Annotated in this window: 97 protein-coding genes (1 of these 97 only partly in view); 49 read left to right on the top strand and 48 right to left on the bottom strand. The window is 51.6% G+C overall.

Annotation, left to right across the window (positions count from 1 at the left end; genetic code table 11):
* Positions 1–221: the beginning of a threonine-phosphate decarboxylase CobD gene (gene cobD / locus SK34_RS13785; protein ID WP_044712712.1), read on the bottom strand. It extends 874 nt beyond the left edge of the window; 221 of the gene's 1,095 nt are visible here — the first part of the coding sequence; the start codon lies at positions 219–221; its stop codon lies beyond the left edge, outside the window.
* A gap of 96 nt (positions 222–317) precedes the next feature.
* Between cobD and SK34_RS13780 the strand changes: the two genes are divergently transcribed.
* The 10 genes from SK34_RS13780 to lipA all read left to right on the top strand — a co-directional run bounded on the left by SK34_RS13780 (position 318) and on the right by lipA (position 9,791).
* Positions 318–929: an adenosylcobalamin/alpha-ribazole phosphatase gene (locus SK34_RS13780; RefSeq protein ID WP_044712714.1), complete on the top strand. Its 612-nt coding sequence runs from the start codon at positions 318–320 to the stop codon at positions 927–929.
* A 254-nt stretch (positions 930–1,183) separates the two neighbouring features.
* The gene (gene rsfS, locus SK34_RS13775) at positions 1,184–1,501 is read left to right on the top strand and encodes a ribosome silencing factor (RefSeq protein WP_003022728.1); all 318 of its coding nucleotides are present in this window, start codon (positions 1,184–1,186) and stop codon (positions 1,499–1,501) included.
* A gap of 3 nt (positions 1,502–1,504) precedes the next feature.
* The gene (rlmH, locus tag SK34_RS13770) at positions 1,505–1,972 is read left to right on the top strand and encodes a 23S rRNA (pseudouridine(1915)-N(3))-methyltransferase RlmH (RefSeq protein WP_003022725.1); all 468 of its coding nucleotides are present in this window, start codon (positions 1,505–1,507) and stop codon (positions 1,970–1,972) included.
* Between the two features lie 30 nt (positions 1,973–2,002).
* Positions 2,003–3,904, top strand: coding sequence for a peptidoglycan DD-transpeptidase MrdA (mrdA, locus tag SK34_RS13765; protein ID WP_003022722.1), 1,902 nt, complete (start codon positions 2,003–2,005; stop codon positions 3,902–3,904).
* Positions 3,905–3,906: 2 nt separating this feature from the next.
* Complete coding sequence (gene mrdB, locus SK34_RS13760; RefSeq protein ID WP_003022718.1) at positions 3,907–5,019, top strand: peptidoglycan glycosyltransferase MrdB; 1,113 nt, start codon at positions 3,907–3,909, stop codon at positions 5,017–5,019.
* Between the two features lie 10 nt (positions 5,020–5,029).
* The gene (gene rlpA / locus SK34_RS13755) at positions 5,030–6,139 is read left to right on the top strand and encodes an endolytic peptidoglycan transglycosylase RlpA (RefSeq protein ID WP_048216707.1); all 1,110 of its coding nucleotides are present in this window, start codon (positions 5,030–5,032) and stop codon (positions 6,137–6,139) included.
* 142 nt (positions 6,140–6,281) lie between these two features.
* Positions 6,282–7,493, top strand: coding sequence for a D-alanyl-D-alanine carboxypeptidase DacA (dacA, locus tag SK34_RS13750; RefSeq protein WP_003022711.1), 1,212 nt, complete (start codon positions 6,282–6,284; stop codon positions 7,491–7,493).
* A gap of 106 nt (positions 7,494–7,599) precedes the next feature.
* Positions 7,600–7,863: a DUF493 family protein YbeD gene (gene ybeD / locus SK34_RS13745; RefSeq protein WP_003022706.1), complete on the top strand. Its 264-nt coding sequence runs from the start codon at positions 7,600–7,602 to the stop codon at positions 7,861–7,863.
* Positions 7,864–7,977: 114 nt separating this feature from the next.
* A complete protein-coding gene (gene lipB / locus SK34_RS13740; RefSeq protein ID WP_003022703.1) occupies positions 7,978–8,619 on the top strand; it encodes a lipoyl(octanoyl) transferase LipB in 642 nt (213 codons plus the stop codon).
* Between the two features lie 206 nt (positions 8,620–8,825).
* Complete coding sequence (gene lipA, locus SK34_RS13735) at positions 8,826–9,791, top strand: lipoyl synthase (RefSeq protein ID WP_003022702.1); 966 nt, start codon at positions 8,826–8,828, stop codon at positions 9,789–9,791.
* A 98-nt stretch (positions 9,792–9,889) separates the two neighbouring features.
* Here the strand turns inward: lipA and tatE are convergent, their stop codons facing one another.
* Both tatE and SK34_RS13725 read right to left on the bottom strand, forming a co-directional pair.
* Positions 9,890–10,093: a twin-arginine translocase subunit TatE gene (tatE, locus tag SK34_RS13730; RefSeq protein WP_003022699.1), complete on the bottom strand. Its 204-nt coding sequence runs from the start codon at positions 10,091–10,093 to the stop codon at positions 9,890–9,892.
* Positions 10,094–10,221: 128 nt separating this feature from the next.
* The gene (locus tag SK34_RS13725) at positions 10,222–11,010 is read right to left on the bottom strand and encodes a deaminated glutathione amidase (protein WP_048233262.1); all 789 of its coding nucleotides are present in this window, start codon (positions 11,008–11,010) and stop codon (positions 10,222–10,224) included.
* 90 nt (positions 11,011–11,100) lie between these two features.
* Here SK34_RS13725 and crcB point away from each other — a divergent pair, with 90 nt between their 5' ends.
* Positions 11,101–11,484 (top strand): fluoride efflux transporter CrcB, encoded by a 384-nt coding sequence (gene crcB, locus SK34_RS13720; RefSeq protein WP_003831281.1) that lies wholly within the window; start codon positions 11,101–11,103, stop codon positions 11,482–11,484.
* Positions 11,485–11,535: 51 nt separating this feature from the next.
* Here the strand turns inward: crcB and cspE are convergent, their stop codons facing one another.
* Positions 11,536–11,745: a transcription antiterminator/RNA stability regulator CspE gene (cspE, locus tag SK34_RS13715; RefSeq protein WP_000034825.1), complete on the bottom strand. Its 210-nt coding sequence runs from the start codon at positions 11,743–11,745 to the stop codon at positions 11,536–11,538.
* Positions 11,746–11,934: 189 nt separating this feature from the next.
* Entirely contained in the window at positions 11,935–12,498 is a 564-nt protein-coding gene (gene pagP, locus SK34_RS13710) for a lipid IV(A) palmitoyltransferase PagP (protein WP_003835590.1), read from the bottom strand.
* A gap of 462 nt (positions 12,499–12,960) precedes the next feature.
* Here pagP and dcuC point away from each other — a divergent pair, with 462 nt between their 5' ends.
* Positions 12,961–14,346, top strand: coding sequence for an anaerobic C4-dicarboxylate transporter DcuC (gene dcuC, locus SK34_RS13705; protein ID WP_003022136.1), 1,386 nt, complete (start codon positions 12,961–12,963; stop codon positions 14,344–14,346).
* 116 nt (positions 14,347–14,462) lie between these two features.
* Here the strand turns inward: dcuC and dpiA are convergent, their stop codons facing one another.
* Together dpiA and dpiB are read right to left on the bottom strand one after the other, a co-directional pair.
* Complete coding sequence (dpiA, locus tag SK34_RS13700; protein WP_003022133.1) at positions 14,463–15,143, bottom strand: two-component response regulator DpiA; 681 nt, start codon at positions 15,141–15,143, stop codon at positions 14,463–14,465.
* Complete coding sequence (dpiB, locus tag SK34_RS13695; RefSeq protein ID WP_003847410.1) at positions 15,112–16,773, bottom strand: sensor histidine kinase DpiB; 1,662 nt, start codon at positions 16,771–16,773, stop codon at positions 15,112–15,114. The genes dpiA and dpiB overlap by 32 nt, the downstream gene beginning before the upstream one ends.
* Positions 16,774–17,162: 389 nt before the next feature.
* Between dpiB and citC the strand changes: the two genes are divergently transcribed.
* The 8 genes from citC to rna all read left to right on the top strand — a co-directional run bounded on the left by citC (position 17,163) and on the right by rna (position 24,817).
* A complete protein-coding gene (gene citC, locus SK34_RS13690; protein WP_048233261.1) occupies positions 17,163–18,239 on the top strand; it encodes a [citrate (pro-3S)-lyase] ligase in 1,077 nt (358 codons plus the stop codon).
* Entirely contained in the window at positions 18,236–18,532 is a 297-nt protein-coding gene (gene citD, locus SK34_RS13685) for a citrate lyase acyl carrier protein (RefSeq protein WP_003022125.1), read from the top strand. Before citC ends, citD begins: the two co-directional genes overlap by 4 nt.
* The gene (locus tag SK34_RS13680) at positions 18,529–19,437 is read left to right on the top strand and encodes an aldolase/citrate lyase family protein (protein ID WP_003022123.1); all 909 of its coding nucleotides are present in this window, start codon (positions 18,529–18,531) and stop codon (positions 19,435–19,437) included. Before citD ends, SK34_RS13680 begins: the two co-directional genes overlap by 4 nt.
* 9 nt (positions 19,438–19,446) lie before the next feature.
* A complete protein-coding gene (gene citF / locus SK34_RS13675) occupies positions 19,447–20,979 on the top strand; it encodes a citrate lyase subunit alpha (RefSeq protein ID WP_048233259.1) in 1,533 nt (510 codons plus the stop codon).
* A gap of 3 nt (positions 20,980–20,982) precedes the next feature.
* Entirely contained in the window at positions 20,983–21,537 is a 555-nt protein-coding gene (gene citX / locus SK34_RS13670; RefSeq protein ID WP_048233257.1) for a citrate lyase holo-[acyl-carrier protein] synthase, read from the top strand.
* Complete coding sequence (gene citG / locus SK34_RS13665) at positions 21,506–22,411, top strand: triphosphoribosyl-dephospho-CoA synthase CitG (protein ID WP_003835603.1); 906 nt, start codon at positions 21,506–21,508, stop codon at positions 22,409–22,411. Before citX ends, citG begins: the two co-directional genes overlap by 32 nt.
* A 25-nt stretch (positions 22,412–22,436) precedes the next feature.
* Positions 22,437–23,900 carry a citrate/succinate antiporter CitT gene (gene citT / locus SK34_RS13660; RefSeq protein WP_003022114.1) on the top strand — a complete coding sequence of 488 codons (1,464 nt, stop codon included), beginning with the start codon at positions 22,437–22,439 and terminating at the stop codon, positions 23,898–23,900.
* A gap of 110 nt (positions 23,901–24,010) precedes the next feature.
* On the top strand, positions 24,011–24,817 hold the full coding sequence (gene rna, locus SK34_RS13655) for a ribonuclease I (RefSeq protein WP_003835606.1): 807 nt from the start codon (positions 24,011–24,013) through the stop codon (positions 24,815–24,817).
* A gap of 41 nt (positions 24,818–24,858) precedes the next feature.
* Here rna and SK34_RS13650 read toward each other — a convergent pair whose 3' ends face one another.
* A complete protein-coding gene (locus tag SK34_RS13650; RefSeq protein ID WP_003835608.1) occupies positions 24,859–25,482 on the bottom strand; it encodes a flavin reductase family protein in 624 nt (207 codons plus the stop codon).
* Positions 25,483–25,578: 96 nt separating this feature from the next.
* Positions 25,579–26,409 carry an alpha/beta fold hydrolase gene (locus SK34_RS13645; protein ID WP_046669856.1) on the bottom strand — a complete coding sequence of 277 codons (831 nt, stop codon included), beginning with the start codon at positions 26,407–26,409 and terminating at the stop codon, positions 25,579–25,581.
* A 733-nt stretch (positions 26,410–27,142) separates the two neighbouring features.
* Between SK34_RS13645 and rnk the strand changes: the two genes are divergently transcribed.
* The gene (rnk, locus tag SK34_RS13635; protein WP_003022104.1) at positions 27,143–27,553 is read left to right on the top strand and encodes a nucleoside diphosphate kinase regulator; all 411 of its coding nucleotides are present in this window, start codon (positions 27,143–27,145) and stop codon (positions 27,551–27,553) included.
* Positions 27,554–27,736: 183 nt separating this feature from the next.
* Positions 27,737–28,165: a universal stress protein UspG gene (gene uspG / locus SK34_RS13630; RefSeq protein WP_003022101.1), complete on the top strand. Its 429-nt coding sequence runs from the start codon at positions 27,737–27,739 to the stop codon at positions 28,163–28,165.
* 69 nt (positions 28,166–28,234) lie between these two features.
* Here the strand turns inward: uspG and SK34_RS13625 are convergent, their stop codons facing one another.
* From SK34_RS13625 to ahpC, 6 genes are all read right to left on the bottom strand, one after another.
* Entirely contained in the window at positions 28,235–29,002 is a 768-nt protein-coding gene (locus SK34_RS13625) for a dimethyl sulfoxide reductase anchor subunit family protein (RefSeq protein ID WP_003847417.1), read from the bottom strand.
* The gene (locus tag SK34_RS13620) at positions 29,002–29,559 is read right to left on the bottom strand and encodes a 4Fe-4S dicluster domain-containing protein (RefSeq protein WP_003022094.1); all 558 of its coding nucleotides are present in this window, start codon (positions 29,557–29,559) and stop codon (positions 29,002–29,004) included. The genes SK34_RS13625 and SK34_RS13620 overlap by 1 nt, the downstream gene beginning before the upstream one ends.
* Positions 29,556–31,826 carry a molybdopterin-dependent oxidoreductase gene (locus SK34_RS13615; RefSeq protein ID WP_003835615.1) on the bottom strand — a complete coding sequence of 757 codons (2,271 nt, stop codon included), beginning with the start codon at positions 31,824–31,826 and terminating at the stop codon, positions 29,556–29,558. Before SK34_RS13615 ends, SK34_RS13620 begins: the two co-directional genes overlap by 4 nt.
* Positions 31,823–32,377, bottom strand: a complete 555-nt coding sequence (locus tag SK34_RS13610; protein ID WP_003847419.1) for a TorD/DmsD family molecular chaperone — start codon at positions 32,375–32,377, stop codon at positions 31,823–31,825. Before SK34_RS13610 ends, SK34_RS13615 begins: the two co-directional genes overlap by 4 nt.
* A gap of 224 nt (positions 32,378–32,601) precedes the next feature.
* A complete protein-coding gene (ahpF, locus tag SK34_RS13605) occupies positions 32,602–34,167 on the bottom strand; it encodes an alkyl hydroperoxide reductase subunit F (RefSeq protein WP_003835619.1) in 1,566 nt (521 codons plus the stop codon).
* Between the two features lie 154 nt (positions 34,168–34,321).
* Entirely contained in the window at positions 34,322–34,885 is a 564-nt protein-coding gene (ahpC, locus tag SK34_RS13600; RefSeq protein WP_002894394.1) for an alkyl hydroperoxide reductase subunit C, read from the bottom strand.
* A gap of 366 nt (positions 34,886–35,251) precedes the next feature.
* On the opposite strand from ahpC, the gene dsbG reads away from it, so the two are divergent.
* From dsbG to SK34_RS13580, 4 genes are all read left to right on the top strand, one after another.
* Positions 35,252–35,998: a thiol:disulfide interchange protein DsbG gene (gene dsbG, locus SK34_RS13595; RefSeq protein ID WP_016149767.1), complete on the top strand. Its 747-nt coding sequence runs from the start codon at positions 35,252–35,254 to the stop codon at positions 35,996–35,998.
* 204 nt (positions 35,999–36,202) lie between these two features.
* Positions 36,203–37,108, top strand: coding sequence for a DNA-binding transcriptional repressor CitR (gene citR, locus SK34_RS13590; protein WP_003835623.1), 906 nt, complete (start codon positions 36,203–36,205; stop codon positions 37,106–37,108).
* A 171-nt stretch (positions 37,109–37,279) separates the two neighbouring features.
* Entirely contained in the window at positions 37,280–38,503 is a 1,224-nt protein-coding gene (locus tag SK34_RS13585; RefSeq protein ID WP_003835626.1) for a phosphoadenosine phosphosulfate reductase, read from the top strand.
* Positions 38,488–39,105 (top strand): IbrB-like domain-containing protein, encoded by a 618-nt coding sequence (locus SK34_RS13580; protein ID WP_003847426.1) that lies wholly within the window; start codon positions 38,488–38,490, stop codon positions 39,103–39,105. Before SK34_RS13585 ends, SK34_RS13580 begins: the two co-directional genes overlap by 16 nt.
* Here the strand turns inward: SK34_RS13580 and SK34_RS13575 are convergent, their stop codons facing one another.
* Positions 39,106–40,266: a pyridoxal phosphate-dependent aminotransferase gene (locus tag SK34_RS13575; protein WP_003835629.1), complete on the bottom strand. Its 1,161-nt coding sequence runs from the start codon at positions 40,264–40,266 to the stop codon at positions 39,106–39,108.
* Positions 40,267–40,397: 131 nt separating this feature from the next.
* Here SK34_RS13575 and SK34_RS13570 point away from each other — a divergent pair, with 131 nt between their 5' ends.
* Complete coding sequence (locus SK34_RS13570) at positions 40,398–41,486, top strand: oxidoreductase (RefSeq protein WP_003835631.1); 1,089 nt, start codon at positions 40,398–40,400, stop codon at positions 41,484–41,486.
* Between the two features lie 114 nt (positions 41,487–41,600).
* On the opposite strand, the gene SK34_RS13565 is transcribed toward SK34_RS13570, so the two are convergent.
* Both SK34_RS13565 and cstA read right to left on the bottom strand, forming a co-directional pair.
* Positions 41,601–41,798 (bottom strand): YbdD/YjiX family protein, encoded by a 198-nt coding sequence (locus SK34_RS13565; protein ID WP_003022064.1) that lies wholly within the window; start codon positions 41,796–41,798, stop codon positions 41,601–41,603.
* Between the two features lie 63 nt (positions 41,799–41,861).
* Positions 41,862–43,967 carry a pyruvate/proton symporter CstA gene (cstA, locus tag SK34_RS13560; protein ID WP_044712737.1) on the bottom strand — a complete coding sequence of 702 codons (2,106 nt, stop codon included), beginning with the start codon at positions 43,965–43,967 and terminating at the stop codon, positions 41,862–41,864.
* Positions 43,968–44,561: 594 nt separating this feature from the next.
* Here cstA and SK34_RS25105 point away from each other — a divergent pair.
* Positions 44,562–48,989, top strand: a complete 4,428-nt coding sequence (locus tag SK34_RS25105; protein WP_048233250.1) for an autotransporter outer membrane beta-barrel domain-containing protein — start codon at positions 44,562–44,564, stop codon at positions 48,987–48,989.
* Positions 48,990–49,033: 44 nt separating this feature from the next.
* On the opposite strand, the gene entH is transcribed toward SK34_RS25105, so the two are convergent.
* The 5 genes from entH to entC are packed head-to-tail and all read right to left on the bottom strand — an operon-like array spanning position 49,034 to position 53,893.
* Entirely contained in the window at positions 49,034–49,447 is a 414-nt protein-coding gene (gene entH, locus SK34_RS13550; RefSeq protein ID WP_003022055.1) for a proofreading thioesterase EntH, read from the bottom strand.
* A gap of 2 nt (positions 49,448–49,449) precedes the next feature.
* Positions 49,450–50,205 carry a 2,3-dihydro-2,3-dihydroxybenzoate dehydrogenase EntA gene (gene entA, locus SK34_RS13545; protein WP_048233249.1) on the bottom strand — a complete coding sequence of 252 codons (756 nt, stop codon included), beginning with the start codon at positions 50,203–50,205 and terminating at the stop codon, positions 49,450–49,452.
* Positions 50,205–51,062 carry an isochorismatase gene (locus SK34_RS13540; RefSeq protein WP_003022045.1) on the bottom strand — a complete coding sequence of 286 codons (858 nt, stop codon included), beginning with the start codon at positions 51,060–51,062 and terminating at the stop codon, positions 50,205–50,207. The genes entA and SK34_RS13540 overlap by 1 nt, the downstream gene beginning before the upstream one ends.
* Before the next feature lie 13 nt (positions 51,063–51,075).
* The gene (entE, locus tag SK34_RS13535) at positions 51,076–52,686 is read right to left on the bottom strand and encodes a (2,3-dihydroxybenzoyl)adenylate synthase EntE (RefSeq protein ID WP_003022042.1); all 1,611 of its coding nucleotides are present in this window, start codon (positions 52,684–52,686) and stop codon (positions 51,076–51,078) included.
* A gap of 31 nt (positions 52,687–52,717) precedes the next feature.
* Complete coding sequence (gene entC, locus SK34_RS13530; protein ID WP_048233247.1) at positions 52,718–53,893, bottom strand: isochorismate synthase EntC; 1,176 nt, start codon at positions 53,891–53,893, stop codon at positions 52,718–52,720.
* A gap of 187 nt (positions 53,894–54,080) precedes the next feature.
* Here entC and fepB point away from each other — a divergent pair, with 187 nt between their 5' ends.
* Positions 54,081–55,037 (top strand): Fe2+-enterobactin ABC transporter substrate-binding protein, encoded by a 957-nt coding sequence (gene fepB / locus SK34_RS13525; RefSeq protein ID WP_003835643.1) that lies wholly within the window; start codon positions 54,081–54,083, stop codon positions 55,035–55,037.
* A gap of 61 nt (positions 55,038–55,098) precedes the next feature.
* On the opposite strand, the gene entS is transcribed toward fepB, so the two are convergent.
* Positions 55,099–56,334 (bottom strand): enterobactin transporter EntS, encoded by a 1,236-nt coding sequence (gene entS / locus SK34_RS13520; protein ID WP_048233246.1) that lies wholly within the window; start codon positions 56,332–56,334, stop codon positions 55,099–55,101.
* A 109-nt stretch (positions 56,335–56,443) separates the two neighbouring features.
* On the opposite strand from entS, the gene fepD reads away from it, so the two are divergent.
* Genes fepD through fepC form a run of 3 tightly spaced genes read left to right on the top strand, consistent with a single transcriptional unit; the run spans position 56,444 to position 59,234 of the window.
* Positions 56,444–57,451, top strand: a complete 1,008-nt coding sequence (gene fepD / locus SK34_RS13515) for a Fe(3+)-siderophore ABC transporter permease (RefSeq protein WP_003835646.1) — start codon at positions 56,444–56,446, stop codon at positions 57,449–57,451.
* Positions 57,448–58,440: an iron-enterobactin ABC transporter permease gene (gene fepG, locus SK34_RS13510; RefSeq protein WP_003022026.1), complete on the top strand. Its 993-nt coding sequence runs from the start codon at positions 57,448–57,450 to the stop codon at positions 58,438–58,440. Before fepD ends, fepG begins: the two co-directional genes overlap by 4 nt.
* Positions 58,437–59,234 (top strand): iron-enterobactin ABC transporter ATP-binding protein, encoded by a 798-nt coding sequence (fepC, locus tag SK34_RS13505; protein ID WP_003022023.1) that lies wholly within the window; start codon positions 58,437–58,439, stop codon positions 59,232–59,234. The genes fepG and fepC overlap by 4 nt, the downstream gene beginning before the upstream one ends.
* A 46-nt stretch (positions 59,235–59,280) precedes the next feature.
* Here the strand turns inward: fepC and wzz(fepE) are convergent, their stop codons facing one another.
* From wzz(fepE) to fes, 4 genes are all read right to left on the bottom strand, one after another.
* Positions 59,281–60,414, bottom strand: a complete 1,134-nt coding sequence (gene wzz(fepE), locus SK34_RS13500) for an LPS O-antigen length regulator Wzz(fepE) (RefSeq protein ID WP_003022021.1) — start codon at positions 60,412–60,414, stop codon at positions 59,281–59,283.
* Between the two features lie 228 nt (positions 60,415–60,642).
* Positions 60,643–64,533 carry an enterobactin non-ribosomal peptide synthetase EntF gene (gene entF, locus SK34_RS13495; protein WP_048233244.1) on the bottom strand — a complete coding sequence of 1,297 codons (3,891 nt, stop codon included), beginning with the start codon at positions 64,531–64,533 and terminating at the stop codon, positions 60,643–60,645.
* Positions 64,530–64,748, bottom strand: coding sequence for an MbtH family protein (locus SK34_RS13490; RefSeq protein ID WP_003022015.1), 219 nt, complete (start codon positions 64,746–64,748; stop codon positions 64,530–64,532). Before SK34_RS13490 ends, entF begins: the two co-directional genes overlap by 4 nt.
* A gap of 30 nt (positions 64,749–64,778) precedes the next feature.
* Positions 64,779–65,996: an enterochelin esterase gene (gene fes / locus SK34_RS13485; RefSeq protein WP_075262640.1), complete on the bottom strand. Its 1,218-nt coding sequence runs from the start codon at positions 65,994–65,996 to the stop codon at positions 64,779–64,781.
* Between the two features lie 253 nt (positions 65,997–66,249).
* On the opposite strand from fes, the gene SK34_RS13480 reads away from it, so the two are divergent.
* On the top strand, positions 66,250–68,523 hold the full coding sequence (locus SK34_RS13480; RefSeq protein ID WP_048233242.1) for a TonB-dependent siderophore receptor: 2,274 nt from the start codon (positions 66,250–66,252) through the stop codon (positions 68,521–68,523).
* A gap of 49 nt (positions 68,524–68,572) precedes the next feature.
* On the top strand, positions 68,573–69,226 hold the full coding sequence (gene entD / locus SK34_RS13475) for an enterobactin synthase subunit EntD (RefSeq protein WP_048233238.1): 654 nt from the start codon (positions 68,573–68,575) through the stop codon (positions 69,224–69,226).
* Here the strand turns inward: entD and SK34_RS13470 are convergent.
* Positions 69,201–69,920, bottom strand: coding sequence for a GNAT family N-acetyltransferase (locus SK34_RS13470; protein ID WP_048233237.1), 720 nt, complete (start codon positions 69,918–69,920; stop codon positions 69,201–69,203). The genes entD and SK34_RS13470 overlap by 26 nt on opposite strands.
* 142 nt (positions 69,921–70,062) lie before the next feature.
* Between SK34_RS13470 and SK34_RS13465 the strand changes: the two genes are divergently transcribed.
* Together SK34_RS13465 and SK34_RS13460 are read left to right on the top strand one after the other, a co-directional pair.
* Positions 70,063–71,181, top strand: a complete 1,119-nt coding sequence (locus SK34_RS13465) for a YbdK family carboxylate-amine ligase (protein ID WP_048233235.1) — start codon at positions 70,063–70,065, stop codon at positions 71,179–71,181.
* Between the two features lie 66 nt (positions 71,182–71,247).
* Positions 71,248–71,496, top strand: coding sequence for a DUF1158 domain-containing protein (locus SK34_RS13460; protein ID WP_003835669.1), 249 nt, complete (start codon positions 71,248–71,250; stop codon positions 71,494–71,496).
* Between the two features lie 21 nt (positions 71,497–71,517).
* On the opposite strand, the gene SK34_RS13455 is transcribed toward SK34_RS13460, so the two are convergent.
* Both SK34_RS13455 and SK34_RS13450 read right to left on the bottom strand, forming a co-directional pair.
* Positions 71,518–71,859 carry a RamA family antibiotic efflux transcriptional regulator gene (locus SK34_RS13455; RefSeq protein ID WP_003021996.1) on the bottom strand — a complete coding sequence of 114 codons (342 nt, stop codon included), beginning with the start codon at positions 71,857–71,859 and terminating at the stop codon, positions 71,518–71,520.
* Between the two features lie 17 nt (positions 71,860–71,876).
* On the bottom strand, positions 71,877–72,989 hold the full coding sequence (locus tag SK34_RS13450; RefSeq protein WP_003835671.1) for an MBL fold metallo-hydrolase: 1,113 nt from the start codon (positions 72,987–72,989) through the stop codon (positions 71,877–71,879).
* Positions 72,990–73,178: 189 nt separating this feature from the next.
* Between SK34_RS13450 and SK34_RS13445 the strand changes: the two genes are divergently transcribed.
* From SK34_RS13445 to SK34_RS13430, 4 genes are all read left to right on the top strand, one after another.
* Positions 73,179–73,760, top strand: a complete 582-nt coding sequence (locus SK34_RS13445; RefSeq protein ID WP_003835677.1) for a TetR/AcrR family transcriptional regulator — start codon at positions 73,179–73,181, stop codon at positions 73,758–73,760.
* The gene (locus SK34_RS13440) at positions 73,760–74,128 is read left to right on the top strand and encodes an MmcQ/YjbR family DNA-binding protein (protein WP_016149755.1); all 369 of its coding nucleotides are present in this window, start codon (positions 73,760–73,762) and stop codon (positions 74,126–74,128) included. The genes SK34_RS13445 and SK34_RS13440 overlap by 1 nt, the downstream gene beginning before the upstream one ends.
* Positions 74,129–74,247: 119 nt before the next feature.
* Positions 74,248–74,901: an oxygen-insensitive NAD(P)H nitroreductase gene (gene nfsB / locus SK34_RS13435; RefSeq protein WP_003021982.1), complete on the top strand. Its 654-nt coding sequence runs from the start codon at positions 74,248–74,250 to the stop codon at positions 74,899–74,901.
* Between the two features lie 64 nt (positions 74,902–74,965).
* On the top strand, positions 74,966–76,210 hold the full coding sequence (locus SK34_RS13430; protein WP_003835682.1) for a mechanosensitive ion channel family protein: 1,245 nt from the start codon (positions 74,966–74,968) through the stop codon (positions 76,208–76,210).
* 3 nt (positions 76,211–76,213) lie between these two features.
* On the opposite strand, the gene SK34_RS13425 is transcribed toward SK34_RS13430, so the two are convergent.
* The 5 genes from SK34_RS13425 to pheP form a co-directional block, all read right to left on the bottom strand.
* Complete coding sequence (locus SK34_RS13425) at positions 76,214–77,194, bottom strand: LacI family DNA-binding transcriptional regulator (RefSeq protein WP_003835685.1); 981 nt, start codon at positions 77,192–77,194, stop codon at positions 76,214–76,216.
* Positions 77,195–77,271: 77 nt separating this feature from the next.
* Entirely contained in the window at positions 77,272–78,423 is a 1,152-nt protein-coding gene (locus SK34_RS13420) for a Gfo/Idh/MocA family protein (protein ID WP_044699482.1), read from the bottom strand.
* Complete coding sequence (locus SK34_RS13415; RefSeq protein ID WP_003835689.1) at positions 78,420–79,448, bottom strand: sugar phosphate isomerase/epimerase family protein; 1,029 nt, start codon at positions 79,446–79,448, stop codon at positions 78,420–78,422. The genes SK34_RS13420 and SK34_RS13415 overlap by 4 nt, the downstream gene beginning before the upstream one ends.
* A gap of 15 nt (positions 79,449–79,463) precedes the next feature.
* The gene (locus tag SK34_RS13410) at positions 79,464–80,705 is read right to left on the bottom strand and encodes an MFS transporter (RefSeq protein ID WP_048233234.1); all 1,242 of its coding nucleotides are present in this window, start codon (positions 80,703–80,705) and stop codon (positions 79,464–79,466) included.
* 211 nt (positions 80,706–80,916) lie between these two features.
* On the bottom strand, positions 80,917–82,311 hold the full coding sequence (gene pheP / locus SK34_RS13405) for a phenylalanine transporter (protein ID WP_003021979.1): 1,395 nt from the start codon (positions 82,309–82,311) through the stop codon (positions 80,917–80,919).
* Positions 82,312–82,557: 246 nt separating this feature from the next.
* Here pheP and SK34_RS13400 point away from each other — a divergent pair, with 246 nt between their 5' ends.
* The 3 genes from SK34_RS13400 (at position 82,558) to SK34_RS13390 (ending at position 94,463) form a co-directional block, all read left to right on the top strand.
* A complete protein-coding gene (locus SK34_RS13400) occupies positions 82,558–83,733 on the top strand; it encodes a coiled-coil domain-containing protein (protein ID WP_048233232.1) in 1,176 nt (391 codons plus the stop codon).
* A gap of 616 nt (positions 83,734–84,349) precedes the next feature.
* Positions 84,350–84,928 (top strand): LuxR C-terminal-related transcriptional regulator, encoded by a 579-nt coding sequence (locus SK34_RS13395; RefSeq protein ID WP_044699477.1) that lies wholly within the window; start codon positions 84,350–84,352, stop codon positions 84,926–84,928.
* Between the two features lie 196 nt (positions 84,929–85,124).
* Positions 85,125–94,463 carry an autotransporter outer membrane beta-barrel domain-containing protein gene (locus SK34_RS13390; protein WP_048233231.1) on the top strand — a complete coding sequence of 3,113 codons (9,339 nt, stop codon included), beginning with the start codon at positions 85,125–85,127 and terminating at the stop codon, positions 94,461–94,463.
* A gap of 152 nt (positions 94,464–94,615) precedes the next feature.
* Here the strand turns inward: SK34_RS13390 and SK34_RS13385 are convergent, their stop codons facing one another.
* From SK34_RS13385 to rclA, 6 genes are all read right to left on the bottom strand, one after another.
* Complete coding sequence (locus SK34_RS13385; RefSeq protein WP_032936914.1) at positions 94,616–95,383, bottom strand: putative bifunctional diguanylate cyclase/phosphodiesterase; 768 nt, start codon at positions 95,381–95,383, stop codon at positions 94,616–94,618.
* Positions 95,384–95,483: 100 nt separating this feature from the next.
* Positions 95,484–96,065 (bottom strand): helix-turn-helix domain-containing protein, encoded by a 582-nt coding sequence (locus SK34_RS13380; RefSeq protein ID WP_008319941.1) that lies wholly within the window; start codon positions 96,063–96,065, stop codon positions 95,484–95,486.
* A gap of 21 nt (positions 96,066–96,086) precedes the next feature.
* Positions 96,087–96,782 carry a flagellar brake protein gene (locus tag SK34_RS13375; protein WP_003021965.1) on the bottom strand — a complete coding sequence of 232 codons (696 nt, stop codon included), beginning with the start codon at positions 96,780–96,782 and terminating at the stop codon, positions 96,087–96,089.
* Between the two features lie 598 nt (positions 96,783–97,380).
* Positions 97,381–97,941 (bottom strand): reactive chlorine resistance membrane protein RclC, encoded by a 561-nt coding sequence (gene rclC / locus SK34_RS13370; RefSeq protein ID WP_048233229.1) that lies wholly within the window; start codon positions 97,939–97,941, stop codon positions 97,381–97,383.
* Between the two features lie 11 nt (positions 97,942–97,952).
* Entirely contained in the window at positions 97,953–98,183 is a 231-nt protein-coding gene (gene rclB, locus SK34_RS13365; RefSeq protein ID WP_003021959.1) for a reactive chlorine resistance periplasmic protein RclB, read from the bottom strand.
* A gap of 161 nt (positions 98,184–98,344) precedes the next feature.
* Entirely contained in the window at positions 98,345–99,670 is a 1,326-nt protein-coding gene (rclA, locus tag SK34_RS13360; RefSeq protein ID WP_048233228.1) for a reactive chlorine resistance oxidoreductase RclA, read from the bottom strand.
* Between the two features lie 236 nt (positions 99,671–99,906).
* Here rclA and rclR point away from each other — a divergent pair, with 236 nt between their 5' ends.
* Positions 99,907–100,761 carry a reactive chlorine-specific transcriptional regulator RclR gene (rclR, locus tag SK34_RS13355; protein ID WP_003847476.1) on the top strand — a complete coding sequence of 285 codons (855 nt, stop codon included), beginning with the start codon at positions 99,907–99,909 and terminating at the stop codon, positions 100,759–100,761.
* Positions 100,762–100,812: 51 nt separating this feature from the next.
* Here the strand turns inward: rclR and SK34_RS13350 are convergent, their stop codons facing one another.
* The 4 genes from SK34_RS13350 to SK34_RS13335 all read right to left on the bottom strand — a co-directional run bounded on the left by SK34_RS13350 (position 100,813) and on the right by SK34_RS13335 (position 107,099).
* Positions 100,813–103,956, bottom strand: coding sequence for a CusA/CzcA family heavy metal efflux RND transporter (locus tag SK34_RS13350; protein ID WP_048233227.1), 3,144 nt, complete (start codon positions 103,954–103,956; stop codon positions 100,813–100,815).
* Between the two features lie 11 nt (positions 103,957–103,967).
* Positions 103,968–105,260, bottom strand: a complete 1,293-nt coding sequence (locus tag SK34_RS13345; protein WP_003021947.1) for an efflux RND transporter periplasmic adaptor subunit — start codon at positions 105,258–105,260, stop codon at positions 103,968–103,970.
* Between the two features lie 76 nt (positions 105,261–105,336).
* On the bottom strand, positions 105,337–105,684 hold the full coding sequence (gene cusF / locus SK34_RS13340; protein ID WP_048233226.1) for a cation efflux system protein CusF: 348 nt from the start codon (positions 105,682–105,684) through the stop codon (positions 105,337–105,339).
* Positions 105,685–105,716: 32 nt separating this feature from the next.
* The gene (locus SK34_RS13335; protein ID WP_032936921.1) at positions 105,717–107,099 is read right to left on the bottom strand and encodes an efflux transporter outer membrane subunit; all 1,383 of its coding nucleotides are present in this window, start codon (positions 107,097–107,099) and stop codon (positions 105,717–105,719) included.
* A 195-nt stretch (positions 107,100–107,294) separates the two neighbouring features.
* Here SK34_RS13335 and cusR point away from each other — a divergent pair, with 195 nt between their 5' ends.
* The 5 genes from cusR (at position 107,295) to SK34_RS13310 (ending at position 111,637) form a co-directional block, all read left to right on the top strand.
* A complete protein-coding gene (gene cusR / locus SK34_RS13330) occupies positions 107,295–107,978 on the top strand; it encodes a copper response regulator transcription factor CusR (RefSeq protein WP_003021940.1) in 684 nt (227 codons plus the stop codon).
* Positions 107,968–109,419 carry a Cu(+)/Ag(+) sensor histidine kinase gene (locus SK34_RS13325; RefSeq protein WP_048233225.1) on the top strand — a complete coding sequence of 484 codons (1,452 nt, stop codon included), beginning with the start codon at positions 107,968–107,970 and terminating at the stop codon, positions 109,417–109,419. Before cusR ends, SK34_RS13325 begins: the two co-directional genes overlap by 11 nt.
* Positions 109,420–109,544: 125 nt before the next feature.
* Positions 109,545–109,871: a hypothetical protein gene (locus tag SK34_RS13320; protein ID WP_048233224.1), complete on the top strand. Its 327-nt coding sequence runs from the start codon at positions 109,545–109,547 to the stop codon at positions 109,869–109,871.
* A 372-nt stretch (positions 109,872–110,243) separates the two neighbouring features.
* A complete protein-coding gene (locus SK34_RS13315) occupies positions 110,244–110,750 on the top strand; it encodes a hypothetical protein (RefSeq protein WP_048233223.1) in 507 nt (168 codons plus the stop codon).
* 83 nt (positions 110,751–110,833) lie between these two features.
* Entirely contained in the window at positions 110,834–111,637 is an 804-nt protein-coding gene (locus SK34_RS13310) for an MBL fold metallo-hydrolase (protein WP_016149743.1), read from the top strand.
* Positions 111,638–111,709: 72 nt separating this feature from the next.
* Here the strand turns inward: SK34_RS13310 and SK34_RS13305 are convergent, their stop codons facing one another.
* Both SK34_RS13305 and SK34_RS13300 read right to left on the bottom strand, forming a co-directional pair.
* Positions 111,710–114,154 (bottom strand): trimethylamine-N-oxide reductase 2, encoded by a 2,445-nt coding sequence (locus tag SK34_RS13305; protein ID WP_003021928.1) that lies wholly within the window; start codon positions 114,152–114,154, stop codon positions 111,710–111,712.
* Between the two features lie 20 nt (positions 114,155–114,174).
* Complete coding sequence (locus SK34_RS13300; protein ID WP_003835730.1) at positions 114,175–115,269, bottom strand: NapC/NirT family cytochrome c; 1,095 nt, start codon at positions 115,267–115,269, stop codon at positions 114,175–114,177.
* Positions 115,270–115,343 lie beyond the last annotated feature (74 nt).

Below are 115,343 nucleotides of genomic sequence, written 5' to 3'. Positions count from 1 at the left end.
ATCTGATGATGCTCCGCCAACGCTGCATGCAGTTGCGCGTAATCGACATCCGGGTAACGCTCCGCGCAGTCCATATTATCGATAATTGCGCGTTTTAAACCTGCTGGCATACCCAGCGGATTAATATTCGCGCTAAAATCCAGCAATTGCTCAGGCGAGACGCCCAACAGTTCGGCGGCTTCTCGGGTATTACCACCATGCGCGCTCTTCAATAAAGACATCGTGCCGCTCCACGTAAAAAAAGGTATTTTAGTGAAAAATCTCTGCGTAATCAGGGCAAACATCATGTTTTGTGCGAATAACCCCAAGAGGAAAAAATGAGACTCTGGTTGGTACGTCATGGCGAAACCGAAGCCAACGTCGCGGGTTTATATAGCGGCCACGCTCCCACACCACTAACAGAACGGGGAATAGCTCAGGCGCAAACGCTGAGTACGCTGTTACGCAATGTGCCTGTCGACAACGTTCTGTGCAGCGAGCTGGAGCGCGCCCGCCATACAACGCAGTTGATCTTAGGCGATCGCGAGATTCCTGTGCGTAACATGCCTGAGCTCAATGAGATGTTTTTTGGCGACTGGGAAATGCGCCACCATCGCGATCTGGCGCGCGAAGACGCCGAAAACTACGCCGTGTGGTGTAACGACTGGCAGAACGCGACGCCCACTAATGGCGAAGGTTTTCAGGCATTTTCCCTGCGCGTGGAACGCTTCATTGCTCAACTCGCTGATTACAAAATGTGCCAAAACCTGCTGGTGGTGAGCCATCAGGGTGTACTGAGCGTGTTGATCGCCCGTTTGTTGTCCATGCCGGCAGCAGCAATGTGGCATTTTCGCGTCGAACAAGGTTGCTGGAGCGCGATTGATTTTTGCGACGATTTTGCGGTTCTGAAAGTACTTAACAGCCGGGCTGTATGGTACGACGGAGAGTGAAAGCACTGTTTTTTCTGCCGAAGGGCTTCTCTCCCATTGACACCCCATGACAGGCTGTTATTCTCCGCAACCTGACTTTTCCCGCCCTTCAGAGCTTTGCAGAAATTGTTTTACAAAAATGGCGATGCATTCTGCGGCGTGGGGTGGGATGATAGCGCACTTCACAAGCGCTTTCGGAGACATTTGTCCCGATATCGCCTCTGGTTCAGGTATACTAACAGACGTTTTTAACTCTTTTCACCCAGGGGGAACACTTGCAGGGTAAAGCACTTCAGGATTTTGTAATCGACAAAATTGATGACCTGAAAGGTCAAGACATCATCGCCTTAGACGTTCAGGGCAAATCCAGCATCACTGATTGCATGATTATCTGTACTGGCACGTCCAGCCGTCATGTAATGTCTATCGCAGACCACGTTGTTCAGGAGTCCCGCACTGCTGGTCTGCTGCCGCTCGGCGTAGAAGGCGAGAACGTCGCAGACTGGATCGTCGTTGACCTCGGCGATGTGATTGTCCACGTGATGCAGGAAGAAAGCCGTCGCCTGTATGAACTGGAAAAACTCTGGAGTTAATGCGTGAAGCTGCAACTTGTCGCTGTGGGTACGAAAATGCCTGACTGGGTGCAAACCGGTTTTACGGAGTATCTCCGTCGGTTTCCGAAAGATATGCCCTTTGAGCTGATCGAAATCCCGGCAGGAAAACGCGGCAAGAACGCGGATATTAAACGCATTCTCGACAAAGAGGGTGAACAGATGCTGGCTGCAGCAGGCAAAAACCGCATCGTCACCCTTGATATCCCTGGCAAACCCTGGGACACGCCGCAGCTGGCGACCGAACTGGAACGCTGGAAACTGGACGGTCGTGACGTCAGTTTGTTGATTGGTGGGCCGGAAGGTCTTTCTCCTGCCTGTAAAGCAGCAGCGGAACAAAGCTGGTCACTCTCAGCGTTAACCCTTCCTCACCCTCTTGTTCGGGTTCTGGTTGCGGAGAGTCTGTACAGGGCGTGGAGCATTACCACCAACCATCCTTATCACCGTGAGTGATCATTGATTCTTGAGTAGATTAAGCAGCGGATGAAACTACAGAATTCTTTTCGCGACTATTCGGCTGAGTCTGCGCTGTTTGTGCGCCGGGCGCTGGTCGCTTTTTTGGGGATTTTGCTGCTCACCGGCGTGCTGATCGCCAACCTTTATAATCTGCAAATCGTTCGCTTTACTGATTATCAGACCCGCTCGAACGAAAACCGCATCAAACTGGTGCCTATCGCCCCCAGTCGCGGCATTATTTATGACCGTAACGGAATCCCGCTCGCCCTTAACCGCACCATTTATCAGATAGAAATGATGCCAGAAAAGGTCGACAACGTTCAGGATACCCTCGACGCGCTGCGTAACGTCGTAGACCTGACGGACGATGACATTGCCGCCTTTAAAAAAGAGCGCGCCCGTTCACACCGTTTCACATCCATTCCGGTAAAAACTAACCTGAGTGAAGTTCAGGTCGCACGCTTTGCCGTTAATCAATATCGCTTTCCTGGCGTCGAAGTTAAAGGTTATAAACGCCGCTACTACCCCTACGGCTCTGCGCTGACCCATGTCATTGGCTACGTATCAAAAATCAACGATAAAGACGTAGACCGCCTGGACAAAGACGGCAAACTGGCTAACTACGCGGCGACGCACGACATCGGCAAGCTGGGTATTGAACGTTATTACGAAGATGTACTTCACGGCCAGACCGGTTATGAAGAGGTTGAAGTGAACAACCGCGGCCGCGTCATTCGCCAGCTGAAGGAAGTGGCGCCGCAGGCCGGGCACGATATCTATCTCACCCTCGATTTGAAACTCCAGCAGTACATTGAAACGCTGCTGGCGGGCAGTCGCGCCGCCGTGGTGGTTACCGACCCGCGTACCGGCGGCGTTCTCGCGCTGGTGTCCATGCCGAGCTACGACCCGAACCTGTTTGTCGATGGTATTTCCAGTAAAGATTACTCCGGGTTGCTCAATGACCCGAACACCCCATTGGTTAACCGCGCCACGCAGGGTGTTTACCCTCCTGCTTCGACAGTTAAACCTTACGTCGCGGTTTCTGCATTAAGTGCAGGTGTCATCACCCGCAATACTGGTCTGTTCGATCCAGGTTGGTGGCAATTACCGGGCTCTGAAAAACGTTACCGTGACTGGAAAAAATGGGGGCACGGTCATCTGAACATCACTCGTTCTCTGGAAGAGTCGGCGGATACGTTTTTCTATCAAATCGCCTATGATATGGGGATTGACCGACTTTCAGAGTGGATGAGCAAATTCGGCTACGGCAAATATACGGGCATCGATCTCGCTGAAGAACGCTCCGGCAATATGCCAACCCGCGAGTGGAAGCAAAAACGGTTTAAAAAGCCATGGTACCAGGGTGATACCATTCCGGTCGGCATCGGTCAGGGTTACTGGACTGCAACCCCAATCCAGATGAGTAAAGCGCTGATGATCCTTATCAACGACGGTTTGATAAAAGTTCCGCATCTGTTGATGAGCACGGCAGAAAATGGCAAGCAGGTTCCGTGGGTACAGCCGCACGAACCGCCCGTTGGTGATATTCATTCTGGATACTGGGAAATCGCGAAAGACGGCATGTACGGTGTAGCAAACCGCCCTAACGGTACTGCGCACAAGTATTTCGCTAGCGCGCCTTACAAAATTGCGGCGAAATCCGGTACTGCCCAGGTCTTTGGCCTGAAAGCCAATGAAACCTATAACGCGCACAAGATCGCCGAGCGCTTACGTGACCACAAGCTGATGACGGCCTTCGCACCCTATGATAAGCCCCAGGTTGCTGTCGCCATAATCCTTGAAAACGGTGGCGCGGGCCCGGCTGTGGGTACCATTATGCGCCAGATCCTTGACCACATTATGTTGGGCGACAACAACACCAATCTGCCTGCAGAAAACCCCGCGGTTGCAGCAGCGGAGGACCAATAATCGTGACGGATAATCCGAACAAAAAAACATTCTGGGACAAAATCCACATCGATCCCACGATGTTGCTTATTTTGCTGGCGCTGCTGGTTTACAGCTCGCTGGTCATCTGGAGTGCCAGCGGCCAGGATATCGGCATGATGGAGCGCAAGGTCGGCCAGATCGCAATGGGCCTGGTCATCATGGTGGTGATGGCGCAAATCCCGCCCCGGGTTTATGAAGGCTGGGCACCCTATCTCTATATTTTCTGCATCATCCTGTTGGTGGCGGTAGATGCCTTCGGCGCGATATCCAAAGGGGCGCAGCGCTGGCTGGATTTGGGTATTGTGCGTTTTCAGCCTTCCGAAATTGCCAAGATTGCCGTGCCGCTGATGGTCGCACGCTTCATCAACCGTGATGTTTGCCCGCCATCGCTAAAAAATACCGCCATTGCACTGGTGCTGATATTTATGCCCACCCTGCTGGTGGCCGCTCAGCCTGACCTCGGTACCTCAATACTGGTCGCCCTTTCCGGTCTGTTTGTTCTGTTCCTTTCTGGTTTAAGCTGGCGTTTAATCGGTGTTGCGGTGGTTCTGGTTGCGGCGTTTATCCCGATACTGTGGTTCTTCCTGATGCATGATTACCAGCGTCAGCGCGTCATGATGTTGCTCGATCCGGAAACCGATCCACTGGGTGCGGGTTATCATATTATTCAGTCTAAAATTGCTATTGGCTCCGGCGGTCTACGCGGCAAGGGCTGGCTGCACGGTACGCAGTCGCAGCTTGAGTTTTTACCCGAACGTCACACGGACTTTATCTTCGCGGTATTAGCAGAAGAGCTGGGTCTGGTAGGGATCTTAATTCTGCTTGCGCTGTACATTTTGCTGATTATGCGCGGATTATGGATCGCTGCCCACGCGCAAACCACCTTTGGTCGCGTCATGGCAGGTGGTTTAATGTTGATATTATTCGTTTATGTCTTCGTAAATATTGGTATGGTGAGCGGTATTCTGCCCGTGGTTGGCGTTCCTCTCCCACTGGTCAGTTACGGAGGCTCGGCACTTATCGTGCTGATGGCCGGGTTCGGGATTGTTATGTCGATCCACACCCATAGAAAAATGTTGTCGAAAAGCGTGTAAGGGGTACGCAATGCGTAAGCAGTGGCTTGGTATCTGCATCGCAGCAGGAATGCTCGCGGCGTGTTCGAGTGATGATGGTCAGCAACAGGGTGCTGTCGCGCCGCAGCCTGCGGTGTGCAATGGTCCGATTGTTGAAATCAGCGGGGCCGATCCGCGCTTTGAACCCCTGAACCCAACGGCGAATCAGGACTATCAACGTGATGGTAAGAGCTACAAAATCGTCCAGGATCCTTCCCGCTTTAGCCAGGCAGGACTTGCCGCTATCTATGATGCGGAACCCGGAAGCAACTTAACCGCGTCTGGTGAAGCGTTCGACCCGATGCAACTGACCGCAGCGCATCCCACGCTGCCAGTCCCAAGCTATGCCAGAGTAACTAACCTGGCAAACGGCAGGATGATTGTCGTGCGCATAAACGATCGCGGCCCTTATGGCAACGATCGCGTGATTTCACTTTCACGTGCAGCAGCAGACCGTCTGAATACCTCCAACAACACCAAAGTGCGTATCGACCCGATCATCGTCGCCCAGGATGGTTCATTGTCCGGTCCGGGTATGGCGTGTACGACAGTCGCAAAGCAAACCTATGCCCTGCCCGCGCGTCCTGATTTAAGCGGTGGCGGTAATATGGGAAGTATGCCTTCGCCATCGGATGCGGGTCAGCCGCAAGGCGATATTCGTCCGATCAGCAATTCCACGCTGAAAAGCGATGATCCAACCGGTGCGCCAGTGAACAGCGGTGGATTCCTCGGTGCGCCAACCACCCTCGCCGCAGGCGTGCTGGAAGGTAGCGAGCCGACTCCGGCTCCGCAACCGACCATCTCCGCACCGGCAACACCAACCGCACCAGCAGCAACATCAACCGCCGTCGCGGCACCAGCTCCAGCGGCAGTAGCCAACGGACGTTACGTGGTTCAGGTTGGCGCAGTCAGCGAGCAGTCGCGTGCGCAGCAGTATCAAAAACGTTTAAGCCAGCAGTTTGGCGTCCCGGGTCGGGTGGTACAAAATGGCGCAGTCTGGCGTATCCAGATGGGGCCGTTCGCCAGCAAAGCTGAAGCCTCCACATTGCAGCAGCGTCTTCAATCCGAGGCGCAATTACAGTCCTTCATCACCGGCGTGTAATAACGTAAATCAGGTATCTGAACTGTCAGTTTCTGTAAATGACATTAACAAAGTCACGCGGAAAGTCAGATGCCTGCCCGTTTTGCATTTGCTATAGTAGGGCACTTTTTTAAATTTCATCACGGACGTCGTAGTTCAGACCATGAAGACCACTTTTTCCGCTCGTTTCGTGCAGCGTATGGCGCTCACCGCGGCTCTCTGCGCAGCTTCTCTCTCTGCTGCCCATGCCGATGACCTGAATATTAAAACCATGATCCCGGGTGTTCCGCAGATCGATGCGGAGTCATATATCCTGATTGATTACAATTCAGGCAAAGTTCTGGCAGAACAGAATGCGGACACTCGCCGCGACCCCGCCAGTCTGACCAAAATGATGACCAGCTACGTCATCGGCCAGGCGATGAAAGCCGGCAAGTTCAAAGAAACCGATCTGGTCACTGTCGGCAATGACGCCTGGGCTACAGGTAACCCGGTGTTTAAAGGTTCATCGTTGATGTTCCTGAAACCTGGAATGCAGGTTCCTGTTTCCCAGTTGATCCGTGGTATCAACCTACAATCCGGGAATGACGCGTGTGTGGCAATGGCGGACTTCGCAGCCGGTAGCCAGGATGCTTTCGTCGGTCTGATGAACAGCTATGTGAACGCGCTGGGCCTGAAAAATACCCACTTCCAGACCGTTCATGGTCTCGATGCTGACGGTCAGTACAGCTCGGCTCGCGACATGGCGATGATTGGCCAGGCGCTGATTCGTGACGTGCCTAACGAATACTCTATCTATAAAGAAAAAGAGTTCACCTTTAACGGCATTCGTCAGTTAAACCGCAACGGCTTGCTGTGGGATAACAGCCTGAATGTCGACGGTATCAAAACCGGTCATACCGACAAAGCTGGCTATAACCTCGTTGCATCCGCAACCGAAGGTCAGATGCGTCTGATCTCTGCCGTCATGGGTGGCCGCACCTATAAAGGTCGCGAAACCGAAAGTAAAAAACTGCTGACCTGGGGCTTCCGTTTCTTTGAAACCGTGAATCCACTGAAAGTCGGTAAAGAGTTTGCTTCAGAACCGGCCTGGTTTGGTAACACCGATCGTGCATCGTTAGGCGTAGATAAAGATGTCTACCTGACTATTCCGCGCGGCCGCATGAAAGATCTGAAAGCAAGCTATGTGCTGAACACCACAGAACTGCATGCACCGCTGCAGAAAAACCAGGTTGTCGGCACCATCAACTTCCAGTTGGATGGCAAAACCATCGAACAGCGCCCGCTGGTAGTCCTGCAGGAAATCCCTGAAGGCAACTTCTTTGGGAAAATCATTGATTACATTAAATTAATGTTCCATCACTGGTTTGGCTAAAAATCGAACACTTGAAAGTGTGATTTACGTCCCCATATACTAGGTATCCAGATAACTCCCATACGCTGTGGGAGTTATTATTTATTGATGTAACGCCGGAGCTGACATGAAAACCAAACTTAACGAACTGCTTGAATTCCCTACTCCATTTACTTACAAAGTAATGGGGCAGGCGTTGCCTGAGCTGGTTGATCAGGTGGTTGAAGTGGTACAGCGCCATGCGCCAGGTGATTACTCTCCGACGGTAAAACCGAGCAGCAAAGGCAACTACCACTCGGTCTCAATCACTATTACTGCTACACACATTGAGCAGGTTGAAACGCTGTACGAAGAATTAGGCAATATCGATATCGTACGCATGGTACTGTAAAAACCTGTTGGTTACCCGCTGCATCCCCGCTCGGGTAACCCCTCCCTCCTGTGATATACTTTTCCCCCTCTTTTATATTCTCTACTCTATGTGAGTATCTACGGAGATGCCGTTTTGTATCAGGATAAAATTCTGGTCCGCCAGCTCGGTCTTCAACCTTACGAGCCAGTTTCTCTGGCCATGCACGAATTCACCGATACCCGCGATGAAAACAGTTATGACGAAATCTGGCTGGTAGAGCATTATCCTGTTTTTACCCAGGGTCAGGCAGGTAAAGCAGAGCACGTACTGATGCCGGGCGATATTCCGGTGATCCAGAGCGATCGTGGCGGCCAGGTGACCTACCACGGGCCGGGCCAGCAGGTCATGTATGTGCTGTTGAATCTGAAGCGTCGCAAACTTGGCGTTCGTGAACTGGTTACGCTGCTGGAACAAACCGTCGTCAATACACTTGCGGAAATCGGCATTGATGCCCACCCGCGAGCCGATGCGCCTGGCGTATACGTCGGGGAGAAGAAAATCTGCTCTTTGGGATTACGTATTCGTAGAGGATGTTCGTTTCACGGCTTAGCGCTCAACGTGGATATGGATTTATCGCCTTTCCTGCGTATCAATCCTTGTGGTTACGCCGGAATGGAGATGGCGAAAGTATCGCAGTGGGATAGCGCAGCCACGACCGAGAGCGTTCGCCCACGCCTGCTGGCCAACATATTAGCGCTGTTGGGTAACCCACCGCACGAGTACGTTGCAGACTGAAAATACGGTCATACTTTGCCACGGCAAATGTTGTGGCAAATGGCACAAAACAACAACTATTTTACATTTTGCCAGCCTGTCAGGCTGCTTTCTGGCCCGTTTCAATGATATACTGCGTATCACTAATTCAAAAATAGTTGATAAATGCAACATTCCCTTGAATTGAAACGCTTTCCTTCGTAATTCGCAACTGGAACACGCAAGCTATGAGTAAACCCATTGTGATGGAACGCGGTGTTAAATACCGCGATGCCGATAAGATGGCTCTTATCCCGGTAAAAAATGTGGCAACAGAGCGTGAAGCCCTGCTGCGTAAACCGGAATGGATGAAAATAAAACTGCCAGCGGACTCCACTCGCATCCAGGGCATCAAAGCGGCAATGCGCAAAAATGGCCTGCACTCTGTCTGCGAAGAAGCTTCCTGCCCTAACCTGGCTGAATGTTTCAATCACGGAACCGCAACCTTTATGATCCTCGGCGCAATCTGTACCCGCCGTTGCCCATTCTGTGACGTTGCCCATGGCCGTCCGGTTGCTCCGGATGCTAACGAGCCGTTAAAACTTGCTCAGACGATTGCTGACATGGCGCTGCGCTATGTCGTCATTACCTCCGTTGACCGCGACGATCTGCGTGACGGCGGCGCTCAGCACTTTGCTGACTGTATCACCGCTATTCGTGAGAAAAGCCCGTCGATTAAAATCGAAACGCTGGTGCCTGACTTCCGTGGTCGTATGGATCGCGCGTTGGATATCCTCACCGCCACGCCGCCAGACGTGTTTAACCACAACCTCGAAAACGTACCGCGTATTTATCGCAATGTACGTCCGGGGGCAGACTACAACTGGTCACTGAAGCTTCTGGAACGTTTCAAGGAAGCGCACCCGGAGATTCCGACTAAATCAGGTCTGATGGTTGGTTTGGGCGAAACCAATGCAGAAATCATTGAGGTCATGCGTGACCTGCGCAGTCATGGCGTGACCATGCTGACGCTGGGGCAGTATTTACAGCCAAGCCGTCACCACCTGCCGGTTCAACGCTATGTAAGCCCGGATGAGTTCGATGAGATGAAAGCCGAAGCTATGGCCATGGGCTTTACCCATGCAGCCTGCGGTCCATTCGTTCGCTCTTCATACCATGCAGACATGCAGGCCAAAGGGCTGGAAGTGAAGTAATCGTGTAATACTCACTTACATATCAGTAATAAAAAAACCGGCAAATTGCCGGTTTTTTTTCATGCAGAGTATGCAGTATGAGCATCATGCTCCTGACATTACTCTTTATGAGAAAGCTTCTCAGCCTGAACGCTACCATCAGCATCTTTCTTAGCATCGGCATTATCGTCGTTCATTGCTTTCTTGAAGCCCTTGATTGCCGTTCCCAGGTCTCCACCCAGTGTACGTAACTTCTTGGTACCAAACAGCAGAACAACCAGTGCGGCAACCACCAGCAGTTTGGTAATACTAATCTCACCCATAGATACCTTCTTCACTTAAACCAGGCTGCATAAAGCGCCATATTAACCTGAGAATATTAACGGCCTTTCGACGCGCGCACACAATAGCAATCTGTAACAAGGTGAATCAAGCCTTGTTTAAAAAAACGTCATAATAATTGCGGTGGCGCAAAACGTCGGTTACTTAACACCGGAAGTTGTGCTCTGACCTGCCTTACCCGCTCTGCAGAAACCTCGGCCATAATTAGTGCAGGCGTTTCCGCCGCAGCAGCAATGGTCACACCAAAAGGGTCGATGACCCGGCTTTGGCCGATATTCTTATTACCGCACTCTCCCGCCGCAATCAGGTAACACGTTGCATCTAACGCTCTTGCAGCCAAAAGCGTAGACCAGTGATGCTCTTTAAGCGATCCCCGTACCCAGGCTGCGGGTAATACGAGAATTTCCGCTCCCTGCAATGCGTGCGCCAGCGCCAGCTCAGGGAAGCGCAGATCATAACAGGTCATTAACCCTACTTTTAACCCGCCTACGTCCAGCAGCGGCGCTATGGCGTCCCCTGCATCCACATTTCGTGACTCCTGAATCGAAAAGGCGTCGTAGAGATGTAATTTAGCGTAATGGGCAACTACCTGACCTGCCCGTAGCGCCACCAGCATGTTAAACGCCCGTCTAGGCACAGAGGGAACATGAATCGTCAGGATTGTCGTCATCTCGTTTTGCGCGCTTTCTCGCAGCAAGCGCGTCAAAAACCCGCCTTCCAGCAATTGAGCTGATTTCACTGACAGATCAGGGTCCAGATCGTCACGGGCCAGAAGCGCTTCCGGTAATACCAGTAACGATGCCCCCTCTCCCGCAGCCTGAGACATCAGTAAAACGCAGGTTTCTGCATTTTTTTCCCATGAAGGTCCCACGGCAAATTGCCCTGCTGCAACGAACATATTCCCTCCAGAAAACGTTGTTAGGCTCGCCAACCACGATTATTCAGCGTTACACTCATCCTATATACAATCAAATAGCAGGATTACGCAGTGTTACAACTCCTTTTAGCGGTTTTTATCGGTGGTGGTACAGGTAGTGTAGCAAGATGGATGTTGAGCATGAGGTTTAACCCGCTACATCAGGCCATTCCATTCGGTACGCTGGCTGCAAACTTACTTGGCGCATTTATCATTGGTATGGGTCTGGCATGGTTTAATCGCATGACAAACATTGATCCAATGTGGAAGGTACTGATTACAACTGGCTTTTGCGGGGGACTAACAACATTTTCCACTTTCTCGGCTGAGGTGGTGTTTTTGCTACAGGAAGGACGCTTTGGTTGGGCTATGGTGAATGTGCTGGTGAATCTGCTGGGATCATTTGCGATGACCGCCCTGGCATTCTGGCTGGTTTCGGCCTCTCCCGCACACTGAGGCGAAAAAAACCCGCAATTAAGCGGGTTTTGAATGCTTGCTGTCGTATGCTTACAGAGCGATTACGTTTGCAGCAGAAGGGCCTTTGGCACCGTTAGTGATTTCGAACTCTACACGCTGACCTTCAGCCAGAGTTTTAAAACCATTGGTCTGGATTGCAGAGAAGTGTACGAACACGTCTTTGCTGCCATCTTCCGGAGTAATGAAACCGAATCCTTTGGACTCATTAAACCACTTAACGTTACCTTTAATCTTAGACATCAAAATTACCTTTACATGAAAAATAGACACAAATGCTGTGTCGGGTATCAGTACAACAATTGTGGTGCACTTTGTCCAGTCGAACTTTATCAAAAAGTGATAAATGTCGCGTTATTTTTCAGTTAACGCTGATATCACACTGTTTTAAAAAGACTTTTTAATAATCCATCTGACAATACAGGTAGTCCATCAAAACTGGAAACGCATCCACGCAAAGTAGACGTTACCGTTGTTGTACGTTCCCGGAATGTAGGTCATCTGGAACGTTGCCGGACCATACCCTATCGATGCCAGCGGTAACAGCACGGGTACCGGAATGTAGTTCCAGTTATCACGCGCGGTAAAACCGGCGGTAAAACCGAGACCTGTATGGAAATTTTCATCGGCCAGCGGTCGCCAGGTTTTTTCCCAGCCATAACCACCAATGGGTTCCCATTTATTGTAGGAATCCTTAAAGGCCATTATATAAAGTCCGTGCCAGTTACCTTTATCATCCCAACGGGATTGACCAAATCCTGCCCCCCACGGGCGTTCATTGTAGCGATCCGTTTTTTCTTTATCGTAGGCAAAGCGTGCATGCCAGGTAATAGCCGGTATATACAAATCATAATGTTCCGGCTGCTGCCAGGTTTCACTGACGTTGTCTTTAAAAGTAGCGAACCAGCCTTTATCTTCAGCAGCGCCCTGGGGAATGAAAGCTAACTGAATAAAAAGAAATGAAAAAATGAGAAAATATCGTTTAGCGACAATCACAACTTAATTACCATCCTGGGATTTATTATTAATTGTAGCAAACCCAACCTTAATGTTAGCTTAACAAAAATGCGCAGCTAAAAAATCAGAATATTCCTCAGCATGTAATTTTTAAGATAATTAGCCCTTAATTTATTGAGCCATCTCATAGGAACTATTTTCTCTTTATTGCCAATAAATTGTTCTTTCCTCCGGGAAAAGTTAAATAATATTACAATAAATTAACAATTAAGAATCAATATCACCACAAAACACACACACCGTCGCTGCACTTCACAGTTTTTTATTGTGAGATTCTTTTTTTAACCACGATGCTGAAAAAACGGCTAAGCCATCGCTTGAATCCGTATTTTTATTGATTTTAATCAGCAAGAGTTATCGGTTTATTAGGCACATTCTGTCACCACTTTTTACTTTTTTTAGTTTTTTTACTTTCTGGGCAGCAATGCGACAGGGGAAACGATGTTGACATTTATTGAACTCCTTATTGGAGTTGTGGTTATTGTGGGTGTAGCGCGCTACATCATTAAAGGTTATTCCGCGACAGGCGTACTGTTTGTTGGCGGTCTGGTTTTGCTGATTATCAGTGCGCTGATGGGGCATAAAGTGTTGCCATCCAGCGCGGCATCGACGGGCTATACGGCAACAGACATTGTTGAATATATTAAAATTTTGCTGATGAGCCGTGGTGGCGATCTCGGCATGATGATCATGATGCTGTGTGGTTTTGCCGCCTATATGACCCATATTGGCGCGAACGATATGGTCGTTAAGCTGGCCTCCAAGCCCCTGCAATACATCAACTCTCCTTACCTGCTAATGATTGCCGCCTATTTTGTCGCCTGCCTGATGTCACTGGCGGTTTCTTCAGCAACCGGTCTGGGCGTTTTGCTGATGGCAACACTGTTCCCGGTCATGGTTAACGTTGGAATCAGCCGTGGCGCTGCAGCGGCTATTTGTGCCTCCCCTGCTGCAATTATTCTTTCACCAACATCCGGTGATGTGGTGCTGGCGGCAAAAGCTGCGGAAATGCCGCTGATCGATTTCGCCTTTAAAACCACGCTGCCAATTTCCATTGCCGCCATCATTGCTATGGCGATTGCCCACTTTTTCTGGCAGCGTTTTCTGGATAAAAAAGAGAACATTTCTCATGAAATGTTAGATGTGGCTGAAATCACCACGACTGCCCCGTCATTTTACGCCATTCTGCCGTTTACCCCGATCGTTGGCGTCCTGATTTTTGATGGTAAATGGGGCCCGCAGCTGCACATCATTACGATTCTGGTTCTGTGCATGCTCATCGCGGCTATTCTGGAGTTCGTACGTGGGTTCAACACCCAAAAGGTTTTCTCTGGTCTGGAAGTCGCTTACCGTGGCATGGCGGATGCCTTTGCTAACGTGGTGATGTTGTTAGTCGCTGCGGGTGTTTTTGCCCAGGGTCTGAGCACAATCGGCTTTATTCAGAGTCTGATTTCTATCGCCACCTCGTTTGGTTCAGCGAGCATTATCTTGATGATGGTGCTGGTGATCCTGACTATGTTGGCGGCAATGACTACGGGTTCCGGTAACGCCCCGTTCTACGCCTTCGTTGAGATGATCCCTAAGCTGGCGCATTCTTCCGGCATTAACCCGGCTTACCTTGTTATCCCGATGCTGCAGGCGTCAAACCTTGGGCGCACCATCTCCCCGGTCTCCGGCGTGGTTGTCGCTGTAGCAGGTATGGCAAAGATTTCTCCGTTCGAAGTGGTGAAACGTACTTCGGTTCCGGTTCTGGTTGGACTGCTGGTGGTGATTATCGCAACTGAAGTGATGGTACCAGGTTCTTCTTCAGCCGTCGTTGGCGGCTGATACTCAGTGAAATTTAGGCCGGATTAGGCATCTACGCCGCATCCGGCATTTAAACCGCACCATTGCCGGATGTCGATGCTAAAGCATCTTATCCGGCCTACGTCAGAAATCAGCATTTAGCCGCCATGATAAATACGCTGCGGCCTACCCACCTTACCGTGAATAATCTCCGCAATAATCAAATGACGGCTGGCACAGTACTCCAGGTAGCGTCTGGAAGTCGTTCGGCTGATGGTAAGCGCCTGGGCGATCGTTTCCGCAGTATGGTGTACCGTCGGGTCGGCGAATAATTTCAACACTGCATTCAGTGTTAACGCATCAATCCCGGTCGGTAAATCCCCTTTCGGTTCGCCCCGCGCGTAGGCATTAAACATTTCATCAATCTGCTTTTGGCTGGCGCTGTCATTCCCCGCCAACATGCGTCGACGTTGCTGATAACGCGTAAGGGTCTGCCCCAGCCGCTCGTAGGCAATGGGTTTGACCAGGTAATCAAACGCACCGCTGCGCACGGCCTCGGAGACCGTTTCCATATCGCTAGCCGCCGTGGTAAACACTACGCCGCCCGGATAGCGCGCCTGGGTCAGCTCATGCAGCAACGTAATTCCCTTGCCGTCCGGCAAGTAGTTATCGAGCAGTATCAGACCGGGCTTAAAACGCTCAATCATCATCCTCGCCTGCTCAAGATTACCCGCCAGCCATATCTGGCTGAAACCGGGTATATGGCGGATATATTCAGCATGCATTTCCGCCAGTAGCGTTTCATCCTCAACGATCAACAGCGTTAATGGTTCCGTCATTATTTTTTTTCACTTTCGGAAGAAATAAAGAAAATAAGGTACCGCAAGGGGAGTTATCTTCGAGCGTAATCACCCCGTCACAGCGCCTCACATAACTTGCAATTAGATACAAACCGATGCCATGTTCACCTGGTTCATCGGTACGGGTGCTCACACCCTGTTCAAATATTTTCTCACGCAATGCTTCCGGCACACCGCATCCCTGATCGGCAACTTCGATGATCACGTCATCCCCTTCATCGCTCAAATAGAGCTCTACGACATTGTTGCCTTGCTGGGTGCGCAAGCTCGCTTCGAATGCATTATCAAGCAGATTGCCAACAATTGCTGCAAACTCTGTGCTATCCAGCCCCTCGGGGAGTTGATGCAGTTGGCTCCCCGGAACGATAGTCATGGTGAGGCCCAGTTCCCGCGCGCGCTGCACCTTGCCAAACAACAGACCGGCGACCTGACGATCGGCAAATGCGCCACGCAGGCTGTCAATCAGTTGCTGTTGCGCCTGGGATTCTCCCTGCACCATGGCCAGAACCTTGTCATATTCTTTCATTTGCAGCAGGCCATTGATGGTCGACATCCAGTTCAGGTGCTCATGACGCAGCGTTCTCAGGCTCTCTACATACTGTTTGATCTGCGTTAATTGCGCATTAAGGGTAGCAATTTCATCTTTACTACGAAAACTGATGATTGCCCCAAGCAGTTCGTCACCGGAGCGAATCGCTTCACGGTTGGCGATGACGCTCAGGCCATTAAAGTTTACCATCGCATCCTGTCGTTTTTCCGCAATCTGTTGGGTGAAAAAGTCCGCTGGCTGAACCACCTCACTCACCGGTTTTCCAAGCCACTTTCGGCCTGGTGAAGAAAGCCCCAGCATTTTCCTCGCACTGCGGTTTATTGCGGTGATATATCCATCAGGATCCACGGCAATCAATCCTTCATATACCGAGCTGAACAACGCTTCCTGCTGACGTACTACCCGCGCAATTTGTTTCGGTTCCATACCCAACATCTGCCGACGAATATGGGCAGCGAAAAACCAGGAGAGCAGCATAAGTACCAACAACAGCAAGATAAACACACCGGCCATCGGGAGTAAGAAATCCGATCGCCAGCTATCGATTTTGCTGATCAGATAACCAATTGAGACTACGCCAATGATTTTGCCATCGTCATCAAAGATGGGCGTTTTAGCGCGCATTGCCATCCCGATGGACCCTTTACCGGTAATAAAGTAGCTTTCCCCTTTTTCCAGCGCACCGGGTTTGGTGAACTGCATCGGGTAGCCAATCTTTTCCGGGTTCGGATGATATAGACGAATGGAGTTGGTATCCCCGATAACCACATAGTCGAAGTCAGTTCCGCTCTGCAGTTTGTCGGCAATCGTCGCCAAACGCTTGTAATCACGATGTTTAACTGCCGTGATGATACTCTCGTTAGAGGCGATGATTTTGGCCTGGTTCATTGCCATATCGCGGACATGCGCGGCCAGATAATCTTCAAAGCTGGCGGTAAAGTATTGTGCCAGGGCGGCGATGATAAAAACAGAAACGACCAAAATAAGCAGAAAGATGCGTAAAGGAAACGCCAGGCTGCGGAAAAAAGGAAACCGTGTTTTATTTTTCTGCTCAGCCATATATCTTCCTCATCCACGTTACCCGAAACTTATTTCTCATTGTAGTTGTAATAGAAATGTTTTATTTACACGTTACGGTATAAAACAAGATCGTTGCAGATTCCCCACTTTAAATCAATTAAACAAATTAAAACCACACGCTATTTCGAGGTTAAATTAATTAAAAAACTTAAAACCATAAAACACATTAAAACCTTCTAACTTATTGTGAAATAAATCAAAAATTACCTCCAAAATACCCCTTACGATGTATGCAGCAGGGAAAAAAAGAAATACTCCGTAATAAAAAACCATTCCCTTCAATTGCAAACAAAACGTTATCAGGTTGCTAAGCAGAGCAACAAAAACAGAAACCCAGTAACAAATATAGCATCGGGGCTCTATTCACTATGTTCGGTAATAATATATTCACGCAAGTTAAACGCTCAGAAAATAAAAAGATGGCGGCTATCACGCAATTTCTGAAAGTGAATGATTTGAGCGTTGACACCACCGTCGAAGTATTTATCACCGTCACCCGTGACGACCGCCTGATTGCCTGCGGCGGTATCGCTGGGAATATTATTAAATGTGTCGCCATCTGCGAATCCGTACGGGGCGAAGGCTTAGCGCTGACGCTGGCGACCGAGTTAATCAACCTCGCCTATGAGCGCCACTGTACGCACCTCTTCATCTATACCAAAACCGAGTACGAATCGCTGTTTAAACAGTGTGGCTTTTCTACGCTGACCAGCGTTCCCGGCATTATGGTGCTGATGGAAAACAGCACCACGCGTCTGAAACGTTACGCTGAATCTCTGGCAAAACAGCGTCGTGAAGGGAAAAAAATTGGTTGCATCGTCATGAACGCAAACCCCTTCACCAACGGACATCGTTTTCTGATCCAACAGGCGGCCGCACAATGTGACTGGCTGCATCTGTTTTTGGTCAAAGAGGATACCTCACGGTTTCCGTATGAAGACCGGTTGGATCTGGTGCTTAAAGGGACAAAAGATATTCCACGTTTAACCGTGCATCGCGGTTCGGAATACATCATTTCCCGCGCCACGTTCCCGTGCTACTTCATCAAAGAGCAGAGCGTTATTAACCACTGCTACACCGAAATAGACCTGAAAATCTTCCGCCAGTACCTGGCACCGGCTCTCGGCGTTACACATCGTTTCGTCGGTACCGAGCCGTATTGCACCGTCACCTCCCAGTACAACAACGATATGCGCTACTGGCTGGAGACCCCAACGCTTCCCGCCCCACCGATTGAACTGGTGGAAATTGAGCGGCTGTGCTTCCAGGAGATGCCGATTTCCGCCTCCTGGGTGCGCAAGCTGCTGGTTAAAAAAGATCTCACGGCTATCGCATCCCTGGTCCCTGACGCCACGCTGCACTATCTGCAAAGCATGGTTGAACGAGCCTCATCGGGTGCGGCAGTCCGCCAAAATACCCCCGCATTAGCAACAGGTGAAAAATGAAAATAAACCAGGCAGCCGTCGCAGGCACACTCGAGTCCGGTGATGTGATGATTCGCATCGCCCCACTCGATTCGCAGGATATTGACCTGCAGGTTAACAGTAGCGTCGAAAAACAGTTCGGTGATGCCATTCGGACCACCATCCTGGACGTTCTGTCCCGCTACAACGTACGCGGCGTGCAATTAAATGTTGATGATAAAGGCGCACTGGACTGCATTTTACGTGCGCGACTGGAAGCACTACTGGCCCGCGCTGGCGGTATTCCGGCACTGCCATGGGAGGATTGCCAGTGATTTCCGCATCTTTGCAACAACGTAAAACCCGTACTCGCCGCAGCATGTTGTTCGTACCGGGTGCCAATGCCGCCATGGTCAGCAACTCGTTCATCTACCCGGCAGATGCACTGATGTTCGACCTGGAAGACTCCGTCGCGTTGCGTGAAAAAGATACCGCTCGCCGCATGGTGTACCACGCGCTGCAGCATCCGCTGTATCACGACGTTGAAACCATCGTGCGTGTAAACGCCCTCGACTCCGAATGGGGCATCAACGACCTTGAAGCAGTGGTACGCGGCGGTGCTGACATCGTACGTTTACCGAAGACCGATACCGCGCAGGATGTCATCGACATCGAAAGTGAAATTCTGCGCATCGAGAACGCCTGTGGCCGTGAACCCGGCAGCACCGGCCTGTTAGCCGCCATTGAGTCGCCGTTAGGCATTACCCGTGCGGTAGAAATTGCCCACGCTTCCGAGCGCCTGATCGGTATTGCTCTGGGTGCTGAAGATTATGTGCGTAACCTGCGCACTGAACGCTCGCCGGAGGGTACTGAACTGCTGTTTGCCCGCTGCTCTATTTTGCAGGCTGCACGTTCTGCCGGTATTCAGGCGTTCGACACCGTGTATTCCGATGCCAACAACGAAGCAGGTTTCCTGCACGAAGCCGCACACATCAAGCAGTTGGGTTTTGACGGCAAGTCGCTCATCAACCCGCGCCAGATCGAACTCCTGCATAACCTGTACGCCCCGACGCGCAAAGAGCTGGCTCACGCCCGTTTGGTCGTAGAAGCCGCTGAAGCCGCTGCCCGCGAAGGTCGTGGAGTGGTTTCCCTGAACGGCAAAATGGTCGACAGCCCGGTTATCGAGCGCGCCCTTCTGGTTATCTCCCGTGCAGAACTTTCCGGCATTCGCGAAGAATAAGGCAAAAAAATGACGCAGAAAATCGAACAGTCTCAACGCCAGGATCGCGTGGCGACCTGGAGCCGTCATGCAGAAAGTGAGCTTTCCGCTTATCAGAGCACCGCAAAAGTAGAACTACAGGCGCAAAAACCGCGCGACAAAAAGCTGTGCACTAACCTGGAAGACGCCATTCGTCGTTCAGGTTTACAGGATGGCATGACCATCTCTTTCCACCACGCTTTTCGCGGTGGCGATCTGACCATTAATCTGGTGATGGATGCCATCGCCAGTATGGGCTTTAAAAATCTGACGCTGGCCTCCAGCTCTCTGAGCGATTGCCATGCTCCGCTGGTTGAGCACATCCGTCAGGGCGTGGTCAGCCGTATTTATACCTCCGGGTTGCGTGGCCCGCTGGCGGAAGAGATCTCCCGTGGCCTGCTGGCCGAACCGGTACAGATTCACTCCCACGGTGGACGTGTACACTTGGTACAAAGCGGCGAACTCAGCATTGATGTGGCGTTCCTCGGCGTACCGTCCTGCGACCAGTTTGGTAACGCCAACGGTTATACCGGTAAAGCATGCTGCGGTTCACTGGGCTATGCCCGCGTAGACGCCGAAAACGCGAAACAGGTTGTCCTGCTGACTGAACAACTGCTGACCTATCCACATAACCCGGCCAGCATTACACAGGATCAGGTAGATCTGATCGTGCAGATCGATCAGGTCGGCGATGCGGACAAAATCGGTGCTGATGCGACCCGCATGACCACTAACCCGCGTGAACTGTTAATCGCCCGTAGCGCGGCAGAGGTCATTGCTAACTCCGGCTACTTCAATGAAGGCTTCTCACTGCAGACAGGCACCGGCGGCGCTTCTCTGGCCGTGACGCGTTTCCTGGAAGACAAAATGCGCAGCCGCGATATCCGTGCTGACTTCGCGCTGGGCGGCATCACCGCCACCATCGTGGATCTGCATGAAAAAGGCCTGATTCGCAAACTGCTGGACGTGCAGAGCTTCGACCGTAACGCGGCTGAGTCCTTGGCCCGCAACCCAAACCACATTGAAATCAGTGCAAACCAGTATGCCAACTGGGGTTCAAAAGGCGCATCCGTTGACCGTCTGGATGTGGTGGTACTGAGCGCATTAGAAGTAGACACCAACTTCAATGTGAACGTACTGACCGGTTCTGACGGCGTACTGCGAGGCGCATCCGGCGGACACTGTGATACGGCTGTGGCCGCAGCGCTTTCCATCATCGTCGCACCGCTGGTTCGCGGACGCATCCCGACGCTGGTTGATAACGTGCTGACCTGCGTAACCCCTGGCTCCAGCGTTGACATTCTGGTCACTGACCACGGTATCGCCGTCAACCCTGCACGTCCGGAACTGGCAGAACGACTGAAAGAAGCCGGTATGAAAGTGGTGTCCATTGAATGGCTGCGCGAACGTGCACAGCAACTCACCGGTCAGCCACGCGCTATCGAATTCACTGACCGCGTGATTGCCGTTGTGCGTTATCGCGACGGTTCAGTGATTGACGTTGTGCATCAGGTGAAGGAATAAGCCATGCACCTGCTCCCTGAACTCGCCACCCAACACGCGGTTTCGATTCCCGAGCTGCTCGCCAGCCGCGATAAGAGACAAGCAAGGCAACAGGACTTGCTGACACGCCACTCTGGGCCACTGGTCTCGTTCACCGTGGTTGCACCGGGTCCGATTAAAGACAGCGCATTAACCCGTCGCATCTTTAATCACGGCGTAACCGCCTTGCTCGCGCTGGCGGAACAATCTGCCTGGATTGTCAGGGAGCAAACAGCGCTGGTTTCTGCCAGCGGTCCAGAAGGTCTTTTGTCTATTGAGGCTCCGGCCCACGACCTCAAGCTCGCCACGATTGAACTTGAGCATTCACACCCGCTGGGACGGCTATGGGACATCGATGTCCTGACCCCTGAAGGGGAAATTCTGTCCCGGCGTCATTTCGCACTCCCTGCCCGCCGCTGTCTGCTGTGCGAGCAAAGTGCTGCCGACTGTGCGCGGGGTAAAACCCACGCACTTTCCGACTTACTCACTCAGATGGAGGCACTGCTGCATGATGCCGATTCCCGCAACATCAACCAATAATGCAGTCCTTCCTCTGGATCTGCCTGATGCTTACGCAACGCTCGCGTGGCGCGCCATGCTGACTGAAGTCAACCTGTCACCCAAACCCGGTCTGGTAGATCGTATTAACAACGGCGCGCATAAAGATATGGCGCTGGAAGATTTTCATCGCAGCGCCGAAGCGATTCAGGCCTGGCTGCCACGTTTTATTGAATATGGGGCGTTTAGCGCACAGCTGTCGCCTGAGGATGTATTGAAAGGACTGCGCCCGCTAGGCATGGCCTGCGAAGCTGATATGTTTCGCGCCACCGCTGGGGTGAACACTCATAAAGGGAGCATCTTTTCTCTGGGCCTGCTGTGCGCCGCCATTGGCCGCCTGCACCAGCTCCAACTAACTGTTACCGCTGAAACCATTTGCTCTACGGCAGCAACATTTTGCCGTGGTCTGACCGAGCGCGAACTGCGCCAGAACAATCAACAACTCACGGCAGGCCAACGTCTTTATCAGCAACTGGGATTAACCGGCGCACGGGGCGAAGCCGAAGCGGGATACCCGCTAGTCATCCAGCATGCCCTGCCGCACTACCGCGCGCTGCTGACTCAGGGCCGCGACCCTGAACTGGCGTTACTCGACACTTTATTGCTGCTGATGTCTATCAACGGCGACACCAACGTGGCTTCACGTGGCGGCGCAGAAGGTCTGCGTTGGCTACAGCAGCAGGCCACCGCCCTGATGCAGCAAGGGGGGATTCGTACCCCTGCCGATCTCGAATACCTACACCAGTTCGACCAACAGTGCATTGAACGCAACCTCAGTCCCGGAGGCTGCGCCGATCTGCTGATCGTCACCTGGTTCTTAGCTCAGATTTCACAAGTTCATCATTATCACAATTAAAGATCCTTTCCGGAGAATCACACACATGTCTTTAGCAAAAGATAAAATATGGAAGTTACTGGCCCCATTGGTCGTAATGGGCGTCATGTTTCTTATCCCCGTCCCTGATGGAATGCCTCCACAGGCCTGGCACTACTTTGCCGTGTTTGTGGCGATGATCGTCGGTATGATCCTCGAGCCAATTCCGGCAACAGCGATCAGCTTTATCGCCGTAACGATCTGCGTTATCGGCAGCAACTATCTGCTGTTTGATGCTTCAGAACTGGCCGACCCGGCATTTAAAGCGGGTAAGCAAGCGCTGAAATGGGGTCTGGCGGGCTTCTCCAGCACCACCGTGTGGTTGGTGTTTGGTGCGTTTATCTTCGCACTGGGTTATGAAGTCACCGGTCTGGGTCGTCGTATCGCGCTGTTCCTGGTGAAATTCATGGGTAAACGCACCCTGACGCTGGGCTATGCGATTGTTATCATCGACATTCTGCTGGCGCCGTTTACACCGTCTAACACCGCGCGTACCGGTGGTACCGTATTCCCGGTTATCAAAAACCTGCCGCCGCTGTTTAAATCATTCCCGAACGATCCTTCCGCGCGCCGTATCGGCGGATACCTGATGTGGATGATGGTAATCAGTACCAGCCTGAGCTCCTCTATGTTCGTGACCGGCGCTGCGCCAAACGTACTGGGTCTGGAATTCGTCAACAAAATTGCCGGTATTCAAATCAGCTGGCTGCAATGGTTCCTCAGCTTCCTGCCGGTCGGTATTATTTTGCTGATCGTTGCTCCGTGGTTGTCATATGTTCTGTACAAACCAGAAGTCACTCACAGTGCTGAAGTTGCCGCATGGGCCGGTGATGAACTGAAAGGCATGGGTAAACTGACCCGTAAAGAGATAACGCTGATCGGTCTGGTTCTGCTCAGCCTGGGCCTGTGGGTCTTCGGTGGTAAACTGATTGATGCAACCGCAGTGGGTTTGCTTGCTGTCTCCCTGATGCTGGCGCTGCATGTGGTACCGTGGAAAGACATTACCCGCTATAACAGCGCATGGAACACCCTGGTTAACCTCGCCACGCTGGTCGTTATGGCGAATGGTTTAACCCGTTCAGGCTTCATCGACTGGTTCGCCAACACCATGAGCACGCACCTGGAAGGCTTCTCGCCTAACGCGACCGTAATCGTGCTGGTGCTGGTGTTCTACTTTGCTCACTACCTGTTTGCCAGCCTTTCTGCACACACTGCCACCATGCTGCCGGTTATTCTGGCTGTCGGTAAAGGTATCCCGGGCGTGCCGATGGAACATCTGTGTATCCTGCTGGTACTGTCCATCGGTATCATGGGCTGTCTGACTCCATATGCAACAGGCCCTGGCGTTATCATCTACGGATGTGGTTATGTGAAGTCCAAAGACTACTGGCGTCTGGGTGCTATCTTCGGCGTTATCTACATCTCTATGCTTCTGCTGGTCGGCTGGCCGATTCTGGCAATGTGGAGCTAATCATTTCGGTTCACACCTGATGAAAATGATGCCAGTCAGCTAAACCTGACTGGCATTTTTTATGATTAAATAGATGATATTCAGAATTTATATAAGTATCCGAAATCATCATGACATCAACATGGCGTTATTCTTCGTTGCTGGCAGCACTCCTGCTGCCGGTTTCTGCAGCTCAGGCCGATGAACTTCAGGCAAAACAGTACGCTGATTTTGACAGCTACGTGCTGGCCCTCTCCTGGCAAACCGGATTTTGTCAGAGCCAACACGAGCGTAATCGTCAGGAGCCTGACGAATGTCGTTTACAAAAAGAGAGCGCAGACAAAGCGGATTTCCTGACCGTTCACGGTTTATGGCCCAGCCTGCCTAAATCCATTGCCGCCCGTGGAGTCGACAACCGCCGCTGGATGCGTTTTGGCTGCGCGACTCGCCCTATTCCCAACCTGCCTGAAGCACGTGCCAGCCGTAAATGCGCGGCCCCCGAAACCGGGCTGTCGCTGGAAAGCGCAGCAAAACTCAGCGCCGTAATGCCCGGCGCTGGAGGGAGATCCTGTCTGGAACGTTACGAGTATGCCAAACATGGCGCGTGTTTCGGTTTTGATCCCGACGCGTACTTTGGCACGATGGTACGGCTGAATAATGAGGTTAAGAACAGCGAGGTGGGCAAATTCCTGGCGGAAAACTACGGCAAAACTGTCAGCCGTAACGCATTTGACGCCGCAGTTGCCAAAAGCTGGGGCAAAGAGAACGTCAAAGCTGTGAAGCTAAGCTGCCACGGCAATCCGGCGTATCTCACTGAGATCCAGTTATCCCTGAAAGCCGACAACATCAACCAGACGTTATCTGCACAGTCATTCTTACCGCAACCGCATCCGGGTAGCTGCGGTAAACAGTTTATTATCGACAAAGTGGGATATTGAAACTTGCGACCGACGCTGCAAGCTGGCGTCGGTCCGTAAGCTCAGCGTTTTGCTCGTGCATCCGGGCGAACTAAATCAAAACGGTGTGTTTCACTGATCGAATAATACGCCGTTGGCCCACCTGCACGCAGTACCGGCTTCGCTTTCGCCGTCTGATAGATGCCGTCTTCCAGGAGTGTTTCATCAATGTGGATGCCCACCACTTCCCCCAATACCAGCCAGGTATCAACCGGTGAGCCATCAGCGGTAGTCAGTTGCAGGCTTTGCGATAAGCGACACTCAAAATTGACCGGGCTTTGCGCCACGCGCGGCACGTTGACTATCCGGCTATCTGCTTTACTAAGCCCGGCGGCAAAAAACTCGTCCTCACCGTGCGGCAAGCTGGCTGACGTTTCGTTCATCGCAGTGGCCAGCTCAAGAGTCGTCAGGTTCCAGACAAATTCACCGGTTTCGATAATATTCTGCACGCTGTCTTTCCAGCCGCTGCTAGCGAAACCGATAATCGGCGGATGATAGTTAAAACAGTTAAAGAAACTGTATGGTGCCAGATTGTGCCGACCATTGCCGTCACACGACGCAATCCAGCCAATCGGGCGCGGTCCAATGATGGCATTTAGCGGGTCATGCGGTAAGCCGTGTCCCTGTGACGGTTGATAGAAATACATAGCGTTCCCTGTTGAAGTTAACGTCAGCGCAGCACAAATTATGCTTCGCTCATCCCCCTGGAAAAAGAAGATCAGCGTAGAACAATCTGCCAACGATTACGACTGAATAAAGTTGAGCAGGTCACCGTTGATCTGTTGTTTATGGGTGGTGCAAATGCCATGCGAGCCGCCGACATATACCTTCAACTGCGAATCAGGCAGTATTTCCGCCGCGACCTTTCCGCAGGTTTCAAACGGGACAATCTGATCGTCATCACCGTGGATCACCAGCGTCGGGATGGTCATCTTTTTGAGGTCCTCACGCAGATCTGTTTCCGAAAACGCGTGGATACAGTCGTACAACGCTTTGATGGAACCTTGTAAACCCTGTTCAACAAAACTTTCCCTGACGGCTTTCGACTCTTTTGCGCCAGGACGGTTGTAGCCATAGAATGCAGCGGTTAATTCATAGAAAAAGGCGGCGCGATCGTTCACAACCCCCTCACGGATGCCATCGAATACCTCTTTCGGCACGCCATTTGGATTAAAGTCAGTCTTGATCATGATGGGCGTCACCGCGCCAATTAACACCGCTTTTGCCACCCGCTGCGTCCCATGCCGGCCAATATAACGAGCCACTTCCCCACCGCCGGTAGAGTGTCCGACATGGACGGCATCTTTAAGATTGAGATGCGCGGTAAGTTCAGCCAGATCGTCAGCATACTGATCCATATTGTGACCATCCCAGGGTTGGGCCGAACGCCCATGGCCACGCCTGTCATGGGCGATCACACGAAATCCATTCGACCCGAGGAACAACATCTGATCCTCAAACGCATCTGCCGTCAGCGGCCAACCATGACTGAAGACAATGGGCTGTCCACTTCCCCAATCTTTAAAATGCAAATAGCTGCCGTCTTTCAAGGTAAGTTTGTCGTACTGGCTCATGAGATCTCCTGTCACGGAACACTGAGTTGTTTGACGCGCCCGCAGCGAGCGCTTAAAAAGCATAATGCAAATTGGAGAACGATCACGTTTTTCGGCTAAAATCACACCATACGCGTAATGCTTGTCAGTTAACGAACCGAAGGTAATGAATCTGTTGCCTCTGGTGTATTGTTCCGTTCACCTTATGTTTTTCACTTATCTGAAACCATACTGCCTGTGAACGTGTTAAGGGTACTATCGCCGTACCCTTAACAATCCCGGCTCCCGGCGGGAAAATCGATGAGGCGTTGACGGTTGACCGGGTCTGCCCGCAGGGATGCGGGCAGAGGGGACGGCCTGCAGGGACGCAGGCTCGGCCCCGACCCGACAGGCAGACGGCATAAGACGAATGAATCGCGTAGCGACGATTTTCCCGCCGGGAGCCTGGGTTGCAAGGGAGGCGGCGGCGAGCCTCCCTTGCCCGTTCACGGGGGCTGTGCCTCAGACAAGTGATGCCGCTGAGGTGAACGGAACCCTGAGCCGGGATCACATGTTCCCCATAATGCTTAACTGACTGACATTACACCATACGCGACAATATTGATGATTTGCCTGAATGTGAACTAAATCACTTCAAACATGGGGTAAGTCTCAGTATCATCATAAAAGCTAAACCCTTGCCGCCTGACGGTGAGGGTTTTCTTTTGGGATTATTTACCTGCGCACCCGCAGTATCGACGACATGGAGTAATAAATGTCCAGACCAACTATCATCATTAACGACCTCGATGCGGAACGCATTGACCGCCTGTTGGAGCAACCTGCGTTTGCTGGTTTACCGATTGCCGACGCCCTTAACGCCGAGCTGGATCGTGCCCAAATGTGTTCTCCAGAAACCATGCCGCACGATGTCGTGACCATGAACAGCCGCGTGAAATTCCGCAATCTGAGTGATGGCGAAGTCCGTGTGCGTACCCTGGTGTATCCGGCCACTATGACTGACAGCAGCACACAGCTTTCGGTAATGGCACCTGTCGGCGCTGCACTTTTGGGGCTGCGCGTTGGTGATACCATTCACTGGGAACTGCCAGGCGGGACCTCAACGCACCTCGAAGTTATTGAGCTTGAGTACCAGCCTGAAGCTGCAGGCGACTACCTGCGCTAACTCTGTCTTATCAAAGCCACTCGCTTTATCTTACAGGGGATGCATCCGCATCCTCTTTCCGGTTAGCTCTCCCTGCTCCTCGCTTTCTTTCCTGTTCGCAAAACATAAATCTGTGTCGTGACTGACAGAATCATTTTTAATACTATGCTGTTATGTGTTCATGTAATGACAAGGAGAATGTTTATGTACAACACAATCATAATGCCTGTTGATGTATTCGAAATGGAACTGAGCGACAAGGCTATTCGCCATGCAGAATTTCTGGCCCAGGATAAAGGGGTTATCCATCTGCTGCATGTGCTGCCAGGCTCAGCGAGCTTAAGCCTGCACCGCTTTGCCGCTGACGTTCGCCGTTTTGAAGAGCATCTGCAACACGAAGCGGAAACCCGTCTGCAAACGATGGTCGGTCACTTCAGCATCGATCCTTCCCGTATTAAGCAACACGTCCGCTTTGGCAGCGTCCGTGACGTGGTCAACGAGTTGGGTGAAGAGTTGAATGCAGATGTCGTTGTCATTGGGTCGCGTAACCCATCAATCAGCACCCATCTGCTCGGCTCAAACGCTTCCAGCGTTGTCCGCCACGCGACTTTGCCAGTGCTGGTTGTTCGTTAACAGCCACTGATTCGCTAAAGAAAACCCCTGCCAGGTTAACGCCTGACAGGGGTTTTTATTACCTCACGATCAATACAAATGACCGATATTCACGATGGTGCTGATCGTATCACCAAAGAACGTCAGACGACTCAGGAATATGCCAACAAACAGCAGGACAAAAATCGCTTTTGCGCGACGCTCTCCCTGACGGCTTAGCACAAAGGCCACCGCCAGACACAGCAGACTCGCCAGATAAAGCGGCGACGTCAGCCAGGCATGCGCCGTCATCTGCATGATAGTGCCGCCGCTTAGCCAGATAATGGGCGCGGCGATCATGACCGCCATACACACAACAATCCCCTGGCGCAATGCGGCAACGGCAGGTGCAAGGTTAAGCAGTGGAATCGCCGCACACCCCATCACCCACACCGTGATAAAGAACAACAGCATTGTCAGACCGTTGGCTATCGCCACCATTGCCGGGGCAGCATAGGTCATCCCCTGCACCGCCACCAGCGCGATACCGAGAACAGAGGCCAGAACAGCTGGCGCTTTGTGCCCTTTTGCCAAAAACGTCACCCCGACCGCCGCACCGTATAAGGTTGCGCCAAGAATTTCACGGCTCAGCCAGGCGTGCTGCAGGTTAATCAGGGCATCGTAGGCGCGATCCGGATGCGCAAGGTGCAGGATCGCTGCAACGGACGCCACCGCCAGAACCAGCCCACTTACCAGCCAGTACAGGCGTTTGCTTTCCAGTTTTCCTTGCAGCGTGCGTAGCGTCAGAATGAGCGTGATCCCAACCGACATCTGGCTCAATACGGTAAAAATAACCAGCGGAAGTTCATACTTTTCCATTACTTGCCCTCCGGCTGCTTCGGCTGACGCGCAAGGATAAAACGCGTGCCAGGATTAAGCTGCGGCATACGCGGGAATCCCGGCGGATACTGTACGGCATTGTCAGGTATAGGATCGGCATCCAGATCGATAAGCGTCAGCGCACCTACCGGACAGGCATTCACGCAAGCCGGTTGCATACCAACATCAAGGCGCTCGTAGCACATGCTGCATTTTTCCGCTTTCTTCGTCTCCTCATTAAAACGCGGCGCACCGTATGGGCAGTTGCGGATACAGTTTTTGCATCCAATACAGCGCTCCGGGTTATGCACCACGACACCATCTTCACGCTTGGTGTACGCCTCTACCGGACACGCCGCCAGACAGGCCGGGTTTTCGCAGTGGTTACAGGCCAGCGAATAGAACGCCCGCTCTTCATGCGGATAAATTTCTTTATCCAGCGGGTAGACATAGCGCCAGAAACGTTCAGGTTCCAACTGGTTAAAACTCTTACACGCCATTGCACAGCCACGGCAGCCGATGCATTTATCGCTATTAACTAAAAACGCGCGTCTCATGCCGCTGCTCCTTTACTGATCAAAATGATGTCCGCAAACTGACTGTGGATAGCCGCACCTGGCGCACCGGTTTTCATCAACCCCATATCGGCTGGGGTATCTGCCACCACGTTTTGAACGTTGTATTTCCGTTTCGGGAACCACGCCTCGTACATCACCAGGAAATCTTCCGGAACGTTAGCGGTCACCTTCGCACGCAGTTCTACTTCACCTACGGTGTTAAACACTTTCACCAGGTCGTTTTCGGCAATGCCTCTTTTTTCTGCGGAAATCGGATGCATATAGACAAACGGCTCCGGATAGAAGACCTGCATCCAGTCAAGGTTGATAAATTGGGAATGGATACCGAACTGCACATGCGGTGTAAACAAGTGGAATGGCAGCGTGCTTTTCGCCTCCGGTTTGTATTCCGGCAGCGCCGTATGACCATTTTTCTCACACAGCTCAGATCTGAACTCAAACTTTCCTGAGGGGGTTTTAAATTTGCGGTCATACCAGGCCGCAGAACTCGGCAAAATGGCTTTTTTCGGGCCATCCAGTAAGTCATCCCAGGAGGAGATGCCAAACATTTTGGCCATTCCGTCATTGAATTCCTGGTCCAGCCAACGCTTATGATTGAACTCCTGCGGGAATGTGCAAGAACCCGGCTCCAGCTTGTTGATTGTGCGGGAAAGTAAAACGGCGATTTCCAGATCGCATTTTGCCTCGTACATTGGCTTAATTGCAGGCTGGTTGATTGAGAGCCAGTAGTGCCAATATGAGGCGTCTACGTTCCACTCTTCAAAGGCCGTGGTGACAGGCAAAACGATATCGGCATGCTGGACGGTCTCGTTAAAGAACTGATCGGCACAGACCACCATTTCCAGTTTTTCGAATGCTTTTTCCATCTTGCTGCGATCAAAATCCTGAGCAAACGGGTTCTTACAGGCAACCCAAAGCATTCGGACAGGCGGCTCGTTGGCTTCCAGAATTCCCTTGGCGGTCTGGTTGATATTCAATGAGCGATCGGAATACTGTGCGACTTCCCCCGCAGAACCAAACTCGCTGGTAGTTCCCGCCGCACCTGGCATACCGATGGAGCCTACCGGTGGCTTCTGCAGCATGGCGTTGTAGTTAAAGCCCCAGGTATGCAGATGACCGTAGCGAGCGCCGCCGCCTTCAATGCCAATATTGCCGGTCATTGCCACAAAGGCATCGATCGCCCGTACGTTAGCGCCGCCGTTAACATGACGCTGCATGCCGTAGCCAATCCACACGGTAGCAGGGTTAACCGCGGTAAATTCTTCCGCCAACTGGCGAATAACATCCGCCGACAGCCCGCAAATCTCAGACGCCCACTCTACGGTAACGCTGTTGCGCAGATAGGCTTCGAATTCCGGGTAACCATGGGAATAGTTGTTGACGAAATCCTGGTCCACCAGACCTTTATCCACCAAATGACGTGCCATACCCAGCGCCAGCGCACCATCAGAACCTGGACGAACGCGTAAATAGAGATCGGCTTTCGCAGCGGTCTGGGTTAACAGCGGATCGATAACGACCACTTTCGCCCCTTTCTCCCGCGCCTGGTAGATATACTTCATGGTGTGCATAGAGCACCAGGCCGGGTTAGCGCCCCAGATAATGATGTATTTTGCTTTCACAAAATCTTCCGGGTCGTTACACCACATATCACCCATATCGTAGTTCTGGGCATCGATACCGGCTGGCCAGCAAGGTGTTCCGGCAAAACGCGTGGTGTAACCCAGCGAAGACATCATCCCTTCAACCGCATAGTTCAATACCCCAAATTTGCCGGAATATTTGGTCATCGCCAGACCCAGCATTGAACCGTCTTTCTTTTTAATCTCCAGCATCTTGGTCGCAATGCGCTGCATTGCTTCGTCCCAGGAAATACGACGCCAGTTCCCGCTGCCGCGAACATCCTGAACCATCGGATATTTAATGCGATCCGGGCTGTATACCCGACGCGGGTAGCTCAGTCCCTTCACACACGGAGTTCCATGCGTAAAAGTTGACTCAGGCGCACCCTCCACAAAGGTGATGACGTCATCCTTCACCCAGGTTTTCAGGCTACAAGTGTCATAGCAGTTACGCGGACAGGCGTTACGATAGATTTTGTAGGTTTTGGGGTTAAATGGAATGGGCGGTTGCGCCAATGCACAACGTGAAGTCAGCAATCCCCCTGGCAGGGCTGCGACCGTGCCAAGGGCAATCAACCCTTTCAAAAATGAACGTCTGTTCAGAACTCCCGGTTCATTACTCATATTGATACTCTCGTTTTTAATTCATCAAGCCAAGAAGACAATCTTCCAGCAACGTTTTTCAACGTGGCGGTTTGTGCATTTATATTTATTTTTTCTATATACTCGGGCACCCACACCGCGACATACTCAGAGGCATATCGAGTAAGGGTCACCTGGTATTCTGACGATGCTCTGGCATTAGCTGATAATAAAACCGCCAATTCCAATACACAGGAAATATGATCATCCGGAATATTATTCACGACACTTATAGATAACCCTATATTTGCCATGAATTCCCGAATGCTAAGGGTTGATTTACCCATTACAAGGGCATCTTCTTCAAGATAAACTGAGGCAAACGGAGCGGCCTTTAGCTTCTGCGGTCCGACAAACAGCGCATTGAAGTCGTACTCCGCTTCCAACCACTCCTGCTCTGTTAGCGCCGAGGCATTTGTATCTAAAGCTGAATAAGCCGCTTTCAGCGTGCAACTATCGTGAGAAATAAAAAAATCACGTAACAATAACCCTGTCGATTCAAAGATCGTCAGGGTTTCATATATTTCACCCATGAATTAACCAACCATTTATTCACACAACAAATGAAAAAATAATGCAGGTTAATATAATAAAGATAACGCCCTCTCTTTCTTTGATGAAAATAATGATCAGGCTAATTAAGTGAATGTTTTATACGGTTTATTGTTTCAAGAATTGACAATATGAGTATATGGAAATAAAAAAACCGCCAGCGGATGACTGGCGGTTTTGGCATTGCAGGTGAGTCTTACTCTTTTTATGCTACTGTCGTGCGAATCAGATAATCAAACGAACTCAACGAGGCCTTCGCGCCTTCACCGGTCGCGATGATAATCTGCTTATACGGTACGGTGGTGCAGTCACCGGCAGCGAAAACACCTTTCACGCTGGTTTCGCACTTGGCATCGATGATGATTTCACCCATGCGATTACGTTCAACGGCGCCTTCCAGCCAGTTGGTGTTCGGCAGCAGACCAATCTGTACAAAGATACCGGCCAGTTCCACATTGTGAACATCCCCGCTCACGCGGTCACGATACTCCAGGCCAGTGACCTTGCTGCCATCGCCTTTCACTTCTGTCGTTTGCGCGTTCAGAATGATGTCGACATTTTTCAGGCTGCGAAGCTTATTCTGCAGCACCTGGTCTGCCTTCATTTCAGGAGCAAACTCCAGCAGCGTCACATGTTCAACAATACCTGCCAGGTCGATAGCCGCTTCAACGCCGGAGTTACCGCCGCCAATTACCGCAACACGCTTACCTTTAAACAGCGGACCATCACAGTGTGGGCAATAGGTTACACCTTTGGTGCGATACTGATCTTCACCCGGAACGTTCATGTTGCGCCATTTCGCGCCGGTGGCGATGATAATGCTACGTGCTTTCAGCACCGCGCCGGAGGCTGTTTCAATCTGATGCAAACCGCCTTCCTGCGCTGCCGGGATCAGTTTGCTTGCGCTCTGGCTGTCGATCACATCGACATCATAATCATCAACGTGTGCTTTCAGCGCACCTGCCAGTTTCTGACCTTCAGTTTTCGGTACTGAGATGTAGTTTTCAATATCAACGGTATCAAGAACCTGACCGCCAAAACGTTCGCCCATCAGACCGGTGCGAATGCCTTTACGTGCAGAGTACACCGCTGCCGCCGCCCCCGCAGGACCAGAACCGACAATCAACACGTCATAAGCATCGCGCTTATTCAGTTCTTCAGCTGCACGTTTTTCTGCGCCGGTATCCACTTTCGCCACGATCTCAGTCAGCGTCATACGACCCTGGCCGAACTCTTTGCCGTTCATAAATACCGCCGGAACGCCCATCACGTTACGATCGGTGATTTCGTTCTGGAATGTACCGCCGTCAATCGCCGTATGTTTGATACGTGGGTTCAGTACCGACATAAGGTTCAACGCCTGCACTACGTCCGGGCAGTTGTGGCAGGAGAGCGAATAATAGGTTTCAAATTCAAAATCACCGTCGAGATCGCGGATCTGCTCCAGCAACGCCTGTGCCTCTTTTGACGGGTGACCGCCGGTCCACAGCAGAGCCAGCACCAGAGAGGTAAACTCATGACCCAGCGGAGAACCGGCAAAACGCGGTCCCTGGTGAGAACCGGGATTGGTAATCAGGAACGATGGCTTACGCACCGCCAGAGTATTGTCTTCTTTAAAGGTGACTTTTTCTGACAGTTCAGCAATTTCAGTCAGCAGTTCCTTGATTTCTGCCGATTTAGCGCTGTCATCCAGCGTAGCAATCAGCTCAACAGGTTTGGTCAGTTTCTCAAGATAAGCCCTGAGCTGGGTTTTCATATTTGTGTCGAGCATTATTCTTCCCTCTCTGAAAACATCATCATGCAAGCCGATTTTGCGGGACTGCATTAATGCAACTTGCGTCATGGTGCTGGAATAAAACAGGCGCAGATTTGCGCCTGTGGAATGCCGGATGCACTACGTTTATCCGGCCTACAAATTATGCGACTTAAATCTTACCAACCAGGTCCAGAGATGGAGCTAAGGTTGCTTCACCTTCTTTCCATTTCGCCGGGCAAACTTCACCTGGGTGAGAAGCGACATACTGTGCAGCTTTAATTTTACGCAGCAGGTCAGATGCATCACGGCCGATACCTTCAGCAGTAACTTCGATTGCCTGGATGATACCCTGCGGGTCAACAACGAAGGTTGCGCGGTCAGCCAGACCTTCATCTTCACGCATGTTGTCGAAGTTACGGGTCAGGGCGCCAGTCGGGTCGCCGATCATCGCGTATTTGATTTTCGCGATGGTCTCAGAGCTGCTGTGCCATGCTTTGTGGGTGAAGTGGGTATCAGTAGATACGGAATACACATCTACGCCCAGTTTCTGCAGTTCTTCGTAATGGTCTGCAACGTCACCCAGTTCGGTCGGGCATACGAAAGTAAAGTCAGCCGGGTAGAAGAAGAAGACGCTCCAGCGACCTTCGGTATCTTTCTCGGTTACTTCGATGAACTCACCGTTTTTGAACGCCTGGTTTTTGAAAGGTTTAATTTTGGTATTAATCAAAGACATCTGTACTTCCTCCGTGTTTTCGTTGAGAGATAAGTTAACGAAAATCTCTTAGCAGGGCTAATGCGTTTCCTTTATCAAATCAATAAGCGTTAACTAACAACTTACTCAATCGAACCTAAAAGACAAAAGTAAAAAAGGCCCCCTATGCAGGGAGCCTCATTACCCGAGCTACCCGCAGGTAACGTCAGTGCCAGCAGGGCTGGCTATGTGTTGCGCTCTACATTACCTTAACAAAGGTCGTAACAGCGATTGGGATTACATCACCCAACTCAAGAAAGGGCAATCGATGGACCGTCGATCTTACCTATGGCTGCGATAGGTTTTGCAATTAAGCCCCCTTTCCTGCTGATTTTATAAGGAAAATCAATGTTTAAACGTACCTTACTTTTAACCCTGCTCCCTGCCGTGGTGCATGCCGAAGAACTGCCTGCTCCCGTTAAAGCTATTGAGAAACAGGGCATTACCATCCTGAAGCCTTTCGATGCTCCGGGTGGAATGAAAGGCTATCTGGGAAAATACCAGGACATGGGGGTCACTATCTATGTCACGCCTGACGGTAAACATGCCATCTCCGGCTACATGTATAATGAAAAAGGCGAAAACCTCAGTAATTCGCTCATAGAAAAAGAGATCTATGCCCCTGCCGGACGTGAAATGTGGCAGCGAATGGAAAAAGCGTCGTGGATTCTGGACGGGAAAAAAGAGGCACCGGTTATTGTGTACGTGTTTGCCGATCCCTTCTGTCCCTATTGTAAACAGTTCTGGCAGCAGGCGCGTCCGTGGGTAGAATCCGGTAAAGTTCAGTTGCGTACATTATTGGTTGGCGTAATTAAACCTGAAAGTCCGGCCACCGCCGCTGCAATTCTGGCAACCAAAGATCCGGCCAAAACCTGGCATGACTATGAGGCATCCGGTGGGAAAATGAAGCTGGAAATCCCGGCTTCGGTCCCTGCGGAGCAAATGAAGTTACTGAATATCAACCAAAAGTTGATGGATGATTTGGGGGCCAATGTAACGCCGGCTATCTATTACATGAGTAAAGACGATACGTTACAACAGGAAGTAGGCTTACCGGATAAAGAAAAATTAAACATTATCATGGGAAATAAATAAAAGTAACAAGATGAGTGATTGTTATCGTTCTCATATCAATCACTCATTTAAATTAACTTTCCTGCTGAAAATTACGCAACTTGTGCTATTTTAGCTAAAGTTAATTATTCATTAAGCACACAAACATAAATTTCAAGAATAACTACCATTTAAACTATTCCACAATTGAATTTTTCACTACATTACCATCACAGGAAGGTACGCATGGCTAACCTCTATGACCTCAAAAAGTTCGATCTCAACCTGTTGATTATATTTGAATGCATATATCAACATTTGAGCATCAGCAAGGCTGCAGAAACGCTGTACATCACGCCATCAGCTGTAAGTCAGTCATTGCAACGACTGCGTACGCAGTTTAACGACCCTTTATTTATTCGCTCCGGCAAAGGTATTACGCCCACGGTGACGGGTATTAATCTTCATCATCATCTTGAGCAAAACCTGAATCACCTGGAGCAAACAATAAGCATCATGCATGGTGCCCAGCTGAAAAATAAATTCATTATTTACAGCCCACAACTTACAACCACCGTAAATGTGACGACATTAATTCATGCTCTGGTACAAGATTCAGATATTGAAGTGGAACATCACGATATCTTAATGTCGGCAGAAACTGCTGAAAACATACTGGCTTACCGCAAGGCCGACATGGTGGTTACGATGATGCCGGTCCATAACCGTTCCGTCGTTTGCATCCCTTTTAAGACTATCGAGAGTGTTTTGATTTGTAGAAAAGACCATCCCAGAATGAATGACTCAAGCACCCTGCAACAAATTATGCAAGAGCAATTCACCTTCTTACTCACCGAAGAGAAAGGTATTAAAGAATGTCAATCACAAGCCAATACTTTTTTTGTTAATCGTAAGATTGGATTTAGTAGCGATTCTCTGACATCAATCGTTAATATTATTTCCAGCACGGATATTATTGGCCTGATTCCTAAATTAATGTACGATCACTATGCGACTGCACTTAATCTCAAAGAGATTAGTGTTGACTTTAATCTACCCAGCGTCCAGCTATTTTTAATGTATAACAGGGCGTCGCTTAACAACAAAGCATTCGCTGCATATATAAATCAAATCTCCTCAGAAAGTCTGTAAATCGTATTGCAACTTCTCATCAGTACATTTAATTCATTTTCAGAATGTAACAAGGCAACACATATAAATTAAATATATATTTAAATATTGCATACTATATAAACTGGCATATCGTAATAATGTGCATCTCTTATTAATACAAACAATAAAAATCTCTGATATGGTCTTGATATGTCTGTTTATAAAATACCATTGAATCAAAACGTTCTCGAAGCCGCACAGGATCGTATCGCCTGGACGCTTGAGGCTCTGCCACGCATTTGCGTTTCTTTCTCTGGAGGTAAAGATTCGGGGCTGATGTTACATCTAACCGCCGCCATTGCCCGCCAGTTACAGAAAAAAATAAACGTCTTGTTTATCGACTGGGAGGCGCAGTTTTCCTGCACTATCGATTATATCCAGGCGCTGCGCGAGAGTTATTCCGATGTCATCGAAAATTTCTATTGGGTGGCATTACCGCTGACGACGCAGAATTCACTGTCACAATTTCAACCCGAATGGCAGTGTTGGGAGCCGGGTACGCAATGGGTTCGCCAGCCGCCCGCAGATGCCATAACCGATCCTGAATATTTCTCCTTCTATCAACCCGGCATGACCTTTGAACAATTTGTTCGTGAGTTCGCTGACTGGTTTTCGCAGAAACGACCGGCTGCCATGATGGTGGGCATCCGCGCCGATGAGTCATATAACCGCTTTGTTGCCATTGCCAACTCGCAAAAGCAGCGTTTTGCCGATGACAAGCCGTGGACGACTGCAGCACCTGGTGGACACACCTGGTATATTTACCCGCTGTATGACTGGAAAACAGCCGACATCTGGACGTGGTTTGCGAAGTCAAAATTGCCGTGTAACCCCCTGTATAATCTGATGTACCAGGCCGGGGTCCCGACACGATATATGCGCATTTGCGAACCCTTTGGCCCGGAACAGCGTCAGGGATTATGGCTATATCATGTCATTGAACCCGAGCGCTGGGCGGCTATGTGCGCCCGTGTCAGCGGTGTTAAAAGCGGGGGGATTTATGCCGGTCATGACAACCATTTTTACGGTCATCGGAAAATACTTAAACCAGAGCATTTAAGCTGGCAGGAATATGCCATGCTGCTATTGAACAGCATGCCGGAGACTACCGCAGAGCATTACCGCAATAAAATCGCCGTCTATTTGCAGTGGTATAAGAAAAAAGGCATGGATAATATCCCGCAAACTCAGGAAGGCGATATTGGTTCGAAAGATATTCCTTCATGGCGACGTATCTGCAAAGTCCTGTTGAATAATGATTACTGGTGTCGGGCACTTTCATTCAGTCCAACGAAACCCAAAAACTACCAACGCTATAACGAACGTATGAAAACAAAACGCCAGGAATGGGGAATCTTATGCAACACCGACTAACTCACGAACTCCTCGGCTTTCTTTCTGGCCTGTCAGAAGAAGAACGAATTGAAGCCATCAATGAATTCAGGCGGGCGATACACAGCGTCAGTCCCTTTCGCAAGGAACCCGTAGATTGCGTACTTTGGGTTAAAAATGATCACATTTCACCCAATGACTACAACCCCAATAACGTTGCGCCACCGGAGAAAAAGCTGCTGCTGAAGTCCCTTGAAGCAGACGGGTTTACACAGCCCATTGTGGTGGTTCACTCAACGGCAGAGGAATACGAAATTGTCGACGGTTTCCACCGCCACGAGTTAGGTAAAGCCAAAGCCTCACTGAGGCCCAGGCTTAAAGGATACCTGCCGGTTGCCTGTTTAGAACGAGAACGCCAAGAGCGTATGGCGGCGACCATTCGCCACAACCGCGCCCGTGGGCGTCATCAAATCCACGCCATGTCCGAGATTGTCCGCGAGCTATCGCAACTGGGATGGAGTGAAGAAAGAATTAGCAAGGATCTCGGCATGGACAACGACGAGGTGTTACGCCTGAAGCAAATCAACGGTCTGCAAGAGTTGTTCGCCGACCGTCGATTCTCCAAAGCCTGGACGGTGAAATAGCTACAGCGACACCAGACGTTCAGCTGCTGTTAACAGCGTCGATTCTTGCTTGGCAAAACAGAGACGAATCAGTTTATGCGGGAAAGGATCGGCGCAGAACACAGACAGCGGTATCGCCGCAACGCCCACTTCAGTGGTCAGCCACTGGCAAAATTCCACGTCGTTAAGCGTGGAAACGGCGCTGTAATCGACCAGCAGAAAGTACGTGCCTTCACACGGCAGAATTTCCAGTCGGCTGTCACGCAGCGCGTTCACCAACACGTCGCGTTTTTTCTGATAAAACGCAGGCAGCTCGCGATAGTGTGCAGGATCTTCTCGTAGCATATCCGCCAGTGCCAACTGAGCCGGCGTGTTGACAGAAAACGTCAGATACTGGTGTACCTTGCGTAACTCAGCGCTAATGGCTGCTGGCGCAACGCAGTAGCCAATCTTCCAGCCGGTCATATGGTAGGTCTTACCAAACGATGAAACAGCAACAGCGCGTTCCCGCAGCTCTGAATGTGCCAGCACACTGGCATGCCCTTGCCTGGCGAAACAGATATGCTCATAAACTTCGTCGCTGATGACAAAGATCTCGCGTTCTTTAATTGCTTGCCACAGCGCGTCAAAATCGGCCTGATGCCACACGGTGGCAGAAGGATTATGTGGCGTGTTCAGGATAACCAATCGGGTACGGTCGCTGAGTAAGGCACTAAAAGCCTGCCAGTCGACGCGAAAAGACGGTGGTTGCAGCGCGATACGTTTAACCACCCCGCCGGATAATTCAACCGCAGGCGCATAGCTGTCGTAGCTCGGGTCAAAACAAATCACCTCATCACCTGGGCGCACCAGCGCAGTGATCGCGGCATACAGCGCTTCTGTGGCCCCCGCCGTGATGGTCACTTCACTATTCGCGTCGGGTTTGTAGCCGTACAGGTCTGCCGTTTTATCCGCGATGGCTTCGCGCAGCGGCTGCACGCCCGTCATCGGTGCATACTGGTTTGCACCGTGCGCGACGTGATACGCCAGACGCTCCTGCAAAAAGAGCGGACCGTCAAAATCAGGAAATCCCTGCGAGAGATTAATGGCCTGATGCTGCTGCGCCAGCGCACTCATTTGCGTGAAGATAGTAGTGCCCAGGTTAGGCAGTTTGCTTTGCGGAATCAGCGGGTTATTACTCATTATTGTTATCCCAGCGTGTGATGTTGTGGTTGAAGCCACTATAACACGATGCTAGTATTTGGCAATCAAGACGTTCAGACGTCTATATAAAAATAACCTGCCTGGACAGGACAGCCAAAGGACAACACAACATGAGTAATACAGAGATTCGCGTCGTCACCGGCCCGGCCAACTATTTTTCCCATCCCGGCAGCCTGTCGAGACTCAACGATTTTTTCACTACCGACCAACTTTCACGCGCCGTGTGGGTTTATGGTGAGCGCGCTATCGATGCGGCCCGCCCTTATCTGCCAGAGACATTTCATCTCGCCGAGGCTAAGCGCCTGCTGTTTACGGGACATTGCAGCGAAACCGATGTTGCTCAACTGGCAAAAGAGTCGGGAGATAATCGCAGCGTGGTGATTGGCGTGGGCGGAGGAACATTGCTCGACACCGCTAAAGCGTTGGCCCGTCGTCTGGATCTGCCGTTTGTCGGTATTCCTACGATTGCGGCGACCTGCGCCGCCTGGACGCCGCTCTCCGTCTGGTATAACGATGCAGGCCAGGCGCTGCATTTTGAAATTTTCCCTGATGCCAATTTCCTCGTTCTGGTCGAACCCGAGATCGTTCTCAATGCGCCAGAGGAATATCTACTGGCGGGGATCGGCGACACGCTGGCGAAGTGGTACGAGGCCGTCGTGCTTGCGCCTCAGCCAGAAAACCTGCCATTAACTGTTCGTCTGGGTATAGATGCCGCGCAGACGATCCGCGACGTCCTGCTGGAAAGCAGCGAGCAGGCGCTGACAGATAAACAACAAGGCTCGTTAAGCCGCACGTTTTGCGATGTAGTGGATGCGATTATTGCCGGAGGCGGCATGGTTGGTGGTCTGGGCGAGCGCTACACCCGCGTGGCGGCGGCGCATTCTGTTCACAATGGCCTGACCGTCCTCCCACAAACAGAGAAGTTTTTACATGGCACTAAAGTGGCGTACGGCATCCTGGTGCAGAGTGCGTTGTTGGGACAGGATGCCGTGCTGGCGCAGTTAATTACCGCCTATCAGCGCTTCAACCTGCCCACCCGATTAGCTCAACTGGACGTGGACATCAATAATCGCGCAGAAATCGACAAAGTGATTACGCACACCCTGCGCCCGGTGGAGTCCATTCACGCCCTGCCGGTAACGTTAACGCCGGAGACACTGCGCGCAGCATTCGAAAAGGTAGAATCGTTTACGGTATGATTAGGCTATGGGATGCCTGATAGCGGCTTCGCCTTATCAGGCCTACGACGACTAATTATAACGGCAAATGCGATGTTGTAGGCCGGATAAGCGTCAGTGCCATCCGGCAAAAAATCAACAGCACTTCGCGCCGCCTTTCCCCCCATATCGCGCATCCTGGCGCTCGCGGAAAAATTCTTCGTAGGTCATTGGCGTTTGGTCCGGATGCGTGACGCGCATATGTTCAACATAGTTGTCGTAATCCGGCACACCTATCATTAATCGGGCGGTTTGACCTAAATACTTCCCGGCTTTGGCGAGTGTTTCAAACATAGTGATTCCCTGTCGTACAAACGCCCTCCCCGTTCAGGAGAGGGCTCATTGGTTAAGAGAATATTAGTGCGCGCCTTTCGCCTGCGCCACGATCTCTTCGATATTCTCAGGCATCGGCTCGTACGGCGTCTCTTTCGAAGTTGGTTTGTCCTCTTTCAATGCTGCCAGCGCAGTTTTGATGGAGAACAGACCCAGCACCACAACGACTACCATGAAGAAGATGGTGAGACCCGCATCCAGGCGGTTGTTAAACACCAGCTGCGTCAGCTGCGACTGGGTGTACTGCGCCGGAATGTTACCGCTGTCGATCATCGCCTGGAATTTGTTGGCGATAGCCAGGAAGCCGATTTTTGCATCCGGGCTAAACGCTTTCTGCCAGCCAGCGGTCAGGGTACAAATCAGCAGCCAGGCGGTTGGGACCAGTGCCACCCACGCGTAGCGCTGGCGTTTCATCTTGAACAGCACCACAGCACAGAGCATCAACGCCATACCGGCCAGCATCTGGTTGGCGATACCAAACAGCGGCCACAGGGTATTAATACCACCCAGAGGATCCACCACGCCCTGGTGTAAAAAGTAACCCCAGGCCAGCACGCACAGCGCCGTCGCCAGCAGGTTCGCAGGCAACGAATCGGTTCGTTTCAGGCCCGGTGACACCACGCCCAGCAAGTCCTGCAGCATAAAGCGCGCAGCGCGTGTACCGGCATCAACCGCCGTCAAAATAAACAAAGCTTCAAACAGAATGGCGAAGTGATACCAGAACGCCACATCCATCATGCCACCCAGTGCGCCATGCAGAATGTACGCCATCCCGACGGCCAGCGTCGGCGCACCACCTGCGCGGGAGATAATGGATTGCTCACCCACTTCATTGGCGATTTGGTGCAGAGTATCTGGCGTAATAGCAAAGCCCCAACTACTGACTACCTGTGCCGCAGAAGCCACTACATCAACCGTGCCCGCAGGAGCCAGCACCGCCATCGGGCTGTTCATCGCAAAGTACACGCCCGGATCGATGATGCACGCGGAAACCAGCGCCATAATGGCGACAAAGGATTCCATCAGCATTCCGCCGTAGCCGATAAAGCAAGCCTGCCCTTCATTCGCCAGCATCTTCGGCGTGGTACCGGAGGAGATCAGCGCATGGAAGCCAGATACCGCACCGCATGCAATGGTGATAAACAGGAACGGGAACAGGTTACCGGTCCAGACCGGGCCAGTACCGTCAACAAACTTGGTCAGAGCTGGCATGGTCAGCGTCGGACGCATGATCAGAATCCCTACCGCCAGACCAACAATGGTGCCGATTTTCAGGAAGGTAGAGAGGTAATCACGCGGGGCCAGCAGCAGCCACACCGGCAGCACGGCGGCGACAAAACCGTAGCCCACCAGCATCCAGGTCAGCTGTACGCCGGTAAAGTCAAAGTACGGTGCCCAGGTCGGGCTTTCCGCTACCCAGCCGCCGGAAATAATGGCAAACACCAGGAATACCAGACCAATAACCGACACTTCACCAATGCGGCCCGGGCGCAGATAGCGCAGGTAAATCCCCATAAAAATCGCCAGCGGGATAGTGAACGCTACGGTGTAAGTTCCCCACGGGCTGTGGGTCAGCGCTTTCACGACAATCATCGCCAGTACCGCGAGGATAATCACCATGATCATAAAACAGGCTACCAGCGCAATAACACCCGCCGTAGGGCCCATCTCTTCTTTAACCAGTTCGCCAAGGGAACGACCATCGCGACGGGTAGAAACAAACAGCACCATGAAGTCCTGCACCGCCCCTGCCAGTACCACCCCGGCGAGCAGCCAGATCATACCCGGCAGATAGCCCATTTGCGCCGCCAGCACCGGTCCAACTAACGGACCCGCTCCGGCAATCGCTGCAAAATGGTGACCAAACAGTACTTTTTTATCGGTGGGTACATAATCCAGACCATCGTTATGACGCACGGCTGGCGTCATACGCGTCGGGTCCAGCGCCAGTACATTTTTCGCGATGTACAGGCCATAGAAACGGTAAGCGATAAGGTAGACACAGACTGACGCCACGACTATCCACAACGCGTTGATCTGTTCACCACGATTTAACGCAATATATCCCAGGGCAAATGCTCCGATAACGGAGAGCAATGTCCAGAGGAGGTATTTCCCTGATTTATTCATAGTTGTTGTCCGTTTGCGTGATCCAGAAAGATGTTACATTTTGTTTCTATAACATCTTTCCTGATTTTAACAACCTGACAACCACATAAACCTGAGACATCACTGACTATTTACATTGCATTGTTAACTGGATCACCTTTGCTACAACTATAACTGAAACAATTACGTTACTTATGCGGCTGGGCCAGCGTTTTGCTTGCCCAAGAGGCCAATTACAGAATTCATCATCAACATAGATACATTTACAGTAAATTATAATTATTTAGCATTTCATCACTCTGGCGATGTGCCCTTATTTTAAAATCATAAGTAGCAACATCCTTAATTATAAAACCATTAATAATCTTAGGATATTCTCATTTTTTATACATGGAGTGCTTTTATTAATCCTGATGAAAAAATCAGACATCAAAAGCTACCTTTAGCGATACCCCCTACCTATAATCCAAAGAAACATTGATTAAGTGAAATCACATAAAAATATCACCACCACCTTCTGACATATATTTCAAAAGCATACATAGAAACATCCAAAATCATTTTACGCAGAATGTTATTCATTAATAGTGGCATAATTTTATAAGGATATAAATAATGAATAAATGCTATCGCATTGTCTGGAATATCGCGCGAAACATGTTCATCGTCGTGTCAGAACGCTCTCGTGGAGATAACCGGGTACGAACCACCGTTGCCGGGGTGCTTTTATCAACCGTCGGCATCATGACCAGCGCCGCCCTTGCCGCAGATAAAGGGCCACAGAGCGGAGAAACCATCATCCTGAACAATGGTGACACTATAACGTCATTATCAGGAGAGACGGGTATCGATAGCACCGTGACTGGTGGTCAAGGAGTGCAAATTGAGGGTAAGGCATCAATTAACGTTACGGGGGATAGCGGTTCAATCGGCGTTAAACTCGATAACGGTGTAATAAATGATTTAGGAAACGATACACAGATTAACGTAACCGATACCGGTTCAACCACCACAAGCTCAACAAATGGTGTTTACATTAGTAAAGTAAATCCAGGTACTCGCATCGATGCCAACAATCTATTAATTAACGTTGCCAGTAACAACACCGCCTATGGTGTTTATATTCACGGTATGGATTCATCTCTCGACTTCGGGCAAGGAAGCAAAATCAACGTTGAATCCCTGAGCGGAAATAGCACCGGTGTCTTTTTCTATGATGGCGGTAATACATTCACCATGGATGGCGGTTCCATTCATGTAACCTCCAACTCCGCCGGTAAAGCGACGGGTATCGATACCTCCAGGGCAGAGAAAACCACGCTCAATCTGGGAGACAACACCCACATAGAAATCAACAGTGGTACCGAGAGAGGCAGTGGTCTCTATTTCGGCAAAGATACAACGCTCAACGCGAACGGCCTGGTTATTGATGTCACAACGTTAGACTCAGCAAATACTGTGATGATTTATGGAATCCAGACAGGGTCAAACAACCATATTAATCTGGGTGAAGGCAGTAAGATAACGCTCTCCACTCCAGGTGGAACGGCCTATGGATTGACGTCAGGAAGGGGAAGTCAGATCGCTGCTAATAACCTGACGATCGATGTATCCACTACCTCTACAGGACACACAAGTGGCCGCGGCGCAGACATCTCAGGCAACATCGACTTTGGCCACGATTCGACCATAACAGTGGCAGGCTTTTCCGAAGGATATGGTCTGTTTGTCGGAGATTATTCGGCGACAAAAAAAGAAGACGTCACTGCCGCAGCACATGCCGAAAACCTGACAATTGAAGTGACCGGCGGCAAAACCGAAGGTATCCGTATAGAGGGAGGTCTGGTAGATCTCGGTTCCGGCAGTTCCATCAGCGCCACCGGAACGGCATCAACTATTTACCTCACTGGCCGAGGATACGGGGAACTTGACGCGGATAACCTGACGGTAAAAACAGCGCAAGGAACAGCGATAACAGCCCAAAGTAGCATGTATGCCACCGTCGTTAATATTGGTGAAGGCAGTACGATCGACGGACGAAGCGACACCGCCAAAACGTACGGGCTGGTAGCCAACACATCTTTTTCTGACCCATCAACGATCAATTTCAACGGTTCTCAGGATAATCGAAACACAATTTATGCCTCGGGAGGCTATGGCGCATCAGCACAATTTAGTGGCTCAACTATTAATATCTCCAATACCGACATCATTATGAACGGAGCCAATTCCTACGGGCTTTCGGCTATAGGCGATAACAGTTTTACCCGCGCAGGCATTATTAATGCCAGCAACATGAACATCGACATGACAGGAGCCAGCAACGCTTCTGGCGTTATGGTTCAACAGGGCGGCATCGTCAATCTGAGTGGTGACACAACGATTAAAACCAACGACGATGGAATCGCTATCTGGGTACCTAAAGTGTCGTCCGGCAGCAATATATTGCCCGGTGGCACCATCAACGGTACGGGAAAAATGACGATTATCGGCGACATCGTTAACAGCGGCTGGGGATATATCAATCTGACAATGGATGCGGGATCTTATTTTGAGGGCGCAACATCCATCAATCACGACTTTAACACCCGGGGCCTGGACTCTGAGCTTAACCTTACGCTCGCCGATCAAGGAAAATGGCTAGTTACTGACAGTTCAACCCTGACATCGCTGGACAATGCGGGTACCGTAGAACTGGCAGCCGACAGCACATTACATGCTAATAGCCTGACGTTGCAGGAAAGTAGCATCCTGAATGTTGATCTTAGCGCAGCAGCCCTCGCCAGCGCCAATAGCGCACCATTGATTACCGGGGGTGAGATTGCGTTAGGCGGTGATTTACATATCAGTAATAGCGGCAACGCGCTGGATATCGGCACACTCACCTCTGACGCTCAATTACAAGACATTGAAGCCATTACGTTGATTGATACAGACTCTTCAATCACCGGAGATTTTGCCAGCTTATCAACGGATACTGACTCAATGCCGGATTACCTGTCAGTATTCGGGCAAATCAGCGCCACAGATAACACCCAATACCAATTGGGTGTTGGCCTGAACTGGTATGCCGGACAGTCTGGCTCCGTCGCCACCCCTGCTCACGGCACATTCACCCTCGATGGCGGCAAGCAGTTTACTGTCAATAGCCAACTGGAAGACGTCGCATCAGACACGCGCAGCGGTTGGGACGGTAAGAGCCTGACCAAAAAAGGAGAAGGCACACTCACTCTGACGTCGAATAACACCTATAGCGGTACCACCGCCGTGCAGGAGGGGACGTTATGGCTAACAGAGACAGGCGTTATTGGCGCCGCAGGCAGTCAGCAGTATGTCACTATCGGGAAGGGTTCAACCTTAGGTGGCAATGGCACCGTTAACGGCAACGTGGACAACGCTGGAACATTACGCTTTGGCGATAATACTGCCGCCCAAAGCAGTTTTATCATAAACGGTAATGTCACTAACAAGGGCAGTATCGCAAGCTCCGGGACGACGCCGGGCAATACATTGACTATTAACGGCAACTACACCGGCAATGGCGGTAACCTGACACTCAATACTTATTTAGGCGACGATAGCTCGCCGACCGATGAACTGATTGTATCGGGTGACGTGGACGGTAAAACCACGCTGTACATCAACCAGGCTGGAGGAGAAGGCGCATTCACCGACCAGGGTATTGAAATTGTGAATGTTGGCGGTACATCAACAGATGATGCTTTCTCGCTGGGCAATCGGGTCCTGATTGGGCCGTACGAATATCGCTTATACGAAGATAATGAAAATTGGTATTTGCGCTCACAGGCGGAGGCACCCGATGACGGGGGAGATATTACTCCTGTCGATCCTGACGACGATGGCAGTGACGTAACCCCCGTCGACCCCGATGACGGCGGCAGCGACGTAACCCCCGTCGATCCCGACGACAGCGGCGGCGACGTAACCCCCGTCGATCCCGACGACGGCGGCAGCGACGTAACCCCTGTCGACCCCGATGACGGCGGCAGCGACGTAACCCCTGTCGACCCCGACGATGGCGGCAGCGACGTAACCCCTGTCGACCCCGACGACGGCGGCAGCGACGGTAAACCATCAAATCCACAATACCGTGCCGATATCGGCGCTTATCTGGGGAATCAGTGGCTGGCTCGCGAGCTACAAATGCAAACGCTTTTCGACCGTGAGGATAGCCAGTATCGTTCACATGAAGGTGACTTATGGCTACGTGTAAAAGGTGGAAACACGGACTCTACTGCTGCGGATGGAAATGTCGACATGGACAGCGATTACGTCCGGTTCCAACTTGGCGGGGATATCGCCACCTGGAACAACGGTCAGCAAAGTCTGACGCTGGGACTCATGGGAAGCTATATCAATGGCAGTACAGATAGCACAGGAAACCGCGGCGCAGATGGCAGTCAGTTTTCAGCCACCGGAGATATCGACGGCTACAATTTGGGCGTTTACGCAACCTGGTATGCTGATGCTATGCGTCATCGTGGCTGGTATGTCGACAGTTGGTATCAATATGGTTTCTACGATAATAGCGTTGAAAACGGTGATGCAGGAACAACACATTACGACTCAACCGCCAACGCGCTCTCTCTGGAAAGCGGCTATCGATATACGATGGACTTCGCCAGTAACCAATCGTTAAGTCTGATACCGCAATTACAAGTTGTCTGGCAGAGCTACAAAGCGGACAGCGTGCAAGCACACAATACGCGTATTGACGGTCAAAATAGCGAAAACTGGACCACTCGCCTCGGTCTTCGCGTCGAGGGTTCGTCACCGACAACCAATGCGATTCTTCAGCCATTCGCCGAAGTCAACTGGCTACATATGACCGATGATATGGCGGTATCCTTTGATAACTCAGCGGTAAACCTGGATCTTCCCGCCGATCGCGCTGAAATAAAACTCGGGATCCAGGCCGCTATCAACAATCAATGGAACATTAGCGCGCAGGCAACAGGGCAGAAAGGAAACAACGATTTCAGCGATCTCAGTGGCAGCGTTAACCTGCACTATAGCTGGTAATCTACACAAAAACGCGTCTGGTATGCTCAGACGCGTTTTATCTTTCACCCCATAACCGCCGTGCCTAAACGGCAGGTGCAGCAGCGTCGTCCCTGCTCATCAAAGATGACGATTTCCCAGCTTTGATTTTGACGCCCAAGATGCAACGGCTGACAAACGCCGCGTACTTTCCCCTGCGATACCGCCCGATGATGCGTGGCGTTTAGTTCCGTCCCCACCACACACTGCCCGTCGCGCGTCATCAGATAACCCGCCATCGAACCCAACGTTTCCGCCAGGGCCGCCGACGCGCCGCCATGCAGCAGGCCAAACGGCTGATGCGTTCGGCTATCCACCGGCATTTCGGCTTCCAGCACATCATCACCCAGTCGTGTATAGACCATTCCCAGATGCGCCACCATCGTGTTCTGACTGGTGGCATTGAGTTCATCCAGCGTCAAATGACGTTTCCAGATCATCGTCATGCCCCCAGCGTGGAACCGCCGTCCACCACGATATCCTGTAATGTAATGTGGCTGGCCAGATCGGAAGCGAGGAATAAAATAGTGTTGGTGATCTCTTGCGGCCGGGCGATTTTCCCCAACGGAATCCCAAGCTTAAACTGCTCGCCAAATCCACGAATGCGCTGTTGCTCCGCGTCATCGCTGACCCACAGCGTACGCTGCATGTCGGTATCGGTCGACCCCGGAGAAACCACGTTACAACGCACACCGCTGCCTGCCAGTTCAAGTCCGACGGTCAGAGCCAGGCTTTTCAAGGCGGCCTTTGACGCACCGTAAGCACTCATGCCGATACGCGGCGTGTGCGCCGCATCCGACGCGACGGTCACGATCGCCCCGCCCTGCTGGCGACGAAACTGCACCATCGTCTGCTGAAACAGATTGAACGCCCCGCCAACGTTAACCGCAAACGTCTGCTGCCACTCCTCAGCGCTTAGCGCATCGGTGGCACCCATACGCAAAATACCTGCGGCATTGACCAACACATCCAAACGCTCGCGCGCTTTGAGGACGCGCTGGCACACCTCAGCTACCTGTCCGGCATTCGCCACATCCAGCACTTCGGTCGTAAACGGGTAGTTATCCTGAGGAAATTCGCGATCGAATCCAGTCACCTCAGCACCTGCATTCGCAAACGCCAGCGCCGTGGTGTAGCCAATCCCTTTTCCCGCCCCGGTTACCCAGACGGTTTTCCCGGCAAAATCAAATCCGGCCATTACTTCACCTCGCGGGAGAGCAGAGCCCACCATGCGTCAATGGTCGGTTTTTTCGCCAGCATCACGAAATCAATATCACCATGAACCTTACGCCAGCGCGCCGCCAGCGCCATCATGCGCACGGAATCCAGCCCATAGTCGATCAGGTTTTCGTCATCCATCGGCTCTTCAGACTCATCCAGCAGCGGCAGAATAACGCTGCGCAACGCATCTTTACTGGCCGGAACCGGCGTCGGTAATAATTCCTGGGTCATAACCACACGCCCGGAACGTCCCGCCACGTATTTCAGCGACATCAAGTGTTCGTCACGGCTAAAGTCTGCCAGCGCATCGGCAACCATAAACGGCTTGATGTCACGCATGAAAGCGTCCGTTGCGGTGGTCATACAGCCAATATGCGCATACACCCCGGTAATGATCAGTTGATTACGCCCGGTTTCCTTGAGCATCTGTTCCAGCGGGGAGCGATGAAATGCGCTATAACGCCATTTCACCAGAATGGTATCCGCTTCATCCGGCGCCAGCGCCTCAACAATCTTTTGTTGTTCCGGCGAACGCGTCAGGCCCGGTCCCCACATATCATTGAGCAGAGCGCGGTCTTCATCACTCTGCTCTTTCGGTTGAGCGGTGTAATACACCGGAATATTATGCTCTTTGCAGTACTGGCGCAGCGCGGCGATGTTCGCGACGACCTGCTCCATCATCGGACAGTTATCGCCCCAAAAGCCGATAAAATAATCCTGCATGTCGTGGATCAGCAGCGCGGCGCGTTCAGGGTCAAATGCCCAGTCGACTTTGTTCACCGGAACATCAAGCGCCGTTGGTAGCGCATAAGCCTGCAGTTTAGGAATTGCCATTTCTATTTCTCCTTCAGGCCAGTGAACGTGATGCCAGCCACTGACGTAATTGTTTTTTATCTACCTTCCCCACTGGAGTCAGCGGTAATGACTCAACGCACTCAACACGATCGGGTAATTTGAATTCCGCCACACCCTGTTCGCGCAGAAAACGGCGCACCTGAACCGCGCGCAGCGGCTCTTTTACCACTAGCCAGGCACAGCTTTTCTCGCCCATCAGTTCGTCATCCATACTGACCAGCGCGGCATGGATAACCATTGGATGGCGCAGCAGCAGGTTTTCAATCTCTTCAGCAGCGATCTTCTCCCCGCCTCGGTTGATCTGATCCTTTTCGCGTCCCTGAACGGTGATGTAGCCATCCGGGTCGATAGCGATCAGATCGCCGGAACAGTAAAAGCCGTTGGCGTCAAAGGCGCTGGCATTATGCTCAGGGCTTTTGAAATAACCACGGAAGGTGTACGGACCACGTGTCATCAGGCGTCCGGTCTCTCCCTGGGCTAAGGGGTTGCCGTCAGCGTCTGCTACCCAGACTTCATCATCAGGACACATCGGGCGACCCTGGGTATTGATGATGCGCTCAGGACTGTCGTCCAGACGGGTGTAGTTCACCAGCCCTTCAGCCATGCCGAAGACCTGCTGCAACTGGCAGCCAATCTCAGCCGGAATACGCGCCGCAAGCGTGGCGGAAAGTCTCGCTCCACCGACCTGTAGCAGTTTCAGCGAAGCCAATTGCGCATTACTGCCCCACTCCGCAATCGCCTGCAACCACAGGCTCACCGCAGGTGGCACCAGCGCCGTGACGTTAACCTGATGCTGTTCAATCAGCGGGAAACACAGGGTAGCGCTCGGGTCGGCCGCCAGCACGACGGTTCCACCCGCAAGGAACACGCCCAGCGCGCCTGGCGAACTCATGGCGTAGTTATGCGCCGCCGGGATTGCGCATAAATAACGCGTTTCCCCGGTGAAGCGGCAAATCTCATTGCTGCGACGCACGCTGTAGTAGTAATCGTTATGAGTGCGAGGAATCAGCTTTGGCGTCCCGGTCGTCCCGCCGGAAAGCTGGAAGTACGCCACCTCATCAGCGGGCGATGGTGTAGCAGTAAAATCAGTCGCAGGTTGGCTTATCGCCGTTTGCAGATTGTGTTCACCTTCGTCGTTGTGCAGTTGCACCACGCGCACTGAATTGTGTTCGGCCACAAAAGCGTTTAGAAAATCGTCCCCGCTAAACAGCGTATGCTGGCGATCGGCAATCAGCAGCGCCGGTTCAATCTGTTTGGCATAGGCGTTGAGTTCGTTACGCTGATGGCTGAACAGGGCCAGCACCGGAGCTACGCCCAGCTTGAGTAACGCAAAGAAGGTGATATATAGCTCAGCCACATTGCCCAGTTGTACCAGCGCGGTTTCACCGGGTTTAATCCCTTGGCGACGCAAACTGCAGGCTAGATTGTCAGCGGCATGATTCAGCTGGCGATAGCTCAGATGGCGTTCACCATCAATAACCGCCGTATGGTCGCTGTCGGCGTGACGGGTCAGAATGTCGGTCAGCGGCAAATCCTGCCAGTAACCTTTTTCACGATACCTGCGGGCAAACTCTTCCGGCCAGCGGGTGAATGGAATACTCATTATTGCTCCTTAAAACCAGTCCACAAGGCTCTTAATGCAGTCCAAAAACATTCAACATCGTGGAGAGCTTGGCCCCCGTTTCACGCCATTCCGCAACCGGGGAAGAGGCTGGAACAATTCCTGCTCCGGCAAAGAAACGCACCTGATTGCGCAACAGCTTCGCACAGCGGATCGTCACCACCCACTCACCGTTACCTTCGGCATCACACCAGCCGACAATACCGCCGAACAGTTCGCGATCGAACGGCTCCAGCTCGGCGATAAGCTTGCGCGCAACCTGATGTGGGAAGCCACTCAGCGCAGGCGTCGGGTGCAACAGGCACGCCAGCGTCAGGGCGTTTTCCTGCGCGTTGGCTTTACCTTCAAACGGCGTGCCGAGGTGCCAGAGCGTCGGCGTAGTAACCAGCTGCGGAGAAGAAGGCAGTTGCAGTTCACGGCTGCGATCGCGCAATACCGTTTTCATCGCTTGCGTCACCAGTTCGTGCTCATGGCGGTCCTTCTCAGATGCCAGCAGGCGGATCCCTGCTTCGCGATCCAGCACATCATCAGGCTGACGACGTGCAGAGCCCGCCAGCGGCAGAGAACTGAAACGCTCGCCTTCTTTGCGCAGAAGCAATTCCGGGCTGGCACCAATCAATACGCCGCCGTCTTCAATCGGCACATGGAAGTTGTAGCTCGCTGGATTTTGCGCCACCAGACGCTCCAGCAGCGCACCACTGTCAATGTTGGCATCGGTGGTGATATCGATCAGGCGTGACAACACCACTTTGTCGACTTCCGGAGTAGACGTCAGCGCAGCCGCCCGGGCGACCATATCTTCAAAAAAGTCCTGTTCCGGGATCGATTTACGTTCCACGACGTTCAGCGACTGATGCGCGTTAAAATAACGTGATGACTGCTGCTTCGCCGTACGAGAAAAGCTCTGCCACGATTGGGGAATAAACAGCGATGATGGCTGGCGGGTGTCAAAAGGGATCGCCCCGACCATGATGGGGTTCGCAATGCCCTGCGATTTGGCATCAGCAAACAGTGAGAGCATTTTCTGTTGGAAAGGGCTGTCTGGCGAGTCGCCATCAATTGCCGGTTCCGCATAGCGGGCGAAGCATCCTGACGTCGTAAAACTACGGTACGGCGACATAAAGAAAAAACTGTCGGGAGCGAGCGTCGGCATAGTCTGCGTTTTTTCCTCGGCCAGTGACGTATCCATATCATCCTCCAAAAATGATAAAGGCTCTAATAATGATTATCATTTATATTTTCGGTCGCTAACCTAAAAGTAAAGCGGCGGTATGTCAACTCTTGTGGTAGCACAATGTGCGACTTTGGCTTGCATCCTTGCTCGCTAACAATGAAAATGAGAAGCATTACTTATACTGATAACAGGAAGCTGATTCGTGAGTCTCCCCTCTTTTTGCCGCACCGTGCTCTTACTGGCAGGTTTATCTCTTTCAGGAATTTCTTCAGGTCACGCCGCCGACTGGCCGCGTCAGGTTACTGACAGCCGCGGCACGCATACGCTGGAGCATAAACCGCAGCGAATTGTCTCCACCAGCGTGACCCTCACCGGTTCGCTGCTAGCGATTGATGCCCCGGTCATCGCCAGCGGTGCCACTACGCCGAACAATCGCATCGGCGATGCGCAGGGCTTTTTACGCCAGTGGAGCGAAGTGGCAAAAGAACGCAAACTGAGCCGCCTGTATATCGGCGAACCGAGCGCCGAGGCCGTCGCAGCTCAAATGCCGGATTTGATTCTGGTAAGCGCCACCGGGGGCGATTCTGCCCTCGCGCTGTACGATCAGCTGTCCACCATTGCGCCAACGCTCATCATTAATTACGACGATAAAAGCTGGCAGTCGCTGCTGACCCAGTTAGGTGAAATTACCGGTCAGGAGCAACAGGCTGCTGCGCGTATTGCCGAGTTTGATAAGCAACTACAGGCAGTTAAGCAACGTATTACTCTGCCACCACAGCCGGTCAGCGCGCTGGTATATACCGCCGCGGCGCACAGCGCCAACCTGTGGACGCCTGAGTCAGCGCAAGGCAAGCTGATGGAGCAGTTAGGGTTCACGCTGGCAACGCTGCCTGCCAACTTGCATACCAGCCAGAGTCAGGGCAAACGCCACGATATCATCCAGCTTGGCGGTGAGAACCTGGCGGCAGGCCTGAACGGCGAAGCGCTGTTCCTGTTTGCTGGCGACAGCAAAGATGCCGATGCTATTTACGCTAATCCGCTTCTGGCGCATCTGCCAGCCGTGCAAAATAAACGTGTTTATGCCCTGGGTACGGAAACCTTCCGTCTCGACTACTACAGCGCAATGCTGCTGCTGCAACGTCTGTCGGCTCTGTTTTAATTGCCAGCGCCGGATGCGGCTAACGCCTTATCCGGCCTACAATCCGTAGAGCACAACGCAATCAGACATTCACGGGGACTTGCCGGAATCGGCGCACTTCTCCCAACAACAGCAGCAGTAAAAGACCGACAATCACCAGCCCAAACCCACTCACGCTTGCCGAAGCAACTGGCGTCATCATCGCGCCCAGACCACCTAACAACGCCGCGCCAATCGCATCGCCGGTGACGTTCTGTGCGGTCCACAAACCATTAATTCGCCCGAGCATCGCTTCCGGCGTCTGCGTCTGTAACAGGGTGTACTGCAACAACGAACTGACCGCACTTAGCCAGCCAAACAGCGCCAGGCAAATAACCCCAAGCTGCCAAATGGGCATCAAGCCAAACAGACCGATAGCCAGAAATGAAGCCACGGTCGATGCCAGCATGATCAGTCCCGGACGAAGACTGTGCGCCAGTTGTCCGCTGGTCAATGCACCCACGGCTGCCCCCAGCGGAATAGCCGCATACAGCAGGCCAATTTGCGCACTCGACATGTGCCAGTTAATCGCCAACGCCGGATACAGCACGCGCACGGCGCTCGCCATGGTTAACAGACCACCGAGCAGTGCAATACCGCCAATCAGCGGGCTGGCAAGCAGAAAGCGGAATGCTGCCAGCAGCGATTTCAGCGGATGCTCACGCGGCTGCGGCGGAGGCGGCAACGCGGGAAGACTCAGCAACGGTAGTAAGGTAATGAAGGTTCCCGCCGCCGCCAGTCCGTAGTTCCAGGCCACGCCGCCGGTCGCGAGCAACACCCCGCCAAGCATCGGTGAAATTACCGATCCCAGACGCACCGTCAGCATGGTAATCGCCCCGGCCTGCATCAGATTCTCCCGCCCGACCAGCGCTGGCGTCGCTGCCAGCAAAGCAGTCACACCCAGCGAAGCAAAGAAACCGTCCCATAAGCCAAGCAGATAAATTGCCAGTAACGACGGTTCGGGAAGTAACGCATTCAAACACAGGCCAATAAAGCCAATGCCACAGGTACCACGCGCAAGCAGGATCACTTTTTTACGCTCATAGCGGTCAGCCAGCACACCGCCCACCATCAGGCCAATAAACATTGCACTGCCGGTCAGCGTCACCGACAAACCGACCTGCCAGGTCGACTGGGTCATCATCTGGATTTGTACCGGAACCGCTACGCCGAGTAGCCCCAGAGAGACAATGGAAATAAAACGGGCGAGGAAGACTGCACGAAATGCAGGGTGGGTCTTTAACAGGCTGAGATTGAGCAGCCATGATTGTCGATTCATTACAGAGCCTTACCAGGTACTTTTTCAATATCCATTCGATGGCTGCACATGCTAACATATCCAAATAAGATCGATAACGATAATTACTATCATTATCAGGGAAGTTGATATGTCATGCTCTGTTTCCGCGACACGCGCCTTCGCCGTGCCCGGACTATTGTTATTACTTGTTCTGACCACGGTATTAAGTCTGGTTATTGGCGCCAAGTCGCTACCTGCCTCCGTGGTGCTGGATGCGCTCACCGGCAGTTGTCAAAGCGCTGATTGCACCATCGTGCTTGACGCGCGACTCCCACGCACGCTGGCGGGGCTGCTCGCCGGTGGTGCGCTGGGCCTGGCTGGCGCATTAATGCAAACGCTCACGCGTAATCCTCTCGCCGATCCCGGCATTCTGGGCGTCAACTCCGGTGCCAGCTTCGCTATTGTGCTGGGCGCCGCGCTGTTCGGCTTTTCCTCTGCGCAAGAGCAACTGCTGATGGCCTTTTGCGGTGCGCTGGCTGCGTCGCTTATCGTAGCTTTTACCGGTAGTCAGGGCGGTGGGCAGTTAAGCCCGGTACGTTTGACGCTGGCGGGCGTTGCCCTGGGCGCGGTGCTGGAAGGATTATCCACCGGCATCGCCCTGCTCAACCCGGACGTTTACGATCAGTTGCGTTTCTGGCAAGCTGGCTCACTGGATATCCGCAGCCTGCAAACGCTGAAGGTTGTATTGGTACCAGTACTGATTGCCGCGGCTGTCGCACTGTTCCTCAGTCGCGCCCTGAATAGCCTGAGCCTCGGGAGCGACACAGCTACCGCGCTTGGTAGTAAAGTCGCTCGCACACAGTTTATTGGCCTGCTGGTGATTACCGTACTGTGCGGCAGCGCGACCGCGATTGTCGGTCCTATCGCCTTTATCGGCCTGATGATACCTCACATGGCGCGCTGGCTGGTGGGGGCGGATCACCGCTGGTCACTGCCCGTCACCCTGCTGGCAACCCCTTCTCTGTTACTGATTGCCGATATCATCGGTCGCCTGATTGTTCCCGGCGAGCTGCGCGTGTCGGTGGTCAGCGCTTTCATCGGCGCGCCGGTGCTTATCTTTCTGGTACGCCGTAAATCGCGCGGGGGTGGCGCATGATGCACCTCTCCCGCCGCCTGATAATCAGCAGCCTACTGCTGGTTGCAGGTTGTCTCGTCATTGGTTTATGGAGCCTGCGTAGCGGCGTTGTTACGCTGGAAACCCAGCAAATTATTGCCGCCCTGCTCGGCGATGCGCCGCGCAGTATTACCCTGGTGGTGACCGAATGGCGTTTGCCACGCGTGCTCATGGCGCTATTGATTGGCGCAGCGCTCGGCGTGAGCGGCGCAATATTCCAGTCGCTGATGCGTAACCCGCTGGGTAGCCCGGATGTGATGGGCTTTAATACCGGTGCCTGGAGCGGTGTGCTGGTGGCAATGGTGCTGTTCGGACAGCATCTTACCGCGATCGCGCTGGCGGCCATGCTCGGTGGGATCCTGACTTCTCTGGTGGTCTGGGCGCTCGCCTGGCGCAATGGGATCGACACCTTCCGGCTAATTATTATTGGTATCGGCATACGCGCCATGCTGGTGGCGTTCAACACCTGGCTACTGCTGAAAGCATCATTAGAAACCGCGCTAACGGCCGGACTGTGGAACGCTGGATCGCTCAATGGCCTGACCTGGGCCAAAACCTGGCCGTCTGCCCCGCTGATTATCATCATGCTGGTATGCGCCACATTGCTGGTACGCCGGATGCGCTTACTGGAAATGGGTGATGACAGCGCCTGTGCGCTTGGTGTCAGCGTTGAGCGCTCGCGTCTGATGATGATGCTGGTTGCGGTTGTACTGACCGCTGCCGCCACCGCGCTGGCGGGTCCTATCTCGTTTATTGCCCTTGTCGCGCCGCATATCGCGCGACGTATAAGCGGCACATCGCGCTGGGGATTAACCCTGTCAGCGCTGTGCGGCGCGTTGCTGCTGCTGATGGCGGATTTATGCGCCCAACAGCTGTTTATGCCTTATCAGCTTCCGGTGGGCGTTGTCACCGTAAGCCTCGGCGGTATTTATCTTATCGTCTTGTTAATTCAGGAGTCCCGCAAAAAATGACCGAATCAGTAGCCCGTTTGCGTGGCGACCAGCTAACGCTGGGTTATGGCAAGTTTACCGTGGCGGAAAACCTCAATGTGTCGATTCCCGACGGTCACTTCACCGCGATTATCGGGCCAAATGGCTGCGGGAAATCGACATTGCTGCGCACGCTTAGTCGCCTGATGACGCCCGCGAACGGCAAGGTCTGGCTTGACGGCGAACATATTCAACACTATGCCAGCAAGGAAGTCGCCCGAAGAATAGGTTTGCTGGCGCAAAACGCCACCACGCCGGGAGATATTACGGTACAGGAGCTGGTTGCCCGCGGGCGCTATCCGCACCAGCCACTGTTTACCCGCTGGCGGCAAGAGGATGAAATTGCGGTCTCAAACGCCATGCAGGCGACGGGTATCACCCACCTGGCATCACAAAGTGTGGATACCCTTTCCGGCGGACAACGTCAACGTGCATGGATTGCGATGGTGCTGGCGCAGGAAACGTCGATTATGCTGCTTGATGAACCCACCACCTGGCTGGATATCAGTCATCAGATCGATCTGCTGGAACTGCTGAGTGAGTTAAACCGGGAAAAAGGCTACACGCTGGCCGCCGTTTTGCACGACCTGAATCAGGCCTGTCGCTATGCGACGCATCTGATTGCGCTGCGAGACGGAAAAATTATTGCCGAGGGTGCACCGAAGGAGATCGTCACCGCACAGCTTATTGAAAAAATCTATGGACTGCGCTGTATGATTATCGACGATCCAGTTGCCGGAACGCCGTTAGTAGTGCCGCTTGGACGCAGCAAATAACACGCGTTATCGTAAGGCGGCTGGCTTGCCGCCATACGACAATTCATCACACCAGTTGCTGATCAATAAACGTCATTTTTTGCTTACGCGACACCATAGCATAGTTCAGCAAAACGCCACCACACGCCACCATTCCACCCAGTAATGCGGCCAGAATAACGATCATTGATTTAGCCGGGCCATCTTTTTTCACCGGCAGCGAAGGCGTAAGTTGATATTTAAACGGTGTGAATTTTACGTCGCTCACATTCATCGCTAACAGTTGCTCAACGTGATACTGCCGATTACGTAATTCACCGTTAATTTCAGCAACATCCGTTACTGATTTTTCTATTTCTAATTTACGTTCGATGCCGTCAGCACCCAGTGAAATAGAGAAATCGGGGTCATCCTTCACCGCCTGACCATTACTGTAGACCGGCTTTTTAATCCCGGCGGCATTGGCAATCTCCAGCGAGTAGTTCAGTCGCTGGATATTTGCTTCCAGCTGGTTCTTGAGCCTGACGCGATCCATCTCCAGCCTTTCTTTCTCGAAGCTGGTTTTGATCGACAGTTTATTGCGAATATCTTCCAGCGTTTCTTTCACTACAATATCAGAAATATACTGGATATATCCCTTCAGCACAGACTGAGCTTCTTCGGCATGAGGTGCGGTAAAACTCAGCGTCCATGCGGTATACAGCGAAGTTTCGTTCTTCTTACCCAGGTTAGTATCAACCGCTTTCATTTTCTCACTAAGCCTGACAATTGCCTGATGCAACTCCATTTCGTCGATATCAGCGCCTTTCAATTGATCCATCACGTAAGGTGAAGAGCGCAGATATTCTTCTAACAATGAAGGCGACTGGAATTTTTTGATAAACAGGTTAAACACATCACCACGGCTAACGCTAATATCCATATCCAGCACGCGCAATTTGGTCAACGTATTCTCGAGACTCTGCCACTGAACCGGTTCTGCGGGGGTCACGATTGCCTGACTGGTCCATTTTTGCGGAAGCAGGAAAGATACCAGAATACCCGCACAAGCAAAGGCGAAAACGGTCGCTATAATTTTCGTTCTTGCTCGCCATAAGATTTCGATTAGGTTCACTAAATCGATTTCATTTGCGTTTGCCGCTGGCTGAGGATAGCCAGTAAATTCCGAAACGTTATCTTGCTTAATATTTAATGATGACATGTTGCGTGACCTGAAAACTTTCCTAAAAGAAAAACATTCCTGTGGGAGAAGTCTACCAGCTAGTCAGAATTATCCGAAACACTCTTTGCGCTTGTCGCCCTACCAAAAATTATATTCGGAATTTATTCACCCCTTTCATCACCTTGCACCGCACAAAAACAACAACCCCACAACATATTCTTTACATTGTAGAGCTGTTCGATCACCGCGATTGCAATATTCGTCTTGTTAAACAGATTTATTAATCAGCGTATTTATTACAGGTCCTATCGCCTCAAACGCGGTGGGGGAAATAATATCAACATGCGCGCAGTCGTGGCGGTAAACATCCAGACTGGATATCCACGGGGCCCAGCTACGTTCAGGGCTGACACCCGGCACTAAGGTACGCTCAGCAACGAACAGCGTGGCGTGACCTGCAAACGGCACGCTGTGCGCCGTGGTGAGCAGGCGAACCGCATCGGCGTAGTTGCCTTCGATCGCGTTAAATAAGGCCTCTGACGCATTCCCCTGCTGCGCCGCCAGAAAGGCTTCGCGTTCACGCTCGATCTCCGCCAGCACCGCTGGATCCAGCCCATTGGCCTCTTTTTCTTGCCAGTTTTGCGTCTCTGGCGGCCAGGTATCCAACAGACCGAGGAATGCAACCGTCTCTCCTCTGGCATGTAAGCGCGCGGCGATCCCCTGTGCCAGCGTGCCGCCCAGCGAATAACCTAATAAATAGTAAGGTCCGTGAGGTTGTTGACTGAGCAGCGTTGCCAGGTGATGTTCGCATACCGAGTCGAGATTTTCCGCCGTTTGCATCGGGCCATCCGGTCGTGGCGACTGAATACCCATAATCGACCACTGAGGGCTGAGATAACGCGACAGCACGCTAAACTGCCAGGCAAAACCCGACGCCGGATGGAAGCAGAACAACGTTGGGCCGTGACTTTCACGCAGTGGCAATAGCGTCTCGAATCCCAGACGCTGCGACTGTTCATCATCATTGCTCTCCAGCAATGCGCTCAGTTGTTCCACGGTGGAAGCCACCATAATCTGCCCGGGCGTCACCTGACGCTCAAAAATGCGGCTCAACTGCGCTGCCAGCTTCATCGCCAGCAGCGAATGCCCACCAAGCGCAAAGAAATCAGCCTCTACATCATTCACCTCACAATCCAGCAAGGCCGCAAAAGACTGCGCGATGGTGGTCTCAGTCCCTGCTCGCGGTGCGCGCCCGGAAACACGCGACGTCAACTGCGGCATCGGTAGCGCTTTACGATCCAGTTTACCGTTCGCGCTAAGCGGCAACTCCGCCAGTTGTAACAATACCGTCGGTACCATGTGCGCCGGCAGTTTTTCGCGCAGACGTTCCCGCAACACAGCCGTATCCAGCGGCAAACCCGATTGCGACACCAGATACCCCACAAGTTGACGCGCATCGCCGCCTGTCGCCGCAGCCTGGTTGAATACGCAGGCATGGGCAACGGCATGCTCGACATCAGGCAACTGCTGCATCACCCGGTCAATCTCGCCGAGCTCAATGCGCTGTCCACGAATTTTAAGCTGGTCATCGCTGCGCCCGAGGTATTCCACCGCGCCATTTTCCAGCCAGCGCGCCACATCTCCGGTACGGTACATACGTTCACCGACGTTAAACGGATCGGCGATAAAGCGGCTCGCCGTCAGATCCGGACGCCCCAGATAGCCTTGCGCCAGTTGGATCCCCGTCAGATACAGGTCACCCGCTACGCCGAAAGGCACCGGGCGCATCATGGCATCCAGAATGCGTAAACCGGTATTCCATACCGGATAGCCAATCGGTACGCTGTTGCCGGTTACGGCAGCGAGATCTTCTCCCCAGGCCGGATACCAGCTCACATCGACCGCAGCTTCCGTTGGTCCGTACAAATTGTGCAGTGGCGCATGAGTCAACTGCTCCCACTCACGGCATAAATCGGCTGGCAAGGCTTCGCCGCTGCAAAATACCCGTTTCAGAGAGGCACAACTCTCCCGCGCGGTTTCCGGCGTCAGTGAAGCGACAAAAGCGGCCAACATAGAGGGGACAAAGTGCGTGGTCGTCACCCCATAACGGGCAAAGAACTGTTGCATCGCCAGCGGATCGCGGTGCGCTTCAGGTTCTGCCATGACCAGTTTTGCCCCGGCAATAAACGGCCAGAAAAACTCCCATACCGAGACGTCAAAACTGCATGGCGTTTTTTGCGCCACCACATCATCTGCGGTCAGCGGATAGTGATTTTGCATCCACAGCAGACGGTTAACGATGGCGGTTTGCCCAACCATCACCCCTTTTGGTCTACCGGTAGAACCGGAAGTAAAAATGATATAGGCCGTATGATTGGGTTGAGATAGCGCCAACGGAGCAGCATCTTCTGCTGGCAGCGGCGAGTCATAGCAGAGACTTTCCAGCCCTGGGATATCGCTAAAACGCGCCAGTTGCTCTTCAGTCGCTATCAACAATTTTGGCTTCGCGTCTTCGAGCATCATCCGCAGGCGATCGTCCGGGTATCCGGTATCCAACGGCAGCCAGGCAGCTCCGGCTTCCACAATACCGTGCAGCGCCAGCGTCAGGAACACAGAACGCGGTAATGCCACAGCTACGCTGTCGCCAGGACGGACGCCGCGTTCGCGCAGAAGGCTCGCCAGCGCCACGACCTGCTGGCGCATTTCGCGATAGTTAAACTGATAACGGGCATCGGCCAGCGCCGGGACATCCGGCGTTTTATCGGCCTGCTGTGTCACCAGTGCGCTAAGCGTAGTGAACGGGATCTCCACGGTCGTGTCGTTAATCTTCGCCAGCCGCTCATGTTCTGTAGGCAACAGCATCCCGGCGTCGCCGCAGCATAGCGACGGATTGTCAGCAAACTGCTCGATAAGCCCGATTAAACGCGAGGCATGCTGCGCCAGCGTTTCTGCATCGTAGCGCTGTTTATTGGCCAGGATTTCAATACTCAGCCCGCCGTTTTCATCCGGGAACAACGCCAGTTCAAGATCGTTCACCGGTCCTGTCGCCAGCGTATGAGTTTGCGCCTGAACGCCGGGAATATTCAGATGATAGTCGAATATTTTCACATTCAGCACCGGGCCAAACAGCGGCTCTGCACCGGCTGCACGCCCGCTGTCGCGAACGATTTGTTCGGCATCATAACGTTGATGCCGACGCATTTTCTTCAACTGCCCGGCCAGTCGTTGTGCAAGCGCAGGCAAGCTTTCTGCCGCATCCAGCCTCACACCAAATGGCAGAACGTTTAAAACCGGTCCAGTGGACGTCAACGCCGCCGAGCCCATGCGCCGCATAAAGATAAACCCGGCGGCATAATCCATTCGGCTGCATAAACGTCCCAGCCACAATGCCACCAGTGCGAGAGCCAGATCCGCAGGCTGAACGTCAGGCATGCGTGCCGCAAGCCGGCGAAACGCTCCTTCAGGCGCGGTTAACTTCATGCGAATAATATCCGCGCTGGCCGAGCGTCCCGGCAACGGATTGTTCGACAGCGAAGCAGGAGGTGGCAGTTGCTTTCGCTGCTCGCGCCAGAAGGCGCCGTCGCGTTGCCAGGCATCACTTTGACGGTACTGTTGATACTCTTCCACCACCTCGGCGAACGGCGTAAAAGGCGAGTCTGGCGTAGACTCGCCATCTAGCCATGCGCGATAGATTGCGGCTATCTGGCGGGTAATAGCCGGGAAGCTGAAGCCATCGACCAGCAAATGATGGTAACGCTGATACCAATACCAGCGTTTATCTCCCACCTGTAAAAGCTGGTGAAAAACCAGCGGCTTATTGCCGTCAGCACGTATGTCCTGCTGCAGGTCTGCCTGCATCAACGCACGCGCCGCCTCATGTGGGTTGGATTTTTCGCGCAGATCGATGATTTCGGGTTGCGCAAAAGTGAGCGCAGGATCCACCCATTGCCAGACCTCGCCGTTATCTTCGCTAAACTGCATTCGCAAGGTATCGGCCTGCTCCAGGCCCGCCACAACCGCTTTCGCCAGCAACAACGCATCCAGTTCACCGGTTAATTCTACGTAGTGCGCCACGCTCCACGCCGAGGGCAATGTGGAGAGTTTTTCCGCCATCCAGATCCCCGGCTGAGCCGCCACTAACGGTAAACGCTGAGTCATGGAGCCTCCTGCATATCGACATAGTTCGCGGGCGTCAGCGTGGTCCAGTTTGCATCCAGCCATTGCTGGCAGGCTTCCTGGGATTGGGGTTCGCAAGCAATTTGCCAACCAGCAGGAAGTGAACACTGCTGCGGCCAAAGGCTAAACTGACGTTGGGGATTTTGCAGAATGTAAAACTGGCCCTGCGGATTATCGAAGGGGTTACTGAATTCCATACTCAACTCCTGTCGTGGAACGTCGTCCGGTTAAATCGTGTCGGTAAGCGGTTGCCAGAGCGTCATTAGCCCTTGCATCAGACCGCCGCGCCAGCAAAGCGCATCGTGTCCACCATCAACCTGACGCCAGAAAATAGACTGTGGTGCAGAAGGTAACTGGGCATATAACGCCTGATTAGCGCGATAAATAATGGGCTCGCGGATCCCCGCTTCCAGGACAATACGCAGTCCCTGAGCGCTGATGGTCCCGGTCTTCAGTTGCTCGACGATCGCTCCGTCCTGACCACCACCACGATGCGGCCACCAGTAAGAGCCCGACTGGCTAAGAACACAGCCAAAGCGCGCGGGCCAGTTCAGCCCGGCATACAGCGATGACAACCCGCCAAAACTTTGTCCGGCGACCACAGTACGCTGCGGATCGTCACTGAATGCGGTCGTCGTCTTCACCAGCGGCAACAGCTCCTCTTGTACCGCCAACCAAAAATCCGCGTTACACGGCAGTTCGCGGCTACGGTGAGTCGTGTCGATGGCATCAATCAGGAGATAAACGGCAGGAGGAAGGTGTCCACGATGCGTAAGTGAAGTTAGCGCAGGCCAGACCGGCATACTCTGTGCCCAAAACTGCCCATCCAGCATGATAGCCAGCGGACGAGATTCCGCTTGGGCCTCACCGGTGGTAAATACCCATACGCGACGCGTATTACCAAGCCTTGCGCTACGCCATTGCAGGCAAACTGCGGGTGAATCGGGGTTTTCAGGTCGATCCCATCCGGGCTGTACGGGCGCCTCCGGCATTTCCAGCGCAGACACCGCATGACCGCGACCGCCCTGCCAGCTCTGCGGATTAAGGGGATCGGCAATGGCCTGCGGCAGCAATTGCCGCCAGCCTTCACGCAGTGCGCTTCGGTCAGGCGCTGCGCCCACCGCCAGCGAGGAAAAGATATCGTTTCGTGTTGTCGGGATAAAACAGTAGCTGCCGCGCCAGTTGGCGCTGAGAGAAACACGCCAGCACCAAACATTTGTTCCATCAATGCGTTGCATCGACTGAGGGGTAGCGTTTTGATGATGATCGGTGACGCCAGTGATATAGACCCACACGCGATGAATGGCTGACTCTTTCTCCGTTCCCTGCGGGTCACGCCACCAGAAGGTTACCCGATAATTTCCGTTGTCTTCACGCTCCCACTCCGGGCCTTTTTTTGACTGCCACCACGCCTCGCTTCCCATCTTTAACGTCGTCACCGCCATAACCCCATGTTTATTGTGAAATTTTATGATCTAGCGTGAAATATATCGATAATATTATTGATAACTATTTGCATTTGCAATAGCGTATTGTCGCGCTGTGGGAAGCGCGCACAGTTTTTCACCACTTATAAACCGACCTGGCGCTGCGTACTTTTTCTGGAATGGATAGTTTACGCAGATGCGGGCGACATCAGACCAAATGCCGCACCGAGGCACATTGGTACTCGTGGCTAAAAGAACAGCAGGACATACAATGAACAACAAGATTCATTCACTGGCCTTATTGGTCAATTTAGGGATTTACGGGGTAGCCCTGCCAGCAATGGCAGAAGATCAAACCGATAGCGTAGCTGTCTCTCATGAAGACACCATCGTCGTTACCGCCGCCCAGCAGAACCTACAGGCGCCGGGCGTTTCAACCATTACCGCTGATGAAATTCGTAAGAACCCTCCCGCTCGCGATGTGTCGGAAATCATCCGTACCATGCCTGGCGTTAACCTGACCGGTAACTCAACCAGCGGTCAGCGCGGCAACAACCGCCAGATCGATATTCGCGGCATGGGGCCAGAAAACACCCTGATTTTGATCGACGGTAAACCGGTTACCAGCCGCAACTCTGTGCGTCAGGGCTGGCGCGGCGAGCGTGATACCCGCGGCGATACCGCCTGGGTTCCACCGGAAATGATTGAGCGTATTGAAGTGCTGCGCGGTCCTGCCGCGGCACGCTATGGCAATGGCGCAGCTGGCGGCGTGGTGAATATCATCACCAAAAAAGGCAGCAATGAATGGCACGGTTCCTGGGATACCTATTTCAACGCCCCGGAACACAAAGACGAAGGATCGACCAAGCGCACCAACTTTAGCCTGAATGGTCCAATGGGTGGGGATTTCAGCTTCCGCCTGTACGGTAATCTCGATAAAACCCAGGCCGACGCATGGGACATCAACCAGGGTCATCAGTCAGAACGTACCGGCACTTACGCCAACACCTTACCGGCCGGTCGTGAAGGTGTGATCAACAAAGACATTAACGGCGTGGTCCGCTGGGATTTCGCCCCACTCCAGTCACTTGAACTGGAAGCAGGTTATAGCCGTCAGGGCAACCTGTATGCGGGCGACACTCAAAACACTAACACCAACCAACTAGTGAAAGATAACTACGGGAAAGAGACCAACCGTCTTTACCGCCAGAACTACTCTCTGACCTGGAATGGCGGCTGGGATAACGGCGTCACTACCAGCAACTGGGTACAGTACGAACATACACGTAACTCCCGTACGCCTGAAGGTCTGGCGGGCGGTACTGAGGGTATCTTCGACCCGAATGCGTCACAAAAATATCTCGACGCCGACCTGAGTGACGTCATGCTGCACAGTGAAGTCAGCATTCCGTTAGATCTGCTGGTCAACCAAAATCTGACGCTCGGTACTGAGTGGAACCAGCAACGCATGAAGGACATGTTGTCCAATTCACAGACCTTTATGGGCGGTGATATTCCAGGTTCGAGCAGTACCAACCGTAGCCCGTACTCAGACGCGGAGATTTTCTCTCTGTTTGCTGAAAACAACATGGAACTGACCGACAGCACCATGTTGACGCCGGGTCTGCGTTTCGACCACCACAGCATCGTTGGCGACAACTGGAGCCCATCTCTGAACCTGTCCCAGGGTCTGGGTGATGACTTCACGCTGAAGATGGGGATTGCGCGAGCCTATAAAGCACCAAGCCTGTACCAGCTCAACCCGAACTACATTCTGTACAGCAAAGGCCAGGGTTGCTACGCCACCGGTTCAGCGACGGGCATTGGTTGCTACATGATGGGCAACGATGACCTGAAGGCCGAAACCAGTATCAACAAAGAGATTGGTCTTGAGTTCAAACGTGACGGCTGGCTGGCCGGGGTAACCTGGTTCCGTAACGATTACCGCAACAAGATTGAAGCGGGTACGGTACCGTTCGACAGAACGTCTATCACCAGCAAAGGGAAGACGACTTACACTGATATCTATCAGTGGGAAAACATTCCTAAAGCAGTGGTTGAGGGTCTGGAAGGTACGTTGAACGTACCGGTTAGCGAAACCGTTAACTGGACCAACAACATTACCTACATGCTGCAAAGTAAGAATAAAGAGACCGGCGAGCGCTTGTCGATTATTCCTGAATACACGCTGAACTCAACGCTGAGCTGGCAGGCGCGTGAAGATTTATCGCTGCAGTCAACCTTCACCTGGTACGGTAAACAGCAGCCGAAGAAATACGATTACCAGGGTAAACCGGTAACCGGTAGTTCGGCGAGTGAAGTCAGCCCGTACAGCATCGTCGGCCTGAGCGCGACCTGGGATGTGACGAAAAATGTCAGCCTGACTGGCGGCGTGGATAACGTCTTCGACAAACGTCTGTGGCGTGAAGGCAATGCCCAGACCACGGGCGATATTGTAACCGGGAACTATATGGCGGGCGCTGGCGCGCACACCTATAACGAACCGGGCCGGACGTGGTTCATGAGCGTTAACACGCACTTCTGATAACGTTTCTCCCTCTCCTCGCTACGGGGAGAGGGAAACAATAACGACGATGCACACAACGCACACAACGATCACTTTCGCAGACCACACGCTGCACATTGTCGAGTTCGATCCCGACACCTTCCAAGAGCACGACCTGTTCTGGCTCCCCCACCATACTCAGCTTCAATCCTGTGGGCGTAAGCGTAAAGCTGAGCACTTAGCGGGGCGTATTGCCGCAGTACATGCATTACGTGAATACGGTATCAAAACTGTGCCTGGCATCGGCGGGCAGCGACAACCGCTGTGGCCACAAAAGTTGTTTGGCAGCATCAGCCACAGTACGTCAACTGCGCTGGCGGTGGTATCGACGCATCCCGTCGGACTGGATATAGAAGCTATTTTTACGCCACAAACCGCAGTTGAGCTGACTGGCGGTATTATCGATAACTGTGAACAACGGCTTTTACAGTTCAGTTTGGTTCCCTTTCCGCTCGCCTTAACCTTGGCGTTTTCCGCCAAAGAGAGCGTGTATAAAACATTTTCCGCGCAGGCATCGGAGCTGCCGGGATTTGCCAGCGCCAAAATAGTTGCACTCACAGCGACACACTTAACGGTGCAAATCATCCCGTCATTTTCGCAAAACCTCGCCGGGCAGGAAGTTAATGTTCGCTGGTTTCAGCATGATGAAAACATCATTACTCTGTGTGAAGCGACTTTGTAACAAAGTCCGCCATTGACCGGCGTTGCCGCCCGTGTTCATCAAAGTTCTCCGCCGCCAGCCAGCGCTGTAACACGGCGTCACACTGGGGCCATTCGCCGTCAATCATCGATAACCAGTCGCTGTCGCGATTGCGGCCCTTACGCACAATCTTCTGGCGAAAGCGTCCTTCGAAGATAAACCCAAGGCGCTCCGCCGCCCGTCGAGAAGCGGTGTTCAGAGAATCGCATTTCCACTCCACGCGACGATAACCCAACGCAAACGCCTGGCGCAGCAGCAGCCAGATGCTTTCGGTGCCAAGTACCGTATTTTTCATGCGTGGTGACCAGGTCACATGACCAATTTCGACCGAACCGTGCTCTCGTTCGATCGCCATAAAACACACCAGTCCGACGGCTCGTCCGAAACGCTGATCAATGACGGCATAGGGAACCAGAGAGGTATCAGTGGATTTCCCCTCAACCCAACAAGCTGCAGCCTCAACGCTTGTGGGGCGAGAGCTTGCAAGCCAGGTCCAGTCGCGATCGTCCGGTGCCTGCGCGTAGGCATCAAACAGATCGGCGGCATGGCTGTCGGCATCCAGAGGAACCAGTCGACAATATTGACCGACAAGCGTTTCCCGTGGCAGTACGGCAGCGCCATTCCAGTCCGGCACAACATCGCCGACGGTCTGCCCATAAAGATTTATTTCCGGCACGATTCAACCCCTGTTGCGAAGTAAAAAATAGTTATAACACCAGCTATTTCACCTTCAAAGCGTCACCAGGGAATATCTGACAACGAACAGAAAATCAGCCGCCCTTCTATACTGATTAAAAATCAACGCTGAAGAGAGTCTTATGCCACTTCCCGATTTTCATGTTTCTGACCCTTTCACGTTAGGCATTGAACTGGAAATGCAGGTGGTCAATCCTCCGGGCTACGACCTGAGTCAGGATTCTTCCCGGCTGATTGACGCCGTAAAGCCACTGCTTACCGCCGGAGAAGTGAAGCACGATATCACGGAAAGTATGCTGGAGATGGCGACCGGAGTTTGTCGCAATATCGACCAGGCGAGTGCTGAACTATCCGCTATGCAGCAGATAATCACGCGGGTTGCTGCAGAGCAGCACCTCGCCATTTGTGGCGGTGGTACGCATCCATTTCAAAAATGGCAACGTCAGGAAGTCTGCGATGACGAACGCTATCGGCGTAACCTGGAAAATTTCGGTTATCTCATTCAGCAGGCGACGGTATTTGGCCAGCATGTGCATATCGGCTGCGCAAACGGCGACGATGCCATATACCTTCTGCATGGCCTGTCGCGATTTGTTCCGCATTTTATTGCGCTCTCTGCCGCTTCACCTTATATGCAGACGTCCGACACGCGGTTTGCCTGCGCGCGACTGAATATATTCTCCGGATTTCCCGATAATGGCCCGATGCCATGGGTGAATAACTGGCAGGAATTCGAGGGGCTATTCCGTCGACTGGCTTACACCAGCATGATTGATAGTATTAAAGATTTACACTGGGATATCCGTCCCAGCCCACACTTTGGCACGGTAGAGGTTCGGGTAATGGATACGCCGCTGACCCTTGATCATGCGGTCAATATGGCAGGGCTTATTCAGGCTACCGCCCACTGGTTACTCACCAAACGTCCGTTCAAGCACCAGGAGCGTGATTACCTGTTGTATAAATTCAATCGTTTTCAGGCCTGTCGCTTTGGTATGGCGGGAATCATCACCGACGTCAATACCGGCGACGGTTGTCGCTTGTCAGATGATACATTGCGACTACTGGAGAATGTTGCTGTCTCTGCGGATAAAGTGGGCGCGGCCAGCGCGATTGAAGCCTTGCATCTGCAGGTTAAGCATGGTCATGGCGAGGCGCAAAACATGCGTGACTTCGTCGCCGAAGGCGGGTCGCTGAGTGGTCTGGTGAAAAAACATTGTGAGATTTGGGCCGGGCTGTAAACGTGGCGTTTGCGTTGCCCACAGAGATCCCGGACAATGGCTTTTTAACTCAAGTTTAACAATACCATGAAACACCCGCTTGAATCACTGATGACCGCCGCCGGGATCCTGTTGCTGGCATTTTTGTCCTGTCTGCTGCTGCCCGCCCCATCAGTTGGCCTGGTACTGGCGCAAAAATTCGTGGCCACCTTTCATTTGATGGATCTCAACCAGTTTTATACTTTGCTGTTTTGTCTGTGGTTTTTACTGCTGGGGGTGATTGAGTATTTCGTTTTGCGCTTCATATGGCGGCGCTGGTTCTCGCTGGCGGATTAGGCCCGCGAGAACCCTTAGCTGTTAATGCGTTCGGCTATGATTTTCTTTGCGATAAGCGCCCGGCGGCTGGCTGAACGTACGGGTGAAAATACGCGTAAAGGTCTGCTGCGAATCGAATCCGTATTTCAAACAGATGTCGTACACTTTCTGGTCGGTATCGCGTAGATCGCGCGCGGCCAGTAGCAGCTTGCGTTCCCGAATGTAACGCCCGAGGCTTTCGCCTTTATACTGCATAAAAAGACGCTGCAGGTGCCATTTTGAATATCCCGCATGGCGTGCAATATCATCAATGCGCAATGGTTGATTCAAATTATCATCAATCCATTCAACAATCGTATCAATTACCTGAGCAGAAATCGTCATCATGCTCTCCCCTGTATTCATTGAGTCACCTGTTGCCACCAGGCCGTAAACAGTTGGTCCGGTGCGGACAGTATTACCGGTTCACCCAGCATTGGCGTCAGCAATCGGTAATCGTAACGACGGCTGGCAAGCGCCAGTCGTTTGTAAGGATCATCCCAGGTATGTTTCGCCAGAACGAAACGACCTGCATGCCCTGGTAGAACGGCTTTCGCATGCAGATCGACCGCAGCCTGTGCCGTCTCTTCCGGCATCATGTGAATAAACTTCCAGTCATGGTCATACTGGCCGTTCTCCATAATCGCCAAATCAACCGAGCCAAACTGCTCGCCGATGGCTTTAAAATGCGGTCCATAGCCGGAATCGCCGCTGTAATAAACGTTCTGCTCCGGCGTTTCAAACATGAAACTCGCCCATAGCGTCTGATTGCGCTTGATGCCTCTCCCCGAAAAATGACGGGCTGGCAACGCATGAACGATCAGCGAATCCGTTACTCTGATGGATTGATTCCAGTCCATCTCGTCGATTATCTCGCCGCGCATTCCCCAATAACGCAGATGTGACCCTACGCCAAGCGGCGTAATCACCCGCTTAATTTTCGGCATCAACGCCTTGATCGTGGCAAGATCCAGATGGTCATAGTGATCGTGCGAGATAATGAGCAGATCGATCTCCGGCATCGTCTGTGCGGACCACGGATAATCACCGGCAAAGGCTTTGTTCAGGAATGAAAGCGGTGCGGCATAGTTGCTAAACACGGGATCGATCAGGATACGTTGACCCGCCAGTTGCAAATACCACGAAGAGTGACCCAGCCAGACAAGCGTGTCCTGCTCTGGAGATAACCCGGCGAGATCGGTCGCCACCAATGGCAACGGATGTGCTGGCCGCGCATTTTCGCGCTTAGCGACCAAAAACTCCCACCAGGCAGCCAGCATACTTTTGTTGCCGGTATAGCCCGGTGTTGGTACCTGGTTATGAAACTGTCCATCACGATAGTGCGGTGACTGTTCAACCTGACTCAGCTGTGCCCCTTTCGGTGCCTGACCAAACCCGGCATTGAGTAAAAACGGTAAACTTGCAGCTGCGCCAATGAGCATAATAACAACCACACAAACTGTGAGACGCTTCATATCCTGACCTTAAACACGCCCCCTTTCCGCTGGTTTGCGTGACTGACTCTTGATTATGAGTGAGTAAGCACTCATTATAGAAATCGAAAGTTCGCCGTCAAGATGATTTTCAATCTTTGACATTCACCGTTGCGGTGCTGCAAAGGCCGTGATTCAATCATGCTTTTTACAACTTAAGGGTAAAGTGTAGTGGCTCGTCCGAAGAGTGAAGACAAAAAATTGGCATTACTGGAAGCTGCAACCACAGCATTTGCACAATCAGGTATTGCGGCGTCTACCGCCGTAATTGCCCGCAATGCAGGTGTTGCGGAGGGAACGTTGTTTCGCTATTTCGCGACCAAAGATGATTTAATCAACGAGCTTTACCTCTTTTTAAAGCACGATCTCTGTCAGTCGATGATGGCAAATCTGGATCGCTCCGTGACCGATGCCAAAACCATGACTCACTATATCTGGAACAGCTACATTAGCTGGGGCCTGAACCATACCTGTGGGCATCGCACGATTCGCCAGTTAGCCGTTAGCGAGAAAATCAGCAAAGAAACAGAACAGCAGGCCGACGATATGTTCCCGGAACTGCGCGATCTTTGTCATCGCTCCGTGCGACCTGAGTTTATGTCTGACGAATATCGCGCCTTCGGCGATGGCCTTTTTCTCTCTTTGGCGGAAACCACCATGGAGTTCGCAGCCCGCGACTCTGCCCGGGCCAAGGAATACATATCGATGGGATTTGAAGCGATGTGGCGCGCACTAACCCGCGAGGAACAATAATGGACGGCCTGACCCTGCCTACCTGTGCGAAACGCCTTGCGCTCGAACTGCCTTTTACCGAACACTGCTGGCCATTCGGCCCGGAATACGATGTATTCAAGGTTGGCGGTAAAATTTTTATGCTGGTCACGGAGCTTCGCGGACGTCCGCTTATTAACCTGAAATCCGATCCGCAAAAATCACTGTTAAACCAGCAGATCTACCCCAGCATTAAACCCGGCTATCACATGAATAAAAAGCACTGGATCTCGGTCTATCCGGGCGACGACATTACCGAGTCATTACTGGCAGAGCTGGTGAATGATTCCTGGCACCGCGTCGTTGACGGCTTGCCGAAGCGGGATCAAAAACGCCTGCGTCCAGATTGATTTATCGCTAACCCCGATAAGTGTTTTTGCATTTTCCTGTCTTATCTTTTTCCTGCTAACCCTGTACCCTGCTGAAACAAAACGTACCCGCAGGGTATAAAAAACCACCAGGAGTAGTTATGGATATTGTTTCTGTCGCCTTAAAACGTTACTCCACTAAGGCATTCGATCCGACTAAAAAACTGACCGCTGAGCAGGCCGAAAAATTAAAAACGCTGCTGCAGTTTAGCCCATCCAGCACCAACTCTCAGCCATGGCATTTTATCGTTGCCAGCACTGATGAAGGTAAAGCGCGTGTGGCCAAATCCGCAGCCGGCGGCTTTGTGTTCAACGAACGTAAAATGCTGGATGCTTCCCACGTAGTAGTGTTCTGCGCCAAAACGGCGATGGACGACGCGTGGCTGGAGCGCGTGGTGGATCAGGAAGAGAGCGATGGCCGCTTCGCCACCCCTGAAGCTAAAGCTGCAAACCACAAAGGTCGTACCTTCTTTGCTGATATGCATCGCAAAGAACTGAAAGATGACAACCACTGGATGGCAAAACAGGTGTACCTGAACGTTGGTAACTTCCTGCTGGGCGTTGCAGCAATGGGTCTGGATGCAGTGCCGATCGAAGGCTTTGATGCGGCGGTGATGGATGCAGAGTTTGGTCTGAAAGAAAAAGGTTTCACCAGCGTAGTGGTGGTCCCGGTGGGTCATCACAGCGTAGAAGATTTCAACGCCGCGCTGCCGAAATCCCGTCTGCCGCTGGAAACAACGCTGACAGAAGTCTAGTCCCCACATTTGCATAAGCTCCACACAGCGGTCATCATAGACCGCTGTTTATTAAGGAGACGTTATGCAGGAATTGATATCTCAGGTAGAAGAACTCGGCATTGAAATAAATCACACCACTTCGCTGGTGATGATTTTTGGCATTATTTTTATCACCGCCATTATTGTTCACGTTATTTTGCACTGGGTGGTATTACGCGCATTTGAAAAACGCGCCAGCACCAGTTCCCGTCTGTGGTTGCAAATTATCACGCAGAACAAATTATTCCACCGCCTGGCGTTTACGCTGCAAGGTATCATCGTCAATATACAGGCCACACTCTGGCTACAAAAAGGCAGTGAAGCGGCCGATATATTAGTGACTTGCGCACAGCTGTGGATCATGATGTACGCCCTGCTGTCCCTGTTTTCTCTGCTGGACGTTATTCTTAACCTGTCACAAAAGCTCCCAGCCGCATCTCAATTACCCTTAAAAGGTATATTTCAGGGTATCAAACTGATCGCCGCCATCCTGGTCGGGATCCTGATGATTTCCCTGCTGATAGGTCAATCGCCGGCAATACTGATAAGCGGCCTGGGTGCCATGGCAGCCGTGCTAATGCTGGTATTTAAAGACCCGATTCTCGGTCTGGTGGCCGGAATACAGCTCTCGGCCAACGACATGCTTAAGCTTGGCGACTGGCTGGAAATGCCGAAATACGGTGCAGACGGTGCTGTTATCGATATTGGTTTAACCACCGTCAAAGTACGCAACTGGGATAACACCATCACCACGATCCCCACCTGGTCACTGGTATCAGACTCTTTTAAAAACTGGAGCGGAATGTCGGCTTCAGGCGGTCGGAGAATTAAACGCAGCATCAGCATTGATGCCACCAGCATCCATTTTCTTGATGAGGATGAGCGTCAGCGACTGCATAAAGCACACCTGCTGAAACCGTATTTGACCACGCGTCACCAGGAAATCGACGCGTGGAATCAGCAATTAGATGCGCCTGAATCGGTATTGAATCACCGCCAAATGACCAATATTGGCACCTTCCGCGCTTATCTGAACGAATATTTGCGTCATCACCCGCGTATTCGCAAAGATATGACGTTAATGGTGCGCCAGCTTGCGCCAGACGATCACGGATTACCAATCGAAATTTATGCTTTTACCAATACGGTGGTCTGGCTGGAATATGAAAGTATTCAGGCTGATATCTTCGACCATATCTTTGCCGTGGTCGAAGAGTTTGGCCTGCGCATTCATCAGTCGCCTACCGGAAACGATATTCGCGCACTGTCTGGCGCGTTTCAGCGATAACGCTCAGGTACTGGCGCGTGAAATATAGCGCCAGTCCATCATCACCCTTTCCGTCTGCGCGTCAGGATTTTCTATTTTATTCAGCAGCAATCCTACCGCTTTGCGGCCTATATCCCGCGAGGGCTGCTCAATGGTCGAAAGCTGAGGGGAAACCATTTCTGCCAGTTCCGTACCGTCGAATCCAACGACGGCGATATCCTGCGGGATCTGTAATCCGGCATCGAAAATAGCTCGCATCGCACCAGCGGCTAACGTGTCCGATACGGCAAACACCGCGTCGGGTTTCACCTCTGCGGCAAGGAATGTTTTCATCGCCGCAATTCCTGCGCTGGAACTTAATTCACTGGCGTATTCCACGGCCTGATATTCAAGCGACAGCGCATGTAGCGCCGCTTTATAGCCGCGTTCGCGTAACCGGGCGTATTTATAACTTAGATCATGGTTGATTAAGGCAATGCGTTGGTAGCCCTTTTCCACCAGGTGAGATATTACCGACTGTGCAGCGTCAACATCGTTAATCCCGACGCAGGAAACCGCACCTTTATCAGCGTATTCCGCACACTGAACCCAGGGCGCGTCGCCAATCAGCGTAGTCAGTTCCGGTAATTTTGAGAATGCATCCATGGTGATAATGCCATCGACGATTTTCCCCGACAGCAACTTCAACGCCGATTTTGAGCGGGCTGTATCCGAGCCGGAATTACACAGCAAAATGCGATAGCCATTCTTCTCCGCCTCCTCTTCAATACCTTTAACAACCTCTGCACAAAAAGGGTTGGCAATGTTGGAAACCATTACCAGAATCATCGAACTACGTGCCGTACGCAACTGACGCGCCAGCAGGTTGGGCTGATAATTGCTTTCTTTAATAGCCTGTAGCACGCGCTCGCGATTTTTGGCTTTGACGGTATCGCTGTGATTCAGCACACGCGATACCGTCGCCACTGACACACCGGCAAGCTGAGCGATTTTTTGAATAGACATAACGACGACACATCCTGCGGTTTACGCTTTGCGTTGAGGCTACCATAAAATCGCCGCCTGGCGAACCGGATGCGTGTTTAGCGCTGTACTGATATCCAACGCTGCTGCTGATGGCTTTTTATAATTGCATCAATGATATACATCACATCCGCGCCATCAGAAAATGACGCAAATCGACGCTCCGCCGTCGCGGGCATTTTGCCTGCCGACACCGCCTGATAAAACTGCTGCATCATATTCTTGAACGCATCCGGCCAGCCCTCAATATGCCCGCCAGGAAAGTGCGCACTGGCAGCAACATCCGCATTCATCAATCCAGGGTCATCCGTCAGGATCTGGTTCGCCTGCTGACGGTGCCCAACCCAAAGCTGTTGCGGCGTTTCCTGATCCCAGTGCAGTGAACACTGGCTACCGTTAATTTCAAAGCTCAGGTGATTCTTGCGCCCTGCACTCACCTGCGAAACGCTAAAGCAGCCTTTGCTGCCATCATCAAAACGTACCAGCACCGATCCACGATCTTCCGTCGTAACCGCTTTATCCTCAAATTGCACATCAGCCATTTGCTGACCAAACGTAGCGTTACTGGCAATGCTGGCTTTACGTACCGGCCAGACGATAGCCAAATCTGCCATCACCTCGACAATACGTTTTCCAGTCACGAATTGCACCGTGTCACACCAGTGTGAACCGATATCCGCTATCGCCCGCGAATTGCCGCTCTGTACAGCATCGACCCGCCAGTTGTAGTCAGTCTCCAGCAGCATCCAGTCCTGCAAATAGCTCCCCTGAACTGCAAACAGACGGCCTACGCTGCCGCTTCTGACCATACTGGCCGCCTGCTGCACCATTGCAAACTGACGATAGACAAAGCTCACGCCGTGCACCACTCCCACCTGCTGTGCCAGCCTTTCCAGTTCACGAGCCTCATCCGGCGTCATACACAGCGGCTTTTCTGAAAACACATGCAGGCCCGCGCGTAAAATCTGCCGATTGATGTCGGCATGCAGATAATTCGGCGTACAGTTATGCACTACCTGCAGTCCGGGATGCGCCAGCAGCGCCTCAACGCTGCCATACGCATGAGGAATATGAAGAGCATCTGCACGTTCCTGGGCAACCGCCAGCGAGCTATCACAGAGCGCCACCACGTTCAGACCGCCGAGTCGACGCAATGCCTCAATATGTGCAGGTCCAATAAATCCGCTACCAATAATGCCAACCTGTATCATTTGCGTACCTCATCGCCAGCGGCGAAATCATCAAATGCGCGTGCAGAAACCGGAATAATATGGCGGCGTATAAAATCACTCCCCTCACGCGCCCCGGTTTGCGCGTCTTTCAGGCAACACTCCCATTCCAGCACCGCCCAGCCAGGGAAATCATATTGTGTGAGCTTGCTGAAGATCGTTTTGAAATCGACCTGCCCGTCCCCCAGGGAACGGAAACGCCCGGCACGATCGAGCCACGGCTGGTAACCGCCATAGGCACCGCTACGGCTACTGGCGTGGTACTCAGCGTCCTTGACGTGAAACGCTTTAATGCGGGAATGGTAAACATCGATAAATCCAAGATAATTCATCTGCTGCAATAACAGATGGCTAGGATCATAGAGAATGTTGCAGCGAGGATGATTATCAACCAGCGCAAGAAAACGCTCAAACGTCACGCCATCGTGCAGATCTTCGCCGGGATGGATCTCAAAGCAAACATCCACCCCATGATGATCAAAGCGATCGAGAATCGGTCTCCAGCGCCGCGCCAGCTCCAGAAATGCCTCTTCAAAACGTTGACGATTATGCGGTGGCCATGGATAAAAGAAAGGCCAGGCGAGCGAACCTGAAAACGTGGCATGCGCAGTCAGCCCCAGTCTTTGCGAAGCCGCAGCGGCCTGGTGTAAGGTTTCGATGGCCCACGCCTGTCTGGCCTGCGGATTAGCGCGTACAGATGGCGGAGCAAATCCGTCAAAAGCGTCATCATAAGCCGGATGGACTGCAACCAGTTGACCTTCAAGATGGGTCGATAATTCGCTAATCACTAACCCATGCCCGGCCAGCATCCCGCGAATATCATCACAATAGGCCTGACTTACAGCAGCTTGTTCGACATCAAACAGCGACTTGTGATTACACGGGACTTGTAATGCCTTATAGCCCAGCTCCGCTGCCCATTTTGCCACGCCTTCCAGGGTGTTAAATGGCGGGCGTTCCCCGATAAATTGCGCCAGAAAAATGCCAGGCCCTTTGATGGTTTTCATAACCCCTCCTAAAAATTACGCCTGCTCTTTATCGTCATACTTGAAAGAGAAAAGGAAAATCACGGCAATGACTGCGGCAGCTACTGCCGGGATCCACCAGAATGTGGTCCATGCCTGAGGCACGGTTTGCCCCGCCACCAGCCGGTTGTAAAGTGCGCCTGAAATTTGCGAGCCCAGCAGCATCCCGATCCCATAGGTAAACATGACGATCATGCTTTGCGCCTGACCTTTTACTTTTTCCCCGGCGATACGATCGGTGTAAATAAAGCCGACCACGAAGAAGAAGTCGTAACACACGCCGTGCAGCAGAATGCCGAGATACAGCAGGAATCTGCCCTCTTCGCTGATGCCGAGGGCAAAGAAGGCATAACGCACGAACCAGGCGCACATCCCGATTAACAGCATGTATTTCACGCCCAGGCATCTGAACAGGAAAGGGATTACCAGCATGAAGAAAATTTCAGACATCTGACCAAATGACATCGCCGTACTGACGTCGCCAACGCCCGCATCAGCAAGAAACGACGCGGTATATGCGTAATAGGTTCCCAACGGCACAGAGATGAGCGTCGCGCAGAGTGAGAAAACAAAAAAGTGACGAACCTTGAGTAAGGCGAAAGCATCCGCACAAAACAGATCGCGAACTTTTACCGGCAGTCCTTTCGCCGGTGCTGGTGTGTTGGGCAGCGTCAGGCTGTAGAGTGCCAGAATCACAGAGATAATCGCCGCCAGCGTAAAGATGCCGGTGGTGTCTGAAATTCCGGTTACACCGATAAAGATCCCCGCAACAATCCAGCCAATGGTGCCAAACACCCGCACCACCGGGAAGGTTTTGTCCTTATCCGACAGGCTATGAAAAGCAATGTTGTTAGTAAGCGCCAGAGTTGGCATATAGCACAACGTGTAGCCAAACAGCAGACCAATCAACAGCGCGCCGTTTTGCGCCACCAATGCCTGCGGAACAAACCACAGGATTGCCGCACCAGCAAGGTGCATCACTGCCATCACCTTTTGCGAGGCAAAGAAGCGATCTACCAGCATCCCTAAGACGAACGGCGACAGAATAGAAGCAATGGGCCCGGCTGAAAACGCATCCCCAATCAACAGTGACATGTTGTGCTGGCTCATCACCAGCCCCAGCGTGACGGACCAACTTCCCCAGATAAAGAACTGTAAGAACATCATTAGCGACAGCCGGGGCACCAGCAGCCGGTACTGTACGCTCTGTTTTCCACTACTTTCGGTTGTTGACACCATTTTTGCCCCACCCTTAAAAAGTAATCGATTACAAAATAGATTCAATAGAAAAGTAATCGATTACAAAATAGATTCAATAGAAAAGTAATCGATTACAAAATAAAGATCCTGTCAGCAAAAGCAAAATTGCGAGAACGGTCACGATAAACGTTGAGGGAGGATCCGATCCCATCCTGACGATGGGATCGGTAGCAACAAGATAGGTAGAAACTTAGCGGGACTTACGACGCAGCAGTTTGAAGGCCACAAACAAGAAAATGATCCACACTGGCAGCAGGATAGCTGACAGGCGCATCTCATCCATCGTACACATCAGCACCAGGATCATGCCAAGGAAAGCAATACACAGGTAGTTCCCTGCTGGATACAGCAGCGCTTTAAACTGCGTGTCACGTCCTTTGCGACGCATCGCCGCCCGGAATCGCAGATGTGCCAGGCAGATCATAATCCAGTTCAGCAGCAGCGTCGCCACCACCAGCGCCATCAGCAGGCTAAAGGCCTTTTGCGGCAGCACATAGTTGATCAGTACCACCAGCGACGTAATAGCACCGGAAAGGATCAGTGAATTCACCGGTACGCCGCGACGGCTGACGCGGGTTAAGAACTTCGGCGCGTTCCCCTGAACCGAGAGACCAAATAGCATACGACTGTTAGAGTAGACGCCACTGTTATACACCGACAGCGAAGCCACCAGGATGACAAAGTTCAGCGCAGAAGCCACCACGTTGCTATCAAGATTATGGAATATCATCACAAACGGGCTGCTGTTGGATTTCACTTCCACCCACGGGTATAGCGCCAACAGCACCACCAGAGAACCGATGTAAAACAGCAGAATACGGTACACCACCTGGTTTACCGCCTTTGGAATGCTTTTCTGCGGATCCTGCGCTTCCGCGGCGGTAATCCCGATAAGCTCCAGCCCGCCAAAGGAGAACATAATCACTGCCAGCGACAGAATTAATCCGTTCCAGCCGGTAGCAAAAAAGCCGTTGTAACGCCACAGGTTATCGATGCTTGCATGTTCCCCGCCGTTACCGGAAAACAGCATCCACACGCCAAAACCTATCATGCCGATAATGGCCAGCACTTTAATCAGTGCGAACCAGAATTCCGTTTCGCCATACAGACGTACGTTGACCAGATTGACGGCGTTGATGATCACGAAGAATGCCGCGGCCCAAATCCAGGTCGGGACATCGGGCAGCCAGTACTGCATATAGATCCCGGCCGCTGTCAGTTCCGCCATACCGACCAGCACAAACATCACCCAGTAGTTCCAACCGGACAGAAAACCCGCGAACGGTCCCCAGTATTTATAGGCAAAGTGGGCAAAGGATCCGGAAACGGGTTCTTCCACTACCATTTCGCCCAGTTGACGCATGATCAAAAAAGCGATGATCCCGGCCACACCGTAACCCAGTAACACCGCAGGTCCCGCCATCTGAATAGCCGGGCCAATGCCCAAAAACAGGCCCGTACCAATTGCACCGCCCAGTGCAATTAACTGAATATGGCGGTTTTGCAACCCTCGTTGAAGCGTCGGCTCATTTGTTGACGCGGCATCAGACACGCTGGTGTCAGATGCAGTTGACGCGTTTTTCACGCCCTTCCCCTGTGTCGTTTTTATTGAAGGGGCTTCTTTTAACATTTCAACCTGGTTGTCGCAAGGCGCAATAAGGACCTGCCGTGCCTGTAGCATTGCGTTTGTTCATAATTACGGTGAATTATTCTGGACGAAAAGGCATGACAGGCCACAGAATGCGCTTTACTGTTTTTCTAACATTTTCAAACGGGTGAACCTGTTGTACTTCAGCCACTCGTTTTTGAGTCAGGCCAGGCAACGACTGTCATGAATAAGATCATCAAACGACTGGAAATCGTCAAAAGCGCTATTGAACTGGAAGATGAGGAGATTATTTTCCAGCAGGTGGCGCATCTTAAAAATGAGCCGTTATCCGTCGTGCCAGGCACCATTGTGCAGGCGATCGAAGAACGACGCTTTAGTGATGCCCTGCGTGAAATCTCGGCCTGGCTGCAATCTCAACGGGCAGTCTCTACGTGGCAGGATCCAGCCATTGCCGCCAGTAAGCTGGAACTCAAAGCGCTCGAAACACAGCTGCGTGACCTGATCGATAAGCGCAACACGCGCATTCAAATCCTCGATGATTTCAACGATCTGTATCACCTTCGTCTTGGACCGCTGATGAGCCGCATTCTCGAACTGCGTAAACAGCTCGCCGCCAGCGCCCAGCGCAAACAGGAAGCGGAGCGAAAACGCCGGGAAAAAGACTATCAATCCTGCCAGCACTATATTTCCCAGGCTGTTGATCAACTGGCCAGGCTCAAGCAGCACTGGATGAACCAGAATTCAGATTCGCGCGAATCGGTGGAAACACGCCAACGTATTCAGCAACAAACGGAACTGATTACCGCCCTTCTGGCGGAGATTCGTGAGTTGGAAAACGACTTTTCTCGCCAGGACGACAGCGCAACCCGTCAGGCACAGGAAGAGGCCAGCCATGAATATGATGAATATCAGGAGCAGCAGCAGGATGCGCAGCATCGTTTTAGTCGTGACCAGCGGCTTTCCTCTGATGAACGTAATGAGCTAAAACGCCTGTGGCGTCAGGCCAGCCGTCTTTGCCACCCGGACGTGGTAGCCGATGATCTGAAAGAGAAAGCGCATCAGATGATGGTGCAGCTTAACCAGGCACGCCAAAATGCCGATCTTGCCGCCGTCCGGGCGCTACTGACTCAATTGCAAAGCGGCCTCGAACCGATAATGGCGAGTGACCGATTGAACGATTTGCAGCATTTACGCAGCAAAATACAACAGCTCAGAGAACACATTAACGCGCTGCTGAAAGAGATTACCGAACTGGAAGCGGAGAACGCCTGGCGGCTTGCCACCTCCGTGACAGATAAAGAGGCCTACTTCTCCGATCAACAACGGGCGCTTACGGAAATCCGCAATACGCTGGAACAACAGGTGCAACAGGTTGAGCAGGAACTGTTGGCGGGCTAAGCGCTATCGCTAGCTCATTAAGACAAAATGACACCTGCAAGCCAGATTTCAACATTAGGCACAAAAAGACCAAAAAAGGATAAAGCACTAATAAATTGCTTTAACGTAGAAATATAATCTGGAATAATCCTATTTTTAGCCGATAGGTGTAAATTCGGCAATATTTCCCTCTTCTCCTGACCTTCCACCTCCTGTGTCCTGGCCAGGATTAAGAATTCTCCTATCCTCAATTAATCCCATGAAGAAAAATGAGTATCTTATTGAAATTAAAGCCATTACATATAAATACCTTTCTTTAACCCTAGGAATACCCTGCCTTTATACAAACCTCCTTCTTATTATTATCCCGATCCATAAGCGAAATCTATCAATCATTTACTCAGAGCTGAAATAAACGATTTATCTTAAATTTTAACAAAGTGTAATATCCACTTTAAGGATAGTTAATGATTCTAATTAATACAGAGAATTTCTGTTTGATCTGGAATTAATAAGGATACGTTCACAGCACAGAACGTTATACGAGATTTAATTAACATTTCACGCGTCGCAAGAAACTCTTTTTTAACCTAAAAAAAGAGGCGACTGCTTGCACCAAAATTTCAAGGAGATCGTTATGTCAAAAGCTATTTTTTTGGGTGACTCAATTTACCCTTGGCTAGGCATGCGAGAAATCCTACGTGGCTCATCATTATTTATTGATATCACGTACTACTCCTCCCAGACACTTTCTGCTGTCAAAATGCTCCCTTATGAAACGGATTGCATCATCATTAATCCTGACAAATCAGATTTTTTAAAATATGCCAGGATTATCCGCAACATGGCTTTACGACCTGTCACCAAAATTATTGTTTTGGCAGATGAAGCTACCTTTGCCATTTTTCAAACCGTTTGCGGGAAGAACATGCAATTTCTCGATCAAGACACCAGCCTTGATCAGCTATTACAGACCGTCACACGTATCACGCAAAACAAAAAACAACAAAGTATCAAAGAACTACACACAAAAATTACAGCTAACGAATTTAACGTAATGATGATGCTTGCACGAGGATGGTCACTGACACAAATCGCCGGGGCATCACAAAAAAGTGAAAAAACCATCGGGGCGTACAAAAGCAATATTGCCAGAAAACTCGGCAAAAATAACACCCGGCTCAAGTACACCATTTCCCACTATTGCCAGCCGTAACTGACTTATTTAAGGACAATTATCACGGTTATTATTTAAAGAGGTTTTCTTTCGACTCGCTTTTTTAATTCCGCATCGCACGGAAGGAAACCCTATTTCCAAAATCCATTACCGGGTAGCACATCCGCGTGCCAACCATAGCCAACAACTCAACGTATTAACACATACATAACAGGAATGTAGACAAGGGTTATATATGAACAAAGTTTACAGCATTATTTGGAACGCGGCGCTCGGTATCTGGGTGGTCGTTTCTGAATTAACGAAAGGAAAGAAAAAAAGCAGCTCGCGTAAAACTGTCGCCGTACTGGCAGCTGGCGCATTAAGCGGTGCTTCATTGCTGGCTTCTGCAGCCCAGATTACCGCAACGGGTGAACACGATATTCATGAAGACTTCAAGACAGGTATTTCCGCTGGGGTTTATGAGGGTATCCACGACTACGGCTTCTTATATGAAGATAACACCACCGGTCAGGCACTGAATATCAGTGGTGCAATCCCAACATTTAGCCCGGGTCAAAGCGGCGTTGTTGAATCAACCACTATCCGGGAACTGCTGGAAAGCGGCAAAATCACCCTGCTGGCGACCAGCCCTGACCAGAGCGTAAAAACCATTACCAACTCTGAAGAACTGGCGGAATACCTGACTTACAACCAGTCGTCAACGCCTTCGCAGAGCACAGAATTTGATATCAACGATCCGGCGTTTCCCGGTGAAAAAACGACCATCAAAGTCTTTGATACCAATGAGTTAAATGGTTTTCTTACCGAAGCGCAAGTCGGCGATGCGGTATTAAACACCTTTGATGCTCAGAAATCAGAAATCTATAAGCAATTTGGTATCGCCCTCGCGACAAATGGCTCCATTGCGAATCTGAATATTGGCGACGACACCCTCAATGTGCGTGACAAAGCCAATACCATTGAAATGCTGGCAAAAGATTCCTCGCTGCTGGAAGCACAAGGTACTGCAAGCCAGGTGAACTGGCAGTCAGATAACTATATAAAATTTAACGCAGCCCCGGTGATCCCTGAAAAAACGTTCACCGGTTCAGCGCAAACCTCCGTGTTTGGCGATGATGTGACGCTGATGACCTATGGCTATGACGAGGATGGTCAGGTCGTCAAAACCGGGGAGCGCACATTTGCCATTACCAACACACAAGAACTGGCCGAATTCAATGACTGGCTGTTGGGCAAAAGCGACGACGCGGCACTCAACCCTGATGGTGAAAAAGTCAGCCAAATCCAGCTGTGGATAGATGCGGAGGAAGTCACAACCGTCACCGCAGCACAAACAAAGTACGCCGGGCTGATTGAAAATCTGCTCACCTCCGGTAAGCCAGCTGACATACTCAGCTGGGATTACGACGTCTGGACCGACGGTTTGTCACATACCAACAACGCGACCGCTGGCCGTGGTGAGTTACATGCCATCTATGCCAACGGCGCAGGCACCTCCGGCACCTTGAACAAAGACGCGATTATTGCCGTTGACGGCAGTATTAATGGCGTGATGAAAGCCATTAATGGTGGGGTTATCACTAACCTTGGTGAGCTGAACGCATTACGCACGTCTACCGGGCAAAGCCTGGCGATTGGCATGCTGGCAAAAGACGCGACGGCAACCAACAACGGGATCATCAACTCCGGGCTGTTTATTGATAAAGACGGCAACCAAAACGTCAACAGCTATGGCGCATTTGGTATGCAGGGGCAAGGCGCCAGTCAAATCACCAACGAAGGCACCATCAACCAGGCGATCACCACCGATAACTTCGGTACCGCTTCTGCCGCCGATCCCTGGAGTAAGGACAAACCCGCTGGCGAGCTGACGCTGGCCATTGGTATGCAACTGTCTGACAATGCTCAAGGGGTCAACAACGGCGATATCAACGTCTTGGACGGGCGCAAAAACGGTGCATCCTACGGCAGCGGCATCGCCTATGGCGTAGAAGTCGCCGACAACGCCACCTTTACCAACAGCGCAGGTGCCTCTATTTATCTTGGCCGTAACGCAAGTGATCCGTCTAAAGATGTCACCATGGCAGGCGGTTCAAGTCTGAGCGCCGGGATCATGACCAAGAGCGCCAAAGAGGTGATTAACAACGGCCTTATCACGCTGGGAACCGGCGTACGTAACGCCGCGGGTATGCTGATTGGTAACGCGACCGGCAACGTCATCAATACCGGTAATATCGTGATCAATGGCGATTCCAGCGCGGGGAGTAGCAGGAACTACGGTATCACCGTGCGTGACAGCGGCGCGGAAAATAATCAGGAAATTCGCAACGACGGCAAGATTAACGTCAACGGCACCAACAACGTCGGCATCCACGTCAGCGCAACTAACAAAAATGCCGAAGCCACGACTAGCGCTTCAGGCTCTATCGTAGTTGATGGTGAAGGTAGTGTCGGTAACCGTAACTATGCCGTCTGGGCTGAAGGTGGCAAAGATGGAAAGGCAGTGGTCAACGTCTATTCCAACATCACGCTAAACAAAGCCGGGAACATCGGCGTACACGTGCGTGATAACGCCGTCGCTAACGTCGACAGTCTGAGTAGCCCGGCATTCAACAGCACCGATCAGATTGGCTATTACCTGTATGGTAAAGGCGCAACTGCGAATATTGGTCAGGCGGTAATGAATGACAACGGGCAAGATCGCACCACCATTTTCCGTATTGCCAATGGTGCAATGCTGGCCGGTAACACCACCACTCCTGACGGTCAGCCCAGCTCAAACCTTGACCTGACCTTAAGCGGCGAACAGTCCGTTGGCGTATTAGCGACGGGCACAGGCAGTAGTGTGGATACCGGCGAAGCCACGTTCACCGTGCAGGGCACCGACTCCGCCGCGCTGCTGATTGAAGGCGGTGCCACAGGTAACATCAGCGATAAAACCACCATCAATTTAACCGGTGAAAGAACCATTGCCGGGGTAGTGGACGGTCAGGCTCATCAGTTGAATGGCAACGCAGAAGGTAGCGCCACTCCGACCATCCTCACTTCAAACGCAAAAATCACTTCAGAAGCCAGCGGCAACAAGGTTATTGCCTATGTGGCAAGGAACCAGGGCAGCCTGATCCTCGATACCCAGGCAATTATCGATCTTGCCAGCACCGACAGCATTGGTGTTAACGTGCAACAAGGCGGGAGTTTAACCAATAACGCGATCGCTGCCTTACATGTGAGTAACGGCATTGGCGTACAAGCTTCGGGTTCGAACGCACAGATTAAAAAATTGGGTCAGATTCAAGTTGATGATGGAACCGCAGGGGTTCTGCTGACCAACGGTGCCAGCCTGAGTATTACCGGTAATGCCGGTGATGCCATCACGACTAATGGTTCGGCCGATGGTATTCGTCTTGATACAGGAGCCGGTAAGCTGGCTGCCAAAGGGGTGATTATTAGCGCCGAAGGTACTGGTGCTGGCATTCAAAACGACGCCAACAATACCGATATCACACTCAACGATGTCACTATCAATGCCAACGACGGTCCGGGGATCCGTACCAGCGTCGCGTTAAACATGAAAGATGGCCTGAATAACATTCTGAACGTTAACGGTAAAGGTACCGGCTTCGCCTTTGAGCAGCGCAATGGTGACGCAGTGACAGGCAATCTGACCATCGGCAAAGGCTATACCGTTGAGGTGCATAACAGCGAAGGCAGCGGTATTCGCGCCAATACGGACGGTAAGGTCACCACCAATGCCAATATCAACGTCTACGACAGCGCAGGTGGTTCTGCAATCATCGCTAAAAATGTTAGCGCAATAGCCAATAGCGGAAAAATTATCTCTGCCAGCACCACCGCACCCGTTATTGATGCCAGCGGTGACAGCAATAAAAAAATCACCAATACCGGTACCCTTCAGGCTATCAACGATACAGCAGTGGCGATTCAATCTGGCAAGGGCAATGACACCATTGATATCAGCCAGGGTATCACCAGTGGCGTCATCAACACCGGAGAAGGCAAGGACACCTTTAACTGGCAAAGCGGAACCTTTGCGGGCGAGGTGAATTTCGCCGGAACCGGCGGCAACAATAAAGCCAACATCGGCAATGTGACGCTGGATAAAACGCGCCATATCACTACCGAAGCCGGCAGTGGCAACGCCCTCACCTTCACCAATACACACGGTAACAGTGCGAAAATTGGCAGCCTGAGCAGCGATAACCTGACCACCGGTACCAACATCGGCACGGGTTGGGACTCACTGACCATTAGCGGTTCAAGTGCAGATATGCGCATCGTCGATCGTCTGCAACTGGCAAGTAAAACCATTGCGGTTACCAATGGCGCAACGCTGCGTACCGGCGATCACGGCGAGTCCACCAGCACTGCCGCGACCATCGCTGACTACAATGTGACGACTCAGGGTGCAGGCAGCCGGGTCATCTTTGACACGCAGGGCGATACGGCGGCTGCGCAGATCTATAACGGCGTCATCAGCGGTGATGGGAAGTTTGAACGCGCGGCGGGCGGCACCACTGTCTTTACCGCCAACAACACCTATACCGGCTCTACCACTATTGATCAAACCGGTACGCTGCAGTTGGGTGACGGCGGAAATACAGGCGGAGTCAACGCCGTGTCTGACATCATCGACAATGGCGTACTGGCGATTAATCGGGCCAATGATGTGCTGCTTGGCGGCGTAATCTCCGGGATCGGTGCGTTACAGCAGATTGGTAACGGTATTACTCGCCTTACGGGCAATAACACCTATACCGGCGACACGACCGTCACCAGCGGTACGCTACTGGTGAAAGGGAATCAGAGTGCCGCGACGGGTGTGACCAAAGTAAGCGGTACGGCGACGCTGGGGGGTAACGGGGTGATCGGCGGCGACGTGCTGATGAACGATGCCTCTACCCTCAGCGCCGGTGACGGCGGTGCGGGTACGTTATCCATTAACGGTAATCTGCAGCTTGGCAGCAAAACGACCTCCGCTTTCGAACTGGGTCAAGCCTATACGCCAGGCGGCGCGCTAAACGATCTGATTAACGTCGCAGGCGATCTGCAACTGGACGGGACTCTGGACGTCACCACTTCACAGGGTGGTAACTTCGGACCGGGCGTGTACCGTATCTATAACTACGGTGGCACGCTGGATAACCAGACGCTGGAATTAGGCGCGATACCGAATAGCCAGGATAAGAGCAATATTTTTGTTCAAACCTCCATCGACAAACAGGTCAACCTGGTGAATGCCAACGGCGTTACCCTGCAGTTCTGGGACGGCGCAACCGTTAATCAGAGCCACGGCGCGTCAGGCATTGAAGGCGACAGCAAAATTGACGGTGGCAATGGCAAATGGATGGCAATCGGCAGTCAGGGTGATAACAACTGGACCACCGCAACCGGTGAGGGTAACGCCCCTTGGGCACAGAAGTCCTTCGCCGTCTTCACCACCAAAGGCGGTACCGTTACCGTGGATAACGCCGCGGGAGAAGTTAACTTCTCCGGAGCACAGTTTGATGCCGATGGCTATGTCGTTAAAGGCGATGCGCTTAACGCGTATGCCACCACGGAAAACGCGACCCACGCAGGCCAGACGCCGGGGACTGGCGAACTGCTGGTGCGCGTTGGCGCTGGTGGCGCGGGGCAAAACTATACCGCGACCATTGAGTCCGTTATCCGCGAGGCCAGTACTGCTGACAAGCTGACGCTGGTGAAAACCGACCTTGGCCGTCTGATCCTCAGCGGTGACAACGAATATCGCGGCGGCACGCGCATTGATGGCGGCACGTTGCAGATCTCCTCCGACAGCAATCTCGGCCAGAGCGGAACTGACCAGGCCATCAATAACGGTTCAACGCTGCAACTGGGCGCGGACCTGACCAGCAATCGCACCATTGAGCTGGGAGCGAATGAGAATGCTGCGGTGTTTGACCTTAATTCGCACCACTTCACGCCAACCGGTGAGATTACCGGCGAGGGTAAACTGAAAGTCACCAGCAGCTCTAGCGATGCGGGCAGCACCTTGTCGCTCGACCGCGCAAACAGCTACAAAGGCGACACCGAAATTGCCGGTACCGGAAACGCCAACAATGTGACGGTCAACGTCAGCAAAACCGGAGCCTTTGGCAGTAATGAAAGCAGCACCGTGAACGTCAATAAGGGTGCGACGCTCAATGTCAGCGGGACAGATACCAGCCTGAAATCCCTGACTATGAACATCGCCGACAGCCTGTTAACGCTGGCGGATAACGTCACCGCCGCAAGCGCAATGCTGAACCTGACGGGCACGGCGAAAGCGGTGTTAACCAACAACGCCAGTGCGGGCAACGCGACGGTTAACGTGTCAAAAGACAGTACCCTGGCGCTGGAAGAAAATGCCAGCGGGGGCAATGCCACCGTGAATAACAGCGGACTGATGACCTTTGCTGACTATGCGATGGCAGAGAACACCGTCGTTAAAAACCTGGTGGGCGGTAAGGTCGATATCAGCGCAGTCGACAGCGCAACGTCTATCGGCTCGTTGTCCGGCGCGGGTAATGTCGAACTGGGCAATAAAGAACTGTCGCTGGGTAATCTGCATCTTGATGACACCATCAGCGGTATTATCAGCGGCAACGACGGCAGCCTGGTGAAAATCGGTGACGGTACGTTGACGCTGACCGGCGATAACACTTACACCGGCACCACAGACGTCAATGAAGGCGTGCTGCTGGTCAACGGTAATCAGTCTGCGGCTACCGGCCAGGTGACGGTGAAATCCGGGGCAACGCTCGGCGGTAACGGTATTATCGGCGGCGCGGTTGATGTGCTGGACGACGCGCATATTACCGCGGGTGCAGCTATCAACAGTGTGGGTAAACTCACTACCGGTTCTCTGACGCTCAGTGATAATGCCCAACTGGATTATCAGTTTGGTCAGGCTTATACCCCGGGCGGTGCCTTCAACGACTTGATTGACGTAAATGGCGATCTGACGCTCGACGGTAAGCTCAACATTGAAACCTCACCAGGTGGAAGCTTTGATGTGGGCGTTTACCGCGTCATCAACTACACCGGCACATTGACCAACAATGTGATGGATATTGCTAACGCACCGGAAGCAGCTGACAGCCTGTACGTGCAGACATCGGTGAAAAATCAGGTCAACCTGGTCAACCACGCCGGACTGACGCTGCGCTTCTGGGACGGCACCGGCGGTGAGAATGGCGAGCTGAAAAATAACGGCGTCATTAACGGCGGCGACGGTATCTGGCAATCCAGCCAGGGTAACGACAACTGGACCACCGATGAATCGACGCCAGAAGGCGCGTTGAACGCACCGTTTACCGATGCCGCATTCGCCGTCTTCCAGGGTGAAGCGGGCAACGTAACCGTCGATAACAGCAAAGGCGATGTCATCATCAGCGGCGCGCAGTTTGCCACCGATGGTTATCGTGTGGGCGGCGAAGCCATTACCACCGACACGGCAAACACCCTGATTCGTGTCGGCGATGGCACAGTAGACGGCGCCAGTTACACCGCCACTATCGACAGCGTTATCCGCGGTACCGGCGGCCTGAATAAAGGCGATCTCGGTACGCTGATTCTCACCGGCGACAATACTTACAGCGGTGGCACCACCATCACCTCAGGGACGCTGCAGGTGGCGGGTGATACCAACCTGGGTGCGGCAGATACGGGAATTACCTTTAATGGCGGTACGCTGAAGTATGGCGAAGCGTTTGATACTGCCCGTCAGGTGACGCTGGAATCCGGCGGCGGGACATTCGACACCAACGGGCATGACGTTTCTCTGCTGACGGAAGTCGAAGGTAACGGTCAACTGACCAAAACCGGTAAAGGCTCCCTCACCCTGACGCTGGATAACACCTACACCGGTGGCACCACCATCGAACAAGGTGTTTTACAACTGGGTAACGGCGGTGATATTGGCAGCATTCAGGGGGATGTCGTTGATAACGGCGTACTCAACGTCAATCGTGGCGATACCCTGGCGCTGACCGGCAATATCAGTGGTAAAGGCCAGTTGCATCAGACCGGTAGCGGCATTACCGAGCTGCAAGGTGAAAACAGCTACAGCGGCGCTACGTTGATCGCCAACGGCGTGCTGCAAGCGGGTAATACCAACACCCTGAGTAGCGCATCACACCACTATGTAGTCGCAGACACCACGTTGAACACGCAGGGCTATAACCAGACGGTAGCGGGCCTGAGCAACGGTGGCGATGTCTCGCTCATCGGTCAGCAGACTGGCACAACCTTAACCGTCAAAGGGGATTACACCGGCGAAAAAGGGACTATCAACATGGCAGCTATCCAGAATGGTAGCGGAGCAGGCATTGCCGACCGTCTGATTATCGATGGCGGTAAAGCCAGCGGTAGCACACTGCTGGATGTCGATGGCTCTGGTCTTGGCGCGCCGACCATTGGGGATGGTATCGAAGTGGTGACTGCGCTCAATGGCGCAACCACAACCGCGCAAACGTCGCGGGATGCCTTCCATCTTGCCGCCGATCGTATGGCTGCAGGTGCGTTTGAGTACCAACTACATGCGGGTAATGCTCAGGGCCAGGGTGAAAACTGGTATCTGAGAAGTGAATACCGTCCAGAAACCATGCTGTATTCTGGCCTCGCCAGCGTAGTACGTCAGGGTGATATTAGCCTGTTAGGTAACATGCACCAACGTATGGGGGACGAGGTTAAACCGGGCATTGATGAAGACAATCGCGCCTGGGCAAGAATGATTGGCTACTCCGGTAAAACCAAACTGGATGATGCTGCCGGTACGCAAACCAGCTCCCATACCATGGGTATCCAGGTCGGCGTTGATATGTATGCTAACGAAAGCTGGAAAGCCGGGATGTATACCAGCATCCTTGATATCGACAGCAACGTGAAAGGCACGAAGACAGGCAGCGATGGCAAAGGCGGTAACATCGACGACAACGCATTTTACGTCGGTGGCTATGCGACCTGGTTCTCGGGTGACGGTATGTATGTTGATAACGTCCTGCAGTACGGTAACCATAAATCCCGCCTGACGGCGACTGGTAACAACGGCTCGTATACCGTCAGAGGCAACACGCTGACGGCGTCGACAGAGGTGGGTAAATCGTTCCGTTTAGGCGCCAGCGCATGGAGTCTGGAGCCTCAGGCTCAGCTGATCTACCAGTACAGCGACTTTGATAACAGCACGCTGGATGGTGTGACCCCAACGAAAGTGAAAATGGATACCGCAGACTCCTTTACCGCGCGTCTGGGCGTGCGTCTGGTCGCTGACTATGACACCAACCATGGCAAATTCCAGCCGTACGGCAGGGTTAACGTCTGGCAGGGTCTGGGTTCAAAAGACAAAACGCACTTTAGCAATGCGGTAGCCACCACTACGCTGGAATCTTCACAGCAGTACTCCAGCACTGAAGTTGCAGCCGGCCTGTCATGGTCTATCGACAGAAACCTGCAGGTCTACGGTGAGCTGGGTACGCAATTCAGCAACGGCGGCAGTAAGTCGCAGATCGAAGCGCCGGTCAATGCCTCTATCGGCTTTAAGAAATCGTTCTAAGCTGACATAAACTCGCCAGCCTCCTGCTTAGCAGGGGGCTTTTTTTTGCTTATAGTATTACAGGGGTGGCTGATGCGCGACGCGTATCAGGCCTACAGACTTACCAGCAATGTGGAACAATCAAGGGATTGGGAAACGTAAATACGGAAGGATTAACGATTATATTGCGCTAAGAGTGAAGGGATCTCTTGTGCCTGCACCGGGGGAGAAATGAAAAAGCCTTGAATTTTGTCACAACCAATCTGCATCAACCGGTCCAGTTGGGACTGGGTTTCCACCCCTTCGGCAAGAACTTCGATACCAAAATTATGCGCCAGTGAAATAATACCCTCAACAATCTTTGTCGATCGGGTGTCGGGCTCAATAGCGGTGACAAATTCCTTATCAATTTTTAAGGTATCAAAAGGATATTTCAACAGGTAATTAAGATTAGCATGACCGGTTCCAAAATCATCAAGCGCAAGCTTGACCCCTATCGCCTTTAATTCCGTCATATTTTTAGCCGCAATCTGACTGTCGTACAGCGGTGACGTTTCGGTGACCTCTATTTGGCATCGATGGACCGGCAATCCGGAGGTGGCAAGATTTTGTCTGACGCGTTGGGGTAACAGAGGATCGCAGAATTCAAGCGCGGAAATATTGACGGATAATACAATGGGGTCAGGCCAGGAAGTTGCAACATCCCACGGAGAGTGAGTAACCATATCTTCAATTGAAATAATATTGCCGCTATCTTCCAGTAACGTAATAAAAACATCGGGAGAGATCATACCCATCTGAGGACTATTCCAACGCATTAATGCTTCAAATCCGCTTATACACTGGGCATGTAAATTGAAAATAGGCTGATAAACCATATAAAGTTGACTGGTATTCAAAGCCTTTTCAAGCGCAGTTAGCACCTCATTGGAATTAAACATTCCCCTCTCCCTCTACAAATCATAACATTAAAAACCAGTCAAAATCACTCCCGAATTGTATCTACTATTAGGTGTATTACATCAGAAAAGAATGGTCAGGTTAGGGTAAAAAAGACATACGATGGGTAAATCTGACAATTAACTTATTTAAATCAGAGGTATTGGTCAGGCCAAGCTTGGCGACGACTCTCATCTTATGTGCCTGAATCGTTTTATAGTTCAGGCTAACTAACTCAGAAATTTCTTTGGCTGTATAACCACTTACCAGTAAGTTCAGGATCTGCTGCTCTCTTTCGGTTAATCTTTTCTGCGAACGATACAGTCGGGGGTTCCATTTCCCGACTGATAATGTCGCCAATTGACCAAAATCACGCAATGAAGATTTTTCAGTCAAAACTATTATTTTTTCGACATATAATAACTCTACGCATAATTTCGCCACCAAACTATCAGCAACAATCACCACGACGTTATTATAAAATTTGAATCGGTTTTTATTCAAAAACTGAACAATGTCCGAACACGCATGTTCATTATCGATGATATTAAAAACCATGGTTTGATGCTGGCATAATGATGACTGATGCAACATATCCTCAAACTGGAATGTTTGTATCGGTACATGTTTGCTGGTGAGGTAGGCAAACATACCATTGCCCACAAAATTATCACTGCCACACATCAACATCCTGTTCACCGTTCCTTATAAGCTTCTAATCTTGTTACTCATTAAAAATTTAATAATAATTTTCTCGACTTCAGTCTCTTCACGACGATTTTTAAAATCAAATTCACACGAGATCTGATGACAGGAATACAACTGGTTATCCTCATCAAATTCATTGATCAGGACGACATCGATCACTTTTAAGTCCAGTTGTAAACTGCCAAATGTATCGAAATCCAGAGATGCATTTTTAATCACCGCATCTTTATAAAGAAAACGGGCGTTTACATCTTTAACGATTAACGCACAACCACCCTGCGAGATATTTTTGATCTTGAAAGAGTAGTTTTCTCCATTTTTGTAACGACCAAAACAGAAAAAGTCATACCCCTTCATGAAGGAAAAACGCTGATTTTGTCTCTGCTGGGCAAAGAAAATCAAATCCGGTATGAGGTAGGATAATCCTACTTCTGCACCTGCTGATGGGGTTTGCTCGAATCTGGCACTAAATTTCACAATCCCGCTTTCGCTGTGCAGGATAAAGTATTGGACCTTTTCAGGAACAATGTCTTCGTGCCAGGAGATAACAAACCGCTCGAAATCAACCTTCTCTAACTGCGTGATAACGCTACTGTTTTCACATAACACTTCCAGTTTCGTTTTCTTGTGCAGCTCTTCACGAAGGGTAGCTATGATTTCAAACTTATCTTCCTTTGCTAATCCAAAGCTCATTCTAAAACCCTTATTTCCATATTTAAGATATGTCCCGCGTTTGGTTACTCACAAAACGCGAGATCAGCATCCACCCCTGGTGCTTAATTACCATAGTGGATTCCATGTCGAACAGTTGATTAAAAATTAAGTTTTTAACTATCTTTAGCCATTTATTGATACGTAAAAACATTTAATCAAAGTTAATTCTAGCTGAAGTCATGCCTAAAACCATGCGAACGTGTTGTTTAATTATAACAAAAGTGAATAACAATCTTTTTTAAAGTGTCATTTTGAGATAACAAATAGCAAGAATTGCACAGAAAAAAACAGAGAAAAATGAATGGATTTTGATGGAGGAACTACGCAATATGCGAACTGGTGCGCTATCGAAAGAAGAAAGAAGAAAGAAGAAAGAAGAAAGAAGATGCTTACGTCACTATATTATTAATCAGTAATATAAGTCCGACTGGTTATTGTGGCAAAGCGAATCATTGTATTTCATGTATAACATAAATTTCCCTTAGGGCAGAAAAAAGGCCAGCGTCCTGCTGGCCCGGTAATTACCGAATCGAACTATAGTGGCTTACTGTCTTGCAGAGGGTACAACGTTAAAAATTCAATACTTTGGCTTAATAATTGATCGGGAAGAATCCGCGATGATCATCACCGCTCCCGCCAACATTAACGTATCTTTTAACACCAACCGTCCAGCGCCTGACAAGTACGGAAATCCGTGGTGTAAATCACCCAGCGGCATCACCCATGCTTCTGGTGTGGTTATTAAAAATGATAAAGTTACAATTGGTGTGGCAAATGCCAGAACGCCGCCAATTAATCCCAGCCAACGGCTAACAGGATTAGCCAGCACCAGCAAAGCGATAAAAACTTCGACTACGCCCAAGCCATTTGAGAACGTATACGTGTTATTCGCCGTCTGCCATTCACGAGCCTGCGGTTTGAATTCACCTTCGTGGGTTAAATGTTGTTTGTATTCTTCTGGATGCTCATAAAAAAATGACATTACCGGACTATTGGCGACAAACGGCGTAATGCTGTCGGCTTCGTAAGGTACAAATTTTAATAACCCAATCCAGATAAAAACAATCGCGATACTCAGGCGAATCAAGGTTAATCCAACCCTATCACCTTTGCCCAATATACGAAGATATTTTTCCATTCCGGCTCTCCTCACTTGTACAAAATTGCCGTTGCGTGAGTGCTGCTATCAATGCGCATTGAGGTAATTTTCCAGGAAGTCGCTTTCTTTTCCTGTGCCAGTTTCGCAATGGCATCTTCCACCACGGAAGGAGTGCCAGACACGGCTGATACGCTAACGTGGGCAACCTCGGTTTGCGCTAACACGGAAAATGTCACCGGAGCAGTCAGTAATGCAGTCATTAGTAACGTAGTTTTAAACATGTTCATTTCTATTCCCATTAACAAGTTATTTCAGTGGAAATATAATAAAACATGTCACTTTATTTTATTTCATCCGTAACGCCAAAATAACTGTCAATTAGTATCAGGAAATATAAAAAAAGCCCCACACGAGTGGGGCAAATATGTAGACTACGCTATTATTATTTAATGAGAGAAAAGAGATCGTTTAGTGATTCGCTCATGCTTGGATGGGTAAATATTTGGTCACGCAATGTGGTATAAGGTAACCCCGCATCCATAACAGTCTTGATGATATTAATCATTTCATGAGAATCCACACACAGCAGCGACACACCTAATATTTGTTTCGTTTCGCTATCTACCACCGCTTTAAGTACGCCACGGGTATCATTCATCACCCGCGCACGCGGGATAGCCGCTATCGGCAACGTTACGACCTGCACCGCCGCACCGCTGGCTCGAGCCAGTTCTTCAGTCATTCCGACGCGGGAAAGCGGCGGCGTCATAAAGACGGAATATGGTACATTTTGACGATCGCCCGTGTTACGCACCCCCTCGCCTAGCAGGTTGTCGCGCACAATACGGAAGTCATCCAGCGAGATATAGGTAAATTGTAATCCACCAGTGACATCGCCCATTGCCCAAATGTTATCTGCCGAGGTACGTAGATATTTATTTACAATAACGGCACCACGGTCATTTACATCTACACCCGCATTCTGCAACTGCAGATTTTCAGTCGCCGGTTTGCGACCCGATGCCACCAGCAGCACATCCACCGTCTGGGTACCTTCCGGCATGTGCAGCTGTACTGCACTATCGTGAGAGGAGACCGACTGCACGTTGGCATTGAGGATCAGCTCAACGCCTTGGTCGCGTAAAATGTTGGCGATAGTGTCAGCAATATCCCGGTCTTCACGAGGCAAAAACTGCGGAGCTGCTTCATAAATAGTGACTTTGCTACCAAAGTTGGCAAACATCGATGCGAATTCAACGCCGATATACCCACCGCCCAAAATGCCCAGACGCTCGGGACGTTGCGTCAAATTCAACAACCCGGTGCTGTCAAATACGCCAGGCGTCGTGGTTAATCCCTCAACGTTCGGAATCGTTGACTGGGCGCCAGTATTAATAAAGATTTTCTCGCCGCTCAGTTCAACCTCACCTGTTGGCTGCACGACCCGCACTGTATGGTTATCAATGAATTCAGCACGACCTTCAATCACATCCACGTTCTCCAGATCGGCAAGATTATGGAAGTTTTTATCGCGCAGAAAACTAACAACGGAGGTCTTGCGCTGCATCGCTGCGGCAAAGTCATGCTGAAGTTCAGCATCGTGTACCAGGGTTTTGGTTGGAATGCAGCCGATATTGATGCATGTCCCACCATACATGGTGTTTGACTGTTCAATAATCGCTACCCGCCAACCCGTTTTGGCCAGTGTTGCCGCCAGCGTTTTACCCGCTTTACCAAATCCGATAACAATCGCCTGATACTGATTCATGCTGTCTCTCCGCCATGTCACTGTTCGTTTGTTGAACTGAATTATAGGTTTAGCGATGCACGAACAATGTATCCATAACGCGCCAATTACTGTCAAATCGTCTAAAAAACCGCTCTTTCCCTTCCACTAAACTTATTGAGCAATTAAACTAATACCATAAAATTATTAATAAAATTATGTGTAATAGCATTGTTATCATCTCAATTAGCATTAGCAAAAACTGCCCAGGAGTCTTCATGGACGCACTTAGCCGATTACTTATGCTTAACGACCCGCAGGGCTCGATTGATCAAAACTGCCTGTTGAGCAGGGACTGGCAACTGCCGCATGCGGCGGGTGAACTGTCCGTTATTCGCTGGCATACGGTAACCCAGGGATTCGCTCAACTGGATATGCCTGACGGAACATCTTCCACATTACGCCCTGGAACAATAGTCATTCTGCCGCAAAACTCCGCGCATCGTCTGTGCCAGACAGGGGAAGAACAAACGCATATTGTCTGCGGGAGCCTGCGATTACAGGCATCTTCACGCTATTTTTTAACCGCGCTTCCGGAAGTATTATTACTGGCGCCTGAGGAGAACAGCCCCGTCAGCCATTGGCTGAAGGCCATGATTGCGCTAATGCAGGAGGAATACATCAACGACCTGCCTGGCTCCAGTATCGTTTGCAGCCAGCAATGCGCTACGCTGTTCGCGTTAACCGTTCGCGAGTGGCTCGCCCAGTCGACACCCGCTAAAAATGTGCTGAATTTACTGCTGCACCCCAGGCTTGGATCCGTTGTATTCATGATGCTGGAGTCACCGGCTTTTGCCTGGACCGTCGAAGAACTGGCAAAACGAGCACATATGTCGCGGGCCAGTTTCGCACAGCTATTCCGTGAAGTATCAAACTCCACGCCGCTGGCGGTGTTAACCGCGCTGCGCCTGCAGTTCGCAGCCCAGATGCTATCGCGCGGTACACAGCCGTTAATCGTTATTGCCGAGTCGGTGGGTTACGCCAGCGAATCGTCGTTTCATAAAGTCTTTTTACGAGAATTTGGCTGCACGCCGGGCGAGTACCGCAAACGCGTGAAAGCGTTGGCGGTATAACGCAACGCCTGCTTCGGCAGTAAAACCGAGGCAGACGAGCGCTTCAGGGCATTACTTTTGGTGGCGATGCCTGTGCAGCCACATCAGCTTATAAGCGGCCGGAATAATGAACAGAGAGAGCAATGGTGCGGTGATCATGCCGCCAATCATCGGCGCGGCTATGCGGCTCATGACTTCTGAGCCAGCTCCCGTCCCCCACAATATAGGTAACAGACCTGCAATAATCACCGCCACGGTCATCGCTTTCGGGCGCACGCGCAGCACAGCACCGTGATATAACGCTTCATCCAGCTTATCCGCCGTAAAGGTTTGCGGATTTTCCAACGCAGGTTCGGCTTCAATAGCGTGGCGCAAGTACATCAGCATCACCACGCCAAACTCCGCAGCAACACCTGCCAGGGCGATAAATCCGGTTCCAGTTGCAACCGACATATGGAACCCCATCCAGTAAAGGAACCAGATGCCGCCCACCAGCGCAAAAGGCACACTGGTGATAATCAGCAGCGCTTCACCAAAGCGACGGAAGGCCAGATAAAGCAGAACGAAGATTATCATCAGCGTCATCGGCACCATCAGTTTGAGCTTATGACTGGCGCGCTCAAGCAGCTCGAACTGCCCGGAAAACGCCACGCTGGTCCCCGGCTTTAACTGTACGTTTTCAGCGATCGCTTTTTTCAGATCGTTCACCACTGAGACCATGTCACGATCGCGGGCGTCGATGTAAATCCAGCTGGTTGGTCGCGCATCTTCGGTTTTCAGCATCGAAGGCCCCGAAACCACCGTCACGTCGGCGACATCCGCCAGCGTGATTTGCTGTTTCATGGGCGTCAGAATGGGCAGATTACGCAGCGCTTCCGGGCTATCACGATAGCTCTGCGCATAGCGAAGGTTAATCGGATAACGTGCAATCCCTTCCACCGTTTCGCCGACCATTGCGCCTCCGACCGCAGAGGTGACAAACAGTTGCACCGCGCCGACGGTCATTCCGTACCGGGCCGCTTTCTCCCGATTAATATCCACATTGATATAGCGCCCCCCGACCAGGCGCTCAGCCAGCGCCGAAGAGACGCCCGGCACGGTTCTGGCCACCTCTTCAATTTGCTCCGCCGTGGCGTCGATATCTGCCAGAACGTTACCTGACACCTTAATGCCAATTGGGCTTTTGATCCCCGTAGAGAGCATGTCGATACGGTTACGAATCGGCGGAACCCACAGATTCGCCAGTCCCGGCAAGCGTACGGTTTTATCGAGCTCGGCAATGATTTTGTCCATCGTCATCCCCGGACGCCACTGGTCCTGCGGCTTCAGTTGGATCGTCGTTTCAACCATTTCCAGCGGTGCAGAGTCTGTTGCGGTTTCTGCCTTACCGGTTTTACCAAACACGCGCGCCACTTCCGGAACGGTCATGATCAGCTTGTCGGTTTTTTGCAGCATGTCCGCTGCCTGTGCCGCTGAGATCCCCGGCAATGTCGAAGGCATATACAGCAGGTCACCTTCGTTAATCTGCGGTAGGAATTCACCACCGACTTTATTCAGCGGGTAGATAATCGTCAGTATTGAAAGCACCGCCACCAGAATGGTGGTCTTGGGCCAGTGCAATACCTTCAGCAATAGCGGATGGTAAATACGGATCAGGAAACGGTTAAGCGGGTTGCTGCTTTCTGCAGGTATTTTTCCGCGGATCCAGAATCCCATCAGGATTGGAATAACCACGATGGCCAGAAACGCCGCACCTGCCATGGCATACGTTTTGGTGAACGCCAGCGGCCCGAACAGTCGCCCCTCTTGCCCCTCAAGCGTGAAAATAGGGATAAACGACAATGTGATAATCAGCAGGCTGATGAACAATGCCGGGCCGACTTCTACCGAGGCGTCAGTAATGACCTTCCAGCGCGTTGCGTTATCCAGCTTTTCATGCGGATGCTGATGCCCCCACTCTTCCAGCCGCTTATGGGCGTTTTCAATCATCACGATGGCGGCATCGACCATCGCCCCGACGGCAATGGCAATGCCCCCCAGCGACATGATATTGGCGTTCAGCCCCTGGAAATGCATCACGATGAACGCGATACACAGCCCCAGCGGCAGGGAAATAATCGCCACCAGCGCAGAACGCAGATGCCACAGGAACAATGCACACACCAGCGCAACAACGATAAACTCTTCCAGCAGCTTGTAGCTCAGGTTATCAATGGCGCGGTCAATGAGCTGACTGCGATCGTATGTTGTAACTATTTCTACGCCTTCCGGCAGGCTACTTTTCAGCGTATCAAGCTTGGCTTTAACCGCGGAGATCACCTCACGCGCATTTTTACCGGACCGCAGAATAACCACCCCGCCCGCCACTTCGCCTTCGCCATTCAGTTCGGCGATCCCACGGCGCATTTCCGGCCCAATCTGTACGCGCGCCACATCGCGCAGGTAAACAGGTACACCGTCGGCCCCTGTTTTCAGGACTATATTATTGAAATCATCGAGCGTTTGCAGATATCCACTGGCGCGGACCATATATTCCGCTTCAGCCATCTCAACAGATGAGCCGCCCGCTTCCTGATTCGACGTATCCAGCGCCGATTTCACGTCCGCCAAACTGATGCCATATTGCGTCAGCTTCATCGGATCGATAACGACCTGATACTGTTTAACCACGCCGCCTACCGAGGCGACTTCCGCTACGTTGGGAATCGTTTTTAACTCATACTTTAAAAACCAGTCCTGAAGAGAACGTAATTCCGCCAGATCGTGTTTCCCGCTGCGATCCACCAACGCGTACTCAAATATCCAGCCGACACCCGTGGCGTCCGGTCCCATTTCCGCGCTAACGCCAGCCGGCAATTTTCCCTGAACCTGGTTGAGGTACTCCAGTACGCGCGAGCGCGCCCAGTAAGGATCGGTACCATCTTCGAAAATGACGTACACGTAGGAATCGCCAAACTGCGAGAAACCACGCACAGTTTTCGCGCCCGGTACCGACAGCATGGTGGTGGTCAGCGGATAGGTCACCTGATTTTCAACAATTTGCGGCGCCTGACCCGGATAGCTGGTTTTGACGATCACCTGAACATCAGAGAGATCGGGCAGCGCATCAACCGGGGTATTGATGATGGTCCAGGTTCCCCAAATACTGAGAAACAGCGCCCCCATCATCACCAGAAAACGGTTTGCCACCGAGCGGCGGATAATCCATTCAATCATTTATCATATCCTCAGTGTGAATGGGTCGCCTGGGCTGGCATGGCGGCTGCGTCTTGCGTCTTACTGTTCTGGGCGCGCATACGGTCCAGTGCGCCAGAGATATTCGCTTCGGAATCAATCAGGAACAGACCGCTGGAAACCACTTTTTCGCCTTCGGTCAGGCCGGAGCGGATAGCCGTCAGTCCTTGAGATTCATGGAATACCGCAACCTGTTTCGGCACAAATCGACCTTCGTTATCAACGGTGATTACCCGCTGCTCGGTACCCGTATCAATTAGCGCTTTAGACGGGATCAGCAGCATTGGCTCGCTTTGTGTTTTCAGTTGCAGGTAAGCATTCATCCCGGGCTTGAGCGCCTCGTCAGGATTATCGACCTGTAAACGGAGCTGGAGCGTACGCGTGGTAGCATCAACGCTGGGTAAGATACTCCACTTGCTGATGGTGAAAGGCTTATCCGGCCAGGCGGGCACGGTGATGGTAAATTGCGAGGCGTCTTTAATCAGCCAGGCGATAGATTCCGGGACCGACGCGCTGACCCATACCGGGTCCATACCCTGAATTTTCGCGACCACATTGTCTTTGGAAATGTTCATACCAGTACGTAAATCGAATGCGGTGATCACCCCATCAATAGGCGCTTTCAGGGTAAAGCGGGTCTGAATTTTACGCGTCGATTTTAAACGCTGAATATCCGCTTCAGGCATTCCAGCCAGACGTAATCTCTCCAGAATTCCTTCCACCTGCGTCGCGCTGCCGCCAGTTTCTCGCAGCAATAAATATTCGCTCTGCGCCTCAACCCAATCGGGGATAGTCAGGTCGATCAGCGGCGCGCCTTGCTTAATTTTGTCCCCCACGGTCAGTGGGTAAACCTTCTCGATAAAGCCCGCTGAGCGTGCCTGGACAATAACAAACTGGTATTCGTTATAACTAACGTTGGCCGGGAAAGTTTGCGCGTAGTGCAGTGGTCCACGACGCACTGGCTCTGTTTTCAGCCCCAGGTTCTGGGTTTGTGTAGGATCGATGCGCACGCCTGGTGATGACGCGTTCGCGGTCTCTTCATCGGCATATTTCGGGATCAGATCCATATCCATAAATGGCGATTTACCCGGTTTATCAAAACGCGTGTTTGGGTACATGGGGTCGTACCAGAACAACACTTTTCTGGCTTCTTTTGGCGAAGCCTGACCGGTTTCAGCCGTTGCTTTTGCGGATGAATAATAAGTATAAATACCGACAGAAATAACCCCACCGGCAATCATGCCAGCGAGAATGAGCGCGGTATTTTTAATATTTAAAGACGCCATAGTGATTTCCATTGCGCGATAGTCTCACCCGCGTTCGCAAAAACCCGGGCAAGAATAAAAGAGACCAACGAGAACGTTATTTACTAATGTGAATATCGCGTAACACAGAGAGATTTCCCTGCTGAACAAACGTAAACGCGACCTTATCGCCTGGCGTAATATCATCAGCCTTCGTATCGGCAACCAGTGTAAAACGCATAGTCATGGCTGGCCAGTTCACCGCAGGAATAGGATCATGCTTGATCGTAATCTTTTTACTTTCCATATCAACAGCTTCAATCACCCCGGTAGCGCTAATGAGTTGTTCCTGTTGAGCCGCTGGCTGCATATTCATCATCTCACTATGCTGATGCTCATTGGCCTGAGCGTTAAACATGATCATAGAGAAAAGACTAAACAGCACAGCTTTGGCGGTCGTATTCATAATTGATGCTCCTGAAAGGTTAATATTAAGGATTACTCCACCCAACCGCCGCCTAAGGCAGCAAACAGCTTAATTTCATTAACCTGTTGGGCGTAATTAAGATCGAGCAGCGATTGCCGCGTAGCGAATAAAGAACGTTCTGCGTCTAATACTTCGATATAGCTAACTGCACCATTCTGATAAAGCGCTCTGGCGCGTTGTAGTGTGATTTGCAATGAATCCAGATAACGCTGCTGCCCGCTAATTTGATCGGCAATGCTTTGGCGCAACACCAGTGCATCCGCCACTTCTTTAAACGCGTTCTGAATTTTTTGTTCGTAATTCACTACCGACTGTTGCTGGCGAATTTCTGCCAGGTCGAGATTGGACTGATTACGTCCGGCGTTAAATATTGGAATATCTATTTTGGGGACAAAATTCCACATGCCGCTGGCGGCATTAAATAAACTGGAAAGATCGCTGCTGCTACTGGACACGGAACTGGTTAACGTTATAGATGGAAAAAATGCCGCCCGCGCAGCACCGATATTGGCATTTGCCGCCAATAATCCGTGCTCAGCTTCCATAATATCCGGGCGCTGCAACAGTATTTGCGACGAGAGCGATGGCGGCAGCGTTACCGGTTTAATATCCCCACGGCTGCGCGCGTGGTCATCGGGTAATTTCCCGTATGTACCCAGCAACAACTGCAGCGCGTTATTGGCCTGCGCCAGATCACCTTTACGCTTGGCAATTTCGCTACGCGTACTTTCGATCACACCGCGCGCTTGTTCCAACGCCAGTACGTTGGTGCTACCGGTTACCAGTTGCTTCTCTACAAAAGCGTAAGAGCGCTGGTAGTTTTGCAGCGTTTCTTCAGCAACTTGCAACTGCGCGTAAGCCAGACGCTGATTAAAATAACTTTGCGACACGTTGGAGATTAATGAGATGTGCACCGCCCGACGCGCTTCTTCGCTGGCAAAGAAATTCTGTCGCTCAGCTTCACTCATATTTTTTAGCCGCCCAAAGAAATCCAGGTCGAAACTAAGATTGAGTCCAGCTTCGAATTCACGATCGGTGCTGCTATCACCTTTTAATTTACCGCTGTAAGTACCACTGGAGCCTGCCGTGAGTTGCGGGTAGCGGTCGGCGTCCGTGACGCCATATTGCGCTCTCGCTTCCTGAACTTTTAGCACAGCCATACGTAAATCGCGGTTATTAACCAATGCCTCGCCAATCAGCGCCTTTACCTGGGAGTCAACGAAGAAGCTCCGCCAGCCCGTGTCCTGATATTCACCTGGAGCCGGTACCAGGGCATTCTGTTTTAAAGAAAATTGCTGCGGCACCGGCAAAGCCGGGCGCTGATAGTCCGGCGCCAATGAACAACCGGCGAGCACGAATATAGCGCTGAGAGTAAGAAGCTTAAATTTGCTCATAGTTCTTCTCGTCCTGACCGGACTGATGTCCCTAAAATGTGTAGGAATTTATAGTGCTGTACTTTAACCAAGTGACTCTGTTTAACCGGTGACAGGAAAATGACAAAACTGTCATTTTCCCAATAACCGATTGCTATCCGATCCCGCTTCCCTAGAATTGAAAGTCCGCACAACCCGTGCGTGAAGGAGAATGCGATGAAGGTTTTGATAGTCGAAGATGAGAAAAAAACCGGTGAATATCTGACAAAAGGCCTGACGGAAGCGGGTTTTGTCGTGGATTTAGCGGATAACGGCCTGAACGGGTATCACCTGGCGATGACCGGCGATTACGACCTGCTCATACTCGACATCATGCTGCCGGATGTAAACGGCTGGGATATAGTGCGGATGCTGCGTTCCGCCAACAAAGGAATGCCCATTCTTCTCCTCACCGCACTGGGTACCATTGAACATCGAGTTAAAGGTCTGGAATTGGGTGCTGATGATTACCTGGTTAAACCGTTTGCCTTCGCCGAACTGCTGGCACGGGTCAGAACGCTGTTGCGTCGAGGCGCGGCGGTGATTGTCGAAAGCCAGTTTCAGGTCGCGGATTTAATGGTCGATCTGGTCAGCAGAAAAGTTACCCGCAGCGGTACGCGCATCACTCTGACCAGCAAAGAGTTTACGCTGCTTGAGTTTTTCCTGCGCCATCAGGGGGAAGTTTTACCCCGCTCGCTGATCGCCTCCCAGGTCTGGGATATGAATTTTGACAGCGATACTAATGCCATCGACGTCGCCGTTAAGCGTCTGCGCGCCAAAATTGATAACGATTATGAGCCGAAACTGATTCAGACCGTGCGCGGCGTGGGATATATGCTTGAGGTTCCTGATGGCCAGTAAACGATGGCGGCGCCCTTTTTCACTGGCGACACGACTAACCTTTTTTATCAGTCTGGCGACAATTGCTTCATTTTTCGCCTTTGCATGGATAATGATCCACTCCGTGAAAGTCCACTTCGCCGAGCAGGACATCAATGATTTACAAGAGATTAGCACCACGCTGGAGCGGATTATTAACCAACCTAACGAGCCAGAATCACGCCGACTGGAAACGCTAAAAAATGTGGTGGCGGGTTACTCGAACGTCATTATTTCTCTGGTAGATAGCAACCAGAAGGCCATTTTTCATTCGCCCAATGCGCCGGATCTTCGGCAATTTATCGCCAGCGCAAGGCCGGATAAAAATGCTCATGCCAGCGACGTTTTTATTATCTCAGGTCCTACACTGCAAACCTCCAGACATATCCACGGACAGAAAACATCGTCTAACTGGCGAATGATTCGTCTGCCAGTAGGAAAGCTTGCCGATGGAAAACCAGCGTATACGCTGTATCTGGCGTTATCGATCGATTTTCACCTGCACTATATTAACGATCTGAAAAACAAGTTAATTATGACGGCTTCGCTGATTAGCATCATGATTGTTTTTATCGTGCTGTTCGCCGTATACAAAGGCCATGAACCGATCCGTAATGTTAGTCGTCGCATCCAAAATATCACCTCGAAAGATCTCGATGTCCGTCTCGATCCGCAGGCTGTGCCTATTGAACTGGAACAACTGGTTAGTTCGTTTAATCACATGCTCGAACGCATCGAGGACGTATTTAAACGTCAGTCGAACTTCTCGGCGGATATTGCCCATGAGATCCGCACGCCAATAACTAACCTCGTCACCCAAACGGAAATTGCGCTCAGCCAGACCCGCACCCAAAAAGAACTGGAAGATGTGCTGTATTCCAATCTCGAAGAGTTTGGCCGTATGTCGAAAATGGTGAGTGATATGCTGTTTCTGGCGCAGGCAGATAACAATCAGCTGATCCCAGAAAAAAAAGCGCTCAATCTGGCTGATGAGGTCGGTAAAGTGTTCGACTTTTTCGAAGCCTGGGCAGAGGAGCGTGAGGTTGGTTTACAGTTTGAAGGACGCGCATGCTGGGTTTCAGGCGACCCATTAATGTTACGCCGGGCAATGAGTAACCTGCTGTCAAATGCCATGCGCTATACGCCAAAAGGTGAGTCGGTAACCGTGCGGGTGAAAGAGGCGGATGGTCTGGTCCAGATAGTCGTTGAGAATCCCGGCCCCCCCATTCCCCCGCAACATCTTCCGCGACTCTTTGACCGCTTTTATCGCGTGGACCCTTCACGGCAGCGTAAAGGCGAAGGCAGCGGTATTGGTCTGGCGATTGTGAAATCGATTGTGATTGCCCATCACGGAAAAGTCTCGGTAACTTCCGATCCTTATGTCACTCGCTTTATTCTGACGCTTCCCAAGCACGCGATGTAATTTATGGTGATGACGCTTATACCTGTCATCACCTATTCTCTGACACAACCGTCATAATCCTGTCACGCCACTGACAGTCCCCATTAATTATACTTTCTTCCGTAAACCCAAACAGGAGAAATATGATGAATAAGATGTCCTCTTTTTTAGCTATCGCGTTTTTTATTTCAGTTGGCGTTAATGCGGCAGAAACACCTAAAATGCATCAACAGGCCGCAATGGCTCATGAAATGATGAATAACAGTGATGCCTCTGCACATCAACAAATGGCGCAGACACACGCCTCGCAGGCAAATAATTCATCGTCAACACCAACCAATGCGCAATCATTTTCACAAATGAATGAACATGAAAAAGCAATGGTTGTTCACCAATCAGTAAATAACGGCCATTCATTTGCTCATGAGATACAGGCCGAGCAGCACCGCGCACAGATCTCCACTCAAGGGTAAAGACGAGCTGTATTGACGACAATATCCATAAATACGCTAAGTTTTAATATTGTGGACTACTCTCCCCGTGCAGGCCTGTTTATATACAAGCCTGCATCCTTGTTCATCGTTAATGTCAACATTAATAATTCATTAAATCTTCCATTAAAAAGTAAAAACCTTTTAACTCTTTATTCAGATTGTATAAAAATCGTAAATCAACTACTTATTATATTGCGTATCACAACATTTATCACCTCACCCTAATTATAAATTAGGATTACCCCTGGTATGCGTCGTTAATATTTAATGGGAGACTGTCATCGTCGTAAAAATGACAGCCAAAAAGTTCGTGTTCCTATAAATAAACTTAATGATGATAGTGAGTGAAAAATGAATAAACGTCTGCTGACCCTCCTGGTCCTTGGTCTGACAACGGCCACAACAGCATATGCAATTACCCCGGCAATGCAGAAAAAATATGAACGTTCAGGTTGTACGCAAATGAGCGAACTCAATGGTTGTGATGTGAACAAATCCTATCAGTGGAACCACGATCATGGCTTTATCGAGAACGATAACAGCCAGCAGAATCGTCATCATCGCCATGGTGAAGAGCAGCAAAATACCACAGGCCGGGATAACCACGATAATGCGGGTATTGATGGCAAATTCAGCGGAAATTACGTGGCCAAATTTGCCAATGGTCAACGCAGCGTTGATATTCACGTCGAAGATTCCGGCGTTTACGTCAACGGTAAGGAAGTGCGTGACGTAAATACCTATAAGGATACGATGACCTTCCGCGTCGGTTATGCCACTTACACCATTAAAACAAATGGTCGCGGTAGCTGGAATGACAGCGATGCAGGAAACGCTGGCAAAATTGTGCGTGAATAACAGATACCGCTAAAGAGCGCTGCGATCACAGCACCCTCAAAAGCCATGCATTACAGTATGCCGTTTTAATACTGGAGTCAGACATGGCTTTGACCCTCACGGTGCTGCTTGAAAACCGACGTGCTGCTGGCGCTGGAAAAACATTACTGGCAAAGCCTGGATTAAGTCTGTTAGTTCAGGATGAAACGACCACAATATTGTTTGATACCGGGCCGGATGGCAGCTTCATGCATAACGCTGCACAAATGGGCGTGGACCTGACGCACTTAACCGCCGTGGTGCTGTCGCACGGCCATTACGATCACTGCGGCGGCGTGCCGTGGCTTGCGGATAACAGCCGTATCATTTGTCATCCCCAAATAGCCTGTGAACGATACGCCTCAGTTACGGTTGCGGGAACACCACGAAAAATTAAAAAACTCTCGCATGATAACAACTACTCTCGATTCATCATGGAATACACCCGCGAGCCGCTGGCTATCAGCGATCGCTTTTTGTGGTCCGGGGAAATTAGCGTTCCCACGCCACAATCCTATGGTGTGATTAGCGAGAAAACACTCCAACCAGATTACATCAGTGACGAAGGCGTGTTGATCTATAAATCTGAACGCGGGTTAGTCATCATTACTGGTTGCGGGCATCGGGGAATAGAGAACATCGTACGCCATTGCCAGAAAATCACAGGGGTTAACCAAATTTATGCCCTGGTCGGTGGGTTTCATTTACGTGCTGCCTCCCCCGCTAAGCTATGGCGGACCCGACAATTTATTAAGCAACAGCAACCCGAAAAACTACTCGGCTGTCATTGCACTGGTTCATGGGGTCGATTGTGGCTACCGGGAACTGACGCACCGGCAACGGGAGATGTGATTGAGCTGGCTGAGTAACAACAGTAAAACGTTGCCCAAACAGTAATAAAAAACGGGAGCCTTACGGCCCCCGTTTATCAGCCATCATCATTACATGGTGACAATTGCTGGCTCATCAAAGACGGTGAGTTTTGGCGCTTCACCGGTGAATTTTTCTGCATATACAAGGCTGGTATTCCCCGCACAGCCATTCGCCAGCCGTGAGGTTGGGATATCCGCCGTCAGCACGTTCGCACCGCCATTTTTACAGATACCGTTTTCAATATCCGGCCATGCGCCTTCATGGATACAGATGATTCCCGGTTTGATACCGTCGCTGACGTGCGCCCCCACCAGAACCTGTCCACGAGCATTCCATACACGAACCAGATCGCCCTCGACAATCCCTCTGGCTTTCGCGTCATCCGGATGAATCGTCACCGGTTCACGATTGGCAATCGCGTATTCTTTACGCAGCGACGCGTAGTTCAGTTGGCTATGCAGACGATGTGCCGGGTGCGCCGTCAGTAGCTGCAGCTGATCTTTATCCGCAGTTCCTTTCCATTCATCCGGTTCAATCCAGGACGCATGCGGCGGACAGTCTTTATACTGATAGCCTTCAATCGTTTTCGAGTAGATTTCTATCTTGCCGCTCGGCGTTCCCAGCGCATTCATCACCGGATCGCTGCGGAAATCCGCGTAGCGCACATATTTGTTATTCTTTTCATTCTCACGCATTTCGATCAGTTTATTCTGCTGCCAGAACGCGTTGAACTGAGGCATGGCGACACGCTGGGCGCGGGCGGCTTTTTGCGCGACGTCATAGAACTGCTTCAGCCACGCCATTTCGTCTTTGCCTTCGGTGTAGACCGCCTTACCACCCGGCTTGAGCATCTCAGCCAGATCGGCAAATACGTCAAAATCACTACGCGCTTCAAACTGCGGCGCGATGACCTGCTTCATAGGCACCAGATGCTGGTTACTGTAATCACCGGTCATGGTCAGATCGTTACGTTCAAACGAGGTGGTGATTGGCAGAACGATATCGGCGTGTTTGGCCGCTGCGGTCCAGTAACACTCAGAGATGACAACCAGTTCAGGCTTCTGCCAGGCTTTGATTAAGCGGTTGGTATCCTGATGATGGGTAAAGTTAGCGCCACCCGCCCACCAGATCATTTTGATATCCGGGAAGGTTTGCTCTTTACCGTTATGCTGATATTTGCCGCCTGGGTTTTCCAGCGCCTCGACAATTCGCGCTACCGGCAGGCTGGTCACCGCATCGGAAACCGCCCAGTCGTTGCCCGCAGATGATCCCCCCTCAATTTTGGCGGAAATTGCTGGCAATACCCCACCGGTGCGTGTTGGGTTACCGCCGTTAGAATAGTGATAAGAGAACCCGAAACCACCGCCTTCGGTACCAATTTGCCCCAGCATCGCCGCCAGAGTCACCAGCATCCAGTGTTTTTGCTCACCGTATTGCTGACGCTGAATCCCCCAGCCTGCCATGAGCATGGTTTTGTTGCTGGAGAAAATTTCCGCCAGCTTTTCCAGTTGCTCAGCAGGCACGCCACACACGCCAGATGCCCACTCGGCGGTTTTCTCAATTTTGTCGCTCTTGCCGAGCAGGTACTCTTCAAACTGCGGATATCCAGTGGTGTATTTTTCCAGGAAGGCTTTGTCGTGAAGATTTTTCTTCACCAGCGTGTGGGCGATCCCTAACATCATCGCCACATCGGTCCCCATATGTGGCGCAATCCAGGTCGCATTATCACCAAAGAACTCGATGGTTTCAGAACGCATCGGATCGATGGCGATGACGCTTTTCCCTGATTTTTTCAGCAGATTAAAGTATTCAATCCCCTGTTCATCCGTGCTGCTCCAGGCAATTTTGAGGGTATTGAGCGGGTTCATCCCCCACAGCACCACGACCTGACTGTGCTCTAGCACCATCGGCCAGGTGGTTTGCTGCTCATAGACTTCAACCGATCCCACAACGTAAGGCATGATCACCTGCGCGGCCCCGGTTGAATAATCTCCGGTATGACCGGCGTAGCCACCGGCCATGCTCATATAGCGTTGCAGTAGGGTTTGCGCCTTATGCAGAACGCCGCTGGAGCGCCAGCCATAGGAACCGGCAAATATTGAGGACGGGCCATAGCTGCTACGGATCCGGCTATGCTGCTCGTGAATGAGCTTCAGCGCTTGTTCCCAACTCACACGCACGAAAGGATCGTTACCACGTTTACCATCCGCTTTACCCGGGTTTTCCAGATAGCTTTTGCGCACCATCGGATACTTAACGCGGATATTGGTATGAACCTGATCCGGCGCGGTTTGCTGTAATGAGTTCGGCACCGTTTTCGGCAACGCACCTTTTGAGGAAACCACTTTGCCGTCTTTTACTTCCACGTATACCGCACCCCAACGTGCTGCCGTCAGGATTGCCCCGCCATTCTGGCCTTCGGCCCAGGCCGGCATTGGGATCACCGAAGAAATCGCCATTGTCCCGGTTGCCGCGCCAGCCGTCTTGATAAAGTCACGTCTTGTGAGTTTCATGATTTCTCCTGATTTATCGCTTATTTGTTCATGTCTTTCGCGTTGTACTGGAAGTAACGGCTCAGGATATCCAGTTCGTTTTCACTGATATTGGTACGAGCACCCATCCCTTTTGCCACAGAAGGCCAGGCGTTGAGCGTGAAATGATTCGCCGGAATTGGCGCATGACAACCCGCGCAGTACACATTGTCGAGTTTGCGTGCGTAATCCCACATGGGTTCGCGGCTGGCGAGAGCGGAACCGCTCCATTCGCCCTGCAGCACGACATCTCGCCACGCATTGCCGTAGTCATCTTTTTTCCAGTCGGAGAGGATCTTCAGCGACTGCTGACCTTTTTCACTCAGGCTGGCAAGAATCAAACGCTGCCCTGCTGCGTAGTAAATAACCTGTTCACTTCCTTGCATCTGGCTACCGCGAATCTCGACCAGTCGTGCGTTGTCCGTTGTTTTCAGAACCTGCATTTTTGTTGCCGGGTAAACGGTTCCCAGATCGCCAAGCGCGGTATTGCTTACGGCATAAAGCTCAGTTGCCGAGGCTGGAGTAGAGGCTGACTGCGCTTCAAGCCCTTTAAGCGCACTGTCATCCATTTTTATTTCAGGTGGGAAATGGGCGACGCCTTTATGGCAATCAATACAGGTTTGCTTTTCCGCGATGCCCATTTTGTGCATCTTCTGGGCATCCGCGCTTTGTGCAGCAAGATCCATTGCGTCCATACTGTGGCAGCTACGGCAGGTCGCAGAATCACTCGCCTTGAGCTGTGCCCAGACGGTTTGCGCCATCTCCAGACGATGTTCTTCAAATTTTTCCGGGGTATCGATTTTTTTGGTTATGAACTGGTGATAAACATCTTTTGAGGCCCGCAGCTTAGCCACCAGATAATCCAGCCCGCCCTCCGGGATATGACAGTCCGCGCACTCTGCACGAATGCCTTTCTGATTCTGGAAGTGAACCGAGCCGGTATATTCCTCGTAAGGTGCCTGCATCGTATGGCACGACAAACAAAATTCCGTGCTCGAGGTTTTGTGCAATGTCCATTGCCCTGCCAAAACAATAACTGCACCAAGAACAATGCACAGCAGCATCGTCCATATGATAGTTTTATTTATTTTTCTCATCTTATATTTCCATCAGACGAATACCCTTTTAGAGGTAGACAATAAATATACTAAAGCAGCTACTTATTGATATT

This window comes from Citrobacter sp. MGH104, assembly GCF_001034485.1.
Taxonomy (GTDB): Bacteria; Pseudomonadota; Gammaproteobacteria; order Enterobacterales; family Enterobacteriaceae; genus Citrobacter; species Citrobacter freundii.
The sequence above is the reverse complement of the archived record's forward strand: the minus strand, read 5'-3'. Positions and strand labels throughout refer to the sequence as shown.

Coding starts and splice junctions, on each gene's coding strand:
- SK34_RS13780 (WP_044712714.1), top strand. CDS start 318: ATGAGACTCTGGTTGGTACGTCATGGCGAAACCGAAGCCAACGTCGCG.
- mrdA (WP_003022722.1), top strand. CDS start 2,003: ATGAAACTACAGAATTCTTTTCGCGACTATTCGGCTGAGTCTGCGCTG.
- rlpA (WP_048216707.1), top strand. CDS start 5,030: ATGCGTAAGCAGTGGCTTGGTATCTGCATCGCAGCAGGAATGCTCGCG.
- dacA (WP_003022711.1), top strand. CDS start 6,282: ATGAAGACCACTTTTTCCGCTCGTTTCGTGCAGCGTATGGCGCTCACC.
- ybeD (WP_003022706.1), top strand. CDS start 7,600: ATGAAAACCAAACTTAACGAACTGCTTGAATTCCCTACTCCATTTACT.
- lipA (WP_003022702.1), top strand. CDS start 8,826: ATGAGTAAACCCATTGTGATGGAACGCGGTGTTAAATACCGCGATGCC.
- tatE (WP_003022699.1), bottom strand. CDS start 10,093: ATGGGTGAGATTAGTATTACCAAACTGCTGGTGGTTGCCGCACTGGTT.
- SK34_RS13725 (WP_048233262.1), bottom strand. CDS start 11,010: ATGTTCGTTGCAGCAGGGCAATTTGCCGTGGGACCTTCATGGGAAAAA.
- cspE (WP_000034825.1), bottom strand. CDS start 11,745: ATGTCTAAGATTAAAGGTAACGTTAAGTGGTTTAATGAGTCCAAAGGA.
- dcuC (WP_003022136.1), top strand. CDS start 12,961: ATGTTGACATTTATTGAACTCCTTATTGGAGTTGTGGTTATTGTGGGT.
- dpiA (WP_003022133.1), bottom strand. CDS start 15,143: ATGACGGAACCATTAACGCTGTTGATCGTTGAGGATGAAACGCTACTG.
- dpiB (WP_003847410.1), bottom strand. CDS start 16,773: ATGGCTGAGCAGAAAAATAAAACACGGTTTCCTTTTTTCCGCAGCCTG.
- citC (WP_048233261.1), top strand. CDS start 17,163: ATGTTCGGTAATAATATATTCACGCAAGTTAAACGCTCAGAAAATAAA.
- citD (WP_003022125.1), top strand. CDS start 18,236: ATGAAAATAAACCAGGCAGCCGTCGCAGGCACACTCGAGTCCGGTGAT.
- citF (WP_048233259.1), top strand. CDS start 19,447: ATGACGCAGAAAATCGAACAGTCTCAACGCCAGGATCGCGTGGCGACC.
- citX (WP_048233257.1), top strand. CDS start 20,983: ATGCACCTGCTCCCTGAACTCGCCACCCAACACGCGGTTTCGATTCCC.
- citG (WP_003835603.1), top strand. CDS start 21,506: ATGATGCCGATTCCCGCAACATCAACCAATAATGCAGTCCTTCCTCTG.
- citT (WP_003022114.1), top strand. CDS start 22,437: ATGTCTTTAGCAAAAGATAAAATATGGAAGTTACTGGCCCCATTGGTC.
- rna (WP_003835606.1), top strand. CDS start 24,011: ATGACATCAACATGGCGTTATTCTTCGTTGCTGGCAGCACTCCTGCTG.
- SK34_RS13650 (WP_003835608.1), bottom strand. CDS start 25,482: ATGTATTTCTATCAACCGTCACAGGGACACGGCTTACCGCATGACCCG.
- SK34_RS13645 (WP_046669856.1), bottom strand. CDS start 26,409: ATGAGCCAGTACGACAAACTTACCTTGAAAGACGGCAGCTATTTGCAT.
- rnk (WP_003022104.1), top strand. CDS start 27,143: ATGTCCAGACCAACTATCATCATTAACGACCTCGATGCGGAACGCATT.
- uspG (WP_003022101.1), top strand. CDS start 27,737: ATGTACAACACAATCATAATGCCTGTTGATGTATTCGAAATGGAACTG.
- SK34_RS13625 (WP_003847417.1), bottom strand. CDS start 29,002: ATGGAAAAGTATGAACTTCCGCTGGTTATTTTTACCGTATTGAGCCAG.
- SK34_RS13620 (WP_003022094.1), bottom strand. CDS start 29,559: ATGAGACGCGCGTTTTTAGTTAATAGCGATAAATGCATCGGCTGCCGT.
- SK34_RS13615 (WP_003835615.1), bottom strand. CDS start 31,826: ATGAGTAATGAACCGGGAGTTCTGAACAGACGTTCATTTTTGAAAGGG.
- SK34_RS13610 (WP_003847419.1), bottom strand. CDS start 32,377: ATGGGTGAAATATATGAAACCCTGACGATCTTTGAATCGACAGGGTTA.
- ahpF (WP_003835619.1), bottom strand. CDS start 34,167: ATGCTCGACACAAATATGAAAACCCAGCTCAGGGCTTATCTTGAGAAA.
- ahpC (WP_002894394.1), bottom strand. CDS start 34,885: ATGTCTTTGATTAATACCAAAATTAAACCTTTCAAAAACCAGGCGTTC.
- dsbG (WP_016149767.1), top strand. CDS start 35,252: ATGTTTAAACGTACCTTACTTTTAACCCTGCTCCCTGCCGTGGTGCAT.
- citR (WP_003835623.1), top strand. CDS start 36,203: ATGGCTAACCTCTATGACCTCAAAAAGTTCGATCTCAACCTGTTGATT.
- SK34_RS13585 (WP_003835626.1), top strand. CDS start 37,280: ATGTCTGTTTATAAAATACCATTGAATCAAAACGTTCTCGAAGCCGCA.
- SK34_RS13580 (WP_003847426.1), top strand. CDS start 38,488: ATGCAACACCGACTAACTCACGAACTCCTCGGCTTTCTTTCTGGCCTG.
- SK34_RS13575 (WP_003835629.1), bottom strand. CDS start 40,266: ATGAGTAATAACCCGCTGATTCCGCAAAGCAAACTGCCTAACCTGGGC.
- SK34_RS13570 (WP_003835631.1), top strand. CDS start 40,398: ATGAGTAATACAGAGATTCGCGTCGTCACCGGCCCGGCCAACTATTTT.
- SK34_RS13565 (WP_003022064.1), bottom strand. CDS start 41,798: ATGTTTGAAACACTCGCCAAAGCCGGGAAGTATTTAGGTCAAACCGCC.
- cstA (WP_044712737.1), bottom strand. CDS start 43,967: ATGAATAAATCAGGGAAATACCTCCTCTGGACATTGCTCTCCGTTATC.
- SK34_RS25105 (WP_048233250.1), top strand. CDS start 44,562: ATGAATAAATGCTATCGCATTGTCTGGAATATCGCGCGAAACATGTTC.
- entH (WP_003022055.1), bottom strand. CDS start 49,447: ATGATCTGGAAACGTCATTTGACGCTGGATGAACTCAATGCCACCAGT.
- entA (WP_048233249.1), bottom strand. CDS start 50,205: ATGGCCGGATTTGATTTTGCCGGGAAAACCGTCTGGGTAACCGGGGCG.
- SK34_RS13540 (WP_003022045.1), bottom strand. CDS start 51,062: ATGGCAATTCCTAAACTGCAGGCTTATGCGCTACCAACGGCGCTTGAT.
- entE (WP_003022042.1), bottom strand. CDS start 52,686: ATGAGTATTCCATTCACCCGCTGGCCGGAAGAGTTTGCCCGCAGGTAT.
- entC (WP_048233247.1), bottom strand. CDS start 53,893: ATGGATACGTCACTGGCCGAGGAAAAAACGCAGACTATGCCGACGCTC.
- entS (WP_048233246.1), bottom strand. CDS start 56,334: ATGAATCGACAATCATGGCTGCTCAATCTCAGCCTGTTAAAGACCCAC.
- fepD (WP_003835646.1), top strand. CDS start 56,444: ATGTCATGCTCTGTTTCCGCGACACGCGCCTTCGCCGTGCCCGGACTA.
- fepG (WP_003022026.1), top strand. CDS start 57,448: ATGATGCACCTCTCCCGCCGCCTGATAATCAGCAGCCTACTGCTGGTT.
- fepC (WP_003022023.1), top strand. CDS start 58,437: ATGACCGAATCAGTAGCCCGTTTGCGTGGCGACCAGCTAACGCTGGGT.
- entF (WP_048233244.1), bottom strand. CDS start 64,533: ATGACTCAGCGTTTACCGTTAGTGGCGGCTCAGCCGGGGATCTGGATG.
- SK34_RS13490 (WP_003022015.1), bottom strand. CDS start 64,748: ATGGAATTCAGTAACCCCTTCGATAATCCGCAGGGCCAGTTTTACATT.
- fes (WP_075262640.1), bottom strand. CDS start 65,996: ATGGCGGTGACGACGTTAAAGATGGGAAGCGAGGCGTGGTGGCAGTCA.
- SK34_RS13480 (WP_048233242.1), top strand. CDS start 66,250: ATGAACAACAAGATTCATTCACTGGCCTTATTGGTCAATTTAGGGATT.
- entD (WP_048233238.1), top strand. CDS start 68,573: ATGCACACAACGCACACAACGATCACTTTCGCAGACCACACGCTGCAC.
- SK34_RS13465 (WP_048233235.1), top strand. CDS start 70,063: ATGCCACTTCCCGATTTTCATGTTTCTGACCCTTTCACGTTAGGCATT.
- SK34_RS13460 (WP_003835669.1), top strand. CDS start 71,248: ATGAAACACCCGCTTGAATCACTGATGACCGCCGCCGGGATCCTGTTG.
- SK34_RS13455 (WP_003021996.1), bottom strand. CDS start 71,859: ATGACGATTTCTGCTCAGGTAATTGATACGATTGTTGAATGGATTGAT.
- SK34_RS13450 (WP_003835671.1), bottom strand. CDS start 72,989: ATGAAGCGTCTCACAGTTTGTGTGGTTGTTATTATGCTCATTGGCGCA.
- SK34_RS13440 (WP_016149755.1), top strand. CDS start 73,760: ATGGACGGCCTGACCCTGCCTACCTGTGCGAAACGCCTTGCGCTCGAA.
- nfsB (WP_003021982.1), top strand. CDS start 74,248: ATGGATATTGTTTCTGTCGCCTTAAAACGTTACTCCACTAAGGCATTC.
- SK34_RS13430 (WP_003835682.1), top strand. CDS start 74,966: ATGCAGGAATTGATATCTCAGGTAGAAGAACTCGGCATTGAAATAAAT.
- SK34_RS13425 (WP_003835685.1), bottom strand. CDS start 77,194: ATGTCTATTCAAAAAATCGCTCAGCTTGCCGGTGTGTCAGTGGCGACG.
- SK34_RS13420 (WP_044699482.1), bottom strand. CDS start 78,423: ATGATACAGGTTGGCATTATTGGTAGCGGATTTATTGGACCTGCACAT.
- SK34_RS13415 (WP_003835689.1), bottom strand. CDS start 79,448: ATGAAAACCATCAAAGGGCCTGGCATTTTTCTGGCGCAATTTATCGGG.
- SK34_RS13410 (WP_048233234.1), bottom strand. CDS start 80,705: ATGGTGTCAACAACCGAAAGTAGTGGAAAACAGAGCGTACAGTACCGG.
- SK34_RS13400 (WP_048233232.1), top strand. CDS start 82,558: ATGAATAAGATCATCAAACGACTGGAAATCGTCAAAAGCGCTATTGAA.
- SK34_RS13395 (WP_044699477.1), top strand. CDS start 84,350: ATGTCAAAAGCTATTTTTTTGGGTGACTCAATTTACCCTTGGCTAGGC.
- SK34_RS13390 (WP_048233231.1), top strand. CDS start 85,125: ATGAACAAAGTTTACAGCATTATTTGGAACGCGGCGCTCGGTATCTGG.
- SK34_RS13385 (WP_032936914.1), bottom strand. CDS start 95,383: ATGTTTAATTCCAATGAGGTGCTAACTGCGCTTGAAAAGGCTTTGAAT.
- SK34_RS13380 (WP_008319941.1), bottom strand. CDS start 96,065: ATGTGTGGCAGTGATAATTTTGTGGGCAATGGTATGTTTGCCTACCTC.
- SK34_RS13375 (WP_003021965.1), bottom strand. CDS start 96,782: ATGAGCTTTGGATTAGCAAAGGAAGATAAGTTTGAAATCATAGCTACC.
- rclC (WP_048233229.1), bottom strand. CDS start 97,941: ATGGAAAAATATCTTCGTATATTGGGCAAAGGTGATAGGGTTGGATTA.
- rclB (WP_003021959.1), bottom strand. CDS start 98,183: ATGTTTAAAACTACGTTACTAATGACTGCATTACTGACTGCTCCGGTG.
- rclA (WP_048233228.1), bottom strand. CDS start 99,670: ATGAATCAGTATCAGGCGATTGTTATCGGATTTGGTAAAGCGGGTAAA.
- rclR (WP_003847476.1), top strand. CDS start 99,907: ATGGACGCACTTAGCCGATTACTTATGCTTAACGACCCGCAGGGCTCG.
- SK34_RS13350 (WP_048233227.1), bottom strand. CDS start 103,956: ATGATTGAATGGATTATCCGCCGCTCGGTGGCAAACCGTTTTCTGGTG.
- SK34_RS13345 (WP_003021947.1), bottom strand. CDS start 105,260: ATGGCGTCTTTAAATATTAAAAATACCGCGCTCATTCTCGCTGGCATG.
- cusF (WP_048233226.1), bottom strand. CDS start 105,684: ATGAATACGACCGCCAAAGCTGTGCTGTTTAGTCTTTTCTCTATGATC.
- SK34_RS13335 (WP_032936921.1), bottom strand. CDS start 107,099: ATGAGCAAATTTAAGCTTCTTACTCTCAGCGCTATATTCGTGCTCGCC.
- cusR (WP_003021940.1), top strand. CDS start 107,295: ATGAAGGTTTTGATAGTCGAAGATGAGAAAAAAACCGGTGAATATCTG.
- SK34_RS13325 (WP_048233225.1), top strand. CDS start 107,968: ATGGCCAGTAAACGATGGCGGCGCCCTTTTTCACTGGCGACACGACTA.
- SK34_RS13320 (WP_048233224.1), top strand. CDS start 109,545: ATGAATAAGATGTCCTCTTTTTTAGCTATCGCGTTTTTTATTTCAGTT.
- SK34_RS13315 (WP_048233223.1), top strand. CDS start 110,244: ATGAATAAACGTCTGCTGACCCTCCTGGTCCTTGGTCTGACAACGGCC.
- SK34_RS13310 (WP_016149743.1), top strand. CDS start 110,834: ATGGCTTTGACCCTCACGGTGCTGCTTGAAAACCGACGTGCTGCTGGC.
- SK34_RS13305 (WP_003021928.1), bottom strand. CDS start 114,154: ATGAAACTCACAAGACGTGACTTTATCAAGACGGCTGGCGCGGCAACC.
- SK34_RS13300 (WP_003835730.1), bottom strand. CDS start 115,269: ATGAGAAAAATAAATAAAACTATCATATGGACGATGCTGCTGTGCATT.